The following is a 113,788-nucleotide window of genomic DNA, read 5'->3' as shown; positions in this document are numbered from 1 at the left end:
TTGCAGCCGATGCCCGCCGGCAGGGGGCGACGATCGATCTGAAGTTGCCTGGCCGCAGCATCATCGTGCCGCTTCGTCGCGATGCCTTCCGCCGCGCGCTCGACAATGTCATCGGCAACGCGCATCGCTATGCCGGCGCGATCGGCGTAACGCTGGCCTTGCGTCCCCGCCATGTCGAAGTGATGGTCGACGATGACGGGCCCGGGATCCCGCCGGAGGCGCGGGAGGATGTGTTCAAGCCCTTCTTCCGCCTGGAACAATCGCGCAACCAGGAAACTGGCGGCACCGGCCTCGGCCTCACCATCGCCCGCGATATCGTGCGCGGCCACGGCGGCGATCTTGTTCTGTCCGATGCGCCGGGCGGCGGCCTCAGGGCCGTCTTGCGCCTGCCGCTCTGAAGCGAACGGCGGACAGCGCTGTCTTAGGGAAAAGTTAGGGTTCGGTGAGGGCCAATTTAGGGTGCCTTAACCGGGCTTCGCGGGCACGTTCCGGCGCATCCCCGCACGGCGATGCGGGGGCAACTCCCAGCCCAAGGAAACGTCCCATGAGCACCCGAAACGCCGCCCAGGCGAAAGATTTCCCGCACGTCCCGTCCTATGCGGCCTGCGATACGCCCAAAGCCATTGCCCGACCCGATTTCATCCAGGAGATGGCCGCCAACGACGCCTCTGCGGTGCCGCAGCGCCACGAAATCTACCATCTGGTCCATAAGGGCCTGCGCGCAGCGATGAGCGATGCGCTGGTGCGTCTTGGCCGCGTCGACAATGCAAATTCCGAAAATGTCGCGCTTGTATGTAGCGCAGTTGAGGATCTGCTGGGGCTTTGCCGCGAGCATCTTGAACATGAAAATGCCTTTCTCCATACGGCTATGGAAAAGGCCGTGCCAGGTTCGTCACGCTGCTGTGCCGACGACCACGCCCATCACGTCAAATCCATTGCCGATCTGGGCGAGCGCCTGCGCGAGGCCCGCGCGGCAACCCCACTCGCGCGTGAGCGCGCACTGAAGGTGCTTTATCGCCTGCTGGCGACCTTCGTTGCCGAGAACTTCGCGCATATGGAGATCGAGGAGAGCAGCAATACGGCGCTCCTGCAGAAACATTACGGCGACGCCGAGCTGTTAGCAATCGAGCACCAGATCCATGCGCATATCAAGCCGGAGCGAATGATGATCTGGCTGCGCTGGATTCTGCCCCATGTCAGCCGGCAGCAACGCGCGGTCATGATGCGTGGCATGCAGGCGGGCATGCCGGCCGAGCTATTTGGGGGTGTCCTTGAGATGGTGAAGCCGTATCTCACCGATGCCGAGCGCGTGGCGCTTGCCGTCGATCTCGCCTGATGGAGTTCGGCCTAGCCTTCCGCCTCGACGAGTTGCACGGGACGGCCGAGATTGAGGCGGAAGCGGCCGCGGCCGGCTTTGTCGAGCGTGACCTGCTGGTTACGCTCGGCAAGACGGCGGCGCAGCAGGATGAGCCGGGCCTCAAGATTTTCCGAAAATTCCGGCAGGCGGATCTGCGGGGCTAGGCGCAATTCCTTGTTGCTGAACTCCAGCCGGCCGGTCTTGGCAAATTCGCCGAGCAGGAACCAGAGAATGGCACCGGCGACACCCTTGATCACATATTCATCGTCGATGAAGACGCTGTCGTCGGCGGCGTAGTGTCTGACCACCATCGGCTGACCGCTGCCGGTCGCCGTTTCCGCCCGCATTGCCGGGGCCGCTTCCTCGGCGTCACCCTGCAACGCTTGCATGGCGATAGCGGTCTCGGCCGCAAGGATCATCAGGGCATCTTCCTCGTCATAGCCGAAGCGACCGGGTTCAGGACTTTCGGCATAGATGACGGCCAGCAGGGTATCACCATTGAGAATGGGCACGGCGATCTGGCTGCCGCTGTCGGGAAGGCCCGGCAACGGAATATGAGTTTCGAGCTGTGCCGCCATCGGGCTTTCGCGCAGCGCATCCCGTATGGCACGGCCATAGAGATATTCACGGGTCGCGTGGGTAAGGCGAATTGGCGTCCGCTCGCGCGCCGCGACGCCGATGACGCCTTGTCCCGGCAGAATCTCGGCGCCGACGCCGGATTCTTCGTAGCCGAGGCTCGCCACCGTATAGAGGCGATCACACCCATTGTCGGTCATCAGCAACATCACATGGGGCAGTCGGAACTCGCTGCGCAGAGACGATAGCAGAGCGGCAACAAGCGCATCGAGATCGCGTGCCGCCTTGAGGCGTGGCAAGGTTTGACGCAGTGCCGCCAGGAGCGGTGCATGCGATGGTGGCAAAGGCAGCAAGTCGCCGCGCACGATTTCAGCCTCTTCGACGTGGTAAATATCAGCACCTAGGAGTTTGAAGATGCCGGACATGCCTTCATGCGACGCTATGCCGGCAAGTTTGGCGCGCATGGTTTCGAACAATGGACCTTCATATTCGGTGCGCAGATACCGCAGATAGATCCGATACTGCGCACAGGTATGCGGGTGTTTCAGCAGGACGGTCGCCTGGGGATTGGCGAGAATGTTCGCCCGCGTCTTGCTGAAGAACTGATACGAGATCGCGACATGGTTTGCGTCGATGAAGTGGACATCCGAGATGACGCTGACGTTCGGCACGCCGTGCGCGTCGCACGTGGCGATCTCCGACGGGATGGCGCCTTCAAGGCTGGCGCGCAAACTGGTGAGGTCAACGCGCCTCATTTGATCGCCTTGTCGGTTTCGTTGATCTTGGCGCCGGCGCCGGGACCCGGCGTCTGCTGGAAAATGTCCTTCGGCGTGAATTCGATGGCGATGAGATCGGGATTGCGCGGCACGCTGAAATAGCCATTGGCCAGCGGCGCGGCATAGCCGAGGGCAACCAGTTCCTCCGCCGTGATCCGATGGTGTTCGATATGCGCGGCGGCATCGGCCTCGTTGAACGTATCCGTGATCGCGTCACGACCTTTGATCTGCAGGGAGCGGAATGAGCGCACGTCGCTATAGACGGTCGCCACCTCACCATTGGCAGCGATGTCAGCCAGCAATTGGCGCGCTTCGTCACGCAGGACGAAGAGGCGAATGCGTCGTCCGCCGTCGATGAGCCGGCAGCCATACGCATGGCAGACGCTGGGGCGAAGTTCCGCATCGCGGCCCGAAATGGAGATCGCGATGGGCCTCGCCAGCAGGGCAAGGGGAGATGAATCGGGTGACATGGGTGATGACCGGTGTTGCCGTCCTTGCCTAAAAAGATAGGCGCCGGGGGCAACACCGTCCAGTGCGCGGCGTCACGCTTTAGTGGCGTAGGTTTGAACCTTTTGCCCGGCAAATGCGACGGGCATCACTCCCGCGGCCCGGACCGAATCCGGATCCACGGGAAAAGCACGCCATTGCCGGTCAGTAGAGGCGCCCGCCGTTCGGGATGCCGAGGGTGGGGGCGATCAGCACGACCTCGCCGTTTTCATCCGGAAAACCGAGCACCAGCACCTCGGACATGAACTTGCCGATCTGCTTCTTGGGAAAGTTGGCGACGGCAGCAACCTGACGGCCGACCAATTCTTCGAGCGTATAGCGCTTGGTGATCTGGGCGGAGGAACGTTTGACGCCGATCTCCGGCCCGAAATCAATCGTGAGCTTGTAGGCCGGGCGTCGCGCTTCGGGATAAGGTTCCACCGCCAAGATGGTCCCGACCCGGATATCGACCTTACGGAAATCGTCGTAAGTGATTTCGGCTGCAACGGGTTCGGTGGATTCGGACATGATTGCGACCCAGATCTGAAGCTGACGGAGTCGCATGTAAGCGAGCTTGCGCGTCCGAAGCAAGAACCCCTCGCCTTTGGAAGGGCGAGGGGTGGACACATGTTATTCTGCCGCCTTCTTCGTCGGCTCCGGTTTCCAGCGCAGGACCGGTTGGCGGGCCGCCAGCGTCTCGTCGAGGCGCCGGCGCGGCGTGTGGTAGGGAGCGCCCTGGAAATAGGCGGTCTCGCCACCCTTGGCACGGCGCGCCAATCCCTGAACGACCTCGATATAGCGATCGAGGCCGATCTTGCTTTCGGTCTCGGTCGGTTCCATCAGCAGGGCGCCATGCACGACCAGTGGGAAGTACATGGTCATCGGGTGATAGCCTTCGTCGATCATCGCCTTGGCGAAGTCGAGCGTGGTGACGCCGGTTCCTTCCAGGAAGTCGTCATTGAAGAGTGCCTCGTGCATGCAGGTGCCGGGGAAGGCGGCGGTCAGGTCGCCGCGCAGGCTTGCCTGCAGATAGTTGGCGTTGAGGACCGCGTCCCCCGAGACTTGGCGCAGGCCGTCCGCGCCGTGGCTGAGGATATAGGCCAGGGCCCGGGTGAACATGCCCATCTGGCCGTGGAAGCCCTTGAGGCGGCCAAAGGCCTTGCCGGTTGCGTCATGCTCGACCAGATCGAAGCCGTTCGCTCCATGCGTCACGTAGGGGAGCGGTGCATAAGGCGCGAGTGCCGCCGAGAGCACGACCGGGCCCGCACCCGGACCGCCGCCGCCATGCGGCGTCGAGAAGGTCTTGTGAAGGTTGATATGCATCGCATCAACGCCGAGATCACCCGGGCGCACCCGGCCGACGATGGCGTTGAAATTGGCACCGTCGCAGTAGAAATAACCACCGGCCCCGTGGATCGCGTCGGCGATGTCGATGATGTCGTTCTCAAAGAGGCCACAGGTGTTGGGGTTGGTGATCATGGTGCCGGCGACGTCGGGGCCGAGCTTCGCCTTGAAGGCGGCAAGATCGACACGACCGCGCTCGTCCGCGGGGACCGGATCGACCTCGTAGCCGATGGAGGCGGCTGTCGCCGGGTTGGTGCCGTGGGCTGATTCCGGCACCAGGATGCGCTTTCTGGCATCGCCCTTGGCGAGATGCGCGGCGCGGATCGTCAGCATGCCGCAAAGCTCGCCATGCGCACCGGCCGCAGGCGACATGGCGATGGCCGGCATGCCGGTCAACGTTTTGAGCCAGTGTGCCAGCGTGTCGATGACCTCTAGCGCACCCTGCACGGTCGATACCGGCTGCATCGGGTGCAGATCGGCGATGCCGGGCAGGCGCGCGATCTTCTCGTTGAGGCGCGGATTGTGCTTCATCGTGCACGAACCCAGCGGATAGACCGACATGTCGATCGCATAGTTCTTCTGGCTGAGCTTGGTGTAGTGGCGCACGACCTGGCTTTCGCCGAGGCCCGGTAGGCCGACTTCACCCTTGCGCTTCATGCCGCCGAGGCGTTCCTTGTGCTGCGGCACGGCCGGCAGATCGACACCGGATCGGCCTGGCGCATCCATTTCGAAAATCAGCGGCTCTTCGATCATGAGGCCGCGATTGCCGGAAATGGTATTGGTGTTCGGGTTCGTCATTTCAGCACCTCCCCCTGCAATACAGCGCTGAGACCGGATTCGAGGGCTGTCATCTCGGCCTCGGTGGTGAGCTCGGTCGCGGCGACAAGCAGCAGGTTCTCGGCCGCCTTGTCCTTGACCAGTCGGGCAACGGGGACGCCGCCGAGAATCCGGCGCTTGGCCAGTTCCTCGACCACTGCTATCGCAGCCTTCGGCAATTGCAGCGTGAACTCGTTGAAGAAACTGTCGTTCAAGAGTTTGACGCCGGGAATGGTTGTGAGTCGGTCGGCAAGGATGCTGGCATTGGCGTGATTGAGACGCGCCAGATGGTTGAGCCCGGTTTCCCCCAGCAGCGTCATGTGAATGGTGAAGGCCAGCGCGCAGAGGCCGGAGTTGGTGCAGATGTTGCTGGTCGCTTTCTCGCGCCGGATATGCTGTTCGCGGGTCGAAAGTGTGAGCACCCAGCCGCGCCGGCCGTCGACATCGACCGTCTGCCCGGCAAGGCGCCCCGGCATCTGGCGCAGGAATTTTTCGCGCGCGGCGAAAAGACCGACATAGGGACCGCCGAAGCCCAGCGGATTGCCGATCGACTGGCCTTCCGCCGTGACGATGTCGGCGCCCATCTCGCCCGGCGGCGTGATGAGACCCAGCGAGACGATCTCCGTCACCACCACGATAAGCAGCGCACCCGCCGCATGGACGGCATCGGACAGAGCCTTCAAATCGTGCACATGCCCGAAGAAACTGGGGTTCTGCACGACGACGCAAGAGACATCCGGCCCCAGCAGCTTGGCGAGATCCTCTTTGCCGGTGGCATCGAGCGGAGCCGAGACGGTTTCAAAGCCGGTGTGCCGTCCATGCGTTTCCACGACCTCGCGGTAGTGCGGATGAAGGCCGCCGGAAAGGACCGCCTTCTTGCGCCGCGTCACCCGGTTCGCCATGGCGACCGCTTCGGTGGTCGAAGTGGCGCCGTCATACATCGAGGCATTGGCGACATCCATGCCGGTGAGCATGGCGACCTGGGTCTGGAACTCGAAGAGATACTGCAACGTCCCCTGTGCCACTTCCGGCTGATAGGGCGTGTAGGAGGTGAGGAACTCACCGCGCTGGATCAGATGATCCACCGAGGCCGGCACATGGTGCCGATAGGCGCCGGCACCGAGGAAACTCGGCACATCGTTGGTGCCGAGATTCTTGCGGGCCATGGCACCCACGGCGCGTTCGACTTCCATCTCCGCCATGTGGTTGGAGAGACCGGCGATGGGTGCCTTCTGCAGCGCGCCGTTCGGCACGTCGGCATAGAGGCTTTCGACCGAAGGCACGCCGATCTTCGCCAGCATCGCCTGGCGGTCGGCCTCGGTCAGCGGCAGGTAACGCATTTCAATGCAGCCCCTCGCAGAAGGTCTTGTAGGCGGCTTCGTCCATGAGGGCGTCGAGCTCCGCCTTGTTCGACATCTTCACCTTGGCGAACCAGCCCTTGCCCAGGGCATCCTCGTTGACGGTGCCGGGCGCATCGCCCAGGGCTTCGTTCACTTCGATCACTTCGCCGGAGATCGGCGCATAGACTTCGCTGGCGGCTTTCACGGATTCGACGACGGCCAGTTCCTTGCCCTTTTCCACCTTCTTGCCGATGGCGGGCAAGTCCACGAAAACGACGTCGCCCAGCTGTTCCTGCGCATAGGGGCTGATACCGACTGTGGCGACGTCGCCTTCGACCTTCACCCACTCATGATCCTTGGCAAAGCGGATACCGCTCATCGAACTCTCCTCGTTTGTGTTGCGGCGCTTCGACGGATCGTCGCGCCTTTCCCCGGTGAAGCTGACCATGACCGGTCAGCGTTGATAGCGATGGGCGACGAAAGGCATGGCGGCGATTTTTGCCGGCAGCGCCTTGCCGCGCACCATCAGGTTGACGGATGTGCCGACGGAGGCGTGTGCCTTGTCGACATAACCCATAGCGAGCGGCGCCCCAAGGCTGGGGCCAAATCCACCCGAAGTGACTTCGCCGATGACGCGACCGCCGGCATCCGTAATCTCGGTATGGGCGCGGGCCGGTGCCTTGCCTTCCGGCAGGATGCCGACGCGCAGGCGCGAAGGCCCATCAGCAAGTAGGCGCTGAACGATGCCAGCGCCGGGAAATCCACCCTCTTCGCGGCGGCGCTTCTGCATCGCCCAGACGAGATTCGCCTCGACCGGATTGGTCTTTTCGGTGATGTCGTTGCCATAAAGACAAAGGCCTGCCTCAAGACGCAATGAATCGCGGGCGCCCAGGCCGATCGGCTTCACCTCCGGCTCGGCCAGCAGCTTCTTCGTGAAGGCGAGGATATCGCTGTTGGCGACCGAGATTTCGAACCCGTCCTCGCCGGTATAGCCCGAGCGGGTGGCGATGACGTCGAAACCGGCAGCCTTCATGGCGCCGCCGTTCATGAATTTGAGCTTGGCGCTGTCGGGCGCCAACCGCGCAAAGACGGCGGCTGCCTGCGGGCCCTGCAAGGCAACGAGCGAGCGGTCGGCCAGCACCTCGATCTCGCAGCGGGCGCCGAGATTGGCCTTCAAATGCGCGATGTCGGCTTCCTTGCAGCCGGCATTGACGACCATGAACAGATGGTCACGATCGTCGCCTGCCCCCATGCGCGTCACCATCAGATCGTCGAGGATGCCGCCGCTATTGTCGGTGAAGAAGCTGTAGCGCTGCTGGCCGGGTTTCAGCGCCTGAAAATCTGCCGGGCAGAGGCGCTCGACCGCCGCTGCCGCCGCTGTAAAGCTCTCGGCGCGGATGCGGACCTGGCCCATGTGCGAAACGTCGAAAAGACCGGCCGCCGCGCGCGTGTGGAGATGCTCGGCCATGATGCCGGCCGGATATTGCACGGGCATGTCATAGCCGGCGAATGGCACCATCTTGGCGCCCAATTCGACATGCAGATCATGAAGTACGGTGGAAAGAAGGGGCGCGTCGGCCCCGGAACTGGCACTCAAGGTGAACCCTCCGACGAATGGCGACCGCGACCGGGAACGTTGCCGTTGCCCGCGCGACCCCCCTCTGTCTTCGGAACCTGAGAGATTGGCCGTCTGCTTCATCGGCGCCCAAGGCGCCTGCTCAAAGCTGGCGGTTTACTCCTTCGGTGGGATGAAGCCCAGGTGTGGGGCCATCCGCTTTCCAGAGTTTTTCCCCGAGGTCGGTCCTTTTGCCTGAGAGTTTCCGGGGGCGGTTGCTCCTTCGGCGCCTGACCCCAGTCACTCTGGCTGGGGCGAGGTCTCTCCCGACGACGGGTTTTGCCGCGCGCAACATGGGCCGCCGCTCGACTATCCGTCAAGCGTCATTTTTATGTGCAGATGCGGCATCGGCCGCGTTGGTCGGAATTGGGTCGCTTTAGAACTGGGGATTGCGACGATTGTAGGCGAGTTCCTTTTCGTTCACCGCCAGCCCCAGATAGATGCGGTAGAAATCGCCGGTTTCTCCCTTTTTCAAGGGAACCATGATGGTCACCTGATCCTGAACGCTGCCTTGAATTTTGGCTGCGGTGAAAGGGATCTCAACATCAAGGGTCTGGCTCGAAAGCTGACTGCCGCCGGGACCCGTGACGCGGACCCAGTAATTGAACTTGGCCGCGCTGTCCGGGTTCTTCGGGCCGCGCGAGGCTGTGAACTCGACGCTGACTTCGCTGCGAATCACCGTGTCACCGGTATCCGTATCCCAGACATAGCTGCACATGGATTGCGAGCGGGAAAGGCGCGCCTCGAACGAAGTTTCGGCCAGATCTTCGCTCTCGCCGGCAAAGCGGGTCATGTAGGCGGCGTCTTGAACGACCTTGACTGCGGGGCAGGGGCGCGATTGCTGGGCAATCGGATCGACGCAGCCGCTGAGCAATACCGCCCCGCCGATCAAGCCAAGGAAATTCTTCCCCCAAGAGGTCATCGAAGTCACCGTCGTCCTTTCCGCGCGAGCCGAGCCGCACTCAGAGTTTCGAATGCGTCCCGTCGCAAAGCGGGGCCTTGTGGGAGTGCTTGCAGCCGCAGAAGAAGACGGCCTTCGCCTCGGTGGCGTCGAACTTGACGGGGCTGAAGCCGGTTCCCTTGTGTGAGCCATCGCAGAAGGGTTGCTTCTGGCTACGGCCGCAGGCACACCAGAAATAGGATTTGCCTGCTTCCACATCGACCTTGAACGGCGCTTTTTGCGCGATCTGCGGATCCGTCATAGCTGCAAATGCCCCTAGCGACTGGCCGGACATCGGACGAATCCGACCAAAAATTAACTTTACGCCAAGACTTTAGTGGAGGCAGGCGGCTTCGACAAGACGCGGCGGGAAGGTGACGGAATTCGATCCCGGGATGAGCCCTTCGGCATTGCTTCGAGGGGCGGAAACCCTATATTCCAAGCAAATTAACTCGACCGGCCCGGGCCCGCATGAGCAAAAGCAAGCTGAACGTCTACTTGGCCGCCCCGCGCGGTTTTTGCGCCGGCGTCGATCGCGCCATCCAGATCGTCGAGCGGGCGCTGGAGCGCTATGGCGCCCCGGTCTATGTCCGTCACGAAATCGTCCACAACAGGCATGTAGTCGAAGCGCTGGAAAAGCAGGGCGCCGTCTTTGTCGAAGAGCTCGACGAGATTCCCGGGAAATATCCCGTGGTCTTTTCCGCCCACGGCGTCCCCAAATCGGTGCCGGCCGACGCCGAGCGGCGCGAACTCATGTATCTCGACGCAACCTGCCCGCTGGTCTCCAAGGTCCACCGCGAGGCCGAGGGGCATTTTGCTGCCGGCCAGCACATCATCCTCATTGGTCATGCCGGACATCCGGAAGTGATCGGCACGATAGGTCAGTTGCCGGACGGGGCCGTCTCGCTGGTCGAAACCGCCGAGGATGCGGAAAACATCGTGGTCAAGGATCCGAAGAACCTGGCCTTCATCACGCAGACGACGCTGTCGATCGACGATACGATCGGCATCATCGCGGTGCTGAAGCGTCGCTTTCCCGAGATTCACGGGCCGCGCAAGGAAGATATCTGCTACGCCACCACCAACCGCCAGCAGGCGGTAAAGGCGATCGCCGAGAAATGCGATCTCTTGCTGGTGATCGGCGCGCCGAATTCCTCCAACTCGCGCCGGCTGGTGGAAGTGGCGCGCGTTGCCGGCTGCCCTGAAGCGCATCTCGTGCAGAAGGCCGCGGAAATCGACTGGACCTGGTTCGACAGTGTGAAAACCGTCGGCATCACGGCGGGTGCTTCGGCGCCGGAGATCCTGGTGCAGGAAGTGATTGCCGCCTTGCGCGACCGGTTCGATATCGATTCGCATGAAGTGTCGGTGACGACCGAAACGACGCATTTCAAACTGCCCCGCGCCTTAACCGCCTGACCGAACCGGGACTTCACCATGGCCGTCTATACCGAAGTGCCGGATGGAGAGCTTGCTGCCTTTGTCAAAGCCTATGACATCGGCGAGGTTATTTCCTGCAAAGGCATCGCCGAGGGCGTCGAGAATTCGAACTTCCTCATGCACACCACCAAGGGCAGCTTTATCCTGACCCTTTATGAAAAGCGCGTGCATCCGGAAGATTTGCCGTTCTTTCTGGGCCTCATGGAGCATCTTGCGGCCAAGGGGCTGAGCTGCCCGACGCCGATCAAGGCAACGGACGGCGCGGCTTTGCGCGAATTGTGTGGCCGTCCGGCGGCGATCATTTCGTTTCTCGAAGGCATGTGGCCGCGTCGCCCAACCGAACGCCACTGCCAACTTCTGGGTTCGGCCTTGGCCGAATTCCATCTGAAGGGGCGCGATTTCCCGCTTAAGCGACCGAACAATCTGTCGGTTTCGGGTTGGCGGACACTGGTTGCCAGCACCAAGGACCGCGCCGACGAAGTGGCGCCGGGCCTCTCGCGCACGATCCAGGACGAGTTGGCATTCCTGGCGGAGAACTGGCCCAAGGATCTGGAGATCGGCGTGATCCATGCCGACCTCTTCCCGGACAATGTTTTCTTCCTCGGCGACCGTTTGTCGGGCCTCATCGACTTCTATTTCGCCTGCACAGATTTCCTCGCCTACGATGTCGCGATCTGCCTCAATGCTTGGTGCTTCGAGCAGAAGAGCGAGTTCAACGTCACGAAGGCGAAGCTTCTCATCGAGAGCTATCGCAAGCTGCGGCCCTTGCCGCCGCAGGAACTGGCGGCGATGCCGATCCTGGCGCGCGGATCGGCGCTGCGCTTCCTGCTCACCCGTCTCTATGACTGGCTCAATCATCCGCCGGGCGCCTTCGTGCAGCCGAAGGATCCGCTCGAATATCTGAAGAAACTCCGTTTTCATCAGCAGGCGACAAGCGTCGCTGCCTACGGCCTATGAGCGACGCCGCGCTCAAGGTGGTCGACGTCTTCACCGACGGCGCCTGCAGCGGCAATCCCGGTCCAGGCGGCTGGGGAGCTATCCTGCGCTACGGCGAGGTGGAGAAGGAACTTTCCGGCGGCGAGCCGCAGACCACCAACAACCGCATGGAGTTGATGGCAGCGATCGCGGCGCTGGAGGCGCTGAAGGGCACCGTTCATGTGCGGCTCCATACCGACAGCCAGTATGTGAAGAACGGCATCACCAGCTGGATCCACAATTGGAAACGCAGCGGCTGGAAAACGGCGGACAAAAAAACCGTCAAGAATGCCGAACTGTGGCAGAGGCTGGACGCCGCCATCAAAGGCCATAAGATCGATTGGATCTGGGTCAAGGGTCACAGCGGCCACGACGAGAACGAACGGGCCGATGCGTTGGCCCGGGCCGCCGTTCCCCGCCGATAAAAAAGGAGAGTGCCCTATGACGAAAGCCTTGCTGATCATCGATGTGCAGAAGGCGATCCTCGATGGGGCGGGCACGGCGGAACGCCAGCCGGTGCTCGACCGTGCACTCGACGCGGTCGTGGGACGGCTTCACGATCTGGAACAGAGGGCGCGAAAGGCCGGCGTGCCTGTCATTGTCGTGCAACATGATGACCAGGGGGATCATCGCCTCGCCAAGGGTCAGCCGGGCTGGGAGTTGCGGCCCGAGATCGCACCGCTGCCGGGCGAGGCGCTGGTGCACAAGACCGCTTGCGATGCCTTCTACGAGACCAATCTGCAGGACGAACTGCAGAAACGCGGCATCACACATTTGGTGATCGGTGGCTGCATGACGCAATATTGCGTCGATACGACGACGCGCCGGGCCGTCACCATGGGCTATGACGTGACGCTGGTCGGTGACGGGCACATGACCGGCGACAAGGGCGCGCTCACCTACGACCAGATCATCGCCCATCACAACATGCTGCTGAACGGCTTTGATGCCGGTTCGAAGACGGTCAGTCTCCAGAAAGCGGCCGAGATTGCCTTCTAGCGATCAGCGGAACGCCGCCAGCACCTCCAGGAAGTCGGCGCCATAGCGCTTCATCTTGCGCTCACCGATGCCGGGAATGTGGAGAAAATCTTCCAGCCGCTGCGGTCGTGCCTGGGCGATGGCGAGCAATGTCGCATCATGAAAGATGACATAGGGCGGCAGATTCTGTGCTGCCGCCAGATCGCGGCGGCGGTCGCGCAAGGCTTCCCATAGATCGGGCGCCACGTCGGCACGGGTGAGAGCTGCAGCGACCGTTGCCTCGGTCGAGCCGCGCGGGCGCCGATTGCCCCGGCCCATCTTTACCGTCGGCCGACGCATGGTGAGCCGAGCTTCGCCTTTCAACAGGGGGCGTGCCGTTTCACTGATCGCAAGCGTGTTGAACTGTTCGGTATCCACGATGAGGTAGCCGAGCGAAACGAGCTGCCGGCCGAGCGTCTTCCAAACCTGTGTGTCGATATCGCGGCCAATCCCAAAGACTGGCAACTGGTCGTGACCGAAGCGCGTCACCTTCTCGGTCGCCTCGCCCCGCAGCACATCGATCAAATGGCCGATGCCGAAGCGCTGCCCGGTACGCCAGCAAGTGGACAGCAGTTTCTGCGCCGGGACCGTCGCATCCCATGTGTCTCCCGGCTCCAGGCAGATATCGCAGTTGCCGCAAGGCTCGGACGCCTCGCCGAGATAGGCCAGAAGGGCGACACGGCGACAGGCGGTCGCTTCGCAAAAGGCCAGCAAAGCGTCGAGCTTGCGACGACTGACGGTCTTGCGCTGGTCGGACAGCTCGGATTCCTCGATGCGTCGACGCAGCAGGACAACATCCTGAAGACCGAAAGCGAGCCAGGCTTCGGCAGGTGCCCCGTCGCGACCGGCCCGGCCCGTCTCCTGATAATAGGCTTCGATCGAACTCGGGAGATCGAGATGCGCGACAAAGCGGACATCCGGCTTGTCGATCCCCATGCCGAAGGCGATCGTCGCCACCATGACGATCCCGTCTTCGCGCAGGAAGCGCTCCTGGTTGCGGCGGCGCAGCTCGGCATCCATGCCGGCGTGATAGGGAAGGGCCTTCAACCCCTTCTGCTGCAGCCAGGCGGCGGTTTCCTCGACCTTCTTGCGGGATTGGCAATAGACGATGCCGGCTTCGCCGCGATGGTCGGTCTCGATAAGCGCCAGCAATTGCCGCTTGGCGTCGGTCCGTTCGGTGACGCGGTAGCGGATGTTCGGCCGGTCGAAGGAGGTGAGGTAGACCTCGGCTTCCTGTAGCGCCAGGCGCTGGCGGATCTCTTCCCGTGTCTCGCGGTCCGCCGTGGCGGTGAGCGCGATGCGCGGCACGTCCGGAAATTGCTGGTGCAGGACAGAAAGCTGGATGTATTCCGGCCGGAAATCATGCCCCCATTGCGAAACGCAATGCGCCTCGTCGATGGCGAAGAGCGCGATCTTCAGCGTGTGCAGCAGATCGAGGAAACGCGGCGTCAGCAATCGTTCCGGGGCGACATAGACCAATTGCAGGGTGCCGCGGCGGAGCTCGCCCTCGACCTCGCGCATTTCATCGAGGCTTAGGCTCGAATTGAGCACGGCAGCGGCGACCCCCATTTGCTGCAGCGCCGCCACCTGGTCCTGCATGAGGGCGATGAGCGGCGAGACGACGATCCCGACACCGTCCCGCAGCATGGCGGGGATCTGATAGCAGATCGATTTGCCCCCACCCGTCGGCATCAGCACCAGCGCGTCGCCGCCGCTGGCGACATGATCGATGATATCCGCCTGGCGGCCCCGGAATTGGTCATGGCCATAGACGCGCTGCAGAATGTCGAGCGCTGGGGATTGGGGGATGTGCGGCGAATCGGCCGTCATGAATTCCACGGGCAATGAGAAAGGGCGGCAGCTTGCGCCACCGCCCCTGAACGAGCAAGTCCGGAAAGGATCAGATGGCTTTCATGATCGCTTCGGCGCTGGAAACCTCGAACGCGCCCGGCGCTTCGACGTTGAGCGTCTTGACCACGCCATTGTCGACCACCATCGCGTAGCGGCTGGCGCGCAGCCCCATGCCATAGCCCGTGCCGTCCATGGTGAGGCCCACGGCCTTCGAGAAATCGGCATTGCCGTCGGCCAGCATCAGCACCTTGTCGCCGGCATTCTGCGCCTTGCCCCAGGCGTCCATGACAAATGCGTCATTGACGGAAAGGCAGGCGATCGTGTCGACGCCCTTCTGCCGAATCGCTTCGGCATTGGAGACGAAGCCCGGCAGGTGCTTGGCGGAGCAAGTCGGCGTGAATGCGCCGGGCAGCGCGAACAGCACGACCTTCTTGCCTTTGAAGATGTCGTCCGTGGAAAGGGTCTGCATGCCGTCCTTGTCCATGGTCTTCAGCGATACGGACGGAATCTTGTCACCAACCTTGATCGTCATCGGCATTTCCTTTCGTTGGGTTCTTTCCGCAGGGTGCATGCCGCATCCCTCCGGTGTTCCTTGCGTGCGTCTAGATATAGGCCCCCCAAGATATAGGCCCCGGGGGCGCAGACTGCCAAGCGTGCAAAGTCACTCAAACAATTGCGGTTATTTTGCCTGTTCCAGGGCCTTCATGACAATGTCACTGGAAAGAAGTTCCGGCAGCAGAATGCCTTCCGGCGCACTTGGTCCATAGATGACGTTCATCGGAATGCCGAAGCGGCCGAAACTGGCGAGATAGGCGCTGATGGCGGGGTCAGGACGTGTCCAATCGGCCTTGAGGGCGACGGTGCCGCCCAGCGCACTGACGACCGGTTCCTGCGACAGAACGAATTCCTTGTTCGCCTTGCAGGTGATGCACCATTCCGCCGTCACATCCACGAAGACGATCTTGCCAGATTTGACCAGGTCGGGAACCGTGGCGGCATCGAACTTCTTCCAGGCGATGCCGTCGGTGTCACGGACGGTGGCGATGGCCCCCGTCTGTTGTAACAGGACAAAACCCAGCCACAATCCGGTGCCAGCCAAGGAAAGACCCAATATACGCTTCAGCCAGCGCATCCAGGCGCCGGGCCTTGGCAGCCAGGCAACCAGCTTTGGGAAGGCGGCGATCGCCAGATAGGGCAGAGCCAGGCCGATGCCGAGTGCAGCGAAGATGGCGGCAATTTCAACTGTGCCTCGCGAGAGGGCAAAGCCTACGGCCGTACCGACAAAGGGCGCCGAGCAGGGCGTGGCGAGAATTGTGGCGAGAATGCCGGTCAGGAAGCTGGCCAGCAGCGGGCGGCGCGGCTCGGCATGGTCGACGACATTGCCGAGGGCGCCGGCAATCGCCGGAATGGGAATCTGGAACAGTCCCCAGATATTGGCCGCCATGACGAAGCACAGCAGGGCCAGGGTGCCGAGGAAGAGCGGCTGCTGGAACTGGATGCCCCAGCCGATTGAATGACCTGCCGCCTTGACCGCAATGAGGATGGCAGCAAGGCCCATGAACGCCGCCACAATGCCGCCCGCGCTGGCAACGAAGCTGAGCCGCATGTGCCGGCGGGCAGCGCCCACCTGCTCCAAAACATGGCTGAGTTTGAGCAGCAGCACCGGGAGGACGCAGGGCATGACATTGAGGATGAGGCCGCCCAGGAGCGCGATGAGCAGCATGCTGACGATACCAGGTTCCCCAGCCGTCTCGGCTGCGGCAACTTCACTGTCTGAACCCGCCGAGAAAAGCTGTGGTACCAGCGTTTGCTCCAAGGCACGCGTACCGTCGAAGGCCGTGATCGTCAGCGCCGTGCTGGCTGGGTCCGGCCCATCGGTTTGCCTCTCAAATGGCAAGCTGAGATTTGCGGTCTGCCGGGACACGTCGACCCTCACGACAGGCTTGTCGAAAAAGAGACCGTTGGGTGCTTCGATGACGGCGTCCGGATTTTCAAACGGGGCGCCGTCTGAGCGCAACGTTATCTCCAGTTGCTGACCTCGAACAGCGAGGCCGGTAACGGCAAATCGGGCGCGGGCTCCCTGGTCGGGCACTAAAGATTGGTACTGGCTGAGCAAGGGCGCGTCGCTGCTGACGCCTGCATCGCCAGCCGGCAGTTCGAGCGACAGATCATGTTCATAAGGAATGCAGATCTGCTCGCACACCAAGTAGCGCAGCTTGGCCTTGAGGCTGACCGGCTCACCCGGATGCTGGGGTGTCACGGTCAGGGGATAAACGACCTGCTTGCCATAGCCGAAGGTCTGCAGGCCGAAGAGTTCGAACCGGTGCGGGACCGGATAGGCAAGTTCGGCCGTGGCGACATTGACCGATCCGCTGGTGTCGATGGTCGGGGCGAAGCCGGCATCGCCGGGGCTGCGCCAATAGGTCTTCCAGCCGTCCTTGAGGTCGATCTGGACCCCGAACGGAATCTTCGACAGGGAGCCGGCGGCGGTAACGGCCGAAATCAGACGCACTTTTGTCTGGTCTGTCGCCGCCGAGTCTTGCGCCAAGGCGGGGCTCGAATACGCGGCCAAAGCGGCGCAAAGTGCCGAAAGAATCCCGTTACGGACCCATTTCGTCAACGATCGCAAAGACTTGATGTCGTTAGGGTGATTCACTATTTGCCAACTTTCGGAAGCAATTATACCCTTGGAAGTACGGTTGGCGCTGCCGGCTTGTTTCAGCGACGGCGCGTCAAGACGCCGCTTAGAATGGATGGGCCGCCATGTATAAAGGGCTTTTACATCAAGGCTTTATGACGGGGCAACTGCTCGTCGCGATGCCGCAGATGCGGGACGCCCGATTTACCCGCACCGTTATCTACCTCTGCGCCCATACGAGCGATGGCGCGATGGGGCTGATTCTCAATCGCCTGGTCGGTGCGCTGACTTTCCCGGACCTATTGAGCCAGCTCGGGATCGATTCCGTGCCCGGGGCCGACCATATCCGCATCCGTTCCGGTGGTCCGGTCGAGACCGGGCGTGGCTTCGTCCTGCATTCGGCTGATTACGTCGAGGATGCGACGCTCAAGGTCGGATCGGAGATCGGTCTGACGGCAACACTCGACATCCTGCGCGACATCGCGGCGGGGCAGGGCCCGCGTCGCTCGGTCTTGGCGCTGGGCTATGCCGGTTGGGGACCTGGACAATTGGATGCCGAAATGCAGGCCAATGCTTGGCTCAACGTTCCGGCCGACGAGGAACTCATCTTCGACGACGATCTCAACGAGAAGTGGGAGCGCTGCATCGGCAAGCTCGGCGTTCACCTCTCGGCCCTGTCAGGCGAAATCGGCCACGCCTAGGCACCATTTGAGCGCAAGTCCCGGTCGGCGAAATCCTCCGCCAGCAATTGATGGCAGACATGGTCGCGCCAATCGCCATTAATCTTGAGATAGTTCGGCGCCAATCCCACCTCGCGAAAGCCGCAGCGGCGCAGCAGATTGCGGCTGGGTTCATTGTCAGGGATGCAGGCGGCGTCGATCCGGTGCAGATCGAGGCCGGGCCTTTCCGCAGTGCTTGAGGCAAAGGCATAGGGCAGCAGCAGGTCGAGGGCCGCGTGCATCAGGCCGCGACCGGCAAAGGGCGCGCCCATCCAATAGCCGAGAGCGCAGCTCTGCGCCGACAGACGCCGCACATTGTTGAGGTTGATGCCGCCCAGCAGAGCATGTTGCGGCAGGCCGTTGCGCCCTGTGGCGAAGATATGGAAGGCGTAGCCTTGATCCGTATTCCATTCGCGCACGACACGATTGATGCGGTGGCGGAAGGTCGCGCGCGACAGCGCATTGTCGCCCCAGGACGGCTCCCAGGGCTCGAGAAATGTCCGGCTGCTGCCACGCAGATCGGCCCAGGCCGGGTAGTCAGCCATCACGGGCGGGCGCAGATAGACATACGCTCCGGCCAGCTTCGGCGGCGCGGGCCGATAGGTCGGTTCAAAAAAGAACATGGCTTACCCTCGCGCCACGGCCACCCCAAGGTCGGCAGGACGGATCAAGCCTGCAGGCGCGCGCGCAAAGATGCAAGGTCCATGACCTCGCCGACCGGCCCCATCGCCGTCAATGTCGGCTTGCTCGCGGTCAGGCGGCGTGCCACGCGCGAGAGATCGTCCAGCGTCACCGCGTCGACCTTGGCAACGATTTCGGCCGGCGACAGGACGCGATCGTAGATCAGCAATTGTGCGGCCAACTGCTCGCAGCGCGCGCTGGTCTTTTCACGGGCCATCAATATGCCGGCCTTCAGCTGTGCCGCGGCGCGGGCGAGTTCCTCGGCACTGATATCGTGCGGCAGCTTCAGCAATTCGTCGCAGACGATCGGCAACAAATCACGCGCTTCCTTCTCGCCCGTGCCGGCGTAGATGCCGAACAGGCCGGCATCGGTCCAGGCGCTGGCAAAGGAATGGATGCCGTAAACAAGGCCGCGCTTTTCGCGCACCTCCTGAAACAGACGGGATGACATGCCGCCGCCGAAAAGCTGCGACAGCACGGCGCTGGTGTAATAGTCCGGATCGTGGATGCCGATCCCCTCGAAGCCGACCAGAATATGCGTCTGCTCAAGATCGCGGTCGTAAAGCGTCTCGCCGCCCGCATACTGGGCCGGTTCCGGGTTGCGTTGCTGGCCTTGCGGCAGGCTGTCGAACGCCTTGACCGCAAGATCGACCAGCCGCGCATGCTCCAGGTTGCCGGCGGCAGCAAGGACCATGTTGCCGGGGCGATAATGCCTCCGCTGATAGGCACCGATCTGCTCGGCGCTGAGTGCTGCGATGATTTCCGACTTGCCCAGCACAGGACGGCCCATGCTCTGGTCCGGAAAGGCCGCCTCCTGGAAATAGTCGTAGACGATATCGTCGGGCGTATCCTCGGCTTGGCCGATCTCCTGCAGGATGACGCCGCGCTCCCGCTCCAACTCCGCCGCGTCATAGGTCGAGTGCTGCAGAATGTCGGCGATGATGTCGATCGCCAGGGGCAAATCGCCCGCCAGCACCTTGGCGTAATAGGCGGTTTGTTCGCGCCCGGTATAGGCATTGAGGACGCCGCCTACATTCTCGATCTCTACCGCGATATCGCGTGCGGATCGGCGCGCGGTGCCTTTGAACGCCATGTGTTCGAGCAGGTGTGAAACGCCGTTCTCGGCCGCGTCTTCGTTGCGCGTGCCGATGCCCACCCAGACACCCAGGGAAACGGTCTCAACGGAGCCCATCCGATCGGTCGCAATGCGGAAACCATTCTCAAGCGTCGTGACGTCGATGCCGATCTCGGGTGAGGGGGTGATTTTATTCAATGCCGGAATGTCCGTTACCTGTTGTGGCCGAGGCGCGTATGCGCCAGGACATAGTCTTGCACCTTCTTGAGGTCGTTGGGTAGCTCGGAAAGCCGCTCCTTGCGGCCCAGAAGATCGGCAAGATGCGCCGGCAGCGCGGGGCGAATGCCGGTAGCCTTCTCAACCGCATCGGGGAACTTGGCTGGGTGCGCGGTGGCGAGCGCAATGGTCGGTGTCGCGTTCTTCCGGCCCTTTCCGGCGGCCATGGCGGCCGCAAGGCCGATGGCGGAATGCGGATCGATCAGCATCCCGGTGCGCTTATACATGTCCCTCATGGCGGAGAGCGTCTCGCGATCATCAAGACGATGCGCCTTGAAGAGCTTGGCCGTCCTCGGCCAACCCTTTTTCGGGGCCGCAAAGGTACCGGTCTTGCGGAAATCAGTCATGGCGGCGCCGAGCTTCTCGCCCTTGCGGTCGAAGAGATCGAAGAGGAGGCGTTCGAGATTGCTCGAAACCTGGATGTCCATGGACGGCGACAAAGATGGCGTAACCTTGCTGATCCTCATAGCGCCGGAATTGAAGAACCGGGTCAGGATATCATTGCGGTTCGACCCGATGATGAGTTCGTCGATCGGCAACCCCATCGCGCGCGCCGCATAGCCGGCGAACACATTGCCGAAATTACCCGACGGCACGGCGAAATTGACGGAGCGGCCCGGCGCACCCAAGGCCAGCGCACCGGTCACGTAATAGACAATCTGGGCCATAACGCGCGCCCAGTTGATCGAATTGACTGCCGACATGTTGATGCGGTCACGAAATGCGGGGTCATTGAACATGGCCTTGACCATGTCCTGGCAGTCGTCGAACGAGCCGTCGATGGCGATATTGTGGACATTGCCTGCATCGATCGTGGTCATCTGGCGGCGCTGGACTTCGGAAACACGGCCCTTGGGGTGCAGGATGAAAATGTCAATCGATTGGCGGTTCTTGCACGCTTCGAGTGCCGCAGAACCGGTGTCGCCGGAGGTGGCGCCGACCACCGTGATGCGTTCGCCGCGCGCCTTGAGGACGATGTCGTAGAGTTGCCCTAGGAGCTGCAGCGCCACATCCTTGAAGGCAAGAGTGGGCCCGTGGAACAGCTCCATCAGCCACAGGGATTCGTCGACCTCGATCAGCGGTGCGACGGCCTGATGGCGGAAGGTCGCATAGGCGGCACCGATCGCCTTGTCGAGCTCGGCAGCGGTCAGGGAATTGCCGACGAAAGGCTTCATGACCGCAGCGGCAACCTGGCGATATGGCTTTCCGGCCAGCTTCGCGAATTGGGCGTCGCTCCATTGCGGCCAGCTTTCCGGCACGTAAAGGCCGCCGTCCCGGGCAAGGCCGGTAAGCATGGCCGCCTCGAAATTGAGCTTCGGGGCCTGGCCGCGGGTGCTGATGTAACGCAAGGGAACCTCGTCTCGTCAGAGCAAAACCGGCCCCAAATTAGGGGTGGCGGCTGGCGCTGACAAGGCGGACGGGCTGCGAAATAATCATACGGCCTGATCGGCCGGCGCATTGCCGTGCCGCGTCGATGGCCCTGCCGTCGTTTCAAGGGAATGGAGCCGGTCTTCCGGCAGGATCAGCGTCACGGTCGTCCCCCGTCCCAATTCGCTGTCGATCAGGATTTGGCCGCCATGCATGAGAGCAAGCTTTTGCGAGATGGCGAGCCCTAATCCCGTCCCCTCGCGTTTGTGCCGGAAATCGGCACCAGACCCCTGGAAGAAGGGCTCGAAGATGCGGGAGACAGTCTCGGCATTCATGCCGATGCCCTGATCGATGACGGAAATGGCGATCCCGTTCGTCTGGCCGGCCGGCGGCCGGCTTACAGCGATGGTGATGGTCCCGCCCTGCGGGCTGAACTTGACCGCGTTGGAGATGAAATTGATGAGGATCTGCCGGATGCTGCGTTGATCTGCAAAGAGGCCGACGGCACCGACCGGGTTGTTGACGGCAATAGTGACCTTGCGTTTGACCGCTTCCCGATCGTTCAGCCGCACCGAGGCGGTGATGATCGGGGTCAATTCGCCGAGTTCCTCATTGAGTTCGAAGCGCCCCGCCTCGATCTTTGACATGTCGAGGATGTCGTTGATGAGCGTCAGCAGATGCTGGCCGGATTCGGCAATGTCCTCGATATATTCGCGCTGTTTGGGCGTCAGCGTGCCGAAGGCCTCGGCGTTGAGCACTTCGGCAAAGCCGATGATCGAGTTCATCGGCGTCCTTAACTCATGGCTCATCGAGGCCAGGAAACTCGACTTGGCGCGATTGGCCTGTTCGGCGTGCTGGCGCGCCTCCTGCAGTTCCGACTCCCGCTGCGCCAGAACAAGCTCGCGGCTTTTCAGCACGGTGACGTCGATCATCATGCCGCGCAGTTCCATCGATCCGTCGACCTTGCGCTCGATGCGGAAAAGATCGCGGATCCAGATGGGCGACCCGTCGCGATGGACCAGCCGATACTCCCACTCATAGTCCTGGTCGGGTTTGAGGTCGCGCCCGGTGATGAGTTCCATCCGCTCGCGGTCTTCGGGATGCATGAAACCGAACCAGGCCTTCGGCTTGTGCCAATCCGCCACGGCATAGCCGGTCATGGATTCAATGCGGTCGCTGATGAAGCTGTACGTAATGAATTCCGGCCCCGGCATCGCATAGGCCGCGACCTTGTTATTGTCGATGAGAATGCGCAAACGGGACTCGTTCTCAGCGATGCGGTCCAGCTGGCGATCGTGTTCGGAGCGTGCGACGGCAACGGCAATAAGCCCCAGTTCGCAGCTGAGGACGAACAGCATCAGCGCTGCATGCTCATGCGCACCGGCAATATGATGGAAGAGAATGGCGCCGTGGTGCGATCCGGTGATGATGACCAGCGCGAAGGTGAGGGCGGCGAGGCTCGCCCCGCGCCGGCCGTAATGGGTCAGCGCGTAAAAGGCGATGGGCAGGGCCAGGATACAGGCGAACACAAGTTCGCGGATGATGGCGAGCGTCGGTTGCAGCGCCAGCCACAGGAAAAGGCCCGTGGCGACGGCGACCCAGAACAGCTCCGACCGGAAAGGCGAACGAGCCTGCGCCTGTGTTACCCAAATAAGGACGAAGGGTACGACTGCGAGCAGGATGGTGGCATTGGCGACCATCATCACGGCGATGGCCGGCAATGCCTCCGGAACAGCGCCTAGAGAGACCGCGATGCTCGCCGTGACGGCGAAAACTGCAGCTGGGACCAGGACCGCCCCGAGGACCAGCAATTTGCCGAGGTCGCGCTGCCAGCGCAGGCGCAGGTCGATCGGCACCGCGACCTGGACGGTAAGATAGACAAGTCCGGCGCCAACGAGATCGGCAAGGCCGGCGAGGACCGCAACTTGCCAGTCGTTCTGGATGAGATACCGGGCAACGATGGCGAGGATGAGGAGTGCCGGGCTAAATCGCCAGCCGAGGAGCAAAAGCGGCGCCAGCAGCAGCGCGGGCGCGCCCCAGAGCAGTGGCGCCGTGGTCGGCCAGAAACTGGCGATATCGGCGCCGATGCGGTAGGCATAGGCCGTGCCGAGAACCGCCAGCAGCGCCACATAGGGCCGCCGTGCCGGTTCAATTGCCGCCCAGGATCTGCTGTTTTTTCTCATCCGCCCCAGCCAAGTGCGCCATGCTGCCAAGGGCGGCGATGCGACTCAAGCACTTAAGTAGTTTCTTCGTCGGCTTACAGATTGGGGTGTGCGCCGCTAGGCCTTGGCAGGCCCAAATCTTTCCAAATATTAACGATCCAGGTAGCGCTGTTCGAGATGGCGCCGGAAGACCCCGGCATCGAGCGGCTTACCGGTCGCCGCACGGACGATATCGGGCGAACTAAGGCTGGACGCCCGCTCGTGCACATTGGTCCGTAACCACCCCATCAGGGGCCCGAAATCGCCCCTTTCGAGAGCGGCGGGGATGCCCGGCACGGCCGCCACGGCAGCGGCAAAGAACTGGGCAGCGGTCATGGCGCCGAGGCTGTAGCAGGGGAAATAGCCGAAGGCTCCGTCGAACCAATGGATGTCCTGGAGGCACCCCTCCCGGTCGTTTTCGACGGTGAGGCCCAGCAGCTCCTTCATGCCGGCATTCCAGGCTGCCGGCAGATCGTCGAGGCTGAGATCGCCCGCCACCAGCGCCTGTTCCAGGCGATAGCGCAGGATCACATGGGCGGGATAGGTCACTTCATCGGCGGAGACGCGGATGAAGCCGGGCTCGACCCGCGTATAGAAGCGGGCAAGGTTCTCGGGCGTGAAGGCCGCCTCGTTGCCCGGATAGGTCGCGTTGAGCAGCGGCGACAGAAAGCGGCAGAAAGCGGTGCTGCGGGCCGCCTGCATCTCAACGATGAGCGACTGGCTTTCATGGAGTGCCATGCCGCGGGCATTGCCGACCGGCTGGCGCCGCCATGCGGCTGGAAGGCCGCGTTCGTACATCGCGTGGCCGGTCTCGTGGACGACACCCATCATGGCATCGGCGAACTGGGCCTCGTTGTAGCGCGTGGTGATGCGCACATCGTCCGGCGTGCCGCCGCAGAAAGGGTGGAGTGAGGTGTCGAGGCGCCCATGCGCGAAATCGAAGCCGATGGTGGCCATCAGCTTTTCGCCAAGCTTCTTCTGGGACTCGATGCTGAAGGGCCCCTGCGGCTCGATCACGGCCGGCCGGCGCGCCTGATGCTCCAGCACCTCTCCCAGAAAGCCCGGCAGGAAGGCCGCATAGGCGTCGAAGATGGGCGTGATGTCGACAGCGCGGGCGCCCGGCTCGAATTCGTCCATCAGCGCGTCATAGGGGCTCAAGCCCAGCTTGTCGGCCTTTGCCGCGGCGGCTTCGCGTGTGAGGTCGAGAACCGCTTTGAGCTTTGGCGCCACCAGCTTGAAGTCGCCCTTGGGCCGCGCCTCGCGCCAAGTCTTTTCGCAAGCGGCGCGGGCCTTGGTGCTGGCCTCGACCAGGTCCGGCGACAGGGCGGTTGCATGGGTATGGATACGCCGCATCTCATGGAGGTTGGCTGATTGCCAGTCGTCCAATTCCGCTTCGTCAGCTTGGGCCAATAAATCGTCGGTTTCCGAGGCAGTCAGCATTTCGTGGGCGATGACGTTGATGACGGCAAGCTGCTCTGCGCGCGATTCATGGCCGCCTTCCGGCATCACGGCTGCCATGTCCCAATGCAGCATGCCGGCCGCCTCCTGCAGGGCGCCCATGCGCGCGAAGCGCTTCTCCAGCCGCTGGTAGGCCCCGGTTGTCGCGTTTCTGCTGCTCATGCCGCCTATTCCTGCTGCTCGTTCCGCGCTTGACCGGCCTTGAGGCCGTGGATGACGTAGATGATGCTGAGCGTCAGGGCCAGCGAACCCCAGGTGATCGCATATTGCAAATGATCATTGGGGAGATTGATCCGCGTCTGTCCACCCAGCGGATAGTTCCCCGGAATCTCCGTCTTGACGGCGTCGAGGTAGAAATCGGTGCGGAAGGGAAGGTTGCTCGCGGCTGCCATTTCGGCCGGCGCCAGATAGAACCAGCGGTTCTTCTGCGGCTCGTTCGGCGGTTGGATCCAGCCCTGCTGCTGTGGCAGGCGGATGATACCATCGAAGGCAACGTCGCCGGTGAACTGGCCGTCGGGCCGCGTCGCGGGATCGCGGCGTTCCTCCGGCACCCAGCCCCGATTGACGAGCAAGGTCTGGCTGCCGTCCGCCGGCTGGAAAGGTGTCACGATCCAATAGCCCACATTGCCGTTCTGCGATCGCGCCGGCATGTAGAATTCATGGGCATGGTCGAAATGACCGTTGAGCGCGACGCGGTGGAATTCGGCCAGCTTGAGGTCCGCGCCAGGCGCCGGCACGGCGACGGGGCCGGCGGTTGTGCGTTCGACCCGCTCGGCAATCAGCGCTTCCTTCCAGTAGAGCCGCTGCACCTGCCAGACGCAGAGCGCCAGCATGAAGAGAACAGCCGGAATCGTGAACAAGGTCGGCCACAGGCCGGGTCGGAAAGAGCGCTGGGTCATTGGAAAACCGGGAATAGCTTATTCGTTGCGGTGTTCGGCCGCCTGGTGATGAAATTGCAGCGCCACCAGGACGCCTTTCATGGGGCGCAACAATCCGATGGCGCCGCCACCCACCACAATGGGCCAAATGAGGATATGCACCCAGAGGGGCGGTTCAAAGGAGAATTCGACCCAGAAGACCAGCGGCATCACCAGGGCACCCAGAATGAGGATGATGAAGACGGCCGGTCCGTCGCCACTATCGGCCGATTTCAGATCGGCGCCGCAGGCCGGGCAGGTATCGTTGAGCGCGAGGATGCCACGAAAAAGCCTGCCTCGCCCGCAGCGCGGGCAACGGCAGGCCAATCCGGTCAGAATGGGTGAGGGCGCCATGAGACCCCTCACCCCAGCTGAGCAACGAGGTTCATCAATAGTTGGAGCCGGAGCCCCAGATATAGACGAACGTAAACAGGAACAGCCAGACCACGTCGACGAAGTGCCAGTACCAGGCGGCCGCTTCGAAGCCGAAATGATGATCCGGCGTGAATTGCCCCTTGATGCCGCGGATCAGGCAGACCAGCAGAAACAGGGTGCCGACGATGACGTGGAAACCGTGAAAACCGGTCGCCATGAAGAAGGTCGACGAATAGATACCGTCCTTGAAGGCGAACGGCGCGTGGGCGTATTCGAAGGCCTGCAGGCTGGTGAAGATGAGCCCCAGCAGAACCGTGATCGACAGACCCTGGATGAAGCTCTTGCGGTCACCTTCGCGGAGCGCATGGTGCGCCCAGGTGACGGTGCAACCCGACAGCAGCAGGATCATCGTGTTGAGCAGCGGAATCTCGAACGGGTCGAGGACTTGGACGCCCTTGGGCGGCCAGACGCCGCCGATCGCTTCCTTGGGGAAGAGCGAGGAGTCGAAGAAGGCCCAGAAGAAGGCCACGAAGAACATGACTTCCGAGGCGATGAAGAGGGCCATGCCATAGCGCAGGCCGATCTGCACGACCGGGTTGTGCGCCTTGTCGATCTCGGCTTCGCGCACCACGTCGCGCCACCAGCCGAACATGGTCCCCAGGATCATGACGAGGCCCGGCACGATCGCATAGAGCGGCAACTTGTCGTGCATGTAGAGGACCATGCCCATGAAGAACACGCCGCCGGCAAGGCTGCCGACCAGCGGCCACGGGCTGGGATTGACCAGATGATAGGGATGATTTGGCTTATGTGCCGCGTCGCTCATGGCTTCTACTCTCTCTTTCAAAACGACCGATCACCCCGGGACTGTCCCCCTGATCGACCGGATTTCCTGACAATCTACTTAACTGCCGCCACCTTGGCCAGCTTGCGCCGGCTGTGCTTCCTTGCCGACCCCACCCACAACCTGGTCTGAATCGGCATTGGGAACCTTGAAGAAGGTATAGGCCAGGGTCACGTCGCCGAGACGCGACAGATAGGGATCTTCCTCGAGCTTCGGGTCGAGGAAGAACACCACCGGCATCTCCACGCGTTCGCCTGGCTTCAGTACCTGCTTGTCGAAGCAGAAGCACTGCACCTTCACGAAATACTGTCCGAACACATCCGGCGAAACGTTGAACGTCGCCGATCCGGTCACGGTCTCATTGGTCGGGTTCTCGGCGATGAAGAGCGCCTTGTAGGTAACGCCCGTGCGCACTTCCATCGACCGCACTTCCGGGCTGAAATGCCACGGCATGCCGGCACCAAGGTCGGTGTTGAAGGTGACACGCATTTCCCGATTGCCGACAACGCTTTTATTCTCGGCCGCGCGCTGGGGCGTACCGCCGAAACCGGTCGCCTTGCAGAAAAGGTCGTAGAGCGGCACCGACGCATAGGCGAGGCCGGTCATCCCGCAGACGATGCCGGCCAGCGACATCATCAGATTTCGGTTGCGGCGCGCTAGGCTGTTGGGTGCGGTCTTGGCCATCAGGCGCCTCCCATCTTCACGATGGAAACGATGAAGACGAGCGCCACGAACAGCAGCAGCGCGCCGGCCAATGCCCAATTGCGTTGCTTCAGACGCTTTTGACGTTCGAGTTCCACGCGATCCTCACCGCTCATGATCAGAAGCCCCCGCCCAGCAGCGCAACGAGCCCGGGTGCCCGGTCGATCATCAGCACGGCAAAATGCAGGAAGAGATAAAGGAGCGAGAAGCCGAACATCCGCTTCGCCCATTTAAGATCGTCCGACGTCAACACGCGGACGGCGTAGTAGATGAAGCCCAGGTTGAGCGCGATTGCCGTGGCGCCGTAGATCCAGCCGGCAACACCCAGAAACACGGGGGCGAGGGCGATCGGCGCCAGCAGCAGCGTATAGACCAGCATCTGCTTCTTGGTCGATTTCATGCCGGCCACGACCGGCATCATCGGCACGCCGGCCTTGGTGTAATCCGGGTTGCGCCACAGGGCGAGCGCCCAGAAATGCGGCGGCGTCCACATGAAGATGAGAAGGAACAGCGCGATCGAGGCAATGTCGATGCTGCCCGTCACGGCGGCCCAGCCGATCATCGGCGGGAAGGCGCCGGAGGCGCCGCCGATGACGATGTTCTGCGGCGTGCGGCGCTTCAGCCACATCGTATAGACGACGACGTAGAAGAAGATGGTGAAGGCGAGGAGCGCCGCCGCGGTCAAATTGACCGCGAGGCCCATCAGCATCACCGAGAAGATGGAAAGAGTGAGGCCGAAGGCGAGCGCTTGTTCGGGCGCCACATAGCCTTTCGGGATCGGGCGGCCGCAGGTGCGGCTCATGACGCTGTCGATGTCGCGGTCGTACCACATGTTCATGGCACCCGAGGCGCCGGCGGCAACCGCGATGCACAGAACGGCGACGGCGCCGATCAGCGGATGAATATGGCCGGGCGCCACGTAGAGGCCGGCGAACCCGGAGAAGACCACCAGCGACATGACGCGCGGCTTCAGCAGAGCCCAGAAATCGCCCACGCGCGCGCCGGCCAGCACCAGTTCCGATGCAGCCTCGCCTTCAAGCGACATATCGAGCGCGTTGCGACGCACTTTAGCCATTCGAACAGGACCTAGAAAACTTTCGGGCGGCGGAGGGTTGCTCCGCCGCCCGCTTGGTAACGCTTAGTGATGCTTTGCCGATTCGATGACCGGCAGTTCCTCGAACGTGTGGAACGGCGGCGGCGACGGCAGCGTCCATTCCAGGGTCGTGGCGCCCACGCCCCACGGATTGGCGACGGCCTTGCGGCCGGCAAACACCGTGTAGATCGCCATCACCACGAAGAAGATGGTCGAAGCAAAGGCGATGAACGAACCGATCGACGAAATCTCGTTCCAGAACGCATAGGCGTCCGGGTAATCGGGATAACGACGCGGCATACCAGCCAACCCCAGGAAGTGCTGCGGGAAGAAGGTCAGGTTCACGCCGATGAAGGTGGTGATGAAGTGCAGGTAACCGGCCCAGGCGGGATGCTCGCGGCCGGTGATCTTGCTGATCCAGTAGTAGTAGGCGGCAAAGATCGAGAACACGGCACCCAGGCTGAGGACGTAGTGGAAGTGGGCCACCACGTAGTAGGTGTCATGGAGGCTCTGGTCGAGACCGCCGTTGGCCAGCACCACGCCGGTGACGCCACCGACGGTGAACAGGAAGATGAAGCCGAAGGCCCAGACCATCGGGACCTTGAACTCGATCGATCCGCCCCACATCGTGGCGATCCACGAGAAGATCTTCACACCCGTCGGCACGGCGATGACCATGGTGGCGGCGGTGAAGTAGGCGCGGGTGTCGACGTCGAGGCCCACCGTATACATGTGGTGCGCCCAGACGACGAAGCCGACGAAGCCGATGGCAACCATCGCGTAGGCCATGCCGAGATAGCCGAACACCGGCTTCTTCGAGAAGGTCGAGACGATCTGGCTGATGATGCCGAAGCCCGGAAGAATGAGAATGTACACTTCCGGATGGCCGAAGAACCAGAACAGGTGCTGGAAGAGGATCGGATCACCGCCCTGGTCCGGCTTGAAGAAGGCCGTGCCGAAATTGCGGTCGGTGAGCAGCATCGTGATGGCGCCGCCGAAGACCGGCAGCGAGAGCAGCAGCAGGAACGCGGTCACCAGCACCGACCACACGAACAGCGGCATCTTGTGCAGGGTCATGCCCGGCGCGCGCATGTTGAAGATGGTGGTGATGAAGTTGATGGCGCCCAGGATCGACGAGGCACCGGCAAGGTGCATCGAGAAGATCGCCATATCGACCGCCATGCCCGGCTGTCCTTCATCGGACAGCGGCGGGTAGAGCGTCCAGCCGCCACCGACACCGCCATCCACGAAAGCCGAGCCGATCAGCAGGGCGATCGACGGGATGAGCAGCCAGAAGCTGATGTTGTTCATGCGCGGGAACGCCATGTCGGGGGCGCCGATCATGAGCGGCACGAACCAGTTGCCGAAACCGCCGATGAGCGCCGGCATGACCGTGAAGAAGATCATGATGAGGGCGTGGGCGGTGATGACGACGTTCCACAGCTGGCCGTCGACCTGCGCGTCGGTGCCGAAATACTGGATGCCGGGATGCATCAGCTCGGCGCGCATGTAGATCGAGAATGCACCGCCGATGAGGCCGGCGCAGATCGCGAAGATAAGGTACATCGTGCCGATGTCCTTATGGTTCGTCGAGAAGAGGTAACGGCCCAGACCGGTTGGATGATGGTCGTGATGGGCGTCGTGATGATGTGTACTGACGGGGCTCATGGCTCTTGTCCCTACTCGGATTGGCTATGGTCTTAGTTGGCCGGCTGGGTCGAAACCGGGGCGGCGACCGCAACGTCGGTCGGGTTGCTGCCCGGGACTGTGACCCCGTCTACCTTGGCGAACTTCTTCTGGGCCTCTGCGACCCAGGCCTGGAATTCGGCATCCGTCACGGCGCGGATCTTGATCGGCATGAAGGCATGCGCCGTGCCGCAGAGCTCCGAGCACTGACCGTAATAGAGACCCGGCTTGTCGGTATCGATGTTGAACCAGCTTTCGTTGACGCGACCCGGCACGGCGTCGTGCTTGATGCCGAAGCTGGGCACGGTCCAGGAATGGATCACGTCGGTCGAGGTGATCTGGATGCGGATGTTCTTGCCAACCGGGACGACGACTTCATTGTCGGTCTCAAGGAGGCGCAACTGACCCGGCTGCAACTTGTCGGTCGGCACCATGTTGGCGTCGAAGGTGAAGTTGCCGTTGTCCGGATATTCATAGGACCAGTACCACTGATGGCCGATCGCCCGGATGGTCAGGTCGGCCTGGGGCAGGTCCAGCTGCTTGTAGAGCAACTTGAAGCTGGGGATCGCGACGACGATGAGGATCAGGACGGGGATGACGGTCCAGGCGATCTCAAGGCCGGTGTGGTGCGTGGTCTTCGACGGCACCGGGTTCTTCGACGCGCGGAAGCGGAACATGATGTAGAGCAGCAACAGCAGCACGAAGATCGTGATGACCGTGATGATCGGCAGCAGCACCACATTGTGGAAGTGATGGCTGTCGGCCGCGATCGAGGTCGCCGCTTCTTGCATACCAAGCTGTTCGGGCTTGGCCGCGCCGATCACAGCTTCTTGGGCCAGAGCCTGACCGGCCCCCAGCACGGTGGCGCCCAGCAAGGCCGCGGCACCGGTCATCCGTGTCCAGGACTTGGCGGTCTTGGCCACACCATTATTCATGCGCGTGAGAAACATATCGGTCCCATCCGTTATGGCTAGGGTAGATAGGCAATAAATCCTGTCATCCGGATTTTCGCCAATCGCCCTGGCATGATCAATTCCGCGATCCGGCGGGCCGCCTTTGGCTGCCGTTCGAACCGCGCATCCCCTCTTCGATTTCAGTGCTGCGGCGACAGATGCGTGGATCCCGACCGCAAGCAGGCTGAAACTACACGGGACCTTGATCTAGCTCAAGCATCGGCAAGGGCTAAACGTCGCAGGAAGTGCCTGAAAAGAGCCCTGAAATTGCATCTTCGCGCCCCCGACCGGTCAAAGCGGCACTGGTCTGCGTCATTACGCCGCAATCACTATGGTTAATATTCATTAATGAATCACCGCTATTTGCCCTGAGAGGGTGGTGGCCGCATAATGAGTCGACATATTGAACCTTCCCGACGGGCCGCCTAGATAGTGCCGGGAAATGTAGGTAACGCCATGCAATACCGACCGAATTCGACCGTTCATCCGACTCAGCACCGACCTGTCCTCAGCGAGCTGTCGGCCCGTTCACGCGACATTTTCCGGACCATCGTCGAAGCCTATGTCGAAACCGGTGAGCCGGTCGGGTCGCGGACCCTGTCGCGGCGCCTCGGCCAGCTGGCTGGCGGCCAATTGTCGCCGGCCACGATTCGCAACGTCATGGCGGATCTGGAGGAATTGGGGTTGCTGTTTGCGCCCCACACCTCGGCGGGTCGTTTGCCGACCGATCTCGGCCTCAGGCTGTTCGTCGACGGGCTCATGGAAACAGGTGGTTTGACTGAGGCCGACCGCGCCTCGATCGATGTGCAATGTGCTGCTACCGGGAGATCGCTGCCTGAGGTGCTCGACCAGGCGACGCTGATGCTCTCGGGCCTGTCGCGCTGCGCCGGCATGGTCGTGGCACCGAAGACCGATCGGCCCCTGAAGCATATCGAATTCGTGCATCTGGCACCTGGCCGGGCCCTCGTCGTGATCGTGACCGAGGGCGGGATGGTCGAAAACCGTATCGTCGATGTGCCGCTCGGGCTGCCGTCCTCGGCCCTCCTCGAAGCCACCAACTATCTCACCACGCGGTTGGCGGGTCGGACTCTGGGCATGGGGCGCGATCAGATCCTCTCCGAGCTCGAGACGGAGCGTGCAGCGCTCGATGCCCTGGCCAAAAAAGTGGTGGCGGCCGGTCTTGCCTCCTGGGCCAAGGAGGAGAATAGCGGTGCCTTGATCGTGCGTGGGCAGTCGCATCTCCTTGAAGACGTTACCGGAATCGGCGACCTGGAGCGCCTGCGCTCGCTTTTTGCCGCACTTGAAACCAAGGAGCAGCTTCTTAAATTGGTCGAGGCGGCCGAAGTGGCCGATGGCGTGCAGATTTATATCGGTGCCGAGAACGATCTTTTCGGCCTGGCTGGCTGTTCGGCGGTGATATCGCCATATCGCGACAGCCAGCGGCGGCTGATTGGCGCCATCGGCGTTATCGGTCCCAGCCGTATAAATTATGCGCGCATTATCCCTATGGTGGATTATACCGCCAAGGTCATCGGCCGGATTCTCGGCTGATAGATCAATCAAACGTCTGCAATCGGGAGTTCGAGTTCGACATGACGGGTTCTGAGGAAAAGGAATTTATCGACAATCCCGTCAGCGGGGCTGAGGACAAGCCGGAAGCAGCCGGTGATGGACCGGTCGATTTGGCTGCGCTCCAGGCTGAATATGTCGCTATCAAAGACCAACTTCTGCGCGCGGTGGCTGAGACCGAAAATACGCGCCGGCGCTTGACGCGCGAGCGCGACGAGACGGCGAAATATGCCGCTTCGAGCTTCGCCAAGGAGATGCTGGACGTTGCCGACAATCTGCACCGCGCCCTGGCGGCCATTCCGGCCGAGGCGCTGGCGAAGGATGAAGTGCTGAAGTCGCTCTTCGACGGCGTGTCGGCGACCGAGCGCCAGTTGGACGCAGCTTTTACGCGGCAGCACGTCAAGCGCATCTGGCCGGAAGGTGAGAAGTTCGACAGCAATCTCCACCAAGCCATGTTTGAGGTGCCGGGGACATCGCAGCCGAGCGGCACGGTGGTTCAGGTCCTGCAGGCGGGCTACACGATGCACGACCGGCTGCTGCGCCCGGCCTTGGTCGGGGTTGCGAAAGGCGACGCTAAGCCTGCCGGCGAAGCGGGGCATGTCGATACGGTGGCCTAACTAGGGTACTTTCACCTTCCATCAATTGAGATTGCGAGAGGGGCGACCGGTCGCCCCTCTTGTTTTCGGACCGGCCATGCCACCTGCCCAAAGATTGCTCGCCCTGCGGCTGCTGCTATCCACCGGAATCTTGCTGGGGCTCAATGCGCCGCTCGGCAAGCTTGGCCGCGAGGCCGGAATTTCGGCCGCTGGCTGGGCCTTCGCCATTGCCGGCGGTGGCGCTCTGGTTCTTCTTTCCGTCATTCTGTTGCGCCGGCAGGCCATTCGTTTCGATCGGCAGCATTGGCGCTATTATCTCATCACGGCGCTGCTCTCCTACGTCATTCCCAATCTCATCATCTATGCGGCCATCCCGCATCTGGGTGCTGGCATGACGTCGATCTATTTCACGCTGTCGCCGATCATGACCTTGGGGTTCGCCATTGCTTTGGGCACGAAACGACCTGGGGCGTTGGGCGCTGCGGGTATTGTGCTGGGATGTATCGGTGCGCTGATTGTGGTCCTCTCGAAGGGGCAGGTGGGACGGCCCGCTGATATCAGCTGGGCGATCGGCGCTCTGGTCATTCCGTTCAGCCTCGCCGCGGGCAATGTCTACCGCACCATCGATTGGCCGGAGGGGGCAGCCCCCTTGGTGCTCGCGATGGGCAGCAATGCGATGGCGGCGTTCTTCCTCATCCTCGCGGCCTTCTTGTTCGATGGGCAAGCGCCGTTTGCGGCATTGGCGGCACAGCCGCTGCTCGTCATGGCGCAGATCGCCATCGCCGCCCTCATGTTCGCGCTCTTCTTCCGGCTGCAGGTCGCCGGCGGGCCGGTCTATCTCAGCCAGATCGGCTATGTCGCCGCGGCGACAAGCCTCATCGTCGGCACCTTCCTGCTGGGTGAGGCATACGGCATTGCCACCTGGGGCGGCGGGCTGGTGATCGTCGCCGGTGTGATCGCGACGACCCTGGATCGCGGGGCGAAGACTCAACCGCGATAGGGCAGCAGATCCCGGTCCCAGGGCGGTGTCCCCTTGAACGCGTCGCCGAGGAAGTCGACCATCACCCGCACCTTGGCGCTGACATGGCGCCGGCTGGGATAGAGCGCCAGCAAATCCGTGTCGCTGATATCATGGTCCGGCAACAGGCGCACCAGGCGCCCGGCGCGGATGTCTTCGCCGACCAGGAAGGCTGCCGGCCGGATGATGCCGTGCCCGGCCAGTGCCGCGGCGCGCAGGGTCTCGCCGTTATTGGTATGGAAGGCGCAATTGACGCGCACGCGCTGCGCTGCGCCAGTCCGGTCGGTGAAGTGCCATTCGTCGCCGGTCGCGGCGTAGGAGAAGCCGAGGCAGGCATGGTCGGCGAGATCGCGCGGCTGTTTGGGTGTGCCGTGCGCTTTGAGATAGGCCGGCGCTGCGCAGACCAGATTGCGCGAGGTGGCGAGTTTCTTGGCGATGAGATTGGCGGGGTTCATCGCCTGCGAGACGCGGATGGCGAGGTCGTAGCCTTCCTCCACCATGTCGACCACGCGGTCGATGAGATCGATGTCGAGTTCGATCTCCGGATACATCTTCATGAAGCGGGGCCAGAGCGGCGACAGATGCTTGATGCCGAACGTGACTCCGGCATTGATGCGCAGCTTTCCCCGCGGGTTCAGCGTCGTGCTGCCGGCGATGGCCTCCGCCTCCGCCACATCATCGAGGATCGACCGGCACCGCTCGTAGAGGGCCGTGCCGCTCTCCGTCAGGGACAGCCGTCGCGACGAGCGATTGAGGAGCCGGGTGCTGAGATGCCCCTCCAGTTCGTTCACATAGCGCGTCACGTTGGCCGGCGACGTGTCGAGGGCGTCGGCCGCCTTGGTGAAGCTTCCCTTGGCGACAACGGTCGCAAAGACCTCAAAGGCGCGAAGACGGTCCAAGAGACTGCACCATTATTCATAAAAACTGAATGATATGATCATTTCCTGTGCCTTCATTCAAGTCCTGATCAGGCCTAGCTTCTCCTCATCAGGCCGGAGCGATGGGCTCCACGGCCGCCAAAGCAAGGAAGAAGCGTCATGAATCGTCTCTCTGGGAAAGTCGCCATCGTGACTGGTGCCAGCTCGGGCATCGGCCGTGAAACCGCCAAGCTTTTTGCCGCCGAAGGCGCCAAGGTCGTTGTCGGCGCCCGCCGCCAAAGCGAACTCGACAGCCTGGTCGCCGAGATCAAGGCGGCGGGTGGCGAGGCCATTGCCGTTGCCGGCGATGTTGCCTCGGAAAGCTATCAGGCCGCTCTGGTCGCGACGGCGGAGAAGAGCTATGGCGGGCTCGACATCGCCTTCAACAATGCCGGCACCTTGGGCCCGGTCGGTCCCAGCCACGAAGTGACCGAGGCTGACTTCAATGCCGCCATTGCCGTCAACCTCACCGGTTCCTTCCTCGCCGCCAAGCACCAGATCCCGGCCATGGAAAAGCGCGGCGGCGGGTCGCTGCTCTTCACCTCGACCTTCGTCGGTTACACGGCCTCCTTCCCGGGCATGGCGGCCTATTCTGCGAGCAAGTCCGGCCTCATCGGTCTCACGCAGGCGCTTGCCACGGAATATGGCGCGAAGAACATCCGGGTGAATGCCGTCCTGCCGGGGGCGGTCGACACGCCCATGTACCGCGAGAAGAACAGCACCGAGACCGAACAGACTTTCATCAAGGGCCTTCATGCCTTGAAGCGGGAAGGCAAGCCGGAAGAGCTGGCCCGCGCGGCCTTGTTCCTGGCATCCGATGACGCAAGCTTCGTCACCGGCACGGCGACGCTGGTTGACGGCGGCCTTTCCATCAACCGGGTCTAAAGGGGTCAAACCGCTTCGCTCTCCGATTTCGCCGCCGCCGATCGTGCCGGCGGCGGGTCGGGGTGGCGCTCGAAGGCGCTGCGATACTGGCGCGGCGTCTTCTGGTAGGTGGCGCGGAATAACCTGCTGAAATGGGCCTGGCTGGTGAAGCCGGCGCCAAGCGCGATCTCGCCGATCTGACGCCTTTCTTCGTCCGGCCGTTCCAATTGACGGCGACATTGTTCGAGCCGACGCTGCCGCAGGAAATCGCTGAAGGTGGTGCCGTCTTCCTGGAACAGCATGGCAATATAGCGCGTGGTGATGCGGTACTTGGCGGCCACCGCCTGCACGCCGAATGTCGGTTCATGAAGCTCCAACTCGATAAAATCCTTGATGCGCCGAAGGAGCGAGGCGCGATAGGGCGATACGGCGGGCCGGTTCTCAAGCTGATCGGCGAGCAGGATGCCCAGCAGGTCCATCGCATGGCCGGCGAGGCGCAGCGACATCGGCTGCCGCAAATCGACATTGCCGAGAGTCTCAAAGAGCTTGCCGAGGAAGTTGGACAGCAATGGCTGCAAGACATGGTTTCTCGGCAGCGGCAGGCCCGTGACATGGGAAAGTTGCGGAATTCTTTCGATCAGCATGTGCCGCGGCATCAAGAGGCCCAATAGCTCTCCTTGTTCGGCGAACTCATACGCAAAGTCCGCCGTCAGATCGATCAGCGCCATGTCCCGCTCACCGATAACCAGTTCGCGGCGCGCAAGGCTGATCTCGATATTGCCGCTCAACGGGATCAGCAACAGGCAGCGCGCCGTGAGCAGGGTCGAAGCCTGGTCCCGGTTGAAAAAACCCCGATGCGCGTTCGCGTCTAAATTTAAGATGGCAAGGTCGTGTAACTGCCGGACCTTCAGCGTCGCTTGGAACGGCTGGTCCATCTGGGCACTGATCGACATGGCAAGTGGTATCTGCGCCAGGATTCTTTCCAATGCGGCCGCGCGCATCGCCGGCGGCAGGTTTTCGCTCGCGTATGACAATGAATGCTGCTGACCCGGCAGTTGGTCCGACATCAAATCGGCTCCAGCCGATGCCGGCATGCGGATTTTTTTGACCGCAGTCGCGCCGCCCACGCGCTACGCGCCGATTGCTCCTTGAGCGCCATCGCGCAGCGGTCCCCTTTGATCTGTGACGACAATCCTGCCGCGGGCATTTTCAGGCAGCGCCGTGCCCTTTGTTTGCCTCTAGAAGAAGCAAGATTTGACCAATGAAGAAAAATCAAGTGGGGCATGTCGTCGTTACTTATTCGATCAATAAATCATTAATACTCACGGACGATTTTCTTATCTGCGGACATAGTTCCCAAGCCATTAACGCTTGGTGCTTTTTGTACTGGTCCGTCCCATTAACGCGGTCGGCTAAGGCTTGGGGGGCCCATGCACACGCGGTTCAAGCAGCGTCGAGAGGGGATCCTCGCCGCCCGCAGTGAAGTTCTGGCTCTGTCAGCCGAACGATTGGTCGGAGAACTGCATACGTTTGCGGCACTCGGGGACGCGCCGCTTCTTGCGGCACTCGCCGTCTCCTACCAGGTCGCCATCGACAATGTTCGGCGTGCGGCCCGCACGGGGGCGGCAATGGCCCCCGTCCTCGTTCAATTCGAGTCAACCGGCCGCGAAGTCGTTGCGGCGCTCATGCGTTTGCAGGCGACGATCCCGCCACGTGAAGGTCCGTCCGGAAAGCTACCGGTATCGGCTGCGGGAGCGCGGCCCTGATCCAAACCCATCCGACACAGGTTTCATTTGAAAGCGGCTGGCGCCTGATGCGTCTGCTGCCGGCGATCCAGGAGGCGCCGTCACCATGAATCTCAGCAATTGGAAAATGCGCTCGAAGTTGATTCTGCTGGTCGGCATCATGGCGCTGATCATCGGCACGGTGGCCGGTGTGGGCGTGATCTATCTCAGAAGTGCCGCGACCGACCTCGGCAAAGTGACAATCAGTGCCGTCGAAGGGGTGACCGGTGCCCGCCTCAACCAGAATGTCATTGCCCTGAACCGGACTGAGTATTTTCTTGCCCTAGATCCGTCTGAACAGGGGATCGAGGCGCGGTTGAAGCGTCTTGCCGAGGACCGGCAGCTTTTCTCGGAACGCCTCGCGCAATTGCGCACCACGGCCGGCGAGACGCGCAACAAGCTCCTCGATGACGTCGAGGCCAGCTATGCCGACTATAACGCCGGCGTCGAGGCCACCTTTGCACTCGCCAAAAAGATCGGGGGCAATGTCCAGTTGGGTGAAGCGCAGCAAGCGCTGCTCGATGCCGTCATGGCCAGCCGCCCTAAGGCCGATGCGCTGCAGAAAACCGTCCGTGCTTACTCCGATTTCGTCATCAAACAGGGCAATGAAATTTCGTCCCAGGCGGCAGCCGATGCGGCCTTCGCCCAGACCTTGATGATTGTCGTGGCCATTGCCGGTGTTGTCGGCGGCCTGGCCTTCGGCTATCTCCTGGCCACGATCGGTATCAGCAAGCCGCTCAGCCTGTCGATCGACAATCTCAACCGTCTGTCGCAGGGTGATCTCACCATCGACATCACGGGCGGCAACCGCGCCGATGAAATCGGCGACATTGCCCGCGCCTTGCAGGTCTTCAAGGATACGGCGACCGCAGCCGAGGCTCTTCGTGCCGAACAGGCCGAGGAACAGCGCGCCAAGGAACGCCGGCAGGGTGTCATCGACGGCCTGATCCGCACGTTCGACGACACCATGTCGGCCGAACTCACACAATTGACCTCCGCCTCGACCGAGCTGCAGGCGACGGCACAAAGCATGTCCTCGACCGCCGAGGAAACGAGCCGCCAGGCGACGGCTGTTGCCGCCGCTTCGGAACAGGCTTCGGCCAACGTGCAGACGGTGGCTGCGGCCGCCGACGAGCTCTCGGCCTCGGTGGCCGAGATCAGCCGCCAGGTCGAACAATCGACCCAGATTGCCGGCAAGGCGGTCGCCGATGCGGAACGCACCGATGCCGCCGTCCGCATTCTTGCGGAAGCTGCGCAGAAGATCGGCGCCGTTGTCGGTCTCATCAACGAGATTGCGAGCCAGACCAATCTCCTTGCGCTCAACGCCACCATCGAGGCGGCGCGTGCGGGTGAGGCCGGCAAGGGCTTTGCCGTCGTGGCGTCTGAAGTGAAGAATCTCGCCACCCAGACGGCAAAGGCCACCGACGATATCAGCGCGCAGATCAGCGGCATGCAAGCCAGCACGGAAGAAGCCGTCAGCGCCATCAAGGGGATATCGAACATCATCGGGCAGATGAGCGAAATCACCACCACGATTGCTTCCGCCGTTCAGGAACAGGGCGCTGCGACGCAGGAAATCGCGCGCAACGTTCAGCAGGCGGCGCAGGGAACCCAGGACGTCTCCACCAATATCGGTGGCGTCACCCAGGCGGCCGGCGAAACCGGGGCGGCATCGAGCCAGGTACTCGGCACGGCCTCGACTCTCTCGCGGCAAGCCGACACGTTGCGCCAGTCGGTCAGCCAGTTCCTTGATGGGGTTCGCACGGCCTGATGAAGCCGTGACCGGCGATTTCCCCGGCGGACCGACGGTGCTGTCCTAGTTGGATGAACTGTCGGCCGCCGGCGGAAAGCTCGCCGGCCAGAAATCGGGATCGTGCAAGAGATCCTGGATACCGTTGATGACAAACTGCACGCCGATGCAGACCATCAGGAATCCCATGATGCGGGAAATGGCGGCGATGCCGTTGGCGCCCAGCAGCCGATTGAAGAGGCCTGCGGCGCGCAGACAGAACCAGATGATGATCGCCGTGATGATGATGCCGACCGAAATCACCACATAGGTCATAGGCGTCGAAAGTTCACCCGATTGCTGCACGGTCGTCGACATAGTGATGACGAGTGCAATGGAACCTGGACCTGAGAGGCCTGGCATCGCCAGTGGCGTGAAGGATATGTCCATCTTTTGTCGAGCCTCGATATCGGAATCGGTATCGAGCGGATTTTCCTGCGGAAACAGCATGCGGAATCCGAGGAATGCGACGATCATTCCGCCGGCAATGCGCAAGCCCGGGATCGAGATGCCGAATAGATCCATGATCAGGACGCCGGCCAGCAGGAAGACCAGCAGGATGGCGGTCATATAGAGGCAGGCCATGGTGATCTGCCGATTGCGCTCGATTGTGGTGAGATTGCCGGTAATGCCGATCAGCATGCCGGCCGCCGAGATCGGATTGATGATCGGCAGCAAGGTCGCGACCGTCCAGCCGATGTAAGAGAGGAAATTGGAGGTCATAATCTCGCGGGTTCCCTTCCTCAGCCCCTTACCTTGCCCATCTTCCCAGAAACCCCGCCCGCGTCAAACCCCTCAACCTATTGTCTCCAGACATGATTCTGCTTTGGCCGGATTCGATCCGTGGCTACGATCGACCCGCCCAAGCTACCGGAGGCCTTGACGATGGAATATGTGCACCACCTGTTGATGGTTTATGCCGTCTATATCCTCGGCACGGCGAGCCCAGGTCCCAGCAACATGACGATCATGGCGGTTGCCATGCAGTATGGCAGGCGCCCGGCGTTGACTCTGGCGGCGGGCGTCATGACGGGCTCGCTGAGCTGGGCAGCGCTGGCGGCGACTGGTCTCTCGGCGGTGCTCGCGACCTATGCCGACGCACTCCTCGCGATCAAGATCTGCGGCGGCCTCTATCTGCTCTATCTCGCCTGGAAATCCGGCCGCAGTGCGTGGCTGGCCAAGGAGAAGGCGGCGATCAAGGCGCCGCATGCGTCACTTTACCGTCGCGGCCTCTTCATGCATCTCAGCAATCCAAAGGCAGTCATGTCCTGGCTCGCGGTCATGTCGTTGGGACTGCAGCCGAATTCACCGGCTTTCATCCTGCCCGCCATCCTCGCCGGTTGTGCGATGCTCGGGACCGCGATCTTCGGCGGTTATGCACTGCTCTTCTCGACGGCGCCGATGGTGCGCATCTATACCAAGGCCCGGCGCTGGATCGAAGGCTCGCTCGCTTGCTTGTTCAGCTACGCCGGATTACGGCTGCTATTGTCCCGCGGTTAAGCTGGAGAGAGGCGCAACTCTCCTAGCCCCGCTTCCAATCGATTCCAAGCAGCAAACATCCCTTCTCCGTACGGCTGTTATGAACCGTGCCCGGCTCGTACATCACGAAATCGCCGGCCTTTAGGATGGTCCCATCGCTCTCGATGAGCTCTCCCTCCAGGATGATGAATTCCTCGCGGAAGGGATGTTCATGGGCGATGGTCTCGGCACCAGGTTCCATGCGGATGAGGTAGGCGCCTTGCCGGTCATCGCGATCGTAGGAAAGCTCGATCACGGACATGTCGCGTTGTACCGGCCCTTCCATGTCATAGGGTGCGAAAGGCTTGATCCGGGTGTGGATGATGCGCCGCCCCGGTTTCCATTCTTCATGCGCGCCTGACATGCCGCTCTCCTTGCCGTAGCCTCAGAGGAGGCCGATGACCGATACCTGCCGACCATAGTCCGGTTCGCCGCGCTTGGTCTTGCGGCGGTAGCTGAAAAAATCATCCTCCAGCGCACAGGTATCGTGCCCGGTGGCGATGACGGTGCCGAGGCCCAGTTTCTCAAGGCGGCTCGCGCAATAGCCGGCAAGATCGAATTGGAACTTGCGGCAGGCATTTGCAGCGAAAAAGCGGGCGTTGGCGGGATCCTGTGCGATGAACGGTGCCGGAAACTCCGTCCCGACTTCGTAGGATGCTTGCCCGATGCAGGGGCCGATCGCGGCGACGATGTTCTCGCGGCGCGCGCCGAGCGTTTCCATGACGCGCACAGTCTCTTCAAGGACGCCGCCGACGGCGCCCTTCCAACCGGCATGGGCGGCGCCGACCACGCCGGCTGCGGCATCGGCGAATAGAACCGGGCCGCAATCGGCGGTCAGCACACCCAAATTGACGCCTTGGGTGTTGGTCACAAGGCCGTCCACTTCCGGGCGGTTCGACTGGTCAAGGGGACGGTCGACCACGAGGACCTTGGCCGAATGCACTTGATAGGCTGTGCTGAGCGGCGTGTCGGTCAATCCGGCGGCCTTCACGGCACGTGCCCGGTTTTCCATGACCCGGTCGCGCTCGTCGGTGGTGCCGAGGCCGCAATTCAAGGAATCGTAAATCCCGTCACTGACGCCGCCATTGCGGGTCAGGAAACCGTGCCGGATGCCGGGCAGCCGATCGAGTTCACCCACGGTCACGATCATAATCCGGCCAAGCCTCCCGCACGTTCAATATTGAGTTGCGGACCGGCCAAGCCGATCACCTTGAACAGCCTGCCCATTTGTTCCGGCGCAATCAAGCGGTGGACTTGGCGGTGCAGGATTTCGCCCGTCGCCGCATCCGCTTTCTGCGCCAGCATATTGGCGCGGAGTTCGATGCCGAGGGCGCGCAGGAAGTCGCCTTGTGCCGTCGGGCCGAACACCTGGGCACCGGCTTCCGCCGCCGCATCCGTGAGGGCGCCGAAATCGACATGGGCCGTGAGATCGGCCTCGCCCAGTGCTTCCAGCGGCAGATGGAATTTGTGCCGCTTCAGCGCCTGGAAGGAATCGCCAAGGCCGCTTTCGGCCGGGCCGTAATCGATGATGAGTGCTGCCCCATTGTCGCGGACCAGGCGGCGGGCGATCGCGTCGATGAGGGCAATCGCGGCGGGGCTCACTTCCGCAACCGCACCGCTCTTGGCATTCCGGTGTGCCGGTCGCAGAAGGCCGATGGCGCTGCTCGGCGCCGTCACGCCGAAAGCGAGGCCGCTGCTATTCTCGGCGACAACGCGTTCCCGCCATCCATCGTCGGTCATGACCAATTGATGGATCGGCAGTGCATCGAAAAGTTCGTTGGCGATGAGCAGCATCGGCCCTTCCGGCACGCTGCCCAAGGTCTCATGCCAAATGGGCGTGTGATCGACGAGTCTTTCCGCCTGCTGCTGCCGCAAGGCCGCGTTGATCTCCACCAGATGCAATTGTTTAGCAGCCAGGAAGGCAGGTGCCACGCGCGCTGCCCGCAGGGCATCGGCCATCAGCGTGCCGCGTCCAGGGCCGATCTCGACCAGATGGAATTTGGCGGGCGCCCCCAGCCGCTGCCAGGTATCGACGCACCACAGGCCGATCAGTTCGCCGAACATCTGGCTGACTTCCGGTGCGGTGACGAAATCGCCTTCCGGCCCCAGCGGATCGTTGTCGCGGTAATAGCCGCCGCGGCCGGCGAGCGCCTCCTGCATCAGCTGCGCCACCGTCAGCGGCCCTTCCAGGGCGATACGTTGGCGGATGCTGCGCTCGACGGCGTTCATCGGCATCAGGCAGTGGCGACGCGGCGGCCGCGCCAGATGAGGTAGAGGCCGTAAACCAGCATCGGCACCGACAGCCATTGTCCCCAGGTCGTTTCGACCAGCGTGCCGCGAAAGGCTTCCGGCTCGCGGAACATTTCGGAAAGGACACGGGCCAGCGCATAGCCGATGAGAAAGACGCCGGACAGGGTGCCGAGCCGTTCGCGCACAGTCCGACGGTGTGCCAGCACGGCGAGTATCAGGAAGAGGAGCAGCCCCTCGGTCAAGGCCTCATAGATCTGGCTCGGATGGCGCGGCAGATTGTCGACATGCGGAAAGATCACCGCCCAGGGAACATCCGTTGGCCGCCCGACCAGTTCGCCGTTGATGAAATTGGCAAGGCGACCGAGGCCGAGGCCGATCGGCGTCGCCGCGGCGGCAAGATCGGCCAGGGCGAAGAAGGGGATGCCCGCGCGGCGCGCATAGATGAACATGGCGGTGATGACGCCGACGAGGCCGCCGTGGAAGGCCATGCCGCCCTTCCAGACCATCAGGATCTCCAGCGGATGCGCGAAATAGTAACCCGGGTCCCACAGCAGCACATGGCCGAGCCTGCCGCCGATGATCGTGCCGAGCGTCGCCCAGGTGATCATGTCCTCGCAATGGTTCGGCTTGACGATCGCGGGCGGCTTCTTGGCGAGATAGAGCATGTAGCGCCAGCCGATGAGGATGCCGAAGATATAGGCCAGCGCATACCAGCGGATCACGATGGGGCCGAGGGCGATGGCCACCGGATCGAATTCGGGAAAGATGAAATAGCTGGTTTCCGGCGTCATTCTGTACACTCGTCAGCGGCCACGGGCTCGGTTATATAAGGCCCAGGGGAATGGGCCACAAGTTTAGGAAGTTTCACCATGCAGAGCGATAACCGCATTCTTGATGACATGGCCAAGGTGGCCGGTGGCGCCATCGGATCGCTCACGGGCCTCCGGACCGAGATCGAGACCAAGATTCAGCATCAGTTGGAACGCCTGCTCGGGCGCATGAACCTGGTCAGCCGTGAGGAATTCGAGACCATGAAGGCGGTCGCCCAGGCCGCCCGCGAAGAGCAGATCAAGCTGGAACGCCGCTTGGCGGCCCTTGAAGCCAAACTGGCCGCCGCAGAAGGGCCGAAACCGGCGCTCTGAACGGGCCTTTTGGGGGCCGCTTCGGAAGAAATGCGGCAGTCGTATTAAACTTCGTAAATGCCTCTTGCGCTGCACCGCCAAATTTGCGACTCTAAATGTGGTGGCGAATTAACCATTCTCCACCAAGCCTTAGGGGTCGCGCGCCCCATGAGTGGCGGCTCCGCGAGGCATGAGTCTGGTCGATCATAGGCGGCCGGTTCGCCCGGCAGCCACCCGCATGGAGGGCGCTTCCGATGCAGTTGAACCACGAATCGACCCTGGCCCCGACCGCTAATCCCCTCGACATGATGGAAGAATTGGTCAACGCCAACGAATGGCGTTACGACCGCTCGACCGACGAGGAGATGATCGTCGAATTCACCGGCCAGTGGTGCGAATACCGCATGTTCTTCGTCTGGCAGGAGGATCTCGGAGCTTTGTATTTTTCGTGCCTGTTCGACACCAAGATTCCGGTGGGGAAGCGTGCCGGGGTGGCCGAGCTGCTGAGCTATATCAACGAGCGCCTGTGGCTGGGTCATTTCGACCTCTGCTCCGAGGAACTGGCGCCGATGTTCCGCCACACCATTCTCCTGCGCGGGACGGCCGGCGTTTCGGCCGAGCAGCTCGAGGATTTGATGGAAGCTGCCATCAATGAGTGCGAAAGGTTCTACCCCGCCTTCCAATTCCTGCTCTGGGGCGGTAAGAAACCGCAGGAGGCGGTTGAAGCAGCGCTGCTCGACACGGTCGGCACGGCCTGATTTCGTCACCGCCCAGCAAAGAAACGGGCGGGGATGATATGGCGACACTGCAATTACCGGGCGCGCTGCTGCTCGTCGGCTGCGGCAAGATGGGCGGCGCGCTGCTGAGGGGCTGGCTGAAGCAGGGCGTGAAGGCCGATCAGGTCTACGTGGTCGATCTGGCGCCCAAGGACCTCGACGACGTCAAGGCGGCCGGCGTTCATATCCTGACGGCCCCCGACCAGTTGCCGGGCGACCTCAAGCCCGCGATCATTCTTCTGGCGGTCAAGCCGCAATTCATGGACGAGGCCCTGGCGCACTACAAGAAATTCGCCGGGCCGGGCACGACCTTCCTTTCCATCGCCGCCGGCAAGACCGTCGCCTATTTCAAGAAGATGCTGGGTGCGGATGCGCTTATCGTGCGCTCGATGCCCAACACGCCGGCTGCCGTCAGCCGCGGCATGACCGTGCTGTGCCGCGATCCGGGCGTGCCGGCGCCAACGCTCGATCTGTGCGGGGAGCTCCTCAGCGCCGTGGGCGAAATTGCCTGGGTGGATGATGAGGCGCTGCTCAACCAGGTGACGGCCGTTTCCGGCGGTGGCCCGGCCTATGTGTTCTTGCTGATCGAAGCGCTTGCCGAGGCGGGCCGCGTCAATGGCCTGCCGGCGGACCTTGCCATGCAATTGGCCCGTTCGACCGTCTGCGGGTCGGGCGAGCTTGCCCATCAGTCACCTGAGTCGGCTACTGCGCTGCGACAGGCGGTGATGAGCCCCAAGGGCACCACCCTTGAGGCGATCAATGTGCTGATGGCCGAGGATGGCATTCAGCCGCTGATGAACCGCGCCATTGCCGCGGCGACCCGACGCTCGCGCGAACTCGCCACCTGATCGGGGGCGGAAGAGATGAGCAGCAGCGTCGATCGCGTGCGCGCCGCCCTGGTGGCTGCCGGGTGCAGGGCGGATATCAAGGAATTCGATGCTTCGACCCGGACCTCGGCCGATGCGGCGGCGGCGATCGGCTGCGCCCAGGCGCAAATCGCCAAGTCGCTAGTCTTCCGTGCCACCGCCAGCAACCGGGCCATCCTGGTCATCGCCTCCGGCACCAATCGCGTGGATGAGAAGAAGCTCGCGGTTCTGGTAGGTGAGAAAATCGGCAAGGCCGATGCCGACTTCGTGCGCAGTGAGACCGGCTTTGCCATCGGTGGCGTAGCACCGCTTGGGACGGTCGGTCCGGTCCAGGTATTGATCGACGCGGACCTGCTGCAATATGCCGAAATCTGGGCGGCGGCCGGCGCACCGAATGCCGTCTTCAGATTGACGCCGGCCGATCTCGCGCGGGTGACACAGGGGCAAGTCGTTGAGGTGAAGGTATGAGCGAGCGCGTGACCGATCGTAGCGGCTGGGTGGCACTTGCCGGTACCTATCGCCATTTCCCGGCCTTGGCCGGCAACAGCTCGACCGACTGGCTCGTCATCGGCGGTGGTTTCACCGGTCTTGCCGCTGCGCGCCGCCTGGCCGAACTGCATCCCAACGACCGCATCATGCTCATCGACCGGAAGCGGTTGGGGCAGGGGGCAAGCGGGCGCAATTCGGGCTTTGCCGTGGCGCGCGAGATGCCTGGTCCCGCCGAAATCCGCCATCAGAAGGACCGGGCCGTCTATCTTGCCAATGCCGCCATCCATCAGGCGGCCGGCGCCGAGGTGAAGCGGCTCGTGAGCGAACTCGGCATCGATTGCGATTATGATTCCGGTGGCTACATTTTCGCCGTGCGCGAGCGGGCGAAGTTCCAGGCCCTTGAAGAGCGCGCCCGGATGATCAACGATCTGGGTGGTGAAGCACGCGTTCTCGACCATGAGGCGCTGAAGGCGCGGCTCGGCATCGGCTTCTATAATCACGGACTATGGTTGGGTGGTGGCAACGCCCTGCTGCAGCCGGCCAAGTTCGCAAAAGGCTTGATCGATACCCTGCCGCCGCAGATCGAATGTTTTGAGAACACGGAAGCGCTGCGCATTGAATCGGCCGCCGGTGGTGGCGTCGTCGTCCATCTGCCTGATGGGCAGGTCAAGGCACGTCGGGTGATCGTCGGGCTCAACGCCTTCATGCCGCGCTTGGGATTGAAGCGTGATCGCGTATTCCCCATCTCGCTCACCGCCAGCCTTACCCGCCCGCTCACCGAAGAAGAAGAGAACGCCATCCGCAAGGCAGCGCCTTGGGGCGGTCTCTGCCCGGTCGAAGGCGGGGCAACCGTTCGCCTCACGGCCGATCGGCGCATCCTCATGCGCAACACGGCCGAATACGAGCCTGATGGCATCAGCGAGGCCATGCTGGCCAAGCGCAAGGCGTGGCACGAAATGGGGCTGCGGCATCGCTTTCCCTTTCTGGGCAAGGATGCGATCGAGTTCACCTGGTCCGGCCATATGGCTGCGAGCCGAAACTGGACGTTCGTGTTCGAGCAGGTTTCACCGGGCCTTTACGCGGCTGGGTGCTATAACGGCGCAGGCGTGGCGCGGGGAACCCTGCTGGGCCGTCTCATGGCGGAACATGCCAGCGGGGAAAGATCGCCGCTGGTCGAGACGGCGCTGGGGCTCGACAAGCCTAGCTGGGTCCCGACAGGGTCCCTTTTTACTTGGATCGCGAAAGTCCGACTGGCCCATGAACTGCACCAGGCACGATCCGAACACTGAAAAGTCAGTGATGCACATCCTGCCAGCGTGGCAAGAACACGCTGACTGTCGTCCCGCGGCCGATCTCGCTGTTGATGGCGATGCGTCCTGACATTGCCTCGACCAACGACTTGCAGATAGCGAGACCCAGGCCGACACCACCCGTGTCGCGAACCATTGCGTCGGATACTTGATAGAACGGCTTCACGACGTCGGCCAATTTGTCTTCCGGAATGCCGCGGCCAGTATCGCGCACAAAAATGGTGGGGCCTTCGACGTCGGCAATGCCCACTTCCACCAGCCCGCCCGCCGGCGTGAACTTGATGCCGTTCGAGACCAGGTTGATGATGATCTGGCAAACCGCCTTGACGTCGGCTTTCAAGACGATTTGATCCGCGGGCTCGATGAGCTTGAGTTCGACCCCCTTGGTGTTGGCGTTGGCCAAGAGGGTGCCGGAGATTGGTGCCCAGACGTCCTGTAACGTGACCGGGCTGAGCTTGAGGTCGTGTTTCCCTGATTCGATGCGCGACAGATCGAGAATGCCGTTGACGTGATCCAGCAAGAGCTGCCCGCTTTGATGGATGTCGGCGATATATTCCCGGTAGCTGGGATTATCGATCGGGCCGCCAATCTCCCGCTCCATCAGTTCCGAGAATCCGATGATGGCATTGAGCGGCGTGCGCAATTCGTGACTCATGACAGCCAGGAAGCTGGACTTCGCGCGGCTGGCTTCCTCGGCACGTTCGACGGCCAGTTCCCGATCGGCGAGCAAACGCCGCAGCTCCATCTCTGACTTCTGGATCTGCGTCATGTCGCGCATGATTGCTGTCAGCGTCACCCGCCCTGCGACCTCGACCCGAGAAATGATGGCCGCCAATGGAATGACGCTGCCGTTGGCGTGCAGCCCCTGCACTTCACGCCAATCACCCATCTCGCGGCTGACCTCATCACTTTTCAGGAATGCCTTCATGTGCTCCTGATGCGCATATACGAGATGCGGTGGAATCAGCCGATCGAGCGTGGTTCCGATCATGGTCGCGGCGCCGTAGCCGAAGATTCGTTCTGCTTCGCGGTTGAATGCGATGATGCGCAAATGTTCGTCGATCGATATGATGCCGACGGCAGCTGTATCCAAGATAGTTGCCAGACGCTTTTCGCTTTCTGCCAGCCGCAAGTTCGCAGCCTCGATATCAGATTCCGCCTTCTTCAGATCGGTGATGTCGACCATCAGCCCGCGCACCAGGTTTGTGCCGCCATTGCGGTCGATAACGGAGACGACTTCGTGAATCCACACGATGTCCCCATTGGCATCGATCATGCGATAGGTCGACTGGTACGAGCCCGTGTTTGCAGTGCCGAGGTGATATTCCGCAATCGCCTGGGCGCGATCGTCGGGATGTACGTGAGTCTCCCAAAACAGGGGGATGGTCAGCCAGTCTGTTGGTGAATAACCCAGGATCCGCTCGGTGCTGTCACTGACATAGGTCATGTGATCGCGCGCTAAGTCGGCTTCCCACACAATGCCGTTGATGGTCGAGATGAGATCCCGGTAGTTCTGGTCCGAGTGCCTTCGTTCGTCGGCCGCCTTCTTGAAGATGGTGATGTCCCGAATGACGCCGAGCAGACGCTTGGTGCCATCGGAATCGACATGCGACATCTTGCCGGCAGCACGATACCAGCGCATTTCACCGTCACCCAGGTCGCGGCGAAACTCCACTTCGCACATTTCTTCGCTGTCGTGCGCGACGCGGTAGGCCTCTTTGACCATCTCCCGGTCTTCATGGTGAAGACTCGCCAGGAATTCATCGAGGCTATCTGCGGCCTGGTGGCCGGGAATGCCGTGTACCCAATCGGTGTGTGAACGGCATATGATCGCGCTCGTATCTGGCTGCACTTCCCATGAGCCGAGCTCAGCCGCGGTGAGGGCCAGTCGCAATCGCTCCTCGCTACGACGAACGGCAATATCGCTCTCGCGTCTGTGCAGGGCCATCTTGATCGTGGCGTGTAACTCACGTTCGGAAAATGGCTTGACCAAATAACCATAGGGCTTGGTCTGCCTGGCGCGCTCAAGCGTTGCTTCTTCGGTATAGGCCGTCAGATAGATGACCGGAACCATCAGGTCTTGCGGGATGTGGGCGGCGGTCTCGATCCCGTCCATTTCGCCGTCGATGTGGATGTCCATCAAGACCACATCGGGCTTGTGCGCATGTATGCTGCGCAGCGCATCTTCACCATTGGAGACGATGATCGAGGCATTGTAGCCGAGCTTGTTCAGGCTGCGGCACAGATTGAGCGCAACAATCCGCTCGTCTTCGACGACCATGATCATGGGAGAATAGGGCGCGTTCATGCCGTCAACCTCATGCCGGTCGTGGGAATCGGATGCTGAAGCAGGTCGGACTGTTCGCCTGCACAGACAGATGTCCACGAATTTGCGCCGCCAGCATCGTCACCAACTGCAACCCGAGAGTCGCCTGTTTTTCGATGTCGATGCCGTTTGGCAGGCCAATCCCATCATCCCGGATGCTCAACTCATACCCGTCATCATTCGTTAACCCAAAGTGAATCTGGATATTTCCGGTGCGGCCGTCCGGGAAGCCATGCTTCAACGCGTTGGTGGTCAGCTCGTTGACGATCAGGCCGCACGGGATGGCCGAATTGATAGGAAGAAATATGTCATCAGCAAGAATTTCGACATTCACCTGGTTGCTCGACAAGGCGTAGGAGGAAATCAGGGTTGGAACAAAGCTGTCGAGAAAAGTGGCGAAATCGACTTTGGCGAAGTCTCGCGATTGGTAAAGCGTTTGATGGATCAACGCCATGGAACGGATCCGGTGCTGACTGTCGCGCAACGTGGCGATAACGACCGGATCGTCGATCTGGCCGGCCTGGAGATCGAGGAGGCTGTAGACGATCTGCAGATTGTTTTTAACGCGGTGGTGAATCTCGCCCAGAAGCAGATCCTTCTCCTTGAGCGATTGCTGGATGCTCTCTTCGCGGTGCTTGCGGTCGGAAATGTCGACGATCGCGGAAAGAACCATCGTTCCGTCTTCGGTCTCGATCGGGTTCAGTCCGATTTCCACGGGAAAGTCGCTGCCATCCTTGCGCCGGGCATAAAGATCGCGGCCAGCGCCCATCGGCCGTGCGTTGGCGGCACCGGCAAACGTGGCCCGGAGCGCCGGGTGGCCACCGCGAAAACGCTCCGGTACCAGCATCTCCACGGGCTGGCCCAGCATTTCGGTCCGGCTATAGCCGAAAACCCGCTCGGCCTGCGCATTGACCATCTCAATCTGGCCGCGTGGATTGATCATCACCATCGCATTTGGAGCAGCTTCGACGACCAGACGGAAACGCTCTTCGGATCTTTTGCGTTCGGAAATATCGACGACGGTTGAGAGAACCATCGTGCCTTCTTCCATCTCGATCGGGTTCAGTCCGATCTCGACGGGAAATTCGCTGCCGTCTTTCCGGCGAGCAAAGAGCTCGCGCCCCATTCCCATCGGCCGCGATTGCGGTTCACCAAAATATGCCGTGCGCAACGATGGGTGCTGTGTGCGAAAGCGATGCGGCAGCAAAATCTCTAGCTGCTGGCCGATCAGTTCCGACCGGGTATAGCCGAAGACCCGTTCTGCTTGAACATTGACCATTTCAATCCGGCCTTCCGGACTGACCATGATCATGGCGCTGGGGGACGCCTCAACGACCCGGCGAAATCGTGACTCGCCGGCTGGGTGATCTGTTGTCGATTCCTTCAGGCCGTTGGCGGCAGCGGGCAATGCCGTTTCCTCCACAGCTGTTAGCAGAAGGCGCAATGCTGCTTATAGTGGGGAGATATAGAACCCTATGCAAGTCTGGATGTATGCAGAGATATCTTTGTCAGTGTGGCCGGTTTAAATTCCCCAGCGCCTGTGAGGACTTTCCTCTGCCGCTTCATTCATGCAGCTTCAGCGCGCGCACCACGGCGGCTCTCTGTGCCATCAATTTCCGATGTGCGAGGACCTTGGGGAATTGTGTCGGATCGACCCCGTCAGCTTCCAGCCAAGTTGCCAGGGTGAAGAGATAGGGATCGCAGACCGAATAGCGTTCGCCCAGGACATAAGGGCCAACCAGCATCTCGGTCTCGATCAGGCGGAAACATTCGGCGACATTTCCCGCTGCTTTTTTCTTCATGGCTTCGATTGCCGCCACATCGTCCACCCATCGATATCCGCGCGTGCGATGGGCGTGGGCGACATGAACTGTGGCGCACAGATAGCTAGCGAAGGAAAGCGCCTGGCCCAAGGCAAAAGGATCGTCGAACGGTGCCAGCTGTGCCGTCGGATGCGTTTGCGCGATGTAGAAGAGAATCGCCGGCGTCTCCGTGAGAATCCCGCGTTCGGTGACAAGTGCCGGGACGCGCCCTTTGGGATTGATCTTCAGGAAGGCCTCGCCGCGTTGCTCGTTGCTGGCAAAATCCACCCGGATTGCTTCGAAATCGGCCCCGGCTTCCTCCAGCGCGATGTGAGAGGCGAGGGCGCATGAATGGGGTGAGAAATAGAGTTTCATCTTGGATCGTCTCCGTCTCATTTCTTGGGCATTTGCCATTCGCCGGTCGCGATGGCGTTTCGCCGCGTTCTTGCCGGCAACTTACCGGTGAAACGCGCATCTCGTCGACACTCTTCCGCCGGACGCACATGCCGGGTTGATTCCCGGGGCCTCCGGGGCTTATTCGATGACAAGACCCTCCGAATTTTGCGGAAAGAGCAGCATCATGGCCGCCACTCCATCGACCGAACAGCAGCCGGTGACCATCTTCGGCCCTGACTTTCCGTTCCCGTTCGACGATTGGATCAAGCACCCGGCGGGCCTGGGAGCGATCCCGGCCGACAGGCACGGTGCCGAAGTGGCCATCATCGGTGCGGGCATCTCCGGCCTGATCGCCGCCTACGAATTGATGAAGCTCGGCTTGAAACCGGTCGTCTACGAAGCCTCGCAGCTGGGCGGCCGCCTGCGCTCACAGCCCTTCGAAGGTGCCCCCGATGGCGTCATCGCCGAATTGGGCGGCATGCGCTTCCCGGTCTCCTCGACCGCCTTTTATCACTATGTCGATCGCCTCGGCCTCGACTCTCGCCCCTTCCCGAATCCGCTCACGGAAGCAGCCGGCAGCACGGTCATCAATCTCGAGGGTGAGACCTATTACGCCCGCACGATCGACGATCTGCCGAAATTGTTTCGCGAAGTGGCCGATGCCTACCACGCGGCGCTTGAAGAACATGCACAATATTCGCAGCTGCAGCAGGCCATCCGCCGGCGCGATGTCGCCGCGATCAAGGAAATCTGGAATCCGCTGGTCAAGGAATGGGACGAGCGCACCTTCTACGATTTCGTCACCCGTTCGCAGGCTTTCTCGAAGCTCAGTTTCCATCACCGCGAGGTCTTCGGCCAGGTCGGCTTCGGCACCGGCGGCTGGGATTCCGATTTCCCCAATTCGATGCTGGAAATCCTGCGCGTCAATGTGACCGAGTGTGACGATCATCAGCGCTATATCGTTGGTGGCGTCGAGCAGGTGCCGCAGGGAATCTGGCGCCGCCAGCCCGAACGCCTCCAGCATTGGCCGAAGGGTACCTCGCTCTCCAGCCTGCATGGCGGCGCGCCGCTGCCCGGCGTGGCGCATATCAAACGTCGTGCCGACGGCGATTTCGATGTGGTCGACCGCTGGGGTCGGCGCAAGCAGTTCGCCGCCATCGTCGCCACCTGCCAATCCTGGCTTCTCACCACCAGCATCGACACCGATGAATCCGTCTTTTCGCAGAAGATCTGGATGGCCCTCGATCGCACGCGCTACATGCAATCCTCCAAGACCTTCGTGATGGTCGATCGGCCGTTCTGGAAGGACAAAGATCCGCTGACGGGGCGCGATGTCATGAGCATGACACTGACCGATCGCCTGACCCGGGGTACCTATCTCTTCGACAATGGGCCGGATAAGCCCGGTGTCATCTGTTTGACCTATAGCTGGATGTCGGACGCTTTGAAGATGTTGCCGCTCCCCGTCGAGCGGCGCGTGGAGCTGGCGCTGTCGGCTCTTTCCAAGATCTATCCGCAGGTCGATATCGCCAAGCACATCATCGGCGACCCGATCACCGTCTCGTGGGAGGCCGACCCGCATTTCCTCGGCGCCTTCAAGGGCGCGCTGCCGGGGCATTACCGTTACAACCACCGCATGTTCGGTCATTTCATGCAGAAGGGCATGCCGCCCGCCGAACGCGGCATTTTCATGGCCGGCGATGATGTGGCCTGGATTCCGGCCTGGGTCGAAGGTGCTGTGCAGACGGCACTCAATGCCGTCTGGGGCGTCATGACCCATTTCGGCGGGCATACGCACAAGGAAAACCCCGGCCCGGGCGATGTCTATGAGCGGATCGGTCCCGTGGCTCTGCCGGATTGACCCGGGCTTACCGGGAACTGTACCCGGCTTGTCGCTGTTCAGGTTCCGCCTGTATCATTGCTGCCGAATTGTCCGGGATAGCGGAGGCCATCATGGCTAGACGGGCGACGAAGAAGAAGACAGCGAAGAAGCCGGCTGCAAGACACGCGCGGCCGAACGATCCGGCAGCGGCGATGCGGGCGGCCCTGCTCGAGCTGGTGGCAACGCAGGGTTGGCGCGACCTGTCGCTCGCTGAAATCGCCGAGGCGGCCGGGCTCGACATGGCGACGGCGCATGCGACCTATCCGACCAAGGCAGCTCTCCTCAAAGGGCTGGCGCGGGCAACCGATGCCGAGATTCTGGACGGTCTCAAGGTTGATCCGCTGGATGGAACCGGCAAGGACCGGCTGTTCGACCTCCTGATGCGGCGCTTCGATCATCTGCAGCAGCATCGCGACGCCTACGCGACCCTGTTGCGTGAATTGCCGACGACGCCGATCGAAGCGGCCGAGATGTCGTGCCAGGTGGCGCGCTCCATGAGCCTCACACTGGAAACGGCCGGTGTCAGTGCCTCCGGCCTGCGCGGGTTATTGCGTGTCCAGGGGTTGATCGCGATCTATGCCGCCGGCCTGCGTGCCTGGCGGCGCGATGACAGCCCTGATCTCTCGAAGACGATGGCGGAGATCGACAAGCGTCTTTCGCAGGCAGTGAAGATCACCGAGATGTTCGAGGCCCGCCGCCGCGCGGCAGCATAGTCGGGCTTTTCCTCAGCCTTCCTTGGCGGTGCCGTCATCGGCTTCAATGCCGGTGAGGTGGTCGGCCTTGCGCAGCCTGGGGAACAGGTACATCCACATCAACGTGACGCCCAGGGTACAGACGCCGCCCAGCACGGTCGCAATGACGGGCCCGAAGAGATCGGCCGAGGCACCGGCCCGGAAGGTGCCGAGCTCGTTCGATGCCGAGATGGCCACCGAGTTGACGGCTGTGACGCGGCCGCGCAGCTGGTCCGGCGTCCACAATTGCAGCAGCACCTCGCGGATATAGACGCTGATCATGTCGCTCGCCCCCATGACGATGAGGGCCCCTACCGATAGATACAGCGAATGTGACAGGCCGAAGATGATCGTGCCCAGGCCGAAGACGGCAACGGTTGCGAACATGATGCGCCCGGCATGGCGGCGGACCGGAAAGATGCCGAGGAAAAGCGCCATGCCGAGGGCCCCGATGCCGATGGCCGATCTTAGCACGCCAAGCTCAAGCGCGTCGGCCAGCAGGATGTCGCGGGCGAAAATCGGCAGCAGGCCTACCGTGGTGCCGAGGAGAACGGCAAAGAGATCGAGCGTCGTGGCGCCGAGCACGATCTTCTCGGCCTTCATGTAACGGAGGCCGCCCATCAGGGCGTCGACCATGCTTTCTTCCTGCAGCGGCGTCTGTGGGACCGGCCGGATGAAGAGTGTCGCAAGTGCCGCCAAGGCCACCATGAACAGGGCGGTGCCATAGGCCGTCATCGGCGAAACACCATAGAGCAGGCCACCGAGGGCCGGTCCGCTGATCGAGCAGAATTGCCAGATCGCCGTCGAGCAGGAAACGGCGGCGCCGATTTCCTCGCGCGCGACCAATGTCGGTGCTAAGGCGCGGGAGGCGGGTGCGAGAAAGGCACGGCCCGCACCGAGCAGCACGAGCAGGGCCAGGATCGGCCAGATATCGCTGCCGGGAAGCTGGGTCACCCAGGCGATGCCGGCCATGGCGGCGAACTCCACCGCCATGCAGATGGTGATGATGCGACGGCGCGAATAGCGGTCGGCGAAGGTGCCGGTCAGCATGACCAGGAGCGGCGTCGGCACGAATTGCGCAAGGCCCACGAGGCCCAGCGCAAAGGCATCGTTCGACATTTCATAAATGCGCCAGCCCAGCGCCACCGTCAGGATCTCAGCGGCGAGAATCGAGAAGAACGCGTTGGCTTCGAGGAAGAAGAAGTCCCTGTTCCGGAGAACAGAGAGCATGTTGGGTTGCGCCGACATGAAAAGACCGGGAAATAGGAAGGGATATGGCTGCCGCAGCGGGCGCGCCATACTGCCGGAAAGCTCCGCCCGGCGAAAGTCCGCCGTCTGCCAAGGCCTCCCTTTTCGCCCTTTTTTGCACCTTTCGGCCACCCGTTTTCACCCCTCCCCAAGGAGATTTTCCGGTTGACGCTGGCAAGGCCCCGGGCGCATCCCTAGCCCATTGCAAGGAACGGTCAGATGGCGGAATTGAAGATCGCGGCAAGCAATACCGACCCGCATCGGCGCAACGCGGGGATGCCGCTCGATCTCGGCTGGCTCGGCGATGTCCGCATCAATCTGTCGGCTGCTGAACGGCGGGCGGCGACGTTGCCGGGGCGCCGGTCGGTCAAGAAAGATGCGCAAGCGGCGTGGCTGCTCAAAGCCGTCACTTGCATCGACCTCACCACGCTGAGTGGCGACGACACGGCTGGTCGGGTGAAACGCCTCTGCGCCAAGGCGAAGGCACCGGTGCGTGGGGATTTGCTGGCGGCGATGGGCATGGGCGAGCGGCGCATCACCACGGGCGCCATCTGCGTCTATCACCGTTTTGTCGCGACCGCGGTCGAGGCGCTGGCAGGTTCCGGTATACCGGTTGCCGCCGTGTCGACCGGATTTCCGGCCGGACTGGTCCCCCATGAGGTGAAGTTGAAGGAGATCGAGGCCTCGGTGCGCGATGGGGCGGCGGAGATCGATATCGTCATCACGCGCGAGCATGTGCTGACCGGCAATTGGCAAGCTCTCTATGACGAGATGCGCGACTTCCGCGCCGCCTGCGGCCCGGCGCATGTGAAGGCCATCCTGGCGACGGGTGATCTCAAGACCCTGCGCAACGTCGCCCGCGCCTCGCTCGTCTGCATGATGGCGGGGGCCGATTTCATCAAGACGTCGACGGGCAAGGAGGGCGTCAATGCGACCCTGCCGGTCAGCCTCGTCATGCTGCGCATGATCCGCGCCTATCACGAGCGGACCGGCACGCGCATCGGCTTCAAGCCGGCGGGCGGCATTTCCGCCGCCAAGGACGTGCTCAACTACCAGATCCTGATGAAGGAGGAACTGGGACGCCCGTGGCTCGAACCCGATCTCTTCCGCATCGGTGCGTCGAGTCTCCTTGCCGATATCGAGCGGCAGCTGGAACATCATGTGACCGGCCGCTATTCCGCCTTCAACCGCCATGCCGCAGGTTAAGAAATGAGCGTCGCCCGTTTTTTCGACGAGATGAGCTATGGCCCTGCGCCGGAATCGGATGCGGAAGCGCGCGCTTGGCTGGCGCGACATGTGGCCGGCTTCGGTCATTTCATCGGCGGCCAGTTCGTGGCGCCACAGAATGGAGGCTATTTCGACACCAGTGATCCGGCAAAGGACAAGCCGTTGGCACGCGTGGCGCAAGGGGATGCGGCCGATATCGATGCAGCGGTTAAGGCCGCCCGCGCGGCACAGACGGGTTGGGCGGCACTCCCCGGTCATGCGCGCGCACGGCATCTCTATGCCTTGGCGCGCGCGGTACAGCGTCATGCGCGGCTTTTCGCCGTCGTCGAGGCCTTGGACAATGGCAAGCCGATCCGCGAGGCGCGCGATATCGACGTGCCGCTGGTGGCGCGGCACTTCTATCATCATGCTGGCTGGGCGCAGCTGCAGGAGACGGAATTTGCCGATCAGATGCCGGTCGGTGTCGTCGGCCAGATCATTCCGTGGAATTTCCCGCTGCTGATGCTGGCATGGAAGGTGGCGCCGGCCTTGGCGCTCGGCAACACGGTGGTCTTGAAACCTGCCGAGTTCACGCCACTCACTGCCTTGCTCTTTGCCGAAATCGCGGCGGCCGCAGGCCTCCCGCCCGGTATCCTCAACATTGTTACCGGCGACGGGTCGACGGGTGCGGCCCTTGTGGTGCATCCGGGAATCGACAAGATCGCCTTTACCGGTTCAACGGACGTGGGCCGCCTCATCCGCGAGCAATCAGCCGGGTCGGGCAAGTCGCTGACGCTGGAACTCGGTGGCAAGTCGCCCTTCATCGTTTTCGAGGATGCCGATATCGATGCCGCCATCGAGGGCATTGTCGACGGTATCTGGTTCAACCAGGGGCAGGTCTGCTGCGCGGGTTCGCGTCTGTTGGTGCAAGAGGGCATTGCCGAGCCATTCCTGGCGCGCCTCAAGGATCGTATGGGCAAGCTCCGCGTCGGCGCGCCGCTCGATAAATCGATCGATCTGGGTGCCATCGTGGCCCCTGTCCAACTGGCGCGGATCAAGGAATTGGTGGCGGCCGGCATCGCCGATGGGGCGGATTGCTATCAGCCGTCGCTCGATCTGCCGCAGGACGGCTGTTTCTACCCGCCTACATTGCTGACCGGCGTCGAAACGGCGTCGCGTGTGGCGCAGGAGGAAATTTTCGGCCCCGTGCTCGTCGCCATGACCTTCCGCACGCCGGATGAGGCGGTGATGCTCGCCAACAATTCCCGCTTTGGCCTTGCCGCCAGTGTCTGGAGCGAGACCATCGGCCTTGCCCTCGATATCGCGCCGAAACTGTTGGCTGGCGTCGTGTGGATCAACGGCACCAATCTTTTCGACGCTGCCGTCGGCTTCGGCGGCTACCGCGAATCCGGCTATGGGCGCGAGGGTGGCCGCGAAGGTGCCTATGAGTATCTGAAGCCCCGCGCCTGGGCGGGGCGCAAGCAGCGCAAGGCGCTGCCGCAACCGCCACAGAAAGAGACAGCCGCCGGAACCGGCCTGCCGTCCATCGACCGGACGGCCAAGCTCTTCATCGCCGGCAAGCAGGTGCGTCCGGACGGCAATTATGTGCGGCCGGTCCTGGCGCCGGATGGAAGGCTGCTCGGCGAGGTAGGCGAGGGGTCGCGCAAGGATATCCGCAACGCTGTCGCAGCAGCGCGTGGCGCTGATGGCTGGGCCAAGGTGAGTGCTCACAACCGGGCGCAGATCCTCTATTATCTGGCGGAGAATCTGTCGGCGCGAACCGCCGAGTTTGCGGATCGCATCGACGCCATGACCGGGTGCGGTGCCGGTGAGGCCCAGCACGAGGTTGAGGCCACCATCAACCGTCTCTTCTCATACGGTGCCTGGGCCGACAAGTTCGAAGGCAGCGTGCATGTGCCGCCAATCCGGGGCGTGGCCCTGGCGATGCATGAGCCGATCGGTGTCGTCGGTGTCGCCTGCCCCGACGAAGCACCGCTCCTCTCTCTGATATCGCTGGTCGCCCCTCTCATCGCCTTGGGCAACCGGGTGGTTATCGTGGCATCGGAGCGGCATCCGTTGAGCGCCACCGACCTCTATCAAATCATCGAGACTTCGGATGTGCCGGCCGGGGTCATCAACATCGTCACCGGTCCGCGCGGCGAGCTGGTGAAGACCCTGGCGCAGCATGACGATGTGGATGCGCTGTGGGTGTTCGCGACGCCTGAGGATGCGACGGTGGCGGAGAGGCTCTCGATCGGCAATCTGAAGCGGATCTTTACCGATTACGGGTTCGCCATCGACTGGTTCGACCGAGCGGCGGCGGAAGGGCCGATCTTCCTGCGCCAAGCGGTGCAGGTGAAGAATATCTGGATCCCCTATGGCGAATGAAGAAAGGGGAGCGGCGACCGCTCCCCTTCCTAAATCGCCGCGTCAGTGGCCCTTCCAGACCGGATCACGCTTTTCGGCAAAGGCACGGGCGCCTTCCAGCTGATCCTCGCTGCTGTAAAGCTTGGCGATGGTCGGGAAATCGCGAGTGGCGATCCGGTCCATCACCGTTCGGAAATCCTGGTTCTCGGCCGCGCGGAGCACTTCCTTGATGGCGGCATAGACGAGCGGCGGGCCGCCGGCCAGTACCGCCGCCATCTCCCTGGCGCGCGTCATGAGATCGGCTGCCGGCACCACGTCGTTGACGAGACCCCAGCGCTGCGCCTCGCCAACCTCCATCCACCGGCCGGTGAAGAGCAGGTCCATCGCGATGTGATAGGGCATGCGCTTGGGCAGGCGGACCGTGGCGGCATCGGCCAGTGTGCCGGAGCGGATCTCGGGCAGGGCAAAGCGGGCATGATCGGCGGCGATGATGATGTCGGCGGAAAGGGCGAGTTCGAACCCGCCACCCACGGCCATGCCGTTGACGGCGGCGATGACCGGCTTGTTGAGGTTGGGCAGCATCTGCAGCCCACCGAAGCCGCCGACACCGTAATCGGAATCCGGTGCCTCGCCCGCTGCCGCGGCTTTCAGGTCCCAGCCGGCGCAAAAGAACTTCTCGCCGCCACCAGTCAGGATGGCGACACGCAGGCTGGGGTCGTCGCGGAAGCTGGCGAAGACCTCGCCCATCTTGCGGCTGGTCCCGGCATCGATGGCGTTGGCCTTGGGCCGGTCGAAAATGACTTCCAGCACGGCGCCGTTGCGGCTGACATGAAGCGGGCCTTCACCCATGGGTCTCTCCTTCTTGCGCAATCCAGGGTTCACTGTGTCGGCATGGCTATCACGCCGGCTATGCGTGGTCGATATTGAACATTTGTATAGAAGCGATTGTGCCGATCGGCTCGCTCAGCTGCGTCGTTTGCCGCTCTTTGAGCGCCGTTGTTGCGCCCGCGGCCGTCATCGCTCTGTCAGGGCATTGCAACTGACCCGAAAACAGATTGTAACATATTGAAATATAATGATGATGGGTTCAATTGCTGCGGCGCAACAAAAAAGCCCTTGATTTCGCCAACGGACTGGCTCATATAACCTCCAGATTGTGCGCTGCACAATAAATCAATTGCCCCCAGAACCTATATCCCTGAGGAGACGCATCATGGCTAAAGCCCAGACCACGTTCGAGAACACGACCACCCCGACTTTCCCGGACTTCACCAAGTTCGACTTCACCAAGATCCAGGCCGATTTCGGCAAGTGGTTCGGTGACTACAGCAAGGCCTTCACCAACGGTAAGGGCTTCTTCGACATCGACGGCGTCGTCGCCGCCCAGAAGAAGAACTTCGAAGTCATGACCGCTGCCAATCAGGCCGCTTTCGAAGGCGTCAAGGCCGTTGCCCAGCGCCAGGCCGAGATCGCCCGCAAGGCTGTCGAGGACTTCAGCAAGGTCGCCAAGGAATTGGCTGAGCCGACCAGCGCTGAAGAAAAGCTCGTGAAGCAGGCCGAGATCACCAAGGCCGGTTTCGAGCAGGCCGTTTCGAACCTCCGCGAGATCACCGACCTCGTCCAGAAGTCGGGCGAGGAAGTCGCCGAGCTGATCCAGGGCCGTTTCGTCGCCCAGATCGACGAAGTGAAGGCCGCGATCGCCAAGGCCGCGAAGAAGTAATCAAGCCATCGGCTTGCGGCGGGGCGAAAGTCCCGCCAAGGTAAAATAGAAGCCGCCCGCATCGGGAACGATGCGGGCGGTTTTCTTTTGCCGTCGTCCCAGCAGATGCAGCCGTGATGTGGGCGGCCCCGACACGGGACGGCAGCGGGCCGTTAGGCCTGGAGCGCCAGCATCCGAAACTGCCGAGCGCAAAAGCAAAAGGCCCGGGTCCTGTCGGATCCGGGCCTTCTGTTCGTTCGGAAACCTGGGCCGCTTAGTGCAGGCGCTGGTTCACATCCTTGATGGCCGCATCGACCAGCGCGTTGGCGCGGGCGTCGTTGAGACTCGCCGTAATCAGCTTGCGGGCAGCGACTGCCGCGACATCGACCGCCTCGCGGCGGACTTCGGCGATGGCGGCGGCTTCGGCCTGGGTGATCTTCTCCAGGGCCAGCTTCTCGCGGCGGGCAAGGGCCGCTTCGAGGTTGGCGGCAGCATCCTTGGCCTGACGCTCGGCAACCGCCTTCGCGGTCTCGATGATCTCGGCCGCTTCCTTCAAGGCGTCCTTCTGCTTGCGCTGATATTCGCCAAGCAGGGCCTGCGCTTCGTCCTTGAGCTTCTGCGCTTCGTCGAGATCGGCTTTGATCTTGATCGCGCGCTGGTCGAGCATCTGGGCAAGGGCCTTCCAGATCTTCGGGCCGGCGAAGGCCAGGAAAATCAGGCCGCCGATATTGACCCAGGTATGCGGATTGGCGAAGAAACCGACTTCGTGTTCCATCACTCAGCGCTCCTTGATCGCGGATTCGACGGCGGCACTGGCCGCAGCCTGATCGGCGCTGGCACCGGTCAACTTGGCCGCGATACCGGCGGCAAGATCGGTCGCAATCGATTTGACCTGGGCCATCGCTTCGGCCTGGGCGGCCTTGATGCGGCCTTCGGCCGATTTGGTCTGCTCGGCAAGGCGGGCAGCGAATTCAGTTTCGCGGCGTGCGGTATCGGCGGCGACGGCAGCCGCCGACTTGGCAAGTTCGGCCTGGGCCTGTGCCTTGGCGTCGGCAATCGCCTTTTCATAGGCGGCGAGAACCGCGGCGGCTTCCGACTTCAGCTGTTCGGCCTTGGCGAGGTTGCCCTCGATACGCTCTGAGCGCTGGTCGATGATGTTCGCCACCTTCGGCAGCGCAAACTTCGACATCAGCACATAGAGGGCCACGAAGGTCACGACGAGCCAGACCAGCAGCGGCGAGAAAATGGCGGGATCGAATTGGGGCATCGGTGGCCCTCCCAACTGGAAATTACAAACTGGCCGGCGCTCTTAAAATACGCGCCGGCCAGTCGTAGATCGCAACGTTAGTCAGATCGTCTGGTCGGCAATTAGCCGAACAGGATGATCATGGCGATGACGAAGCCGAACAGACCGGTGGCTTCGATCAGCGCGAAGGCGAGCATCGGGTTGACCTTCAGCTTGCTCTGGGCTTCCGGGTTGCGGAAGGCGCCCTGCATGTAGCTGCCGAACAGGTTGCCGAGACCGACGCCAGCGCCACCGAGGGCGAGGGCTGCGATACCGGCGCCGATCATTTTCGCGGCTTCGAGTTCCATGATGGATGTCCTTTCTTGGGATTAACGTTGCTTGGTGTTGACGGAAATCTTCTTCCCCGCCCCGATCTCAGTGCGCCAGGTGAATGGCGTCGTTGAGATAGATGCAGGTGAGAATGGCGAAGACGTAGGCCTGCAGGAGGGCAACCAGCACCTCGAGGGCGAAGATCAGCGGAATGGCCGCGAGCGGAATGGCGCCCAGCGCGAAGAACAGGCCGCCGAGGCCGACAACGAAGGTGCCGAGCACCGCCAGCATCACGTGGCCGGCCACCATGTTGGCGAACAGTCGGACCGACAGGCTGATCGGGCGGATGAGGTAGGAGATGATTTCCAAGGGAATCATCAGCGGCATCAGCCACATCGGCGCGCCAGACGGGGCGAAATAGCTGAGATAGTGGCTGCCGTGGCGGGCGAAACCGACGATGGTGACGATCGTGATCACCATGAAGGCCAGCGCAAAGGTGACGACGATATGGCTGGTGATCGTGATGGCGCCGAAGAGGCCGATGAGGTTGGCGCCAAGGATGAACATGAACAGCGAGAAGATCAGCGGGAAGAACTGCTTGCCGGCGCTGCCGGTGTTCTCCTTGATCAAATTCGCGATGAATTCATAGAAGAACTCGACCATGCCCTGGAAGCGGCCCGGGACGATCGTCGCGTTGCGCATGCCGGCGGCAATGAAGAGCGTGATGAGACCGACCACCACCACCATGATCAGCGAGGCGTTGGTGAAGGAGGCATCGATGCCGCCCAGATGCAGGTCGGCGAGCGTCTTGATCTCGAATTGGGCGAGCGGTGAATGGGCTTCGGCCACGATGTCATCCCCGGTTGTTGCCGCCCGCGAACCGTGGAAAGAGCGCGCCTAAACCGGCGTGCGCCGCAAAGCCAGGCCCGAAGGGTCGACGCTTAACGTTGATCCTTCTTGGAAGCTTCAAGCTGCTCCATCTGCCTGGTCACGCGCATCACATTAAGGACGCCCCCACCCAGGCCCAGGATCATGAAAACCAGCATCAACCAGGGGCGTGTACCGAGCCATCCATCGATGACATAGCCCATCCCCAGACCCACCAGCAGGCCCGCCAGCAATTCAACGCTGAGGCGGAAACCATATCCCAGGGACGTGCCTTCCTTGGCCAATTCCTGGGTGCCCGACCCCTCGATCCGCTCGCGCGCTTCTTGAAGCTTCGCGTTGAACTGATCGAGCTTATCAGGCTGCTGTTCGGTCATCGTTGCCGATCCTCAAGGTATCCCCCGAGCAACAAGCCGCTACCCCCGTCGGAAAAAACCGGCGGAAGCGCGCGCAACATAGGCAAGGGGTGCTGGGCTGTCAAGGTGATTTGGGTCCATCTAACACATTGATGGATAATGAGAAAATCGGCGGATTGCAAGCTCCTGGCAGGGGCTCTTCCAAGTGCTGCGGAATCGCACCTGCAGCATCAACCCGGCAAGCGCGGTCTGGTTTCCGGCGGTCAGAGGCCCAACTTGGACCCAACATCCCCCGGAAAGCCACAAATGGCGCGTTTCCGGCGCCAGGCGAGGGGCTTTGGCATCCGGGAGCTTGGCACAAGCGGCCATCTTCGACAGTCTGCGGGCGGTCCGGTTCGGCCCGGCCGAGCGCCGATTCGCTGGGGATATCGGGACTAGGGAAATTTTGCCAAGAACGCTTTGCTGGGGGTGCGGGTGAAGAAAATCGGTGCCTGGGTCGTCGCCATTCTCATTGCCCTTGGCGGCATGGTCCTGATGGCTGGGGCCGGCATCATGGCCGTCCTCATCACTGATCCGATTTATCCCTTCCTGCCGGTCTACCTGCCGCTGGCCCTCGCCACGGGGGCCTTTGTCGCCTTTTTGATGGGGCGGGTACCGTTCTGGTTCTTCGCCGACCATCCCGACCGGCGGCGTTGGGGGCGCGTCGGGCAAGGCCTAGCCCTGCTGGGCATGCTTGCCTGGGGCTATGGAATCTACGTCTTCTGCACCATGCCGATGCATTGGCAGTGAATTCAACCGCAACTGCCTACTAGGCGAAACGAGACGTTCAACTCGTCCAAATTCCAGCTGTCATGACCCGCGATGAGGGGGCGACGAGCGTTTAAGAGGCGGCCTTCAATTCACCGATTTCCTGGAGATCGACCGAGACCAGCTGGCTGACGCCACGCTCTGCCATGGTGACGCCGTAGAGGCGGTCCATGCGGGCCATGGTCAGGCGGTGGTGGGTGATGACCAGGAAGCGCGTGCCAGAAGCCTCGGCCAGTTCCTGCACCAGATTGCAGAAACGTTCGACGTTGGCGTCGTCGAGCGGCGCGTCGACTTCGTCCAGTACGCAGATTGGTGCCGGGTTGACGAGGAAGACGGCGAAGAGCAAAGCGAGGGCCGTCAGCGCCTGCTCGCCACCTGAGAGCAGCGACAGGATCTGCAGCTTCTTGCCCGGGGGGCTCGCGAAGATTTCGAGGCCCGCATCGAGCGGATCCTCGGCCTCGGTCAATTGCAGATGCGCCTTGCCGCCGCCGAAGAGGCGCGTGAACAGCGAGGTGAAGTGGCCGTTCACCAATTCGAACGCGGCCAGCAATCGCTCGCGGCCTTCGCGGTTGAGCGACGCGATGCCCTGGCGCAGGCGCGAGATGGCGTTGATGAGATCCGAACGCTCGGTCTGCATGCCGGCGAGCTGCTGGTCGAGCTCGTTCGATTCCGTTTCGGCGCGCAGGTTCACCGGGCCGATATTCTCGCGCTCGCGCAGCAGCTTGGAGAGGCGCTGTTCGGTCTCGTCCCGGGCCGGCAGCGGCTCGCTGGGATCAAGCTCTGCCAGGGTCAGCACTTCCTCGGGCGAGCATTCCAGCTTCTCGCGGATGCGCTCGGTCAATGTGTCGGCAGCTTCCTTGGCTTGGGCGATGGCCGCTTCGGCGCGGACACGCTGCTCGCGCGCTTCGATGAGCCGATGCTCTTCGCCCTTGAGACCGCGATCGGCTTCCGACAGAGCCGTCTCGGCGGCAGCCAAGGCGTCGGCCGCATCGCGGCGCTTGGCTTCGGAGACCTCCAGAAGGTCCATGAGGTCGCGGCGCTGCTGGGCGATTTCTTCCGGAAGGGCGGCCAGGCGCTCGATCTCGGCCTCGATATGGGCGCGGCGCTCGACCAGTTCGTCGAGATGCTGTTGCGCGCGCTGGCTGCGGTTTTCCCACGAGCGCAGTTCGTCGGCGATGGCAAGCAGGCGCTGCTGGCGCTGCTGCGCCTCGCGCTGCAGGCGATCAAGGGCGGAACGCGCTTCGACCAGACGCGTGCGGCGCTCGGCCACTTCCGGGCGCAGGGTGTTGATCTGCTGGCGGGCCGCTTCAAGGTCCGGCAGTTCCGCGCGCTCGGCGGCGGCGGCTTCCAGCTGGCCTTCCAGTTCCGCGATATCGCCGGCAACCGCTTCCGCCTGTTCGGCGATGGCGGCAAGGCGCGATTGCATCTGCGTCGCGCGCTGCTCGACGCGGGCAGCGGCATCGCGGGCCTGCCGCGCGGTGTTATAGGCGGTCTGCAGCGTCTGGCGCTGGCTGCGCTCGCGATCGATGAGACCTTGCGCTTCGTCGCGCGCGGAACCGAATTGCGCCTCGACTTCGGCCAGCGTCGCCTCGGCGACCTGCAAGGCCTCATCGAGTTCGCGCAAACGGTTGCGCTGCTTCAGGCGCGTGGCGGCGGCTGTCTCGGTCCCGGCGGCGATGGTGAAACCGTCCCAGCGCCACATGGCGCCGTCCTTCGAGACGACCCGCTGGCCCTGGGCGAGTTGTTGGCCCAATGCGCGACAGGCAGCTTCGTCATCGACGACGGCAATCTGCGCCAGACGACGCGACAAGGCGTTGGAGCCGGTGACGAAGCGCGACAGCGGTTCGGCATTGGACGGCAGGCCAGGTGCGCCGGCGCCCACTTCGCCACCCCGCCAATGGGTGGGGGCACCGAGGTCGGTCGAGGCCTGCAGATCGTCACCAAGGGCAGCGGCCAGGGCCGTTTCATAGCCCGGCGCCACGGTAAGGCTGTCGATGAGCGGCGGCCACATCTCTGAATCAGACGTGGCAAAAATGGAGGAGAGCGCATCGGCCTCGGCCTTCAGGCGCTGGCGCTGATCCTGCGCCGTCTGCAACTGGGCGCGGGCTTGCGTCTCCGCCTCGCCGGCAAGGCCGCGCTGGGCCTCGATCTCAGCCAGGACGGATTGGGCTTCCTCAAGGGCTGCTTCGGCCTCGGCGACGGCCGCGCGGGCGGCTTGCGTCTCGGCATCGTTCTCGATCTCGGCGGAGAGGCGCTGGCGCTCGGCATCGACTTCCTGCGCGCGATTGCCCAGGCGCTGGCGGCGCTGCTGCAATTCATCGAGGCGCCGGGTAAGGCTCTGGGCGCGGGCTTCCGCTGCCGCCATATCCTGCGTCAGGCGCGCGAGTTCCGCTTCGCTTTCGTCGACCTCGCCCTGCGCCGCTTCGACGCGGCGTTGTGTTTCCTCACCGATCGCGGCCTCTTCGCCGGCGGTCGCTTCAATCGTCGCGCGTTCATCATTGAGGCGCTCGGCGGCGGCAATGGCGTCGGTGGTCAGCGCCTGCTCGCGGGCATGGTCGGCTTCATTCTCGCGCAGCTGCCGGTCGGCATCGAGCCGCGCCTGTTGAATGCGCTCTTCTTCCTTGTCGAGCGCACCACGCGCGATGGTCAGGCGCTGCAGTTCGGCGGCGGCTTCAGCTTCCGCCTGACGGAGGCTGGGCAGCACAGTCGCCGCTTCCGACTGGCGTGTGGCGGCAATCGCCGCTGCCGACGTCAGCGAGACGACGGCGGTTTCCGCCGCCATCAAGGTCTGCTCGGAATATTCCAGGCGCTGGCGTGCGTCGAGCCATTGCAGATGGAAGAGGATCGCCTCGGCGCGACGGATATGGTCCTGCAGGTTGCGATAGCGCGACGCCTGGCGCGCCTGCTTCTTCAACTGGCCCAGCTGGCTTTCCAGCGTGATGATGACGTCGTCGAGGCGGGCGAGATTGGCTTCCGCCGCCTTCAAGCGCAGCTCGGCCTCGTGCCGGCGCGTGTGCAGGCCGGTGATGCCGGCCGCTTCTTCAAGAAGCGAGCGACGGTCGGTGGGCTTGGCGTTGACGATGGCGCCGACGCGGCCCTGGCTCACCAGCGCGGTCGAATGGGCACCGGCCGAGATGTCCTGGAACAGCAGCTGCACATCGCGGGCGCGCGCTTCCTTGCCGTTCACCTTGTAGGTCGAACCCTCACCGCGATCGATGCGGCGCGAGATCTCCAGATCATCGCTCTCGTTGAACTGGGCCGAGGCGCGGCGGTCGGCATTGTCGAGCGTCAGGATGACTTCTGCCACATTGCGCGCCGGGCGATTGCCGCTGCCGCCGAAGATGACATCGTCCATTTCACCGCCGCGCATGCGCTTGGCGGAAGTTTCACCCATGACCCAGCGCAGGGCTTCGACCAGATTCGACTTGCCGCAGCCATTGGGGCCGACGATCCCCGTCATGCCCGCCTGGATCGAGAGTTCCGTGGGCTCGACGAAGGATTTGAAGCCGGTCAGGCGAAGCTTGTTGAAATGGACCAAGGCTGGGCTTCCCTAGAAAATCGAACGATCAATGAGCTTGGGCGGCGACGGCGTCGAAGATCTTGGCGAACTCGTCATAGGTCTTCTCGCCCTTCACCACGATGCCGTTGACGATGAAGGTCGGGGTCGAATCCACCTTGAACGCCTTATCCGCATTTTCAGCCGAGGCGATGATCTTATCCTTCGCCGCCTTGTCGTTGAGGCATTGCTGGAAATCCTGACCGTTGATGCCGGCGGCGGCGGCCATGCCGGCAAGGATCGGCAGCGACTGGTCGTTGACCCATTGTGCTTGCGTCGCGAAGAGCTGCTCGGTCATGCCCCAATAGGCCAGCGGCGAAACGCAATGGGCGAGCAACGATGCCTGCACGGCCGGGCCGTTCAGCGGAAAGTCGCGCACCACCAGCTTCACCTTGCCGGTGTCGATATAGTTCTTCTTGATCAGCGGCAGCACTTCCTTGTGGTGCCGGGCGCAGTGCGGGCAAGAGAGTGACGAATATTCAATGAAGGTGACGGGTGCATTGGCATCGCCCAGCACCATGTCGCCGTCCATCACCTTGGCAAAGGGGCTGTCGACCGGGGCGGGGAGGCCCGCCAAGGCCGGATCGCTGCTCGCGGCGGGTGCGGCGCCGGGGCCGTAATGCGTCCAGGCATAGAAACCGCCGACACCGACCAGGGCCAGTACCACCACACCGATGACCAGATTGCGCGCGTTCAATGTCGCCTCCATTTGGGCCTCGCGTCCCCGGCTGGGGACGGGACCGATTTCGCCGCTATTTGGCAGGATTCAGAAGGGCATGCAAGAAGGGCTTCCGTGATCTTGGCGCCGGCCTGTGGATGATTTCTGAACGTCGCCCGATAAGCCGTTGGATTCGGGCGAGTCGCATCCTGTCCAGCCGGAAATTCACGGAAATGCCATGTTTTAGTGATGTTCTCAGTGCTTCGGGCGAAGTCTCAACGGCGTTTGGCGCGCGCCGCCCCGAGTCGCTCCAGGGCCGCCTTGATGTCGGGGTCTGTGACGCGGGAGAGGTCGGGCGGCCCCATCGGCGCCAGCAAGGGACGGCGGGGTTTTGCAGCCTTTTTGCGCTCGCCGATCTCGATCTTGATGTCGTTGATGAGCGGATAGCCGAAATAACGCTGGATGCGTTCCAGGATGCGCGGCTTCAAATGCTGCACCTCCAGGCCCGCCGCCGGACTGGCGCGCAAGGTGAGTGTGCCGCCCGCCACATTGGCCGGGACCGCGCCCACCGGTTTCTCATCCTTCTTCGGACGCGGCAGGCGCATCTTCACGGGGATGCAGAGCCGGGCGATATCCTCGCCCACGATGACCGTCCACTCGCTGATGAGGCTTGCCTCGGCAAAGCCCTTACGACCGAGCGCCAGCTTGGTCAGCGCCGGGACATTACTGGCCAAGGCCGAGAGCCGGTTGCGCCGCTCCGGCTCGTCCTTTCTCTTGGGTTTTTCCGCTTGGGTGCTCATGGGGCACAGTCTAAGGTCGCGCCCCATGCAGCGCAAACGAACCATAGCTCGCCAGTCGCCCGCAGAAAGGCTGCTCGAATGGTACGACCGGCATCGCCGGCATCTGCCCTGGCGCTCCGGCCCCGGCGAGACGGCGGATCCCTATCACGTCTGGCTGTCCGAAATCATGCTGCAGCAGACCACGGTGGTGACGGTCGGCCCCTATTACAGCGATTTCCTCAAACGCTGGCCGCGCATCGAAGACCTGGCCGCCGCACCGCTCGACGATGTGCTCACGGCTTGGGCGGGGCTCGGCTATTACGCCCGGGCGCGGAACTTGAAGAAATGTGCCGAAGTCGTGGTGGCCGAGCACGGTGGGCGCTTTCCGGACACGGAAGCTGGTCTGCTGGATCTTCCCGGCATCGGCCCCTATACCGCTGCAGCGATCTCCGCCATCGCCTTCGATCGCAAGGCCACGATCCTCGACGGCAATGTCGAGCGTGTCATGGCGCGCCTGCACCGTGTTGAAGCACCCCTGCCAAAGGCAAAGGAAGAGTTGCGGGCGCTTGCCGCACGCTACACGCCGGATATCCGCCCCGGCGATTACGCACAAGGGATCATGGATCTCGGCGCCACCGTCTGCACGCCAACGAAGCCCAAATGTTTCTTATGCCCCTGGCGCACAGATTGCGCGGCACATGCGGCCGGCGACATGGAGAGCTATCCGAAGAAATCGCCAAAGGCCGCACGCCCTCAACGTTTCGGATTCTGCTTTGTGATGATCGACGGGGATGGCCGCATCGCGCTGGAGAAACGGCCGGAAAAAGGGCTTCTCGGCGGCATGGTGCAGGTGCCGACCAGCGACTGGCTCGGGTCACCACTCGCTGTCGATGAGGCGGAGAAACTGGCGCCGATGAAGGCTAAGTGGCGCCAGCTAGAGGGCGGCGTCACTCATGTCTTCACCCATTTCGCCTTGCATCTGACGCTCTTCGCCGCGACGGGCGTCAAAGCAGATGCGCGCTATCAATGGGTCGGCGTTGATGAGCTCGGCAATGTGGCGCTGCCCAGCGTCATGCGGAAAGTTGTCGCGCACGGGTTGGCAAAGCTGGTCTGACCACGCCCGTCATGGTCGGCGCAGGCCGACCATCCACGAGTTTGATCGCGACTGATGAGAGAAACTCGTGGATGGTACGCCTTCGCGTACCATGACGAGATTTTTCTGAGGCGACTTCAAAGTCAGCGCATGTCCGCGCACTAGACCTGCCTGAAGAAGTCCGCAGCGTACTCGTCTTTCGAGACGCGGATCTCGTGAGCCGACGTTTTGTCGATAGGGAGAAATTGATGCGCCGGCCCGTGATGAGCTGATAGTGCTCTCAGTAGCGTCGAGTACTCGCCAGCCGCCTCGCTTGAGATCTTCCAATCGATGACGAGTCCGGTAACCGATAATTCGGAGCGGCTGGCGGTATGCTGAACGATTAGGTCATACCCATTGAGAGGCTGAAACCAATCAGGCAACAGTCGTGACTGCGGCACAAGCACTTCCAAATGGCGCACAAGCAATGCGAGGCCGCCACTATCGCCGACAATGAGGAGTGTCGGGTTCGGTGAAAAATCGAAAATACCGAAGCCAACGATTGTGGATGGCTTAGGCATGAATAGTCTCAGTGCAGTTCCGCGCGCAGTTGCTGGCGGAAATAGTCGATCGGGATCAGTTGGCCTTCGCGCGGCACGCACCAGAATTGCCAGCCGTTGCAGGCGGGCGCTCCTTGCACGGCAGCACCGACCTGATGGATCGAGCCGCGATGATCGGATGAGATCAGGGTGCCATCGGCGCGCACCTTGGCGGTGAAGCGGCCGTTGTTGCTGGTCAGCACCGTGCCGGGTTCCAGAAGGCCGCGCTCGATGAGCCAGCCGAAGGGAATGCGCGGCTCCTCGCGCTTCGAGGTGATCTGCAGCATTTCCTTTTCGGACACCGGCTGCACCTTGGCGATGCGGGCGCGGGCGACCTTGATGTAATTCGGATCGCGTTCGATGCCGATATAGTGGCGCCCCATCTTCTTGGCGACCGCACCCGTGGTGCCGCTGCCGAAAAAGGGGTCGAGCACGACGTCGCCGGGCTTCGTTGCCGCCATGATGACGCGGTAGAGCAGGGCCTCGGGCTTCTGGGTGGGGTGGCTCTTGACGCCATCCTCGCCTTTCAAGCGCTCCGACCCTGAGCAGATCGGGATGAGCCAGTCGGAGCGCATCTGCAGATCGTCATTGAGCGTCTTCATGGCTTCGTAATTGAACTGGTGGCGGCTGTCGGCCGATTTCGCGCACCAGATCATCGTTTCATGGGCATTGGTAAAGCGCCGGCCGCGGAAGTTCGGCATCGGGTTGGTCTTGCGCCAGATCACGTCGTTGAGCATCCAGAAGCCCAGATCCTGGAGCTTGGCGCCGACGCGGAAGATGTTGTGATAGGAGCCGATGACCCAGAGCGAGCCGTCATCCTTGAGGACCCGGCGGGCGGCCTTCAGCCAATCCACGGTGAAGCGGTCATAGGTCGCGAAATCGGCAAACTTGTCCCAATCGTTGTCGACCCCATCGACACGGCTGTTATTCGGCCGGTGCAGCTCGCCACTCAACTGAAGGTTGTATGGCGGATCCGCGAAGATCATGTCGATCGACCGTTCCGGCAGCGAATTGAGGGCTTCGATACTGTCCCCGCCGATGATGGAATCGAGGGGGAGAGCGGTGAGGTTTGGCTTCGGCGCTTTCTTTGTCATGGCGCCGATCCTGAGTCACGCGACTCGGGCTGTCAATGATAAAGTGTTATGAGTCAGCAGGTTATCATAATGTTCTCAGAGATCGGTCGAAACGACTGGCGATGATGGGGGGTGATCCCGTGGGTCCGAATGGCCGCAAGATGCTCGGTCGTTCCGTACCCGGCATTGCGCTCCCACCCATATACGGTATGGGCAAGGCTGAGCTGACTCATGATCTTGTCCCGCTCCACCTTCGCGAGAATCGAGGCGGCGGCGATGGAGAGGGACTTCGCGTCCCCGCCGACGACGCAGGTGGTCGGGCAGAAAAGTTTGGGGGCCCGGTTGCCGTCGATGAGTGCATGGGCCGGTTTTTGCGCCAGGCCTTCCACGGCGCGGCGCATGGCGAGGTGCGTCGCCTGCAGGATGTTGATCTCGTCGATCTCGGCGACACTCGCCTCGGCGATCGAAAAAACCGCGATCTCGCGCAAGGCGGCGGCGAACTCTTCGCGCAAGGCCGCCGACAACTTTTTGGAATCATCGAGCCGCTTCTGCAGCGCCTTCGGTACCCGCGCCGGATCGAGGATCACGGCACAGGCGAGCACCGGCCCCGCCAAGGGTCCGCGCCCCACCTCATCGACACCGCAGACGAGCGCACCGGCTTCCATGCCGGCGGCGATTTCATAGGCCCAATTGGGCATGTAGCGACCCTCGCCCCGATTTAACTTCTCTGGCTATCATTTTCGTTTCGGAGCTGCCAATGGAAAGGGTGTCCAATCATTGCCACTGTACATGAATGTGGTCGTCGTGACGGGCCGCGTGACAGCCGGCGAAAATCACGCCCTGACCCTGCAGCCCCAAGCGCTCAACCAGATATGGCTCCAGGAAGCTCTTTTGCGGCGCGGTCGCGAGAATCTCCCTAACCAAGGCGCGGCTTCGCATTTCGTCTAACTCCAAGCGCGGCAGGAAAGGCTGCAACCAATCCATATCCCAGCGCATGAGGCCACTCTGCGGGCAAACGTCGTTGCCAGGTCGGCGCGGTGCGCCAAAGGCCCAATAGCCCAGGGGCCAAGCGCCTCCACTAGGTCGTCCGTTGTAGAAAAGCGCAAAATCGACCTTTCGCCCATCCTTGTGGCTGAGATGCGGCGGCATCGGAATGGCGCTTCCGAATGGAAAGCCCGCGTCCAGATAGGTAAGGGTTGTCCCTGGAAACCGCGCGCTGAGTCTGCTCGCAATTTTCTCGACGATTGCGCGGATTTCGGGCCGCACATAGTGGCGATTGAGGAGGCAATACAATCCTGTGTTGGCGGCATAAGGTGCGTCGGACGTGGGGAAACAACTCAGCGGTACGCGATTGAAATGACGGGCCAATGCCGGCACGACGATGATACAGGCAAACAGATAGAGCGACAGGAAGATTGCGGTTGTTACGATGTAGCGCCGCCACAAGTGCGGGCAATGCCGTCGGAAGAGGTAGCTAAACGCTAGCGATAGACCAAAAATGACGCCGCCGACCTGCGTAAGGACGGTCAAAAGAAGACCGATGACTAGAATTGTCGCCGCACTGATTCCTCTTCTCGCAAATCGCACGGATCGCTCCCCCATTGCTTTGGGGTGAGTTCAACAATTGATCATGGGGACAATGTGGCTGTTTCGTGGTGAACCGGGGTCAATTCCCCTCCGGCATCACCTCGCCGCTTGGCGACAGCACGATGTTGCCGCCCTGGCCGCCCTTGGTGCCGGTGGCGTGCCAGAAATTGTCGCAGCCCTTTTCCAGAATCTGCACGTCGCTATAGCCGGCGGCCTTGAACTTGGCGATCGCCTCTTCAGCGGTCGAGCCGTCGATCACCTCGCCATTGGTGCAATTGTTGCCGTTCTGCGTGCCGAGATCGGTGGGCTGCGTCGTGACGGTGTTGTCGGCCAGGGCCGGTGACAGCGCGCCACCGATCCCGATGGTGGCAAAGAGTGCGCTGAAAACGACAATCGTCCTGATCTTGCTCATGGGCAGGCCTCGCACGTCAGGGGTTCTGCCGGCAATAATGCGTGGCCGGCTGCGATGTTCCAGGCGTTTTGCACCTGTTTGGGTGTTAACCAAAGAAACTCGGCAATATCGGAGCGGCTGCTCCCCCTCTCCCCGACCCTCCCCCACGTTGGGGGAGGGAACTCACCGAGCTTGCTGCGGCTTTGGTGACAGTCTGGCTCGAATCCCCTCCCCCCAACGTGGGGGAGGGTTAGGGAGAGGGGGCGTCTCAGGCATACTCACCCGAACAAATTCAGCTGCGCCTTTTCGGCTTCCGTCTCCGGTCCGGTGAGGCGGCCGGCGGGGGCTTTGAACTGGGTCGTGTCGACGTCCCAGCGATAATTGTTGAGGTTCAGCTTCTTGGCCATCGCCACGACGCGCTGGCGGATGAGGGCGGCATAGGGGCCGCTCCCTTTCATGCGCTCGCCGAACTCCGCCTTGTAGAGCGCGCCGTCGCGGCATTCGCGCATGAGGTCGAGGACGCGCTTGGCTTTCAGCGGGTGATGCTCCTCCAACCATTCGCGGAAGAGATCCTTGATCTCGAGCGGCAGGCGCAGAAGCGTCCAGTTGACGCTGGCCGCACCGGCGGCTGCCGCTTTCTCGATGATCGTCTCAATCTCATGATCGGTGAGGCCCGGGATGATCGGCGCGACCGAGACACCGACGGGGATGCCGGCATCGCTCAAGCGCTTGATGGCATCCAGCCGTTTCATCGGTGTCGAGGCACGGGGTTCCATCACGCGGGCGAGGTCGCGGTCCAGCGTCGTTACCGAGATATAAACCTTGGCGAGATTTTTCGCCGCCATTGGTGCCAGGATGTCGATGTCACGACAGACATTGGCTGATTTGGTCGTGATGCCGACGGGGTGATTGTAGGCGGCCAATACATGCAGCACTTCCCGCGTGATGCCATAGCGCTTCTCGATCGGCTGATAGCAATCGGTGTTGGCGCCAAGCGCGATGACGCTGGGTTTATAGCCGGGCTTGCGCAGCTCCTTCTCCAAGAGCTTCGCCGCATCGGCCTTCATATAGAGCTTCGTCTCGAAATCGAGGCCGGGCGAGTGGCCGAGATAGGCGTGTGTCGGCCGCGCATAGCAATAGATGCAGCCATGCTCGCAGCCCCGATAGGGGTTGATCGATTGATCGAAGGGAATGTCGGGCGAATTGTTGCGGGCGATGATCGAGCGCGCCGTATCGAGCGCTACCTGAGTTTTTAGTGATGGCAGTTCGTCATCGTCGCCACCCCCACTCTTGCCTTGGGGGATGGGCTTGGCCGAGAGGTTGAGCGGGACGCCTTTGAAGGTGAGACCTGAGAAGGCCTCGCCATCGCCCGTGCGCGTCTCGTCCCAGCCATCCTCTTCCAGCGGCCGCTCACCGGGTTCGAAACGGCCGGCCCGGTTGCTGGCCGCACCACGTCCTTTCCGCGCCAGATTGGGGAGCGGAGAATCGGCAAAGGGATCGATGGGGTCACGTTCGTAGCGCATGGCAAAATCCTGCCATGACAACTAGAACATTTCAAGAACAAACCCTATTTGAAGAGATGCTCGGTGAGGCGCGGCATCAGCTCGACCAGATTGCAGGGCAGGTGCCGGTAGTCGAGTTGCCATTTTAGGATCTCTTCCCAACCGTCACGGCAGGCGCTCGGCGAACCGGGCAGGGCAAAGAGGTAGGTGCCGCCGGCAACGCCGCCCACGGCCCGCGACTGGATCGTCGAGGTCTTGATCTTCTGATAGGAGATCCAGCGGAAGAGCTCGCCGAAACCGTCGATCTTTTTCTCGAAGATGCTTTCGAAGGCTTCTGGTGTGACGTCGCGCCCCGTGACGCCGGTGCCGCCGGTCGAGATGACGACATCGACATCCGCGTCGGCGATCCAGAGCTTGAGCTGCCCGGTGATGGCGCCGACATCGTCTTTCACGATGGCGCGGGCGGCGAGCTTATGTCCGTCGCGCGTCAGCAGTTCGACCAGGGTGTTGCCGGATTTGTCGTCGGCGGCCGTACGCGTATCGGAAACCGTCAGCACCGCGATACGCACGGGCAGGAACGGTCGCGTCTCGTCGATCCGGGACATGATTGGCTTAGTTGGCAGCCGCCGCGATGTTGCCGCCGCGCTGATAGGTCGGCCAAGCACCGTTGGCGACCGATTCCAGCGACCGGGCCGGCTGACCGAGGCGGGCCTGATAGACCCAATAGGCACCCATCACGCGCTCGACGAAGTTGCGCGTCTCACGGGACGGCAGGCTCTCGATGAAAAGGAGCGGGTCCTCGCTGCCGCGAATGCTCTTCTTCCATTTGGCGAGATTGCCGGGGCCGGCATTGTAGGCCGCCGCCATCATGAAGAGGTCGCCTTTGACCGACGAGTCGTCAAGCAGGCGCTGGATATACTTCTGGCCGTAAGCGAGCGAGGTCAGCGGGTCCTTGAGCTTCACGCCCGTCGGCGCGCCGATGGCTTTCGCCGTACCCGGCATCAACTGCATCAGGCCCACGGCGCCGGCGCCCGAAACGGCGTTCGGATTGAAGCCCGATTCCTGGCGCATCACCGCAAAGAGCAGCGCCTGATCGACAGTGAAACCGTTGGCCGGCTGCCACGACGGCAGCGGATAGAGCGCCGCATCCATGCGCGCCCCACCTTTCAGGCTACGCCAGGCGCCGATCTTCAACGCCAGCGAGGGCAAGCGATAGGCCTGGCTGATGGCAACCAGCGCATCGCTGACATCGACCTTGGATTCGCTTTGCAGGATCAGCAGTTCCTTTTCGGCGAGATCCATCTCGCCCACCTGCAGCAGCGCCAGCGCGCGCTTGCCGATGCGCGAGGACATGAGCAGCGCGCCGTGATTGCTCATCAGCGTCGGCACCCGCCAATCGAAGCTGGGCTCCAGGCCCAGCGCGCGTGTAGCAAGCTGGCCATAGAAGGTGCGCGGGAACTCGGCCGCGACTTTCAGCCAGTGGCTGACCTTGTCCGGATTCTTGGCCCGCACATGGGCGCGGCTGGCCCAATAGGCGGCAGCTGCGCGGTCCCATTGCGAGGAAGACGTGCGGATCGCCGCCTTCTCAAAGAAAGTTGCCGCTGCATTGTAATTGCGGACACGCCAGGCATTGAGGCCGGCCTGCCAATTCGGGTCGTTGTCGGCCGAATTCTCGTCCGGCGAACCGACGCGCGTGATGTCGAATTTCGGCTTGGTCAGTGCTGCCTTCTTCACACCCTTGCGCGCGGCCAGGGTGTAGATGGAATCGGCTTCCGGCAGCGCCGAATAGTTCTTCAGCCAGTCGGCGAGCTCCTTCGGCTTGGCCTTGTAGCCGGGCGCCAGATAGCGATCGGCGAGCACATGGCCAAGGAGAACCGGATCGTTGAGATCGCTGATCAACCGGTCGGACGACGTGAAATCGCCCGCAGCCTGCAGGCGGAAGATCTGGCGATAACGGTCGGCATTGATGGCATCGAGCGGCTGGGGCAGCGAGGCCCCCAGCATATCCGGGCCGGTCTGCAGCGAAGCAGTCGTGCTGCTGCCGTTGCCCAGAGTGGCGGCGCTCAGTTCGTCGGCCTTGGCTTGTGCGGCGCCCAGGACATGGACCTGGGACAACAGCACCACCGCCGCGGTCGACGCCAGAACCCGGCGCCAGCCGTGATGTCGAATCTTAATTTGCAATCTTTCGCCCCCCTCAGAGCGAACCGCACTTGGGCCCTCTCAGGGAGCCCGTCCGAAGCGCGGAATTAACGAGTTGTCTTCTTGTCTGGTTCCCAGCGTTACCGATTCGAAGCTGTGACGTCCAGAAAAAACGCCCACCGCGATCTACAGATATGGTGTCGCAGGTAGCGTTAACCACTATATATTGATTTGCTCGATAAAATTTTATGTGAACGGGTCGCAGGTCGCGGCTTTATCACAAATCCGCCGCAAACCTTAACGCCGGCGGATCGGAGAACGGCCGGCGTTTCGCCGGGTCGTTAACCAAGTTGGGCGAGGCGTGCTTTGAGCTTCAGCAGGTCCGCCCAGGTTTCCCGTTTCTGCGCCGGCTGGCGCAGCAGGAAGGCCGGATGGAAGATGGGCAGGGCCGGAATGGCGGCGGCCATGCCGCCCGATTTGTAGTCGAACCAGCGCCCGCGAAGCCGGGTGATGCCGTCATTGGTGCCCAAAAGCGAATGTGCCGAGGCCGCGCCGACCATTACCAACACCTGTGGGGCCACCAATTCGATATGCCGCTCCACGAAGGGCGCCTGGGCCACCAATTCGGCTTCTGTGGGCTTCCGGTTGCCCGGCGGGCGCCAGAAACAGACATTGGTGATGTAAAAACTGGTTCGATCGAGGCCGATTGCACCCAGCATCCGGTCGAGGAGTTGCCCCGAAACGCCGACAAAGGGCTTGCCCAGCCGGTCCTCGTCGGCGCCCGGTGCTTCGCCGACCAGCATGACGCGGGCGGCGGGGTTGCCATCGGCGAAGACAAGATTGGTCGCCCGGCCGCGCAGGCTCTCGATCCCCTCGAAACGCTGCAGGATTTCCTTGAGTTCGTCGAGCGAGCGCGCCTCGCGCGCGGCCGAACGGGCCGATTCTGCCAGCGCCCGGTCATTATTGCCAAGAATCGCCGCACTTTGCGTGACCGCGCCGCGCGGCGCGGCCGGTGTTCCGGCTGGCGCTGCGGCCGCTGCCGCTTGGATCGGCGGGCTTTTTGCGGCGGGGAGGGCAAAGCGGTTGACCGGGGCCTCGTCGATTGCCGCATCCGCCCCGGCATCGAGGTAGAATCGCAGCCACTCGATCGCCTGGGAGGCGTCGTAAAAAGGCGTCGATGTGTCGGAATTGGGGACGGTCGGCTCCATGCGCCAAGGCTAGCATCGCTGCCAGTGCCGGTCTAGGCGACCGCGCCACACTATATATAACGGCGGTCGGTTGCATGGGTCCGTCTGCCGTTGTAAGCAACCACGCCGCGCCGGCCGGGAATGTCGGGCCGGGCAAGCCGCTTATCAGGGGAGGGGCCCATGGACCGGGAAGTGATGGAATATGATGTGGTGATCGTCGGCGGTGGTCCCGCTGGCTTGAGCGCCGCCATCAAGATCAAGCAACTGGCCGCGGAAGCCGGCAAGGAAGTCTCGGTCGTCGTCATCGAGAAGGGCTCGGAAATCGGCGCCCATATCCTTTCCGGGGCGATCATGGACCCCAAGGCCCTGACCGAGCTGATCCCGGATTGGAAAGACCAGGGGGCGCCGCTCACCTGCCCGGTGACCGAGGATCGCTTCCTCTTCCTCACCAACGACCAGAACTCGATCCGCTTCCCCAATGCCATGTTGCCGGCTTCGCTCCACAACGAAGGCAACTACATCATCAGCCTCGGCAATGTCTGCCGCTGGCTGGCGACCCAGGCCGAAGCTCTCGGCGTCGAGATCTTCCCGGGCTTCGCTGCCGCCGACATCCTGTTCGACGACACCAAGCAGAAGGTCCTCGGCATCATTACCGGCGACATGGGCCGGGCCAAGGATGGCAGCGAAAAGGCCGAGTTCACCCCCGGCATGGCCTTGACCGGCAAGTACACGCTCTTTGCCGAAGGCTGCCGCGGTTCGCTCGGTAAGCGCCTCATCCAGCATTTCAAGCTTGATGACGGCCGCGATGCGCAAAGCTATTCGATCGGTATCAAGGAACTCTGGGACATCGACCCCAAGAAGCACGTTCCGGGTCTTGCCATGCACACGGCCGGCTGGCCGATGGACACCAGCACCTATGGCGGTTCGTTCCTCTATCACGGCGACAACAACCAGGTGATGGTCGGCTTCGTCATCGGCCTCGGCTATCAGAACCCCTATCTCTATCCGTTCGAGGAATTCCAGCGTTACAAGCATCATCCGGAGATCGCGCAGTTTCTGGAAGGTGGCCGCCGGGTCGCCTACGGGGCCCGCGCCATCGTCACGGGCGGTCTTCAGGCCTTGCCCAAGCTCACCTTCCCCGGTGGTGCGCTTATCGGCGACAATGCCGGCTTCCTCAACGTGCCGCGCATCAAAGGCAGCCACGCCGCGATCAAGACCGGCATGCTGGCGGCGGAAGCTGCCTTCGCGGCTCTTGCCGCCGAGCGCTCGCATGACGAATTGGCCGCCTATCCGGAGGCTTTCGAGAATTCCTGGCTCTATGACGAGCTCTACAAGGCCCGCAACTTCAAGCCCTGGATGAACAAGGGGCTTATCGTCGGCACGTTGATGGCCGGCATGGACCAGAAGCTCTTCGGCGGCAAGGCGCCCTGGACGCTCCGCAATAAGACGCCGGACAATGCCAAGATCAAGAAGAAGGACGCGTTCAAGCCGATCGACTATCCGAAGCCGGACAACAAGCTGTCCTTCGATCGCCTGTCGTCGGTCTTCCTCTCCTCGACCAATCATGAGGAAGATCAGCCCTGCCATCTGACCTTGAAGGACCCGAAGGTGCCGATCGAGGTCAATCTGCCGCTCTATGACGCACCGGAACAGCGCTATTGCCCGGCCGGCGTCTATGAAATCGTGCGCGAAACGGATGGCTCCAACCCGCGCCTGCAGATCAACGCGCAGAACTGCGTCCACTGCAAGACCTGCGACATCAAGGACCCGACCCAGAACATCAACTGGGTGACGCCGGAAGGCGGCGGGGGCCCGAACTATCCGAATATGTAAGCCAGACCCATCGAAATGGGGCCGCTATCCAACTGTGATGGCGGCCCCTTTCTGCTTTGGGCACTTCCTGCTAAGAAGGCTGTTGGAAAAGCGTTTCAACACCTTAAGGCCGTTCCGCTCATGAAAATCCGACCCGCCGCGCCGCGTCTCAAACCGGCTCTCCTCGCTCTGGCGCTGTTACCGGCGATGATCGCCTGCGCCGGTAAGGAAGACGGGGACGGGACCGCGCGGGCGGATTCCTCGACCAATACCGCTGTCACCACGCCGGTCGAACCGCAATGGTCGCTTTCGGGCGCGCTGCTCGCCGGTCGTTTTGCCTTTGCCCAGGGCGATGATGCGATGGCGGCGAAGCTCCTCGGTATCGCGCGGGAAGCGGCCCCCGGCGACCAGGTCCTGGCGACGCGCACGCTTGCTGCCATGATCAATGCGGGCCAGTTCAAGGACGCCGTGAAGCTTGCCGCCGAAATCAAGGCGCAAGGTGCGAAGACGCCCTTCATCGCCTTGGTCGAACTCGTCGACCGCGTTGAGGCCGGGGATTACAAGGCCGCCAAGGCGGCGATCGACAGTTTGAGCGACGACGGCATCGGCCGCGTCACCAAGCCCTTCCTTGGCGCCTGGGTCGAACTTGGCCGCACGGGCCAGTTGGAGCCGGCGACCGATGCCTTGAAGCCGCTCTCTGAATTCAACGGCCTCGGTGCCGTGGTGACGCAGCACACCGCGCTGATGGAAGACCAACTCGGCCGGTCACCGGCGGCTCTCGAGCGCATGAAGGGCGCGGCCGATGCCGGTGCCGGCAGTGCCCGCTTCGTCGAGCTCTATGTCGAATTCCTGCACCGCGCCGGCAAGGCGAAGGAGGCCGCGGCCTTCCTTGATGCCTTCCGCAGCAGCAATTCCGGCGTTGCCGGCGCCATCGCCGACCCACTTGCCGATCGCCTGTCGCGACCGGCGCAGCAGGGGCCGATCGTCGCCACCCCGGCCGAGGGTCTTGCCGAGGCGATGTTCGATCTCGGCTCCATCCTGCAGTCGGAGAATGCCGAGGATCAGGCAAAGCTCTTTGCGCGCCTCGCCCTGGAGCTCGATCCCAAACTCGATATCGCGCGTCTTCTGCTCGGCAATATGATGCAGCAGGCCGAGCGCTACGAAGACGCGGTCGCCATGTATCGCTCGATCCCGAAGGAATCGATCTACCGCTGGTCGGCCGAGATTTCCGTCGCTGATTGCCAGCAGAAGCTCGAAGATGTCGACGGCGCCATCGCGACTTTGAAGGATCTGGTGCAATCCCGCCCGCAGCGGCGCGAGGCGATCGTCGAACTTGGCGATCTTTATCGCCGCGAGAAGCGCTTTGCCGAGGCGGTCGGTGCCTATGATCAGGTCATTGGCGGCATCAAGGACGCTAAGCCCGACGATTGGTCGCTTTTCTACGCGCGCGGCGTCGCGCATGAGCGCAACAAGCAATGGGACAAGGCCGAGCCGGATTTCAAGAAGGCGTTGGAGCTCTCACCCGACCAACCTTATGTCCTCAACTATCTCGCCTATACCTGGGTCGAGCGCCGCGAGAATCTCGACCAGGCGCTGAAGATGCTGAATTCGGCGGTCGAGCAGCGCCCCGAAGAGGGCTTCATTGTCGACAGCTTGGGCTGGGCCTATTTCCAACTCGGCGATTTCGAGAAGGCCGTCACCTATCTTGAGCGCGCAGTCGAACTGCAGCCGACCGACCCGGTCCTCAACGATCATCTGGGCGATGCCTATTGGCGCGTCGGGCGCAAGAACGAAGCGCGCTTTCAATGGCACCGCTCGCTGTCGTTCAAGCCGGAAGCCGATCAGGTCGGCCTTATCGAGGAAAAGCTGAAGAGCGGCCTTGATGCGGCAAAGCCGGAAGCGACGGCGCCCTCGGGCGGCTGATCGTTCGCCGGTTCCTCCACTCGCAAGCGTCATCCCATGCTGGCCCGCGCCAAGATCAATCTCTATCTCCATGTCGTCGGCAAGCGCGACGACGGCTATCACCTTCTCGACTCCCTCATCGTCTTTGCCGAGACGGGCGACGAGATCAAGGTGGCCGAGGCGGGCGACCTGTCGCTCGCCATCGACGGCCCGTTCGGTGCCGGTCTCACCAAGGATGCCGGCAATCTGGTGATGCGTGCAGCACTTGCGCTGCGCGAGCTTACCGACACCAAACGGGGAGCTGCGATCCACCTCACCAAGAATTTGCCGCTTGCCTCCGGTATCGGCGGCGGCTCGGCCGATGCGGCGGCGACCTTGCGCGCACTCATCGAGCTTTGGCGGGTGAAGCCGGACGAAGCGGCCTTGATGAGGCTGGCTGAAAAGCTCGGCGCCGATGTGCCCGTCTGCCTTGCCGGACGTGCGAGCTTCGTGGGCGGGATCGGCGAAGAGATCGCCTCCGCCGGGCGGCTTCCGGAAACCCATATCCTGCTGGTCAATCCCCTGGTCGAAACGCCGACGCCGGCGGTCTTCAAGGCGCGCCGGGGCGATTTCAGCGCGCCGGCCCGCTGGCAAAGCGTGCCGCCAAACGCCGAAGCCCTGGCGACCTATCTCGATGCCCGCCGCAACGACCTGACCGAGCCGGCAATTGTCGTGGCGCCGGTCGTCGCCAATGTACTGGCGGCGATCGCCGCCACACCCAATTGCCTCCTCTCCCGGCTGTCGGGCAGCGGTGCCACCTGTTTCGGTCTTTACCAAACGGCGGCCGAGGCCGAAGCGGCACGACAGCTTCTTGTCAGCCAGCACCCTCATTGGTGGTTTGCCGCCGCGGCTCTATCTCATTGAAAAAATGAGCGAATGGGCCAGTCTGCCGACCTGCGGCCGCTTGGCGCAGACTTTTGTCCGTCTTGTGAAATTCGCAATGCAAGTGCGCTAAATTGGCTTAGAGTTGAAGCCGGATTGGATCGCGGACGGAATGGATCAATCTCAGGCACGCATGACGGCGGTGGAAGAGCAGTTGACAGCTGCTGCAGCCGCGCCTTGTCCGTTGCAGGAAGCGCGCCGCGCCCTGGAAACCTTGCCGCTTGCTGTGGCGACGATCGACCAACACGGCATCGTCAGGTCGGCCAATCGCGTCTGGCGGGAACTTGCCGCGGCCGGTGGCGGCTTGGGCGACCTCAGGACGGATCAAGATTGCCTCGCGCATTGCCGGACGGTCGGCGCCGTGGAGATCGCAGCATCGTTGCGCAATCTGCTGCAGGGGCGGCAGGCGAATTTCATTGTCAAGGATATGCGCTGTGTGTCCCGTCTGGATCGCTGGTTCGATTTCAGCGCGCGTTTCTTCGACGATGGCGGCCTGCCCGGTGCCTTGCTGACGCTCAATGACGTTACCGAGCGACACCAGGCGCTGGCCGATCTCGACGAAAGCGATGCGCGTCACCGTCATGCCGAACGCATCGCGCGGCTCGGTCATTGGCGCCTGCTTCACACCACGGGCGACTGGGCGACCGGCAGCATTGAATATTCTCCACAGGCGGCATCCATTCTCGGTCTGCCATCGGGTGTGCGGACGCACGATCTTCTCGACATGAAGCGGCTCATCCACCCCGATGATCTTGCCCAGGTCCTGGCCACCTATGAGCGTGATGTCGACAGTTACGAGGTCGAATATCGCATCGTCCGTTCCGACGGCGCCCAACTCACCATTCGCGAGACCGGCGAAAGAATGGTCTCGGAAGGCGACGTGACCTGGGAATTCGGAACGCTGCAGGACGTGACCGATCAGCGCCGGGACGAAGACCGGCTGCGGCGCCTCAACGACCAGCTCGAACATCTCATCGAACAGCGCACGACCGAGTTGGTCGAACGCGAATCCCAGTTGGCGCGGGCGCAGGCGCTGGCCAAGATCGGGCACTATACTTGGCGAAAGGTGGACGAGGAGAAAGACAGTCCTCTTTGGCACAAGGGCCTGCGCTATTCGCCGGCTGCCGCGGCGATCTTCGGCGTGACGCCGGCTGACTTGATCATTCCCGATGACGAATTCATCCGTCGCTTCGTGCATCCGGACGATCAGGCCGGCCTCTATCACACCTACATGCACGATTTCCGGCGGCATCTGCTGGGGTCGGAGCCGATCGAATACCGGATCGTGCTCCCCACGGGCGAGGTGCGCTACGTCATCGAAATCGTCGAGCGCATGGCGGGCGAGGGCGAGGAGGTTCTCCAGGTCCTTGGCATGCTGCAGGACGTGACCAACCGCAAGCGCGCGGAACTCGCTCAGCGCGACAGCGAGGCGCGGCTTTCCGCCTTCATGGAAAATGCGCCCTTCATCATGTCCATCAAGGACCTGGAAGGGCGCCTGCAGATGATCAACCGCGAAGGTGCCACAAGTTACGACGCGCCGCAGGACAAGCTGCGCGGTCACCGCACCGAGGAATTGATGCCCGACGCTAGCGGCCGGGCCATCACGGCGATGAGCCGCGAAGTCGTACGGTCAGGTCGCGCCCAGCAGACCGAGATCGAGCTTCCGGGCCGCGACCGCTATCATTGGAGCCTCGAGATCGAATTCCCGATCCGCAATGCCGATGGTGGCATAAACGCGATCGGCGGCTTTGCCGTCGACATCACCGAGCAGAAGAAAGCGGAGCTGGCGTTGCGCGAAAGCGAGACGCGGCTGCGCGCCATCTTCGACCATGTGCCGGTGACATTGTCGCTCAGCGATACGGACGGCCGCTACACGATGGTCAATCGCCGCTTCTTGGAGAAGCTTGGCCGTGAGGAAGCGGACGTTATCGGCCATACGGCTCTCGATATCTTCGGTCCGATGCCGGCGCGGCGGCTGGACGAAAAGAAGGGTGAGGTCATCCGATCGCTGAAGCCCGTCACCTACGAGGCGCGTACCCCTGAGAATATGGGCAACCGCGACTGCGTCTTTACTCATTTCCCGATCCTTCACAACGGTGTCGTTACGGCGGTCGGTACGATTTCGCTCGACCTCACCGAACAACGCGCGGCCGAAGCGGCCTTGCAGCAGGCGCAGAAGATGGAGCTGGTCGGCCAGCTCACCGGCGGCATGGCGCATGATTTCAACAACCTGCTCGGTGCCATCATCGGCAATCTCGATCTCCTGGCGCTGCAGGTCGAAGACCGCCCGGCTGCTGCCGAACTGGTGGCGCGCGCCGTCTCATCGGCCGAGCGCGGTGCGGCTCTGATCCAACGCCTGCTGGCTTTCTCGCGGCGGCAGACCCTGTCGCCGCGCTTCATCGACATCAACGAGCAGATTCAGGGCATGCGCCAGCTGCTCGAACATTCGCTGGGTCCCACCCATTCGATCACCATCCGCACCAGCGCCGATCATCCATTCTCGCGCGTCGATCAAGTGCAGCTCGAAGCGGCGATCCTCAATCTTGCCGTCAATGCCCGCGATGCGATGCCGGCCGGTGGGCGCCTTACCATCGAGACCGCCAATGTGACGATGGCGATCGACCCGACCGAACCGGTGCCGACGCCGCAGATCATGATCGTCGTCGCCGACAACGGCACCGGCATGACGCGCGAGGTGTTGCAGCACGTCTTCGAACCCTTTTTCACCACCAAGCCGGTCGGCAAGGGCTCCGGCCTCGGCCTCAGCATGGTGCATGGCTTTGCCAAGCAATCGGGCGGCCATGTCGAGATTGACAGCCAGGTGGGGCGCGGTACGACGGTCGGGTTGTTCCTGCCTTGCGCCAGCGGCGAACCCGACGAGACCGAAGCCGGCGGCGACCATGATGCGCTCGCTGCCCGGCGCGGGCAGGGCGAGAAGATCCTGATCGTCGAGGACGATCCCGGCATCATGAGCTATTGCAGCGCGGCCCTGCAGCAGCTCGGCTATCAATGCGTGACCGCCAGTGACGGTGCCCAGGCGATGCAGGCCCTGGCCCAACATGGCGACATCGCTCTCATCTTCAGCGATATCGTTCTGCCCGGACCGATGAACGGTGCCGCGCTGGTCGTCGCCGCCCGGCGGCAACGCCCCGATATCAAGGTATTGTTCACCTCAGGCTTCAACGGAACCGAGGGTGGCATGGACAATGCCCTCCCGGCCGGCGATCTCTTCCTCGCCAAACCCTATCGCATCAGCGAGCTGTCGCAGATCATCGCGGATATGCTGAGCGAGCCGGTCTCCGTGCACGCCTGAACAAGCCCTCAATCGCTGAGCAGCGTGCCGCCCTTGCGATGCGCCAGCTTTGTCTTGCCGACGATCATTGAAATGCCGTCGCCGGGCGAGACCAGCTTTCTGAGGCATCGCGACAGAACCAGCCCGTCATTGACGGCACGGATCGCCGTGCGCGCCTTGCTCTGATCTTCGGCCAGCGGATCGACCAGTTCGGCGACAATGTCGCCTTGCTTCACCTCGGCGCCCAGCGCAACCTTGTAGGCGATGACGCCCGCCTTGGGCGCCCGCACGATATCGGTCGCCTCCAAATCCGTGCCGTCGCATAGCAGGGCCGGTGCCGCCCCCGGATTGCCGGCAACCGCACCATGCCGCTGCAGGAATCGATAGAGCCCGGCCGCGTCCGCAACGGCCATTTCGTCGAAAACGTCGGCTTGACCGCGGAACTCGACGGTCGTCCCGAAGCAGGCATTGGGGATGGGGAACTTGTCGCCCACGGCGTCCTGCAGCTTGCTCCAGGGTAGCGAGAAGGTTTCATCGAAGCTCTGCGCCTTGGAATCCACGCAGAGCAGGCCGGCGCGCGCGCCGAGTTCGGCGGCAAGGTCGGAGAACTCCTTCCAATGCATCGGCTGCATGTAGACATGCATCAGGGCTTCGTCGTCGCAATGGAGGTCCAGCACCATGTCCGCATCGTGTGCGAGGCGCGCCAGCTCGACCTTCAGCCGGGCCAGTTCGGTATCCGGGTTCATCTGGTTGATCTTGGCGCCGATGGCCGCGCGCACCGCTTTCACATTGGCCTCGACATCCGGACCCAGCTTGCTACGGACGGCGTCCAGCAGGCCGTCGAACAGGTCGGGCCATTGACGGTTGAAATTGCCGCCGCCGCGCAGCTCATAGCGGCCGCTATGGGCGCCGTTGATGATCTGACCCAGACCGACCGGGTTGGCGACGGGCACGACGATGATCTCGCCCTTGATCTCTCCCTTGGCGTCGGCGGCATCGAGCTGGCGGATGAGATGATGGGCGGCCAGCATGCCCGGGATTTCGTCTGAATGCAGCGAGGCCTGCACATAGGCCTTGGGTCGCGCGCCCTTCGCCCCATAACGGTGGACCAACAGGAACCGTTCGGTGCCCGGGCTCATGGACCCCAGCGAAATGCGCTCGATGCTCTTGCTCATGATGGACTATTCTCCCAATTTTCGGGGGCATTGGGCCGATCCGGACCCGCTCTGTCAACCCCGTGCCGGCCGTTAACGGAGACCTGTTAACGCCCGAAGATCGCGACCTTTCGTGCCGTCCGGAATGCTATAAGGACGCATGAACGAATCGACCAACATATCCGCAGCCAATCCTTATCTTTCCGGCCTCAATGACCGACAGCGCGAAGCTGTTCTTGCGGTTGACGGGCCGGTGCTCGTCCTCTCCGGCGCCGGGACGGGCAAGACACGCGTCCTCACGACAAGGCTCGCGCATATCCTCAACTCCGGATTAGCTTGGCCCTCGCAGATCCTGGCAGTGACCTTTACCAACAAGGCCGCCAACGAGATGAAGGAGCGTATCGGCCTGCTCATCGGCCGACCGGTCGAAGGCTGGTGGCTCGGCACCTTCCATGCGCTGGCCGCCCGCATCTTGCGCGCGCAGGCCGAATTGGTGGGACTGAAGCCCAATTTCACGATCGTTTCGACCGATGATCAGCTTCGCTTGGTCAAACAGCTGATCGAGGCCGAAGGGCTCGATTCACAGCGCTGGCCCTCGCGCGTCGTCCTCGGCCTCATCGAGCGTTGGAAGGATCGCGGCCTGACGCCTGACAAGGTGAGCCGTGCCGAACTGGCCGAGATGGCCTCGGGCCGCATTCTCGATCTCTATCACGCCTATCAGCAGCGCCTGCTGACGCTGAACGCGTGCGATTTCGGCGATCTGCTGCTGCACAACCTCACCATTTTCCAGCGGGCGCCCGACCGGCTCGAGAAGTACCAGCAGCAATTCCGCTATATCCTGGTCGACGAGTATCAGGACACCAACGTCGCCCAATATCTGTGGCTCCGTGCCTTGGCCCAGGGTCACAAGAACATCTGCTGCGTCGGTGACGACGATCAGTCCGTCTACGGTTGGCGCGGTGCCGAGGTCGAGAACATCCTGAAGTTCGAGAAGGACCTCCCCGGCGCCAAGGTCATCCGCCTCGAACAGAATTACCGTTCGACCCCGCATATCCTCGCGGCGGCCTCCGGTCTCATCGCCCATAACGAAGGCCGCTTGGGCAAGACGCTGTGGACCGATGTGGCCGATGGCGAGAAGGTGCGCATCATCGGCTCGTGGGACGGTACCGAGGAAGCGCGCCAGATCGGTGAGGAGGTCGAAAGCCTGCAGCGCCGCGGCACGGAGTTGAAGGATATCGCGATCCTCGTTCGTGCCGGCTTCCAGACCCGCGAGTTCGAAGAGCGTTTCATCACGCTGGGCATTCCCTACCGTGTCATCGGCGGGCCGCGCTTCTACGAGCGCCAGGAAATCCGCGACGCGCTCGCCTATCTCCGTCTCATTCATCAGGCCGATGACGGCCTTGCCTTTGAGCGCATCGTCAACACACCGCGCCGGGGCATCGGCGACACGACCTTGAAGCAGCTCAACGAGATTGCCCGCGTGCAATCGCTCTCGATCCCGGAAGTGGCGCGCCAGATCGTCTCGACCGATGAATTGAAGCCGGCAGCCCGCCGCGCGCTCGGCACCTTCATGAACGATGTTGCGCGCTGGCGGCAGATGGCTGCCACCATGCATCACGCCGAGCTGGCTCAGATCATCCTCGATGAGAGCGGCTACACCGCTATGTGGAAGCAGGACAAATCGATCGAAGCGCCGGGGCGGCTCGAGAATTTGAAGGAACTCGTCCACGCCCTCGAAGACTTCGACAGTCTCGAAAGCTTCCTCGATCACGTCTCCCTCGTGATGGAGAATGCCGAGAGCGGCCCCCGCGACCAGGTCTCGATCATGACCCTCCACGGCGCCAAGGGGCTGGAATTCGACGTCGTCTTCCTGCCGGGCTGGGAGGAGGGGCTCTTTCCCCATCCCCGCTCGCTCGACGAGAACGGCATCAAGGGGCTCGAGGAAGAGCGTCGCCTCGCTTATGTCGGCATCACCCGGGCGCGGAAGCTTGCCATCATCGGTCATGCCGGTTCGCGCCGCATCCATAACCAATGGCAGAATTCGCTGCCGTCGCGCTTCCTCGCTGAACTTCCCAAGGAGCATATCGACCGCCAGGACCATGCCGGCTTCGCGCCGGCACGTACCTCGAATTTCGCTTCGGCGGGATTTGCATCGTCAAACTGGGGCGGCAATGCCGCGGGCTGGGTCGGCAACGGCCGTTCCTTTGCGCAGCGGAAGTCCCAGACGATCGATCTTGAGGCGGAAATCCTGCCCACGACTTCCGGCACCTATCCGCCGGGCGCGCGGGTCTTCCATCAGAAGTTCGGCTACGGCAAGGTCTTGACCGCCGAAGGCGACAAGCTCGAAATCGCCTTCGACAAGGCGGGTGTCAAAAAGGTCATGGCCGGCTTCGTGATGCCGGCGGAAAAGGCGGGGTGAGGGGATGAGTGCCAAGGTGAAACTTTACGCGGTGACGGTCGATTTCGACTTCAAGCCGGAAACCGCTTGGCGGCTGGCGCTTGAAGAGGCGCTGGAACCCTTCGGCGCCGCCCTGGTCAGTTTCGAGACGGACGGCGGCAAGGGCTGGCATATCGAGGTGATCGGCGAGGAAAAGCCGGCGGCTGCCGCGGTCAAGGCCGCGTTGAAGCCCTTTGGCAAGTTACAGGCCGTGATCGCCCCTGTGCCGGACAAGGATTGGCTCGCCGAAAGCCGCAAGGGATTGGCGCCCATCAAAATGGGCCCCTTCTTCATCCACGGCGAACATGACCGGGGCAAGGCGCCGAAGAAGGTCATCCCGCTCGAAATCGATGCCGGCATGGCCTTCGGCACGGGCCGGCACGAAACGACCAGCGGCTGCGTCAAGGCGCTCTTGAAGCTCTCCAAATCGATGAAGGTGAAGAAGGCGCTCGATATCGGCACCGGTACGGGCATCCTGGCCTTCGCGGCGCATCACCTTTTTCACGTGCCGGTCATGGCCGGCGACAATGACAAGGACGCCGTCCGTGTCGCGCGTGAGAATGCCGCCATCAACGGCCTCAAGAAGTCGATCCGTATCGTGGCTTCGGACGGTTACCGGGCCAAGGCCATCCGCGACGGTGCGCCCTATGACCTTATTACCGCCAATATCCTGGCCAATCCGCTCATCTCCCTGGCGCCGGATCTTGCCAAGAATCTTGGGCGGAACGGCCGCGCCATTCTCTCAGGGCTCTTGAAGACCCAGGAGAAGGATGTGCTGGCGGCGCATCAGGCGGTGGGGCTGGAACTCGATTTCCGCATCCGCCAGAACGATTGGTCGGTCCTGGTCCTGAAGCGCAAATCCCGCGCAAAGTGAAACGGCGGCCCGGATCTCTCCGGACCGCCGTTTCGGCGCACTACTTAGGGGAAACTCAGTAGTAGTTGTTTAGGCCGCCTTCGGGGCGTGGACGTCGTTGCTGTTGGCAGCGAGGCCGCGCTCGGCAAGGTTGCCGGCCAGTTCGTCGATATCGCCGCGGATGACACCGATATCCATCAGCTGGCGATCGGTGAGACGCGACAGTTCCTTCGCCGTGGCGCGAGCCGCCGACCAAGCCTTGAGCGGCGCGGTGACGTCTTCTTCCATCGCCTGGACCGAAGCGGGCAGCGGGCCGCTGATGGCGCCGGAGAGACGGGCCACATGGGCCTCGATCTCGTGGCGGGCGAGGCCGATATCGGCCAGCAAGCGGTCATCGAGCGCCTCGAGGGTGGCGCGCGCCTTGCGGCGGCGGTTCCAGTCGATCAGCGGGCGCATCAGGCCGTTGACCACCAGGCGGCTGAATTCGGCGAAGAGGTCGCCGTTCTCACCCGTCGGCAGCGCCTCGCGAGCGAGGGCCGGGATGGCGCCGCGGCCGATGCCGATGTCGTTGAGCGACCGGTCATCGAGGGCGTAAAGCTCGTTCTCCAACTGGGTACGCGCATAGAAGCGGCGACCCGCGTCGGCAATGGCCCGGCCAAAACGCGCAAAGGCAGCGAGGCCGGTTTCCTTGGTGGCGGCAGGCACGTTGAGGGCCACGTTCGACGCCACGTTCTGATTGATCACGATCCGATTCATAGTAACCTTCCAATCCGGCTCTTAAGTTCAGATGGCACCGTTGCCATCACTTCTGTTGTGCGGACAGGCAGAACATAATCTTTACCCCACCCGTTTAGTAGTGGTTTCGCCGCATCGCAGCAATGCGTCTGGCGCATGCAAAACGGTCAAGATGGCAGTGTGATGCATATCACTAAGAACTAATTAAGAAGTTATAGTGACTTAGCAGTCACACTAATTATGGTTAATTAGGAGATTGAGATGGTAACTTCCCCGGATTCAGCGTGCCGTGAGACTTATCAAGGGGATGAAGCGCTGGCTGGATTGCTGAAAAAGCACCAAGCCCACCTGAACATTAACGCTCTTACTGAACTTTTGCCGGGGATCGCGGCGGCCCCCGCCGGCGAGAAGGCGGATGCCTGGATCGACCTCGTGGCCCACAATCCGAGCCCGGCCCTCATCGCCCAGCTCCAGGCCTTCCGGCGCGAGAAGGAATCGCGCGAGGCCACGACCCGCGCCCAACCGATCGCGGCACGCCTCACCCTCCTGCGCGAGGCGCTGAAGCGGCAGGGCCTCGACGGCTTCATCATCGGGCGGGCCGACGAGCATCAGGGTGAATATGTTCCCAAGAATGCCGAGCGCCTCGCCTATGTCTCCGGCTTCACCGGTTCGGCCGGCATGGCGGTGGTCCTGGGCGACAAGGCCGCGATCTTCGTCGACGGCCGCTACACGATCCAGGTGAAGGACCAGGTCGACCCGGCACTCTATATATACCGCCACCTCGTGACCGAGCCGGCCGATGCCTACATCGCCGCCGAGGCCAAGCCCGGGCAGAAAATCGGCTTCGATCCCAAGCTCTTCACCCCCGACCAGGCCGGCCGTTTCCGCGCCGCCGCCAAGCGGGCGGGGGCCGATCTCGTCGCCGTCGCGAAGAACCCGGTCGATGAGATCTGGGCCGGCCGCCCGGCCGATCCCATTTCTCCGGTCCTTCCCCACGATATCAAATTCGCCGGTGAGGCCTCGGGCGAGAAGCGCCGGCGCTTGGCCGAACGGCTGAAGGCCGACGGCAGAAAGGCCGCCGTCATCTCCGGCCCGGATTCGCTCTGCTGGCTCCTCAACATCCGCGGCGCCGATGTGCCGCGGACACCCTTTGCCCTGGGCTTCGCCGTGCTCCATGACGATGCCCGCGTCGATCTCTACATGGACCGGCGCAAGCTGACGCCCTCGGCGCTCGCCCATCTCGGCAATGAAGTCGCCGTGATGCCGCCCGACGCGTTCGGTGATGGGCTTGCGGCACTCGGCTCGTCGAAGGCCAGCATTGCCATCGATGGCGCGACGGCCTCCGAATGGGTCTATGACACGCTCGCCAAATCCGGCGCCCGCGTCAGCGTCGGCGAATGCGTCTGCGCTTTGCCCAAGGCAGCGAAGAACGAGACGGAAGTCCAGGGTTCGCGCAACGCCCATACACGCGACGGCGCCTCCATCGCGCGCTATCTCGCCTGGCTCTCGGTCCGCGCGCCGAAAGGTGGCTTGAAGGAGATCGAAGCCTCGGACCAGCTGGCAAGCTACCGCCACGGCAACGAGTATTTCCGCAACCTCTCCTTCGACAGCATCTCGGCGGCCGGCCCCAATGGCGCCATCTGCCATTACCATGCTATGCCCGAGACGCAGCGCGAGATTCCGGTGAACTCGCTCTATCTCATCGATTCAGGCGGGCAATATCTCGACGGCACCACCGACATCACGCGCACGGTGGCGGTGGGGACGCCGACCCAGGAAATGAAGGAGTGCTTCACGCGGGTGCTCAAAGGCCACATCGCGCTCGGCACCGCACGCTTCCCGCGCGGCACCACCGGCTCGGCGCTCGATGCGCTTGCCCGGAAGCCGCTCTGGGATGTGGGCCTCGATTACGATCACGGCACCGGCCACGGTGTCGGCTCCTACCTCTCGGTGCATGAAGGCCCGCAGCGCATCTCCAAGGTGCCGAACCGCGTCGCCCTCGAGCCCGGCATGATCATTTCGAACGAGCCCGGCTATTACAAGGAAGGCGAGTTCGGCATCCGTATCGAGAATCTCGTCGTCGTGCGGGACGTGAAAGACCATCCGGGCTGGCTCGAATTCGAAACGCTCACTTTGGCGCCGATCGACTTGAACGCGATCGAGAAGAAGCTGCTGACCGCGGAAGAAATCGCCTGGCTCAACGCCTATCATGCCCGCGTCCGCGCGGCTTTGGCCCCGCAACTCTCTGGCAGCGATCTCGCCTGGCTGAACGAGGCGACACGCGCGATCTAAGCAAGCCCCCTCTCCCTAGCCCTCCCCCACGTTGGGGGGAGGGAATCTCAGCGAGCTTGAACGCAATGCTATCGCGAACTCGGTGAGCTCCCTCCCCCCAACGTGGGGGAGGGTCGGGGAGAGGGGGTGTTTCCGCTATTCGTCCTCTGCCTTCACGCACACATCCCCTCCCCCCTTGAGGGGGAGGGCCAGGGAGGGGGGGTATCGCTCCACCAAAGCGAAAGAGCGGTGACTGAGATGCGCCATATCCCCCGCCAGCGCGTTCCGCGCGACCTCCCCCTCAAGGGGGAGGTGAGTTGCCTAAGCCGTGGTTCGATTGCTTGGTTTTCCTCAGTCGAAAAACTGCAGGCCGTCCCAAGGCTGTTTCTTCGCTGCGGCAATACGCGCGGCGAGACCGGAGACGTGGATCTCCAGTTTGTGACCATTCGGATCGATGAAATAATGCGATTCACCCTCGCTGCTGTTCTGCTGCCAGGTTTCCGCGCCGGATGCGATGATGCGTTCCCGCATCGCCTGAAAATTCTCTGGCGAAACTGTAAACGCGGCATGTGTGTATTCAGGTAGCGGTCCAGCGCGTGTTTTGTCGTCGAGCGTAAGTGCCAGCCACAGATCGCCCGCCGCGAGATAGGCACCCTTCGGCCAGCGGGCGACCGCCTTCAGGCCCAGAACCTCCGCATAGAAGCGAAACGAAACATCTAGGTCTCGGACCGCAAGTGTTAGGTGATTGAGGCCCGTGATCACCACCGGCTCCAACGTCGCCACCTCACGCCCTGAAAATCTTCCCCGGATTCATCCGGTTGTCCGGATCGAGCGTCGTCTTCAACTGCCGCATCACCGCGACGGCCGAGCCGTGCTCGGCTTCGAGGAAGGGGATCTTGCCGAAGCCGATCCCGTGTTCGCCGGTGCAGGTGCCGCCCATCGCGATCGCGCGGTGGGCGAGGCGGTCGGTCAATGCTTCTGCCCGCGCCGCTTCCTCCGGATCGTCGGGGTTGAGGATGATGCAGAGATGGAAGTTGCCGTCGCCGACATGGCCGACAAGCGGTGTCAGCAGGCCGGACTTTGCGACATCTTCCTTCGTCTCCAGGATGCAATCGGCAAGTCTTGAGATCGGCACGCAGACATCGGTCGGCCAGCCCTTGGCGCCGGGGCGCAAGGCGAGACCGGCATAGAAAGCGTCATGCCGCGCCTGCCACATCTTGGTGCGGTCCTCCGCTTTCGAGGTCCATTTGAAATCGCTCATGCCGAATTCGCCGCCGATCTCGCCCACCAATTCCGATTGTTCGGCGACACCTTTCTCGGTGCCGTGGAATTCGAAGAAGAGAGTGGGGCGGACGGCGAAATCGAGCTTCGAATATTTGTTGATGGCGTCGATCTGGACCTCGTCGAGGAGTTCGATACGCGCCACCGGCACGCCCGCCTGGATGACGCGGATGACCGTGTTCACCGCCGACCCGATATCGGGGAAGTTCGCAACCGCCGCGGCCATCGCTTCCGGTACGCCGTAAAGACGCAGGCGGATTTCGGTGATGATGCCGAGCGTCCCTTCGGAGCCGACGAAGAGGCGCGTCAGATCATAACCCGCGGCCGATTTCCGTGACCGCCCGCCGGTCTGGATGATGCGCCCGTCCGCCAGCACGACGGTGAGGCCCAGCACGTTCTCGCGCATGGTGCCGTAACGCACCGCATTCGTGCCGCTGGCCCGCGTCGCCGTCATGCCGCCGATGGTGGCGTCGGCGCCGGGATCGATCGGAAAGAAGAGGCCCTGATCCTTGATATAGGCGTTGAGCTGCTTCCGCGTCACGCCCGCCTGGACCTTCACGTCGAGATCGTCGGCATTCACCTCGACCACCTTGTTCATGCGGCCCATGTCGATGCTGATGCCGCCGTCGAGTGCTGCCACATGACCCTCGAGCGACGTGCCGACGCCGAAGGGGATGATCGGCGCGCCGAACTCCGCGGCCACTTTGGCGATGGCCGAAACCTCTTCCGTCGATTCCGGAAACACCACCACATCGGGTGCGTGGCTCGCATGATAGGATTCGTCGTGCCCATGCCGGTCGCGGATGCCGGCATTGGTCGAAACCTGATCGGCCTTCAGAATCTTCTGCAACGCCTCGACGAGGCCGGGAACATTCAAATTGCGCTGCGGGCGGGCGATAGCGGTCATGGTGCGGGTCCTTGTCGAAATCTGTCTGCGGAGAGAACCCCCACCCTGACCCTCCCCCTGAAGGGAGAGGGAACCTTAAGCGAGTTCGCACGGACGCTTCTGCAAACTCGGTGATATCCCCTCTCCCTGCGAGGGGGAGGGTCAGGGTGGGGGTGCGCGCAAGCGAACTTTCCTAAACCCTATCACACCGCCTGCCGCCGTGACCTCAGAATATGCGCGGTGACCGCCCCGAAAACGAGCAAGCCCCCAATCATCGTGTAGCTATCCGGCATGATTCCGAACGCTATCCACACCCAGACCGGCGCCAGCGGCGCATCGAGGGCGCCGATGAGGGCTGTCTCGACCGGCGGCAGCAGCCGCGCCCCCAGGGTGAAGAGCACAAGACCCAGGGCCGAATTGACCAACCCGAACAGAACGAACATCGCCCAAACCGGCGCGCTGTAGAGTGCCGGATCGCCCGCGAAGGGCAGGGCCACCAGGGCGCTCAATGCCGCCGACAGGGCCGCCGCCGCCAGGGTGGGGATGCCGTCGAACCGCTTGGCGACGATCATCATCAGCGCCAGGCACAGGGTCATGCCGAAGGCCAGCAAATCGCCCCACAAACCGATGCCAATCAAGCCAGCCCCCGATGACAGGCCGGGGACGACCATGATGACGACGCCGATGAACGCAACGCCAGCTGCAATCATGGCGGCCTTTCCCGGCCGGATGCGCAACACCAGCCAGCCGGTGGCGGCGGCGATGAAGGGGGCGGTGCCATAAATGATGGCGACATGGGCGACGCTGGTCAGCGTCAGCGCGGTGATGAAGCACAGCATGCCGATGCCGGAGATGGCGGCATAAAGCCAGCCGGGCACGCCCAGCCGGCGAAGGTCGCCCCAAGCCGCGTGGCCGCCCCGCATCGCCATGAAGGCGAGGATGCCGAATGCCCCGAAGATGCCGCGCCACAACAGCAGCGACCAATTGTCGAGCCCGAGCCAGGTGGTGAAAAAACCCGAGGTGCTCCAGGCAATCGCCGAGCACGTGGTGAGGATAAGACCCAGGCGATAGCTGTTCTGCATGAAGCGGCCGCCTCCTTTCTGTCGCGGCCAGCGAGATCTATCCCATCACTCCTGACAACCTTTTGTCAGGAGTGATGCTAGACTGGCGCCCATGTCCCGCTCCGACCGCCTCTTTGATCTTATCCAGCGCCTGCGGGCGGCGAAGAAGCCGCTGCGCGCCGCCGATCTCGCCCGCTCGCTCGAAGTGACGGAACGCACGATCTATCGCGACATGGCGGCCCTCCAATCCATGCGGGTGCCCGTCGAAGGTGCTGCCGGCATCGGCTATGTGATGCGGAGCGGCTTCGACCTGCCCCCGGTCAATTTCGATGCCGAGGAGGTGGAGGCAATCCTGGTGGGTCTCTCGCTGCTGGCACGGACCGGCGACAAGGCGCTCCTCAAGGCGGCGGGACGGGTGGGAAGCAAGCTCGGCACCGTGCTGCCGCCGGACCGGTCGAAGCTGCTCGACGGCCGCCATCTGCAGGTCTCGCGCTGGGGCGTTGCCACCGACATCAAGCTCGACATGGGCCAGCTGCGCCAGGCGATCCGGGAGGAACGCAAGCTCGGCATTCGCTATGTCGATGAAAGAGGCCGGCGCTCCACTCGCAAGCTGCGCCCCATCGGCATCATCTATTGGATCGAAGTCGTCGTGCTGGTGGCCTGGTGCGAAAAACGCCGCGCCCTTCGCCACTTCCGCCTCGACCGCATCGAAGCGTGCCGCCTGCTCAAGGAAGATTTCCGCGGGCAGGGCGATGGATTGCGCGCCAAGTGGCAGGCTGAAGCGGCTGATCTCGCGGCGAGGTGAACTACGGCTGCACCCCGACCCTAACCCTCCCCCTGAAGGGAGAGGGAATTTCACGGAGTTCGCTGAGGCGTTGGTGCAAAACCGGCTCTAGTGCCCTCTCCCTTCAGGGGGAGGGTTAGGGTGGGGGTATCGCGAAGCGAGCGAGTGTCGCGCAAGCGAGTTAGTGGCGAAGTGGCGACCGCCTCACTCCCGCCCATACCCCCCGCCGCCCGGCGTCTCGACGAGGAACACATCGCCCGGCTGCATCTCCGCACCGTCCGTGCCCTTCAGCACCTCGACACGGCCATCCGAGCGGATGACGCTGTTCTTCCCCACGGCGCCTTCGCCGCCACCCGCCAATCCATAGGGCGGCACGCGGCGGTGGCCGGAGAGGATGCCGGCGGTCATTTGTTCCAGGAAGCGCACGCGGCGCACGACACCGTCGCCGCCTCTTTGCTTACCCTGGCCGCCGCTGCCGCGCCGGATATGGAAATCCTCCAGCAGCACGGGGAAACGGAATTCCAGCACCTCCGGGTCGGTGAGGCGCGAGTTGGTCATGTGTGTCTGCACCGCATCCGTGCCGTCGAAATCAGGCCCGGCGCCGGAACCGCCGGCGATGGTCTCGTAATATTGATGGCGTTGGTTGCCGAAGGTGAAATTGTTCATCGTCCCCTGCGCCGCCGCCATCACATTCATGGCGCCATAGAGCGCGTCGGTGATGCATTGCGAGGTCTCGACATTCCCCGCGACCACCGCAGCCGGGTAAGCGGGCCGCAGCATCGAGCCTTCCGGAATGACGATGTCGAGTGGATCCAGGCAGCCCTGGTTCATCGGGATCTCGTCATCGATCAGCGTGCGGAAGACATAGAGCACGGCTGCCTTGGCGACGGCGGAGGGCGCGTTGAAATTGGTAGCAAGCTGCGCCGATGTGCCGGTGAAATCGACCTTGGCACGGCGCGCGCTGTGATCGACCGTCACCGCCACCTTGATGACGGCGCCGTCATCCATCTCATAGGCGAAGCTGCCATCCTTCAACCGGTCGAGCACGCGCCTGACCTGCTCGGCGGCATTGGCCTTCACATGGTTCATATAGGCTTCAACCACACCGAGACCGAATTGCCCGACCATGCGATGCAGTTCCTGGACACCCTTCTCATTGGCGGCGATCTGCGCGCCGAGATCGGCAATGTTCTGGTCCGGATTGCGCGCCGGATATTTGCCGGAGGCGAGCAGGGCGCGCATCTCCTTCTCCAGCATGACGCCGCGGTCGACCAGCTTCACATTGTCGATGAGGATTCCTTCCTCCTCGACGCTCTTGCTGTAGGGCGGCATGGAACCGGGCGTGAGGCCGCCGATATCGGCATGGTGCCCGCGGCTTGCCACATAGAAGAGGATGCGCGCGCCGGTCTGGTCGAAGACCGGCGTCACCACCGTGATGTCAGGAAGATGCGTGCCGCCATTATAGGGTGCGTTCAGCACGAAGACGTCGCCCGGCCGCATATCGGTACCGCCGTCCTTCGTGCGGTGGGCGCGGATGACACTTTCGACGCTCTCGCCCATCGAGCCCAGATGCACCGGCATGTGCGGCGCATTGGCGATGAGATGCCCCGCCGCATCGAACAGTGCGCAGGAGAAATCGAGCCGCTCCTTGATGTTCACGGAATGGCTGGTCTTCTCCAGGGTCGATCCCATCTGCTCGGCGATCGACATGAAGAGATTGTTGAAGATCTCCAGCATCACCGGATCGACCTCGGTTCCGATGGCGTGTCGGCGGAGCGCTGCGACATAGCGTTCCATCACCAGATGCCCGCGATCGTTCAGGATCGCGCGCCAGCCTGGCTCGACGACATTGGTCGAGATGGGTTCCAGGATGATGGCCGGTCCATCAATCTTCTGTCCGGCGCGCAAGTCGGCACGGTCATAGACGGGCGCGCTTAGGGCTTCGCCATGCGCCCAGAAGGGGACGGTCGCAAGCGGTGCCGCGTCGGCGGCGCGCGGGGTCAGCAGCGGATCGCTCACCTGCTCGGTCTTGCCGATCGCCTCGACCGAAATGGAATCGACGATGAGCGCCTTGGCCGGAACGATGAAACCGTAACGCTGGCGGTGCGCCTCCTCGAAGCCGGCCTTGATGTCGGCGGCCGTGCCGAAGGTGGTGATGAGCGGCGCGTCGGTGCCGGCATATTTCACATGCACCTGGCGCTGGATCTCGATCTTGTCGGCGGTAATCCCCTGGGATCCGATCTCGGCACGCGCGGCTTCCGCCATCGCATCGAGTTCGGCAGCGAGGCCTTCGGTCAGTTGCTGGTCGAGCACGCCTTCCACGCTCTTGTGGCGAATGGCGCGGATGTCCGCCAACCCCATGCCATAGGCCGAGAGCACGCCCGCCAGCGGGTGCAGGAAAATCCGGGTCATGCCGAGCGCATCGGCTACCCGGCACGCATGCTGGCCGCCGGCACCGCCGAAGCAGGCCAGCGCATACTTGCTGACGTCATAGCCGCGCTGGATCGAGATTTCCTTGATCGCATTGGCCATGTTGGCGACGGCGATGTCGAGGAAGCCTTCCGCCACGTCTTCCGCCCGTGGCTGCTTGCCCGTCGCCTTGGCGATCTGGCCCGCGAGTTGGGTGAATTTCTCGACCACCACCTCGCGGTCGAGCGGCTGGTCGCCCTCGGGGCCGAAGACCTTGGGGAAGAAATCGGGGTGGAGCCGCCCCATCATCACGTTGCAGTCGGTCACCGCCAGCGGCCCGCCGCGCCGATAGGAGGCCGGACCCGGATTGGCGCCGGCCGAATCTGGACCCACCCGATAACGTGACCCATCGAAATGCAGGATCGAGCCGCCGCCTGCCGCGACGGTATGAATGAGCATCATCGGCGCGCGCATGCGCACGCCCGCGACCTGCGCCTCATAGGATCGTTCGAACTGGCCGTTGAAATGCGAGACGTCGGTCGAGGTTCCGCCCATGTCGAAGCCGATGATCTCGTTGAAGCCTGCTTGGCGTGCTGTCTCCACCGCGCCGACGATGCCGCCGGCGGGACCTGAGAGGATGCTGTCCTTGCCCTGGAACTTCGCCGCGTCGGTGAGGCCCCCATTCGACTGCATGAACATCAGGCGGGTCGTCTTGTTGCCGATCTCGCCCGCCACCTGGTCGACATAGCGCCGCAGGATCGGCGAAAGATACGCATCGACCACCGTCGTATCGCCCCGGCTCACCAGCTTCATCAGCGGCGAGACTTCGTGACTCACCGAGATCTGGGTGAAGCCGATCTCCTCGGCCAGTTTCTTCAGGGCCTGTTCATGGGCGTGATAGCGGAAGCCATGCATCAGCAGGATGGCGATGGCGCGGTAGCCCTTCTTATGAGCTGCCGCGAAATCGCTGCGCGCTTTATTGAGATCGAGCGGCGTCAGCACCGTGCCGTTGGTATCGACCCGCTCATCGATCTCGATCACGTCCCGGTGCAGCAGTTCAGGCAGTTCGATCTTGCGCGCGAAGATCTTCGGCCGGTTCTGGTAGGCGATGCGCAGCGCATCCCTGAAGCCCCTGGTGACGGCCAGCACCACCGCCTCGCCCTTCCGCTCGAGAAGGGCGTTGGTGGCGACGGTCGTTCCCATCTTGATCGCCGCTACGTCGGCGGGCAGCGGCGCATCGGGGGCGAGACCCAGGATCGCGCGGATCCCCGCCATCGCCGCATCCCTGTAGCGTTCCGGATTCTCCGACAGAAGCTTATGCGTGATGAGCTTGCCATCGGGCGCCTTCGCCACGATATCGGTGAAGGTCCCGCCGCGATCGATCCAGAACTGCCAGCTCATCTGCTTTTACCGTGTCACCAGATCCGTTGACCGCTTCGACAGCACGCAGCAGCCGGTTTCCGTCACCACCACCGTCTGCCCCGACGTCATGGCAAGATTGCGCTCGCTGTCGAAGATGATGAGGTGGATGAAGAAGACCTGATTGGGCGCCGCCACCTCCGGATTGCCGTGATAGAACATCGGATAATCCATCCAGTTGGGTGCGAACGTGGTGCCGAGGCTGTAGCCCGTCGCGTTCATTCGGTGTGCCTGATAGCCCGCCGCATCCAGCACCTTGGCGTGCGCATCGAACACTTCGCCGATCGGCCGGCCCGGTTTCAAGGCCGCCTTGCAGGCCTCCAGCGCATCGACCGCGACCTTGTGCATCTCCACTTGCCGCGGCGGCACTTTACCCACCGGGATCGTGCGCATCAGCGCTGAATGGTAATGCCGGAAAACACCGGCGAACTCGAGCGTCAGCTGATCGTCTTTGTCGAGGACCCGGCGGCCCGAATGATAGCGGCAGAGCAATGCTTCGGGGCCGGAGCCGATGATGAATTCATTGGCCGGATCGTCGCCGTCATTGCGGATGATGATGCTCTGCATGGCCGCCAGAATCTCCGCTTCCGAAACGCCCGGCGCCGTCAGCCGATGCGCTTCATCGAGTGCGAGATCAGCCAGATGCGCCGCTTTCTCGACATAGGCGATCTCAGTGGCCGACTTCACCAGCCGCTGCTTCGAGACGATGTCGCTCGCGTCGATGAGGGTTGCGAAGCCGTCGAAGGCGGCGGCCATGCGCATGCCGTTCTTGGCGGTGAGGCCATAGGCATCCCATTCGATGCCGAGCTTCTTTCCCGCAAGCCCCCATTTCGCCAGCATGTCCTTGAGTTCATGGGCGGGATTGGCATCCGGCCCATCGACCCAGACGCGGATGTCGGCGATGTCGGAGGTGAGCTGCGCCTGCCTGAGGTCCGGCGCGCGGGTCAGCAGGAACTGCCGCCCGTCGGCCCCCAAATAGTAGCACTGAAAGAAAACATAGCCGAACGTATCGTAGCCGGAGAGGTAGTACATGCTCTCCTGCCGGAACATGAGGAGGCCGGCGAGGCCGCGCGCGTCGAGAGTCTTGATGGTGGCGGCGCGGCGGGCGGCGAATTCGTCCCGGGTGAAATGGAGGGGCATCGGTCGGTCTCCGGATGGGGGTTGGGTCGGCGACGAGCAGACCATCCGCCCCACCCCAGCCCAAGCGCCAAGTGACATTTATTCTACAATGTAGAATATGAGGGGATGAAAAAGGTCAAAATTCAGTCCCTAAAACGCGCCGATTCCATCCTGGAAGCGCTCTTTCACGCTCCCGGCGACGGTTGGCGGCTCCAGGACGTGGCCGAGATCACCGGATTGAAGCCGGTGACCACCCTCTCGCTCCTCCAGACCCTGGTCGCCCTCAAACTTGCCGAGCAGGTCGGCCCCCGGGGGCGCTACCGCCTCGGCCCCCGGCTCCTGCAACTGGGGCGCAAGGTCGAGGCGCGGCTCGACATCATCACCCTCGCCCGGCCGGCCCTCATCCGCCTCTGCCAACAGACGGGGGAGATGGTGAACCTCCTCGTCCCCTCCGTCACCAGCATGGTCGTGGTGGAGAGCCTCGAGGGCAAGGTGTTCCTGAAGACGACACCGCTCAAAGGGCGCGACTTGCCCATGCATGGCACGGCGTCGGGCAAGTGCTTCCTCGCCTTCGCCACCTTCGACGTGCAGCAGGCGATCCTGGAGACGATCAACCTCACCAAGATGACGCAGAAGACGATCGGCGACGTCAAACGGTTGAAGAAGGAATTCGCCAAGATCCGCGAGCTGGGCTACGCCCTCGAGGAGGATGAGTATACGGCCGACACGGTGGCGATCGCCGTCCCCATCATTGATGCCGGCGGCCATATCCGGGCAACACTCAGTCTGCACGGCCCGTCGCAGCGCTTCGGCGCGGCGCGACAGGCGAACTTGCTGGCGATGTTGCAGAAGGAAGCGCAGCGACTGGGAAAGCTACTGCTCTAGCGGCGTGCCCGGCGGCAGCAGGACGAAATTGCCGACATGCCGTTTCTCGAGAAATGCGCGCTGGGCATCGGCGATGTCTTTCAGCGCAAAGACGCCGGCGACCAAGGGCTTGATTTCGTTGCGTTCGATATATCCGATGAGATTTGGAAAAACCGGCTCGTCCCAAGCGGTGCAGCCGATCAACGTAAGATCGCGCAGATAGAGGCTGCGCATATCGAGCGCCACGACGGGGCCGGCGATGGCACCGGAGGTGACATAGCGACCGCCGCGCGCGAGAGCATTCAAGACGTCGCCGAAGCCAGGCCCAGCCACATTGTCGATGGCAACTGCAAAGGTGCCCACCAATTCCGCCGGAATGCCAAGAGCGCGATCGATCACATGATCCGCGCCGAGATCCCGAAGCGCCGCGCTCTTCTCGGCTGTGGTCACCGCCGCGACCCAGGCACCCCGTCGCTTGGCAAGCTGCACTGCCGCCGAGCCGACACCGCCAGAAGCACCAGTCACGAGCACCTTCTCGCCCGCTGAGACGCCGGCCCGATGCAGCATGTTCTCTGCCGTGCCATAGGCGCAGGGAATAGTTGCCAATTCGGCGTCGCTCCAGCCGCTGGCCACTGGAAAGGCCTCCACTTGCGGCACGACAACATAATCGGCAAAGGCGCCATCGAAATTGGATGCCATCCATATCGTCTCAAGGCTGCCGAAGCCGTTGCTGCGCATGCAGGGTCGCACCAGGATGCGCCGCCCGAGCAATGATGCATCGCCACCGGGGCCGATTGCGGCAACGAGGCCGCAGCAATCCGTGCCCTGGATGAAGGGGAAGGGGCTGGCACCGTTCCAGCCACCATTCGCTGCCGGCTGGCTTTCAGTGGCCTCAGCCGTGCCGGCCGTTACACTCGACGCATACCAGCCGAGGCGTGTGTTGATATCGGTGTTGTTGACGCCGGCCGCCAGGACCTGGACCAATGCCTCGCCCGCTGCTGGGACCGGGATGGGTACATCGCGATAGACAAGCGTGTCATAACCGCCCGGCCCCGTGGTCACGATGGCCTTCATATGCGGTTGCCCCGCCGAAAGCGCGAACCGATCCACGGCCTATCTATCCCTGAGAGTCGACACTGGACTAGAGCAGCTTCGCGGGGAAGCCGGGCGCGCGGAGATCGGTCTTCAGCATGTCTTCGAGCAGCTTGGCGATCATCGGCGATTCCGCTTGGCCGCCATAGGCGGCCTTGGCCAGCACATAGGTCTGGTTGGTGATCGAGGCGAGCTCGAGCGGTACGCCGAACTCGCGCCCGAAGGTCAAGGCGAAGCCCAGATCCTTGAGTGCGAGATCCATCGAGAAGCCGATATCGTAGGAGCCGTTCAAGATGAGCTGGCCCTCGGTCTCGTGGACGAAGGAATTGCCCGACGAAGCGGCAATGGCGTGATAAGCCTGCGCCAAGTCAAGCCCGCCACGCTTGGCGAGCATCAAGGCCTCGCCCACAGCCTTCAGATGGATGAAGGCCAGCATGTTGGTGATGACCTTGATGATGGCGGCGGAACCCAGCGGCCCCATGTGAAATATCTTGCGACCCATCTTGGCCAGGGCCGGCTGGTGCGTCTCGAAGAGGTCCTTGTCGCCGCCCGCCAGCACCGTCACGTCGCCGCTCGCGGCAAGGTGAATGCCGCCGGTGATGGGCGATTCCATCGTGCGGATGCCGTGTTGCTTGGCCATCTCGGCAAAGCGCAGGATCTCGTCGCGCCCCAGCGTGCCCATCTCGATCCAATGCCCGCCATCGGCGAGACCGCCGAGGATACCGTCCTTGTCGGCGAGCACATGCTGGGTGGCCGAAGGCGAGGGCAGACAGGTGATGACGGTATCGACCTGTTCGGCCAAGCTGCGTGGGCAATCGGCCCATTTGGCGCCGAGATCGAGCAGGGGCTGGGCCGCTTCCTTGCGGATATCGTGGACGATCAGGGGAAAACCACCGCGCTGCAGGCTCGAAGCCAGATGACGGCCGATATGGCCCAGCCCGATGAAACCGTAACGCATGTAGTTCCTCCCCTTTGCTTCGCTACTGAATGACCTTGTTCGTCATTTCCAAATGCAGATTCTTGCCCGTGTAAGGATGCGCCTCGGCGACCTTCTCGTCGAGCTCGATCCCGAGGCCCGGTTCGGTCGGCGGGATGACATAGCCGTCTTCGCACCTGACGGGTTTCTTCAGGATCTTGGCGTGGAAGCCGCCCCAGGTCTCGATGCTCTCGAGGATCAGGAAATTGGGGCTGGCGGTCGCCAGATGCACGTTCGCCATGCCGATCACGGGACCGGCATAGAGGTGGGGGGCGATCTGCGCGTAATAGGCTTCGGCCATGCTGGTGATCTTCTTGGCCTCGAGCAAGCCGCCGACGCGGCCGACCTGCATCTGCAGGATGGAGGCGGCACGCTGTTCGAGCACGCGGGCGAATTCGTACTTGGTGACAAGGCGCTCGCCGGTCGCGATCGGGATCTTGGTGCCACGGGCGACGAGAGCCATTTCTTCGGGCTTTTCCGGCGGCGTCGGCTCCTCGAACCAGAGGGGTTCGTACTTTTCGATCCGTTGGGCAAAGCGGATGGCGCCGGCTGTGGTGAACTGGCCGTGTGTGCCGAAGAGAAGATCGGCCTTCGACCCCACCGCTTCGCGGATCAGTTTGCAGAACTTTTCGCAGAGATCCATCGATTCCAGCGACGGCTGCCGTGGATCGAAAGGAGAGTAGGGGGCCGCCGGATCGAACTTGATGCCGGTGAAGCCCATCTTCACATAATGCGCGGCGCGTTCGGCCGAGGCTTCCGGGTTCCAATAGATGGATGAATCCTGGCCCTTCGCCACATCCGGATAGATATAGGTGTAGGCACGCAGGCGCTCATGCACCCCGCCGCCCAGAAGCTCATAGACGGGTTTCCCCGTCGCCTTGCCCTTGATGTCCCAGAGGGCGATTTCAATCGCCGAGAGGACGCTCATGGCCGTCACATCGGGGCGGAGCGTGTAGCCGGAGCCGTAGGCGAGGCGCCACAGTTTCTCGATATGGAAGGGGTCCATCCCTTCGACATAGCGCTGATACATGTCCTCGATGGCGGCGACCATCGTCTTCGGCCCGAAGGCGGTGCCGTAGACCTCGCCCAGGCCCTCGATGCCGGTATCGGTCACGAGCTTCACGAATATGAAATACTGGCCGCCGAAGGAGGGCGGCGGATTACCGACGACGAACGTCTTGAGACCGGCGATTTTCATGGGTGTGTCTGACTGGCTTGGGGAATGGGCGGTTGCGGGCCGCACAACCGATCGGCCCGCAACCGGTCATTCGGGTCGCTTAGGCAAACCACCAGCGCTGGGTGATCTTCATGCCGTCGACGTCCCAGTTTGGAGCGATGACGTCGGGATGTGCAACGGATTTAGCGCATGCGTTCATGTAATTATAGAACATGAGCACGATGACGCCGCCGTCTTCGGCGACGATATCCTGCATCTCGCCATAGATCTCGGCGCGCTTCGCTTGGTCGAGCTCGCCACGGCCCGCCACCAGCAGCTTGTTGAACTGGTCGTTCTTCCAGAAGCTGTCGTTCCAGGCGGCATCGGCCGCATAGGCAGTCGAGAACATCAGGTCCGGGGTCGGGCGGCCCGACCAGTAGGACATGCACCAGGGCTTCTTCATCCAGACGGCATCCCAATAGGCGTCGCCCGCCTCGCGGATGACATTGATGTCGATGCCGCATTTCTTGGCCGATTCAGCCATCAACTGGGCGACGTCGACGGCACCGGCGAAAGCCGCGTCGGAGGTCGAGAGATCGACCTTGAGCGAGGTGAGGCCAGCCTTCTTCAGGTGGAACTTCACCTTTTCGGGGTCGAATGCATGCTTGGCCTTCGGTTCCTTGAAATAGGGAACGCCCGAGGCGATCGGATTGTCGTTGCCGACCGACCCGTGACCCCGCAGCACCTTCTTGACGATCTCCTCGCGGTCGATCGCGTATTTCAAGGCCAGCCGCACATCGACATTGTCGAAGGGCGCCACCGTGCAGTTCATGGGTGCCACGTAATGGGCAAAGCCGGAGACTTCAGAAAGGTCGATATTGCCGCCGCGCGTCATCAGGTCGGCGGTCTTCAGATCGACGCGGTCGATATAATCGACATCGCCGCTGGAGAGCGCGTTGCTGCGCGCCACCACGTCGGTAATGGCGCGGATTTCGATTTCATCGAAATAGGTTTCGCGATGGTAATTGGCGTAGCGCTTGCCTTCGGCGCTGACGCCCGGCTGGTACTTGCTCATGACATAGGGGCCGGTGCCGTCGCCCGATTGCCAATCGGCCTTGCCGTCCTTCGCCGGCATGATCGGCATGTGATAGTCGGAGATGACGAAGGGGAAATCGGCGCTGCCTTCGCTCAAGGTGACGACGACCTTGTTCTTGCCGTCGGCCTTCACGTCGGTGACCGTGGTCAGCAGCGATTTCGCCGCCGACTTCGAATCCGGCGAGCGGTGATGGTTGATCGAGGCGACGACATCCTCGGCGTCGACCGACTTGCCGGAATGGAACTGGGTGCCGTTGCGCAGGGTGAAGACCCAGGTCTTGGCATCCTTCGAGGCTTCGAAGCCCTCGGCAAGATCCGGAACCACTTTGCCGTCCGGCGACACTTCGGTGAGGCTGGAACGGAGCGAGCCCCAGCCATAGACGCCGTTGAACGTGTCCGGGAAGGTTGCCGGATCGAGCGTGTCGGTGGTGGCGCCGGAACCCAGCGCCATGCGGAAACGGCCGCCCTTCTTGGGTTCGGCGCGCGCCGCCTTGGCGAACATGGTTTGCGCGGTGGCGGCAGTGACGCCGGCCGCCATGGCAAGTTGCACGAAATCGCGGCGCGACATCTTCCCCTTCGCCGCCAGCTTGGTCATCGACTTGATATCCATGAAGCTTTTCTCCCTTGCGTTTGCGGTTTCTGCATTGGCACGCGCCCGCATCGCCACCTTATGCAGGAAGGGTGGCGTCGGGGCGGCTGCGGTCATTGCAGCCCTTGACAACACCAAAAATCAAACGATGTATTATGGCCCTAAGGCCAAACTTTATTTGTCGCTGAAGTGCTCCATGTCCTACCGCCTGCCACCCCTGCCCTGGTTGCGCGCCTTCGAGGCTTCGGCCCGGCGGGGATCCTTCGCCGCCGCGGCCGATGAACTGGGCCTGACCTCGGCGGCGGTCAGTCATCAGATGCGCTCGCTGGAGCAGGAACTGGGCTATCCGCTGTTCGAGCGGCTGGCGCGGGGATTGCGTCTCACCGACCTTGGCAAAGCCTATCTGGTGCCGGTGCGGCAGGCCTTCAGCGAACTGTCGATTTCGACCCTGAGCATCTTCGGGCCTGAGGGCGAGACGGTGCTGAATGTCCGCGTGCCGGTTTCCTTTGCGGTGCTGTGGATGACACCGCGCCTCGCCCGTTTCGCGACCGCTCATCCCGGCATCCGGCTGCGCCTCTTCTCGGCGATCTGGGCGGACGCGCTGCCGGCCGACAAAGCGGATGTCGATATCCGCTTCGGCTACGGCAATTGGCCGGGATCGAGCGCGCAGATCCTGGTCAACGATCCCATCGTGTTGGTGACGGTCCCGAATTCGCGCATCCGCTCAGTGCGCGATATCGGCAGCAACGAGATGATCCAGATCATGGGGGTCGAGAGCGATTGGCTGCACCTCTTCGAAGCGGAAGGCATGGAACTGCCCAAGGGTGGCGCCGGTATTTCGGTCGATACCAGCCTTGCCGCGCTTGAGATCGTGGCGTCGGGCCACGGTGCGGCGCTGGTCCTTTCCCGCTTTGCCGCCGCCTTTGAGGCAACGGGCCGCGTCAAGCGGGTGCCGGGGATCGAACTGCCGCACGATCAATCGCATTACCTGCTCAATCCGCAGAATTCGGAAGCGCCGCGAGCCGAGGCGCTGCTCTTCACCGATTGGCTGCGCCAGGAATTGGCGGCCGAGGCCGCCGCGACATCCACATCAGAGAACCCGCCCCGCAGCCACGCGGGTACGGGGCGTCGACGGAGAAATCATGGCAAGTGACTTGAACAGCGCCGACTTCATCATTGTCGGCGGCGGATCGGCCGGCTGCGTGCTGGCGGCGCGCCTGAGCGAGAACGGGCGCCACAAGGTGCTGCTGATCGAAGCGGGACCCAGCGACCGCCGCGTCGATATCGATGTGCCGATCGGCTATGCCCACAGCTTCCGCGACCCCAAGGTCAATTGGATGTTCGACAGCGCACCCGTGCCGGCGCTGGGCAACCGCATCGTCTATTATCCGCGTGGCAAGGTGCTGGGCGGATCCGGTTCGATCAACGCCATGGTCTTCGCGCGTGGCCAGCCGGAGGATTTCGACGATTGGGAAAAGGCGGGTAATCCCGGCTGGGGTTGGCGCGACGTGCTGCCCCATTACCGGCAAATGGAAGAGCATGATTTCGGCGAAAGCGAATTGCATGGCGGCAACGGTCCGCTGCATGTGACGCAGATGGGGCGCGACACGCATCCCATTTGCGAAAGCTTCTTCAAGGCGGCGCAGGAGCTGGGCTTCAAGCATCTCAGCGACCTCAACGGTGCCGAAACCGAAGGGGTGGGGCATTACCAGGTCAATATCAAAAAGGGTCAGCGCCATTCCTCGGCAAAGGCCTATCTGCGCCCGGCGCTGAAGCGCCCGAATCTGAAAGTCGTCACCAACGCGCTGGTGCTGGGTCTTATCGTCGAAGGCCGGCACGTTGCGGGGCTGCGCTATCGGTTGGACGGGACCGTGCATGAAGTCCGGGCGCAGCGCGAGGTGATCCTGGCGGCCGGCGCCATCGGATCGCCTTATCTGCTGCTTCATTCCGGCATCGGGCCGGCCGAGGAGTTGAAGGCGCTGGGCATCGCGGTCACGCACGATCTGCCCGCGGTCGGTCGCAATTTGATGGATCACATCTGCTACGATCATTATTTCGAGGCCACAGTACCGACGCTGAATTCGTCGCTGGGGAATTGGGGCGGACGGATCCTCGCTGGTGCGCGCTATGCGTTGCAGCGGCGTGGGCCCTTGTCGCAGAGCCTCAACCAAGCGGGTGGTTTCGTGCGGTCGTCACCCGCGCATGCGCGACCCAACATCCAGCTTTATTTTTGTCCGCTCGCCTATGAGAAGGTGGGGCCGGAGAGCAAGCAGCTCATCATCGTGCGCTCGACACCGGCCTTTTCACTCTCCATCTCGCCCTGCCGGCCGAAGAGCCGCGGCCATCTGAAGCTGAAGAGCGCCGAGATCGGCGTCTCGCCGGAGATCCAGCCCAATCTGCTGTCGCACCCGGACGATCTCGCGGAAGCGGTCGAGGGGGCGCAATTGATGCGGCGCCTTGCCAACACCAAGGCGCTCGGTGCCATCATCCGCAGCGAGACGAAGCCTGGAAATTTGGCGCGATCGGAAGCGGAACTGGCCGCCTATATCCGGGAGTCGACCTATTCGATCTTCCACCCCAGCGGTACCTGCCGCATGGGACCCAATGCCGCAGACAGCGTGGTCGACGCGCGCCTAAAGGTGCACGGGCTCGACGGGTTGCGCATCATCGATGCGTCGATCTTTCCGTCGATTCCCTCCGCCAACACCAATGCACCGACCATGATGGTGGGCGAGAAGGGAGCGGCGTTGATCCTGGGCGAGGATAATCGGGGGTGAAGGAAGATTCGCTGGCGCGCACCCCCACCCTGACCCTCCCCCTGAAGGGAGAGGGGACTGCAGCCAGTTTCTCACCGCTGCTTGAGCAAACTCGGTGAGATTCCCTCTCCCTTCAGGGGGAGGGTCCGCCGACGAATGTCGGCATGCGCCGACAGGGGTGGGGGTGGGCTCAGTGCTGCCCGCGACACTGGCAATCCACCACCTTGCCCGTTATGGTTCGCGGCAGGGCAACATCCATGTCTTTCCGGGCCAAATGAGCATCTGGGGCAAGATCATCGGCGGGGCGGCCGGGTTTTTCGCGTTGGGCGGTCCGCTCGGCGCGCTGCTTGGCGCCTTGGCCGGCCACGCCATCGACAAATCCCTGGAAGAGGATGTGCTGCCGGCGGCGCATGACGACCGCCGCGCCACGCGCGAGATTGCCTTTACCATCGCCGTCATTGCCTTGGGCGCCAAAATGGCCAAGGCCGACGGCACCGTGACCCGTTCGGAAGTCGCGGCCTTCAAGCAGGTCTTTCAGGTGCCGCCGGAAGAGCTGGCCAACGTCGCCCGCGTCTTCGACCAGGCCAAGCGCGATGTCGCCGGGTTCGATGCCTATGCGCGGCAGCTTGCCAGCATGTTCAACGAACGGCATCCCGTGCTGGAAGAACTGATCGACGGGCTCTTCCACATCGCCCGCGCCGATGGCGAGGTGCATGAAAGCGAGATTGCCTTCATCGG

At 62.7% G+C, this 113,788-nt stretch carries 103 protein-coding genes and 1 riboswitch (2 of these 104 only partly in view); of the genes, 38 read left to right on the top strand and 65 right to left on the bottom strand.

Annotation, left to right across the window (positions count from 1 at the left end):
- Positions 1 to 398, top strand: the end of a protein-coding gene (locus ACE3PP_RS17090; RefSeq protein ID WP_374384408.1) for an ATP-binding protein. The gene continues 958 nt to the left of window position 1, outside the view; only the last 398 of its 1,356 coding nucleotides appear in the window; its start codon lies beyond the left edge, outside the window; its stop codon occupies positions 396 to 398.
- A 146-nt stretch (positions 399 to 544) separates the two neighbouring features.
- Complete coding sequence (locus ACE3PP_RS17085) at positions 545 to 1,336, top strand: hypothetical protein (protein WP_374384407.1); 792 nt, start codon at positions 545 to 547, stop codon at positions 1,334 to 1,336.
- An 11-nt stretch (positions 1,337 to 1,347) separates the two neighbouring features.
- Here ACE3PP_RS17085 and ACE3PP_RS17080 read toward each other — a convergent pair whose 3' ends face one another.
- From ACE3PP_RS17080 to ACE3PP_RS17040, 9 genes are all read right to left on the bottom strand, one after another.
- Entirely contained in the window at positions 1,348 to 2,688 is a 1,341-nt protein-coding gene (locus ACE3PP_RS17080; protein ID WP_374384406.1) for a GAF domain-containing protein, read from the bottom strand.
- Complete coding sequence (locus ACE3PP_RS17075) at positions 2,685 to 3,179, bottom strand: hypothetical protein (RefSeq protein WP_374384405.1); 495 nt, start codon at positions 3,177 to 3,179, stop codon at positions 2,685 to 2,687. The genes ACE3PP_RS17080 and ACE3PP_RS17075 overlap by 4 nt, the downstream gene beginning before the upstream one ends.
- 181 nt (positions 3,180 to 3,360) lie before the next feature.
- Positions 3,361 to 3,723, bottom strand: coding sequence for a tRNA-binding protein (locus tag ACE3PP_RS17070; RefSeq protein WP_374384404.1), 363 nt, complete (start codon positions 3,721 to 3,723; stop codon positions 3,361 to 3,363).
- A 102-nt stretch (positions 3,724 to 3,825) separates the two neighbouring features.
- Complete coding sequence (gene gcvPB / locus ACE3PP_RS17065; protein WP_374384403.1) at positions 3,826 to 5,337, bottom strand: aminomethyl-transferring glycine dehydrogenase subunit GcvPB; 1,512 nt, start codon at positions 5,335 to 5,337, stop codon at positions 3,826 to 3,828.
- Positions 5,334 to 6,695 (bottom strand): aminomethyl-transferring glycine dehydrogenase subunit GcvPA, encoded by a 1,362-nt coding sequence (gcvPA, locus tag ACE3PP_RS17060; protein WP_374384402.1) that lies wholly within the window; start codon positions 6,693 to 6,695, stop codon positions 5,334 to 5,336. Before gcvPA ends, gcvPB begins: the two co-directional genes overlap by 4 nt.
- A gap of 1 nt (position 6,696) precedes the next feature.
- Positions 6,697 to 7,074 carry a glycine cleavage system protein GcvH gene (gene gcvH, locus ACE3PP_RS17055; protein WP_374384401.1) on the bottom strand — a complete coding sequence of 126 codons (378 nt, stop codon included), beginning with the start codon at positions 7,072 to 7,074 and terminating at the stop codon, positions 6,697 to 6,699.
- Between the two features lie 75 nt (positions 7,075 to 7,149).
- Entirely contained in the window at positions 7,150 to 8,292 is a 1,143-nt protein-coding gene (gene gcvT / locus ACE3PP_RS17050) for a glycine cleavage system aminomethyltransferase GcvT (protein WP_374384400.1), read from the bottom strand.
- Positions 8,293 to 8,483: 191 nt separating this feature from the next.
- A riboswitch (glycine riboswitch) is annotated at positions 8,484 to 8,589 on the bottom strand.
- Positions 8,590 to 8,686: 97 nt separating this feature from the next.
- Positions 8,687 to 9,232, bottom strand: a complete 546-nt coding sequence (locus ACE3PP_RS17045; protein WP_374384399.1) for a hypothetical protein — start codon at positions 9,230 to 9,232, stop codon at positions 8,687 to 8,689.
- A 40-nt stretch (positions 9,233 to 9,272) separates the two neighbouring features.
- Positions 9,273 to 9,512: a CDGSH iron-sulfur domain-containing protein gene (locus ACE3PP_RS17040; protein WP_374384398.1), complete on the bottom strand. Its 240-nt coding sequence runs from the start codon at positions 9,510 to 9,512 to the stop codon at positions 9,273 to 9,275.
- A 209-nt stretch (positions 9,513 to 9,721) separates the two neighbouring features.
- Here ACE3PP_RS17040 and ispH point away from each other — a divergent pair, with 209 nt between their 5' ends.
- Genes ispH through ACE3PP_RS17020 form a run of 4 tightly spaced genes read left to right on the top strand, consistent with a single transcriptional unit; the run spans position 9,722 to position 12,661 of the window.
- On the top strand, positions 9,722 to 10,666 hold the full coding sequence (ispH, locus tag ACE3PP_RS17035) for a 4-hydroxy-3-methylbut-2-enyl diphosphate reductase (protein ID WP_374384397.1): 945 nt from the start codon (positions 9,722 to 9,724) through the stop codon (positions 10,664 to 10,666).
- Positions 10,667 to 10,684: 18 nt separating this feature from the next.
- Positions 10,685 to 11,644: a homoserine kinase gene (locus ACE3PP_RS17030; protein ID WP_374384396.1), complete on the top strand. Its 960-nt coding sequence runs from the start codon at positions 10,685 to 10,687 to the stop codon at positions 11,642 to 11,644.
- Positions 11,641 to 12,087 (top strand): ribonuclease HI, encoded by a 447-nt coding sequence (gene rnhA, locus ACE3PP_RS17025; RefSeq protein WP_374384395.1) that lies wholly within the window; start codon positions 11,641 to 11,643, stop codon positions 12,085 to 12,087. Before ACE3PP_RS17030 ends, rnhA begins: the two co-directional genes overlap by 4 nt.
- Before the next feature lie 16 nt (positions 12,088 to 12,103).
- On the top strand, positions 12,104 to 12,661 hold the full coding sequence (locus ACE3PP_RS17020; RefSeq protein WP_374384394.1) for a cysteine hydrolase family protein: 558 nt from the start codon (positions 12,104 to 12,106) through the stop codon (positions 12,659 to 12,661).
- Between the two features lie 3 nt (positions 12,662 to 12,664).
- Here ACE3PP_RS17020 and recQ read toward each other — a convergent pair whose 3' ends face one another.
- The 3 genes from recQ to ACE3PP_RS17005 form a co-directional block, all read right to left on the bottom strand.
- Positions 12,665 to 14,509, bottom strand: coding sequence for a DNA helicase RecQ (gene recQ / locus ACE3PP_RS17015; protein ID WP_374384393.1), 1,845 nt, complete (start codon positions 14,507 to 14,509; stop codon positions 12,665 to 12,667).
- A 70-nt stretch (positions 14,510 to 14,579) separates the two neighbouring features.
- The gene (locus ACE3PP_RS17010) at positions 14,580 to 15,062 is read right to left on the bottom strand and encodes a peroxiredoxin (RefSeq protein ID WP_374384392.1); all 483 of its coding nucleotides are present in this window, start codon (positions 15,060 to 15,062) and stop codon (positions 14,580 to 14,582) included.
- 147 nt (positions 15,063 to 15,209) lie between these two features.
- Entirely contained in the window at positions 15,210 to 17,042 is a 1,833-nt protein-coding gene (locus ACE3PP_RS17005; protein ID WP_374384391.1) for a protein-disulfide reductase DsbD family protein, read from the bottom strand.
- A 281-nt stretch (positions 17,043 to 17,323) separates the two neighbouring features.
- Between ACE3PP_RS17005 and ACE3PP_RS17000 the strand changes: the two genes are divergently transcribed.
- Complete coding sequence (locus tag ACE3PP_RS17000) at positions 17,324 to 17,869, top strand: YqgE/AlgH family protein (RefSeq protein ID WP_374384390.1); 546 nt, start codon at positions 17,324 to 17,326, stop codon at positions 17,867 to 17,869.
- Here the strand turns inward: ACE3PP_RS17000 and ACE3PP_RS16995 are convergent.
- The 13 genes from ACE3PP_RS16995 to coxB form a co-directional block, all read right to left on the bottom strand.
- Complete coding sequence (locus ACE3PP_RS16995; protein WP_374384389.1) at positions 17,866 to 18,510, bottom strand: GNAT family N-acetyltransferase; 645 nt, start codon at positions 18,508 to 18,510, stop codon at positions 17,866 to 17,868. The genes ACE3PP_RS17000 and ACE3PP_RS16995 overlap by 4 nt on opposite strands.
- A gap of 44 nt (positions 18,511 to 18,554) precedes the next feature.
- The gene (locus ACE3PP_RS16990; protein WP_374384388.1) at positions 18,555 to 19,841 is read right to left on the bottom strand and encodes a M16 family metallopeptidase; all 1,287 of its coding nucleotides are present in this window, start codon (positions 19,839 to 19,841) and stop codon (positions 18,555 to 18,557) included.
- Between the two features lie 14 nt (positions 19,842 to 19,855).
- The gene (thrC, locus tag ACE3PP_RS16985; protein WP_374384387.1) at positions 19,856 to 21,268 is read right to left on the bottom strand and encodes a threonine synthase; all 1,413 of its coding nucleotides are present in this window, start codon (positions 21,266 to 21,268) and stop codon (positions 19,856 to 19,858) included.
- Between the two features lie 84 nt (positions 21,269 to 21,352).
- Complete coding sequence (locus ACE3PP_RS16980) at positions 21,353 to 23,470, bottom strand: ATP-binding protein (RefSeq protein WP_374384386.1); 2,118 nt, start codon at positions 23,468 to 23,470, stop codon at positions 21,353 to 21,355.
- Between the two features lie 129 nt (positions 23,471 to 23,599).
- Positions 23,600 to 25,108, bottom strand: coding sequence for a carboxypeptidase M32 (locus ACE3PP_RS16975; protein WP_374384385.1), 1,509 nt, complete (start codon positions 25,106 to 25,108; stop codon positions 23,600 to 23,602).
- 5 nt (positions 25,109 to 25,113) lie between these two features.
- A complete protein-coding gene (locus ACE3PP_RS16970) occupies positions 25,114 to 25,845 on the bottom strand; it encodes an SURF1 family protein (protein WP_374384384.1) in 732 nt (243 codons plus the stop codon).
- Between the two features lie 18 nt (positions 25,846 to 25,863).
- The gene (locus ACE3PP_RS16965) at positions 25,864 to 26,217 is read right to left on the bottom strand and encodes a DUF983 domain-containing protein (protein WP_374384383.1); all 354 of its coding nucleotides are present in this window, start codon (positions 26,215 to 26,217) and stop codon (positions 25,864 to 25,866) included.
- A 34-nt stretch (positions 26,218 to 26,251) separates the two neighbouring features.
- Positions 26,252 to 27,064, bottom strand: a complete 813-nt coding sequence (locus tag ACE3PP_RS16960; RefSeq protein WP_374384382.1) for a cytochrome c oxidase subunit 3 — start codon at positions 27,062 to 27,064, stop codon at positions 26,252 to 26,254.
- A gap of 78 nt (positions 27,065 to 27,142) precedes the next feature.
- A complete protein-coding gene (locus ACE3PP_RS16955) occupies positions 27,143 to 27,766 on the bottom strand; it encodes a cytochrome c oxidase assembly protein (protein WP_374384381.1) in 624 nt (207 codons plus the stop codon).
- Entirely contained in the window at positions 27,766 to 27,900 is a 135-nt protein-coding gene (locus tag ACE3PP_RS16950) for a hypothetical protein (RefSeq protein WP_374384380.1), read from the bottom strand. The genes ACE3PP_RS16955 and ACE3PP_RS16950 overlap by 1 nt, the downstream gene beginning before the upstream one ends.
- A 2-nt stretch (positions 27,901 to 27,902) precedes the next feature.
- Positions 27,903 to 28,829, bottom strand: coding sequence for a heme o synthase (gene cyoE, locus ACE3PP_RS16945; protein ID WP_374384448.1), 927 nt, complete (start codon positions 28,827 to 28,829; stop codon positions 27,903 to 27,905).
- A 93-nt stretch (positions 28,830 to 28,922) separates the two neighbouring features.
- On the bottom strand, positions 28,923 to 30,545 hold the full coding sequence (ctaD, locus tag ACE3PP_RS16940; RefSeq protein ID WP_374384379.1) for a cytochrome c oxidase subunit I: 1,623 nt from the start codon (positions 30,543 to 30,545) through the stop codon (positions 28,923 to 28,925).
- 32 nt (positions 30,546 to 30,577) lie between these two features.
- A complete protein-coding gene (coxB, locus tag ACE3PP_RS16935; protein WP_374384378.1) occupies positions 30,578 to 31,513 on the bottom strand; it encodes a cytochrome c oxidase subunit II in 936 nt (311 codons plus the stop codon).
- Positions 31,514 to 31,972: 459 nt separating this feature from the next.
- Here coxB and hrcA point away from each other — a divergent pair, with 459 nt between their 5' ends.
- The 3 genes from hrcA (at position 31,973) to ACE3PP_RS16920 (ending at position 34,681) form a co-directional block, all read left to right on the top strand.
- Positions 31,973 to 33,067, top strand: coding sequence for a heat-inducible transcriptional repressor HrcA (gene hrcA / locus ACE3PP_RS16930; protein ID WP_374384377.1), 1,095 nt, complete (start codon positions 31,973 to 31,975; stop codon positions 33,065 to 33,067).
- A 41-nt stretch (positions 33,068 to 33,108) separates the two neighbouring features.
- Complete coding sequence (grpE, locus tag ACE3PP_RS16925) at positions 33,109 to 33,702, top strand: nucleotide exchange factor GrpE (protein WP_374384376.1); 594 nt, start codon at positions 33,109 to 33,111, stop codon at positions 33,700 to 33,702.
- Between the two features lie 76 nt (positions 33,703 to 33,778).
- Positions 33,779 to 34,681, top strand: coding sequence for a DMT family transporter (locus ACE3PP_RS16920; protein WP_374384375.1), 903 nt, complete (start codon positions 33,779 to 33,781; stop codon positions 34,679 to 34,681).
- On the opposite strand, the gene ACE3PP_RS16915 is transcribed toward ACE3PP_RS16920, so the two are convergent.
- On the bottom strand, positions 34,669 to 35,598 hold the full coding sequence (locus ACE3PP_RS16915; protein WP_374384374.1) for a LysR substrate-binding domain-containing protein: 930 nt from the start codon (positions 35,596 to 35,598) through the stop codon (positions 34,669 to 34,671). The genes ACE3PP_RS16920 and ACE3PP_RS16915 overlap by 13 nt on opposite strands.
- A gap of 138 nt (positions 35,599 to 35,736) precedes the next feature.
- Here ACE3PP_RS16915 and ACE3PP_RS16910 point away from each other — a divergent pair, with 138 nt between their 5' ends.
- Positions 35,737 to 36,501 carry an SDR family oxidoreductase gene (locus ACE3PP_RS16910; protein ID WP_374384373.1) on the top strand — a complete coding sequence of 255 codons (765 nt, stop codon included), beginning with the start codon at positions 35,737 to 35,739 and terminating at the stop codon, positions 36,499 to 36,501.
- Positions 36,502 to 36,506: 5 nt separating this feature from the next.
- On the opposite strand, the gene ACE3PP_RS16905 is transcribed toward ACE3PP_RS16910, so the two are convergent.
- Positions 36,507 to 37,547 (bottom strand): helix-turn-helix domain-containing protein, encoded by a 1,041-nt coding sequence (locus ACE3PP_RS16905; RefSeq protein ID WP_374384372.1) that lies wholly within the window; start codon positions 37,545 to 37,547, stop codon positions 36,507 to 36,509.
- A 363-nt stretch (positions 37,548 to 37,910) separates the two neighbouring features.
- Between ACE3PP_RS16905 and ACE3PP_RS16900 the strand changes: the two genes are divergently transcribed.
- Together ACE3PP_RS16900 and ACE3PP_RS16895 are read left to right on the top strand one after the other, a co-directional pair.
- The gene (locus tag ACE3PP_RS16900) at positions 37,911 to 38,246 is read left to right on the top strand and encodes a hypothetical protein (RefSeq protein ID WP_374384371.1); all 336 of its coding nucleotides are present in this window, start codon (positions 37,911 to 37,913) and stop codon (positions 38,244 to 38,246) included.
- A gap of 85 nt (positions 38,247 to 38,331) precedes the next feature.
- Positions 38,332 to 40,035 (top strand): methyl-accepting chemotaxis protein, encoded by a 1,704-nt coding sequence (locus ACE3PP_RS16895; RefSeq protein WP_374384370.1) that lies wholly within the window; start codon positions 38,332 to 38,334, stop codon positions 40,033 to 40,035.
- 45 nt (positions 40,036 to 40,080) lie between these two features.
- On the opposite strand, the gene ACE3PP_RS16890 is transcribed toward ACE3PP_RS16895, so the two are convergent.
- Entirely contained in the window at positions 40,081 to 40,776 is a 696-nt protein-coding gene (locus ACE3PP_RS16890; protein ID WP_374384369.1) for a MarC family NAAT transporter, read from the bottom strand.
- A 120-nt stretch (positions 40,777 to 40,896) separates the two neighbouring features.
- Here ACE3PP_RS16890 and ACE3PP_RS16885 point away from each other — a divergent pair, with 120 nt between their 5' ends.
- The gene (locus tag ACE3PP_RS16885; protein WP_374384368.1) at positions 40,897 to 41,553 is read left to right on the top strand and encodes a LysE family translocator; all 657 of its coding nucleotides are present in this window, start codon (positions 40,897 to 40,899) and stop codon (positions 41,551 to 41,553) included.
- A 22-nt stretch (positions 41,554 to 41,575) separates the two neighbouring features.
- On the opposite strand, the gene ACE3PP_RS16880 is transcribed toward ACE3PP_RS16885, so the two are convergent.
- From ACE3PP_RS16880 to lgt, 4 genes are read right to left on the bottom strand one after another with little or no spacing between them, the layout of a single operon-like run.
- Positions 41,576 to 41,935: a cupin domain-containing protein gene (locus ACE3PP_RS16880; protein WP_374384367.1), complete on the bottom strand. Its 360-nt coding sequence runs from the start codon at positions 41,933 to 41,935 to the stop codon at positions 41,576 to 41,578.
- Between the two features lie 21 nt (positions 41,936 to 41,956).
- Complete coding sequence (gene pgeF, locus ACE3PP_RS16875; RefSeq protein WP_374384366.1) at positions 41,957 to 42,721, bottom strand: peptidoglycan editing factor PgeF; 765 nt, start codon at positions 42,719 to 42,721, stop codon at positions 41,957 to 41,959.
- A complete protein-coding gene (locus tag ACE3PP_RS16870; RefSeq protein ID WP_374384365.1) occupies positions 42,718 to 43,800 on the bottom strand; it encodes a class I SAM-dependent methyltransferase in 1,083 nt (360 codons plus the stop codon). The genes pgeF and ACE3PP_RS16870 overlap by 4 nt, the downstream gene beginning before the upstream one ends.
- A gap of 5 nt (positions 43,801 to 43,805) precedes the next feature.
- Entirely contained in the window at positions 43,806 to 44,612 is an 807-nt protein-coding gene (lgt, locus tag ACE3PP_RS16865) for a prolipoprotein diacylglyceryl transferase (protein ID WP_374384364.1), read from the bottom strand.
- 78 nt (positions 44,613 to 44,690) lie between these two features.
- Here lgt and ACE3PP_RS16860 point away from each other — a divergent pair, with 78 nt between their 5' ends.
- The 5 genes from ACE3PP_RS16860 to ACE3PP_RS16840 all read left to right on the top strand — a co-directional run bounded on the left by ACE3PP_RS16860 (position 44,691) and on the right by ACE3PP_RS16840 (position 48,362).
- Positions 44,691 to 44,963 (top strand): accessory factor UbiK family protein, encoded by a 273-nt coding sequence (locus ACE3PP_RS16860; RefSeq protein WP_374384363.1) that lies wholly within the window; start codon positions 44,691 to 44,693, stop codon positions 44,961 to 44,963.
- A gap of 233 nt (positions 44,964 to 45,196) precedes the next feature.
- Positions 45,197 to 45,700 (top strand): YbjN domain-containing protein, encoded by a 504-nt coding sequence (locus ACE3PP_RS16855; protein ID WP_374384362.1) that lies wholly within the window; start codon positions 45,197 to 45,199, stop codon positions 45,698 to 45,700.
- A gap of 38 nt (positions 45,701 to 45,738) precedes the next feature.
- Positions 45,739 to 46,566, top strand: a complete 828-nt coding sequence (gene proC / locus ACE3PP_RS16850; protein ID WP_374384361.1) for a pyrroline-5-carboxylate reductase — start codon at positions 45,739 to 45,741, stop codon at positions 46,564 to 46,566.
- A gap of 15 nt (positions 46,567 to 46,581) precedes the next feature.
- On the top strand, positions 46,582 to 47,052 hold the full coding sequence (locus tag ACE3PP_RS16845; RefSeq protein WP_374384360.1) for a YbaK/EbsC family protein: 471 nt from the start codon (positions 46,582 to 46,584) through the stop codon (positions 47,050 to 47,052).
- A complete protein-coding gene (locus ACE3PP_RS16840; RefSeq protein ID WP_374384359.1) occupies positions 47,049 to 48,362 on the top strand; it encodes an NAD(P)/FAD-dependent oxidoreductase in 1,314 nt (437 codons plus the stop codon). The genes ACE3PP_RS16845 and ACE3PP_RS16840 overlap by 4 nt, the downstream gene beginning before the upstream one ends.
- 4 nt (positions 48,363 to 48,366) lie before the next feature.
- Here the strand turns inward: ACE3PP_RS16840 and ACE3PP_RS16835 are convergent, their stop codons facing one another.
- The 3 genes from ACE3PP_RS16835 to ACE3PP_RS16825 all read right to left on the bottom strand — a co-directional run bounded on the left by ACE3PP_RS16835 (position 48,367) and on the right by ACE3PP_RS16825 (position 52,886).
- Positions 48,367 to 50,691: a PAS domain S-box protein gene (locus ACE3PP_RS16835; RefSeq protein WP_374384358.1), complete on the bottom strand. Its 2,325-nt coding sequence runs from the start codon at positions 50,689 to 50,691 to the stop codon at positions 48,367 to 48,369.
- A 10-nt stretch (positions 50,692 to 50,701) separates the two neighbouring features.
- Entirely contained in the window at positions 50,702 to 52,117 is a 1,416-nt protein-coding gene (locus ACE3PP_RS16830; RefSeq protein ID WP_374384357.1) for a PAS domain S-box protein, read from the bottom strand.
- Positions 52,118 to 52,271: 154 nt separating this feature from the next.
- Complete coding sequence (locus ACE3PP_RS16825) at positions 52,272 to 52,886, bottom strand: glutathione S-transferase family protein (RefSeq protein WP_374384356.1); 615 nt, start codon at positions 52,884 to 52,886, stop codon at positions 52,272 to 52,274.
- Positions 52,887 to 53,091: 205 nt separating this feature from the next.
- On the opposite strand from ACE3PP_RS16825, the gene ACE3PP_RS16820 reads away from it, so the two are divergent.
- Both ACE3PP_RS16820 and ACE3PP_RS16815 read left to right on the top strand, forming a co-directional pair.
- Positions 53,092 to 54,768, top strand: a complete 1,677-nt coding sequence (locus ACE3PP_RS16820; protein WP_374384355.1) for a flavin monoamine oxidase family protein — start codon at positions 53,092 to 53,094, stop codon at positions 54,766 to 54,768.
- Positions 54,769 to 54,860: 92 nt separating this feature from the next.
- Positions 54,861 to 55,502, top strand: a complete 642-nt coding sequence (locus tag ACE3PP_RS16815) for a TetR family transcriptional regulator (protein WP_374384354.1) — start codon at positions 54,861 to 54,863, stop codon at positions 55,500 to 55,502.
- 12 nt (positions 55,503 to 55,514) lie between these two features.
- On the opposite strand, the gene ACE3PP_RS16810 is transcribed toward ACE3PP_RS16815, so the two are convergent.
- Positions 55,515 to 56,750, bottom strand: a complete 1,236-nt coding sequence (locus ACE3PP_RS16810; protein WP_374384353.1) for an MFS transporter — start codon at positions 56,748 to 56,750, stop codon at positions 55,515 to 55,517.
- Between the two features lie 237 nt (positions 56,751 to 56,987).
- On the opposite strand from ACE3PP_RS16810, the gene deoC reads away from it, so the two are divergent.
- The gene (deoC, locus tag ACE3PP_RS16805; protein WP_374384352.1) at positions 56,988 to 57,974 is read left to right on the top strand and encodes a deoxyribose-phosphate aldolase; all 987 of its coding nucleotides are present in this window, start codon (positions 56,988 to 56,990) and stop codon (positions 57,972 to 57,974) included.
- 3 nt (positions 57,975 to 57,977) lie between these two features.
- Positions 57,978 to 60,362 (top strand): aldehyde dehydrogenase family protein, encoded by a 2,385-nt coding sequence (locus tag ACE3PP_RS16800; RefSeq protein WP_374384351.1) that lies wholly within the window; start codon positions 57,978 to 57,980, stop codon positions 60,360 to 60,362.
- 42 nt (positions 60,363 to 60,404) lie between these two features.
- Here the strand turns inward: ACE3PP_RS16800 and ACE3PP_RS16795 are convergent, their stop codons facing one another.
- On the bottom strand, positions 60,405 to 61,190 hold the full coding sequence (locus tag ACE3PP_RS16795) for a carnitinyl-CoA dehydratase (RefSeq protein ID WP_374384350.1): 786 nt from the start codon (positions 61,188 to 61,190) through the stop codon (positions 60,405 to 60,407).
- 364 nt (positions 61,191 to 61,554) lie between these two features.
- Between ACE3PP_RS16795 and ACE3PP_RS16790 the strand changes: the two genes are divergently transcribed.
- Entirely contained in the window at positions 61,555 to 62,061 is a 507-nt protein-coding gene (locus ACE3PP_RS16790) for a phasin family protein (RefSeq protein WP_374384349.1), read from the top strand.
- A gap of 253 nt (positions 62,062 to 62,314) precedes the next feature.
- Here ACE3PP_RS16790 and ACE3PP_RS16785 read toward each other — a convergent pair whose 3' ends face one another.
- The 5 genes from ACE3PP_RS16785 to ACE3PP_RS16765 form a co-directional block, all read right to left on the bottom strand.
- Entirely contained in the window at positions 62,315 to 62,815 is a 501-nt protein-coding gene (locus ACE3PP_RS16785) for a F0F1 ATP synthase subunit B (protein WP_374384447.1), read from the bottom strand.
- Positions 62,816 to 62,818: 3 nt separating this feature from the next.
- Positions 62,819 to 63,307: a F0F1 ATP synthase subunit B' gene (locus ACE3PP_RS16780; RefSeq protein WP_374384348.1), complete on the bottom strand. Its 489-nt coding sequence runs from the start codon at positions 63,305 to 63,307 to the stop codon at positions 62,819 to 62,821.
- Between the two features lie 101 nt (positions 63,308 to 63,408).
- Positions 63,409 to 63,633: a F0F1 ATP synthase subunit C gene (locus ACE3PP_RS16775; RefSeq protein WP_320499757.1), complete on the bottom strand. Its 225-nt coding sequence runs from the start codon at positions 63,631 to 63,633 to the stop codon at positions 63,409 to 63,411.
- A gap of 67 nt (positions 63,634 to 63,700) precedes the next feature.
- Positions 63,701 to 64,444, bottom strand: coding sequence for a F0F1 ATP synthase subunit A (locus tag ACE3PP_RS16770; RefSeq protein ID WP_374384347.1), 744 nt, complete (start codon positions 64,442 to 64,444; stop codon positions 63,701 to 63,703).
- Between the two features lie 92 nt (positions 64,445 to 64,536).
- Complete coding sequence (locus tag ACE3PP_RS16765) at positions 64,537 to 64,857, bottom strand: AtpZ/AtpI family protein (RefSeq protein ID WP_374384346.1); 321 nt, start codon at positions 64,855 to 64,857, stop codon at positions 64,537 to 64,539.
- A 453-nt stretch (positions 64,858 to 65,310) separates the two neighbouring features.
- On the opposite strand from ACE3PP_RS16765, the gene ACE3PP_RS16760 reads away from it, so the two are divergent.
- Positions 65,311 to 65,625, top strand: a complete 315-nt coding sequence (locus ACE3PP_RS16760) for a hypothetical protein (protein WP_374384345.1) — start codon at positions 65,311 to 65,313, stop codon at positions 65,623 to 65,625.
- 91 nt (positions 65,626 to 65,716) lie between these two features.
- Here ACE3PP_RS16760 and ACE3PP_RS16755 read toward each other — a convergent pair whose 3' ends face one another.
- The 3 genes from ACE3PP_RS16755 to ACE3PP_RS16745 form a co-directional block, all read right to left on the bottom strand.
- Positions 65,717 to 69,181, bottom strand: a complete 3,465-nt coding sequence (locus tag ACE3PP_RS16755) for an AAA family ATPase (protein WP_374384344.1) — start codon at positions 69,179 to 69,181, stop codon at positions 65,717 to 65,719.
- A 28-nt stretch (positions 69,182 to 69,209) separates the two neighbouring features.
- Positions 69,210 to 69,908 (bottom strand): DsbA family protein, encoded by a 699-nt coding sequence (locus ACE3PP_RS16750; RefSeq protein WP_374384343.1) that lies wholly within the window; start codon positions 69,906 to 69,908, stop codon positions 69,210 to 69,212.
- A gap of 224 nt (positions 69,909 to 70,132) precedes the next feature.
- Entirely contained in the window at positions 70,133 to 70,657 is a 525-nt protein-coding gene (locus ACE3PP_RS16745) for a DUF721 domain-containing protein (RefSeq protein WP_374384342.1), read from the bottom strand.
- A gap of 25 nt (positions 70,658 to 70,682) precedes the next feature.
- Here ACE3PP_RS16745 and mutY point away from each other — a divergent pair, with 25 nt between their 5' ends.
- A complete protein-coding gene (gene mutY, locus ACE3PP_RS16740; protein ID WP_374384341.1) occupies positions 70,683 to 71,750 on the top strand; it encodes an A/G-specific adenine glycosylase in 1,068 nt (355 codons plus the stop codon).
- 140 nt (positions 71,751 to 71,890) lie between these two features.
- On the opposite strand, the gene ACE3PP_RS16735 is transcribed toward mutY, so the two are convergent.
- From ACE3PP_RS16735 to ACE3PP_RS16695, 9 genes are all read right to left on the bottom strand, one after another.
- Entirely contained in the window at positions 71,891 to 72,289 is a 399-nt protein-coding gene (locus ACE3PP_RS16735; protein ID WP_374384340.1) for a hypothetical protein, read from the bottom strand.
- 8 nt (positions 72,290 to 72,297) lie between these two features.
- Positions 72,298 to 73,401, bottom strand: a complete 1,104-nt coding sequence (locus tag ACE3PP_RS16730; RefSeq protein ID WP_374384339.1) for a site-specific DNA-methyltransferase — start codon at positions 73,399 to 73,401, stop codon at positions 72,298 to 72,300.
- Positions 73,402 to 73,454: 53 nt separating this feature from the next.
- A complete protein-coding gene (locus ACE3PP_RS16725; protein ID WP_374384337.1) occupies positions 73,455 to 74,078 on the bottom strand; it encodes a ribonuclease HII in 624 nt (207 codons plus the stop codon).
- Between the two features lie 76 nt (positions 74,079 to 74,154).
- Positions 74,155 to 74,967: a hypothetical protein gene (locus ACE3PP_RS16720; protein WP_374384336.1), complete on the bottom strand. Its 813-nt coding sequence runs from the start codon at positions 74,965 to 74,967 to the stop codon at positions 74,155 to 74,157.
- A gap of 79 nt (positions 74,968 to 75,046) precedes the next feature.
- On the bottom strand, positions 75,047 to 75,379 hold the full coding sequence (locus ACE3PP_RS16715; RefSeq protein WP_374384335.1) for a hypothetical protein: 333 nt from the start codon (positions 75,377 to 75,379) through the stop codon (positions 75,047 to 75,049).
- A gap of 257 nt (positions 75,380 to 75,636) precedes the next feature.
- The gene (locus ACE3PP_RS16710; protein ID WP_374384334.1) at positions 75,637 to 76,881 is read right to left on the bottom strand and encodes a PA0069 family radical SAM protein; all 1,245 of its coding nucleotides are present in this window, start codon (positions 76,879 to 76,881) and stop codon (positions 75,637 to 75,639) included.
- A 44-nt stretch (positions 76,882 to 76,925) separates the two neighbouring features.
- Positions 76,926 to 77,465, bottom strand: coding sequence for a molybdenum cofactor biosynthesis protein B (moaB, locus tag ACE3PP_RS16705; protein ID WP_374384333.1), 540 nt, complete (start codon positions 77,463 to 77,465; stop codon positions 76,926 to 76,928).
- A 7-nt stretch (positions 77,466 to 77,472) separates the two neighbouring features.
- Positions 77,473 to 79,041, bottom strand: a complete 1,569-nt coding sequence (locus tag ACE3PP_RS16700) for a lytic transglycosylase domain-containing protein (RefSeq protein ID WP_374384332.1) — start codon at positions 79,039 to 79,041, stop codon at positions 77,473 to 77,475.
- Positions 79,042 to 79,340: 299 nt separating this feature from the next.
- Positions 79,341 to 80,207 carry a uracil-DNA glycosylase gene (locus ACE3PP_RS16695; RefSeq protein ID WP_374384331.1) on the bottom strand — a complete coding sequence of 289 codons (867 nt, stop codon included), beginning with the start codon at positions 80,205 to 80,207 and terminating at the stop codon, positions 79,341 to 79,343.
- A 159-nt stretch (positions 80,208 to 80,366) separates the two neighbouring features.
- On the opposite strand from ACE3PP_RS16695, the gene ACE3PP_RS16690 reads away from it, so the two are divergent.
- From ACE3PP_RS16690 to ACE3PP_RS16675, 4 genes are all read left to right on the top strand, one after another.
- Entirely contained in the window at positions 80,367 to 82,019 is a 1,653-nt protein-coding gene (locus tag ACE3PP_RS16690; RefSeq protein ID WP_374384330.1) for an electron transfer flavoprotein-ubiquinone oxidoreductase, read from the top strand.
- Positions 82,020 to 82,139: 120 nt separating this feature from the next.
- Complete coding sequence (locus ACE3PP_RS16685; RefSeq protein WP_374384329.1) at positions 82,140 to 83,921, top strand: tetratricopeptide repeat protein; 1,782 nt, start codon at positions 82,140 to 82,142, stop codon at positions 83,919 to 83,921.
- A gap of 36 nt (positions 83,922 to 83,957) precedes the next feature.
- Positions 83,958 to 84,803, top strand: a complete 846-nt coding sequence (locus tag ACE3PP_RS16680) for a 4-(cytidine 5'-diphospho)-2-C-methyl-D-erythritol kinase (protein ID WP_374384328.1) — start codon at positions 83,958 to 83,960, stop codon at positions 84,801 to 84,803.
- 130 nt (positions 84,804 to 84,933) lie between these two features.
- A complete protein-coding gene (locus ACE3PP_RS16675) occupies positions 84,934 to 88,134 on the top strand; it encodes a PAS domain S-box protein (RefSeq protein ID WP_374384327.1) in 3,201 nt (1,066 codons plus the stop codon).
- Positions 88,135 to 88,142: 8 nt separating this feature from the next.
- Here the strand turns inward: ACE3PP_RS16675 and ACE3PP_RS16670 are convergent, their stop codons facing one another.
- On the bottom strand, positions 88,143 to 89,288 hold the full coding sequence (locus ACE3PP_RS16670; RefSeq protein WP_374384326.1) for a succinylglutamate desuccinylase/aspartoacylase family protein: 1,146 nt from the start codon (positions 89,286 to 89,288) through the stop codon (positions 88,143 to 88,145).
- A gap of 139 nt (positions 89,289 to 89,427) precedes the next feature.
- Here ACE3PP_RS16670 and ACE3PP_RS16665 point away from each other — a divergent pair, with 139 nt between their 5' ends.
- Positions 89,428 to 91,686, top strand: coding sequence for an ATP-dependent helicase (locus ACE3PP_RS16665; RefSeq protein ID WP_374384325.1), 2,259 nt, complete (start codon positions 89,428 to 89,430; stop codon positions 91,684 to 91,686).
- Positions 91,687 to 91,690: 4 nt separating this feature from the next.
- Entirely contained in the window at positions 91,691 to 92,578 is an 888-nt protein-coding gene (locus tag ACE3PP_RS16660; RefSeq protein ID WP_374384324.1) for a 50S ribosomal protein L11 methyltransferase, read from the top strand.
- A gap of 69 nt (positions 92,579 to 92,647) precedes the next feature.
- On the opposite strand, the gene ACE3PP_RS16655 is transcribed toward ACE3PP_RS16660, so the two are convergent.
- Positions 92,648 to 93,313 carry a DUF1127 domain-containing protein gene (locus ACE3PP_RS16655; protein ID WP_374384323.1) on the bottom strand — a complete coding sequence of 222 codons (666 nt, stop codon included), beginning with the start codon at positions 93,311 to 93,313 and terminating at the stop codon, positions 92,648 to 92,650.
- Between the two features lie 240 nt (positions 93,314 to 93,553).
- Here ACE3PP_RS16655 and ACE3PP_RS16650 point away from each other — a divergent pair, with 240 nt between their 5' ends.
- Complete coding sequence (locus ACE3PP_RS16650; protein WP_374384322.1) at positions 93,554 to 95,584, top strand: aminopeptidase P family protein; 2,031 nt, start codon at positions 93,554 to 93,556, stop codon at positions 95,582 to 95,584.
- A 330-nt stretch (positions 95,585 to 95,914) separates the two neighbouring features.
- Here the strand turns inward: ACE3PP_RS16650 and ACE3PP_RS16645 are convergent, their stop codons facing one another.
- The 3 genes from ACE3PP_RS16645 to ACE3PP_RS16635 form a co-directional block, all read right to left on the bottom strand.
- Positions 95,915 to 96,325: a fosfomycin resistance glutathione transferase gene (locus tag ACE3PP_RS16645; RefSeq protein WP_374384446.1), complete on the bottom strand. Its 411-nt coding sequence runs from the start codon at positions 96,323 to 96,325 to the stop codon at positions 95,915 to 95,917.
- A gap of 22 nt (positions 96,326 to 96,347) precedes the next feature.
- On the bottom strand, positions 96,348 to 97,751 hold the full coding sequence (locus ACE3PP_RS16640; protein ID WP_374384321.1) for an FAD-binding oxidoreductase: 1,404 nt from the start codon (positions 97,749 to 97,751) through the stop codon (positions 96,348 to 96,350).
- A gap of 182 nt (positions 97,752 to 97,933) precedes the next feature.
- A complete protein-coding gene (locus ACE3PP_RS16635) occupies positions 97,934 to 98,812 on the bottom strand; it encodes a DMT family transporter (RefSeq protein WP_374384320.1) in 879 nt (292 codons plus the stop codon).
- 91 nt (positions 98,813 to 98,903) lie between these two features.
- On the opposite strand from ACE3PP_RS16635, the gene ACE3PP_RS16630 reads away from it, so the two are divergent.
- Entirely contained in the window at positions 98,904 to 99,596 is a 693-nt protein-coding gene (locus ACE3PP_RS16630) for a helix-turn-helix transcriptional regulator (RefSeq protein WP_374384319.1), read from the top strand.
- Positions 99,597 to 99,779: 183 nt separating this feature from the next.
- On the opposite strand, the gene ACE3PP_RS16625 is transcribed toward ACE3PP_RS16630, so the two are convergent.
- Together ACE3PP_RS16625 and ACE3PP_RS16620 are read right to left on the bottom strand one after the other, a co-directional pair.
- On the bottom strand, positions 99,780 to 103,385 hold the full coding sequence (locus ACE3PP_RS16625) for a hydantoinase B/oxoprolinase family protein (RefSeq protein ID WP_374384318.1): 3,606 nt from the start codon (positions 103,383 to 103,385) through the stop codon (positions 99,780 to 99,782).
- 6 nt (positions 103,386 to 103,391) lie between these two features.
- Positions 103,392 to 104,543 carry a M24 family metallopeptidase gene (locus ACE3PP_RS16620; protein ID WP_374384317.1) on the bottom strand — a complete coding sequence of 384 codons (1,152 nt, stop codon included), beginning with the start codon at positions 104,541 to 104,543 and terminating at the stop codon, positions 103,392 to 103,394.
- A gap of 105 nt (positions 104,544 to 104,648) precedes the next feature.
- Between ACE3PP_RS16620 and ACE3PP_RS16615 the strand changes: the two genes are divergently transcribed.
- Positions 104,649 to 105,407 (top strand): IclR family transcriptional regulator, encoded by a 759-nt coding sequence (locus ACE3PP_RS16615; RefSeq protein WP_374384316.1) that lies wholly within the window; start codon positions 104,649 to 104,651, stop codon positions 105,405 to 105,407.
- Here ACE3PP_RS16615 and ACE3PP_RS16610 read toward each other — a convergent pair.
- The 4 genes from ACE3PP_RS16610 to ACE3PP_RS16595 form a co-directional block, all read right to left on the bottom strand.
- On the bottom strand, positions 105,396 to 106,496 hold the full coding sequence (locus ACE3PP_RS16610) for an alcohol dehydrogenase family protein (protein WP_374384315.1): 1,101 nt from the start codon (positions 106,494 to 106,496) through the stop codon (positions 105,396 to 105,398). The two genes, ACE3PP_RS16615 and ACE3PP_RS16610, sit on opposite strands and share 12 nt — an antisense overlap.
- A gap of 31 nt (positions 106,497 to 106,527) precedes the next feature.
- Positions 106,528 to 107,436 carry an NAD(P)-dependent oxidoreductase gene (locus ACE3PP_RS16605; RefSeq protein ID WP_374384314.1) on the bottom strand — a complete coding sequence of 303 codons (909 nt, stop codon included), beginning with the start codon at positions 107,434 to 107,436 and terminating at the stop codon, positions 106,528 to 106,530.
- 22 nt (positions 107,437 to 107,458) lie between these two features.
- The gene (locus tag ACE3PP_RS16600; protein WP_374384312.1) at positions 107,459 to 108,652 is read right to left on the bottom strand and encodes a mandelate racemase/muconate lactonizing enzyme family protein; all 1,194 of its coding nucleotides are present in this window, start codon (positions 108,650 to 108,652) and stop codon (positions 107,459 to 107,461) included.
- Between the two features lie 79 nt (positions 108,653 to 108,731).
- Entirely contained in the window at positions 108,732 to 110,315 is a 1,584-nt protein-coding gene (locus ACE3PP_RS16595) for an ABC transporter substrate-binding protein (RefSeq protein WP_374384311.1), read from the bottom strand.
- Positions 110,316 to 110,490: 175 nt separating this feature from the next.
- Between ACE3PP_RS16595 and ACE3PP_RS16590 the strand changes: the two genes are divergently transcribed.
- From ACE3PP_RS16590 to ACE3PP_RS16580, 3 genes are all read left to right on the top strand, one after another.
- Entirely contained in the window at positions 110,491 to 111,447 is a 957-nt protein-coding gene (locus tag ACE3PP_RS16590; protein WP_374384310.1) for a LysR family transcriptional regulator, read from the top strand.
- Positions 111,437 to 113,071 carry a GMC family oxidoreductase gene (locus ACE3PP_RS16585; protein ID WP_374384309.1) on the top strand — a complete coding sequence of 545 codons (1,635 nt, stop codon included), beginning with the start codon at positions 111,437 to 111,439 and terminating at the stop codon, positions 113,069 to 113,071. Before ACE3PP_RS16590 ends, ACE3PP_RS16585 begins: the two co-directional genes overlap by 11 nt.
- A 172-nt stretch (positions 113,072 to 113,243) precedes the next feature.
- A protein-coding gene (locus ACE3PP_RS16580) for a TerB family tellurite resistance protein (RefSeq protein ID WP_374384308.1) crosses the window boundary here: on the top strand, positions 113,244 to 113,788 show its 5' portion. It continues 283 nt past the right edge of the window; the window shows 545 of its 828 coding nt (coding positions 1-545); the start codon lies at positions 113,244 to 113,246; its stop codon lies off the right edge, out of view.

The sequence above is a fragment of the Dongia sp. genome (assembly GCF_041910485.1).
GTDB lineage: Bacteria > Pseudomonadota > Alphaproteobacteria > Dongiales > Dongiaceae > Dongia.
Note: the sequence above shows the minus strand (reverse complement) of the source record. Positions and strands in the feature narration are given on the sequence as shown.

Excerpts from the sequence above, each read along its gene's own strand:
- ACE3PP_RS17085 (WP_374384407.1), top strand. The coding sequence starts at position 545 with ATGAGCACCCGAAACGCCGCCCAGGCGAAAGATTTCCCGCACGTCCCG.
- ACE3PP_RS17080 (WP_374384406.1), bottom strand. The coding sequence starts at position 2,688 with ATGAGGCGCGTTGACCTCACCAGTTTGCGCGCCAGCCTTGAAGGCGCC.
- ACE3PP_RS17075 (WP_374384405.1), bottom strand. The coding sequence starts at position 3,179 with ATGTCACCCGATTCATCTCCCCTTGCCCTGCTGGCGAGGCCCATCGCG.
- ACE3PP_RS17070 (WP_374384404.1), bottom strand. The coding sequence starts at position 3,723 with ATGTCCGAATCCACCGAACCCGTTGCAGCCGAAATCACTTACGACGAT.
- gcvPB (WP_374384403.1), bottom strand. The coding sequence starts at position 5,337 with ATGACGAACCCGAACACCAATACCATTTCCGGCAATCGCGGCCTCATG.
- gcvPA (WP_374384402.1), bottom strand. The coding sequence starts at position 6,695 with ATGCGTTACCTGCCGCTGACCGAGGCCGACCGCCAGGCGATGCTGGCG.
- gcvH (WP_374384401.1), bottom strand. The coding sequence starts at position 7,074 with ATGAGCGGTATCCGCTTTGCCAAGGATCATGAGTGGGTGAAGGTCGAA.
- ACE3PP_RS17045 (WP_374384399.1), bottom strand. The coding sequence starts at position 9,232 with ATGACCTCTTGGGGGAAGAATTTCCTTGGCTTGATCGGCGGGGCGGTA.
- ACE3PP_RS17040 (WP_374384398.1), bottom strand. The coding sequence starts at position 9,512 with ATGACGGATCCGCAGATCGCGCAAAAAGCGCCGTTCAAGGTCGATGTG.
- ispH (WP_374384397.1), top strand. The coding sequence starts at position 9,722 with ATGAGCAAAAGCAAGCTGAACGTCTACTTGGCCGCCCCGCGCGGTTTT.
- ACE3PP_RS17030 (WP_374384396.1), top strand. The coding sequence starts at position 10,685 with ATGGCCGTCTATACCGAAGTGCCGGATGGAGAGCTTGCTGCCTTTGTC.
- rnhA (WP_374384395.1), top strand. The coding sequence starts at position 11,641 with ATGAGCGACGCCGCGCTCAAGGTGGTCGACGTCTTCACCGACGGCGCC.
- ACE3PP_RS17020 (WP_374384394.1), top strand. The coding sequence starts at position 12,104 with ATGACGAAAGCCTTGCTGATCATCGATGTGCAGAAGGCGATCCTCGAT.
- recQ (WP_374384393.1), bottom strand. The coding sequence starts at position 14,509 with ATGACGGCCGATTCGCCGCACATCCCCCAATCCCCAGCGCTCGACATT.
- ACE3PP_RS17010 (WP_374384392.1), bottom strand. The coding sequence starts at position 15,062 with ATGACGATCAAGGTTGGTGACAAGATTCCGTCCGTATCGCTGAAGACC.
- ACE3PP_RS17000 (WP_374384390.1), top strand. The coding sequence starts at position 17,324 with ATGACGGGGCAACTGCTCGTCGCGATGCCGCAGATGCGGGACGCCCGA.
- ACE3PP_RS16995 (WP_374384389.1), bottom strand. The coding sequence starts at position 18,510 with ATGTTCTTTTTTGAACCGACCTATCGGCCCGCGCCGCCGAAGCTGGCC.
- ACE3PP_RS16980 (WP_374384386.1), bottom strand. The coding sequence starts at position 23,470 with ATGAGAAAAAACAGCAGATCCTGGGCGGCAATTGAACCGGCACGGCGG.
- ACE3PP_RS16975 (WP_374384385.1), bottom strand. The coding sequence starts at position 25,108 with ATGAGCAGCAGAAACGCGACAACCGGGGCCTACCAGCGGCTGGAGAAG.
- ACE3PP_RS16970 (WP_374384384.1), bottom strand. The coding sequence starts at position 25,845 with ATGACCCAGCGCTCTTTCCGACCCGGCCTGTGGCCGACCTTGTTCACG.
- ACE3PP_RS16965 (WP_374384383.1), bottom strand. The coding sequence starts at position 26,217 with ATGGCGCCCTCACCCATTCTGACCGGATTGGCCTGCCGTTGCCCGCGC.
- ACE3PP_RS16960 (WP_374384382.1), bottom strand. The coding sequence starts at position 27,064 with ATGAGCGACGCGGCACATAAGCCAAATCATCCCTATCATCTGGTCAAT.
- ACE3PP_RS16955 (WP_374384381.1), bottom strand. The coding sequence starts at position 27,766 with ATGGCCAAGACCGCACCCAACAGCCTAGCGCGCCGCAACCGAAATCTG.
- ACE3PP_RS16950 (WP_374384380.1), bottom strand. The coding sequence starts at position 27,900 with ATGAGCGGTGAGGATCGCGTGGAACTCGAACGTCAAAAGCGTCTGAAG.
- cyoE (WP_374384448.1), bottom strand. The coding sequence starts at position 28,829 with ATGTCGCTTGAAGGCGAGGCTGCATCGGAACTGGTGCTGGCCGGCGCG.
- ctaD (WP_374384379.1), bottom strand. The coding sequence starts at position 30,545 with ATGAGCCCCGTCAGTACACATCATCACGACGCCCATCACGACCATCAT.
- coxB (WP_374384378.1), bottom strand. The coding sequence starts at position 31,513 with ATGTTTCTCACGCGCATGAATAATGGTGTGGCCAAGACCGCCAAGTCC.
- hrcA (WP_374384377.1), top strand. The coding sequence starts at position 31,973 with ATGCAATACCGACCGAATTCGACCGTTCATCCGACTCAGCACCGACCT.
- grpE (WP_374384376.1), top strand. The coding sequence starts at position 33,109 with ATGACGGGTTCTGAGGAAAAGGAATTTATCGACAATCCCGTCAGCGGG.
- ACE3PP_RS16920 (WP_374384375.1), top strand. The coding sequence starts at position 33,779 with ATGCCACCTGCCCAAAGATTGCTCGCCCTGCGGCTGCTGCTATCCACC.
- ACE3PP_RS16910 (WP_374384373.1), top strand. The coding sequence starts at position 35,737 with ATGAATCGTCTCTCTGGGAAAGTCGCCATCGTGACTGGTGCCAGCTCG.
- ACE3PP_RS16905 (WP_374384372.1), bottom strand. The coding sequence starts at position 37,547 with ATGTCGGACCAACTGCCGGGTCAGCAGCATTCATTGTCATACGCGAGC.
- ACE3PP_RS16900 (WP_374384371.1), top strand. The coding sequence starts at position 37,911 with ATGCACACGCGGTTCAAGCAGCGTCGAGAGGGGATCCTCGCCGCCCGC.
- ACE3PP_RS16895 (WP_374384370.1), top strand. The coding sequence starts at position 38,332 with ATGAATCTCAGCAATTGGAAAATGCGCTCGAAGTTGATTCTGCTGGTC.
- ACE3PP_RS16890 (WP_374384369.1), bottom strand. The coding sequence starts at position 40,776 with ATGACCTCCAATTTCCTCTCTTACATCGGCTGGACGGTCGCGACCTTG.
- ACE3PP_RS16880 (WP_374384367.1), bottom strand. The coding sequence starts at position 41,935 with ATGTCAGGCGCGCATGAAGAATGGAAACCGGGGCGGCGCATCATCCAC.
- pgeF (WP_374384366.1), bottom strand. The coding sequence starts at position 42,721 with ATGATCGTGACCGTGGGTGAACTCGATCGGCTGCCCGGCATCCGGCAC.
- ACE3PP_RS16870 (WP_374384365.1), bottom strand. The coding sequence starts at position 43,800 with ATGAACGCCGTCGAGCGCAGCATCCGCCAACGTATCGCCCTGGAAGGG.
- lgt (WP_374384364.1), bottom strand. The coding sequence starts at position 44,612 with ATGACGCCGGAAACCAGCTATTTCATCTTTCCCGAATTCGATCCGGTG.
- ACE3PP_RS16860 (WP_374384363.1), top strand. The coding sequence starts at position 44,691 with ATGCAGAGCGATAACCGCATTCTTGATGACATGGCCAAGGTGGCCGGT.
- ACE3PP_RS16855 (WP_374384362.1), top strand. The coding sequence starts at position 45,197 with ATGCAGTTGAACCACGAATCGACCCTGGCCCCGACCGCTAATCCCCTC.
- proC (WP_374384361.1), top strand. The coding sequence starts at position 45,739 with ATGGCGACACTGCAATTACCGGGCGCGCTGCTGCTCGTCGGCTGCGGC.
- ACE3PP_RS16845 (WP_374384360.1), top strand. The coding sequence starts at position 46,582 with ATGAGCAGCAGCGTCGATCGCGTGCGCGCCGCCCTGGTGGCTGCCGGG.
- ACE3PP_RS16840 (WP_374384359.1), top strand. The coding sequence starts at position 47,049 with ATGAGCGAGCGCGTGACCGATCGTAGCGGCTGGGTGGCACTTGCCGGT.
- ACE3PP_RS16835 (WP_374384358.1), bottom strand. The coding sequence starts at position 50,691 with ATGAACGCGCCCTATTCTCCCATGATCATGGTCGTCGAAGACGAGCGG.
- ACE3PP_RS16825 (WP_374384356.1), bottom strand. The coding sequence starts at position 52,886 with ATGAAACTCTATTTCTCACCCCATTCATGCGCCCTCGCCTCTCACATC.
- ACE3PP_RS16820 (WP_374384355.1), top strand. The coding sequence starts at position 53,092 with ATGGCCGCCACTCCATCGACCGAACAGCAGCCGGTGACCATCTTCGGC.
- ACE3PP_RS16815 (WP_374384354.1), top strand. The coding sequence starts at position 54,861 with ATGGCTAGACGGGCGACGAAGAAGAAGACAGCGAAGAAGCCGGCTGCA.
- ACE3PP_RS16810 (WP_374384353.1), bottom strand. The coding sequence starts at position 56,750 with ATGCTCTCTGTTCTCCGGAACAGGGACTTCTTCTTCCTCGAAGCCAAC.
- deoC (WP_374384352.1), top strand. The coding sequence starts at position 56,988 with ATGGCGGAATTGAAGATCGCGGCAAGCAATACCGACCCGCATCGGCGC.
- ACE3PP_RS16800 (WP_374384351.1), top strand. The coding sequence starts at position 57,978 with ATGAGCGTCGCCCGTTTTTTCGACGAGATGAGCTATGGCCCTGCGCCG.
- ACE3PP_RS16795 (WP_374384350.1), bottom strand. The coding sequence starts at position 61,190 with ATGGGTGAAGGCCCGCTTCATGTCAGCCGCAACGGCGCCGTGCTGGAA.
- ACE3PP_RS16790 (WP_374384349.1), top strand. The coding sequence starts at position 61,555 with ATGGCTAAAGCCCAGACCACGTTCGAGAACACGACCACCCCGACTTTC.
- ACE3PP_RS16785 (WP_374384447.1), bottom strand. The coding sequence starts at position 62,815 with ATGGAACACGAAGTCGGTTTCTTCGCCAATCCGCATACCTGGGTCAAT.
- ACE3PP_RS16780 (WP_374384348.1), bottom strand. The coding sequence starts at position 63,307 with ATGCCCCAATTCGATCCCGCCATTTTCTCGCCGCTGCTGGTCTGGCTC.
- ACE3PP_RS16775 (WP_320499757.1), bottom strand. The coding sequence starts at position 63,633 with ATGGAACTCGAAGCCGCGAAAATGATCGGCGCCGGTATCGCAGCCCTC.
- ACE3PP_RS16765 (WP_374384346.1), bottom strand. The coding sequence starts at position 64,857 with ATGACCGAACAGCAGCCTGATAAGCTCGATCAGTTCAACGCGAAGCTT.
- ACE3PP_RS16750 (WP_374384343.1), bottom strand. The coding sequence starts at position 69,908 with ATGGAGGCGACATTGAACGCGCGCAATCTGGTCATCGGTGTGGTGGTA.
- ACE3PP_RS16745 (WP_374384342.1), bottom strand. The coding sequence starts at position 70,657 with ATGAGCACCCAAGCGGAAAAACCCAAGAGAAAGGACGAGCCGGAGCGG.
- mutY (WP_374384341.1), top strand. The coding sequence starts at position 70,683 with ATGCAGCGCAAACGAACCATAGCTCGCCAGTCGCCCGCAGAAAGGCTG.
- ACE3PP_RS16735 (WP_374384340.1), bottom strand. The coding sequence starts at position 72,289 with ATGCCTAAGCCATCCACAATCGTTGGCTTCGGTATTTTCGATTTTTCA.
- ACE3PP_RS16730 (WP_374384339.1), bottom strand. The coding sequence starts at position 73,401 with ATGACAAAGAAAGCGCCGAAGCCAAACCTCACCGCTCTCCCCCTCGAT.
- ACE3PP_RS16725 (WP_374384337.1), bottom strand. The coding sequence starts at position 74,078 with ATGCCCAATTGGGCCTATGAAATCGCCGCCGGCATGGAAGCCGGTGCG.
- ACE3PP_RS16715 (WP_374384335.1), bottom strand. The coding sequence starts at position 75,379 with ATGAGCAAGATCAGGACGATTGTCGTTTTCAGCGCACTCTTTGCCACC.
- ACE3PP_RS16710 (WP_374384334.1), bottom strand. The coding sequence starts at position 76,881 with ATGCGCTACGAACGTGACCCCATCGATCCCTTTGCCGATTCTCCGCTC.
- moaB (WP_374384333.1), bottom strand. The coding sequence starts at position 77,465 with ATGTCCCGGATCGACGAGACGCGACCGTTCCTGCCCGTGCGTATCGCG.
- ACE3PP_RS16695 (WP_374384331.1), bottom strand. The coding sequence starts at position 80,207 with ATGGAGCCGACCGTCCCCAATTCCGACACATCGACGCCTTTTTACGAC.
- ACE3PP_RS16690 (WP_374384330.1), top strand. The coding sequence starts at position 80,367 with ATGGACCGGGAAGTGATGGAATATGATGTGGTGATCGTCGGCGGTGGT.
- ACE3PP_RS16685 (WP_374384329.1), top strand. The coding sequence starts at position 82,140 with ATGAAAATCCGACCCGCCGCGCCGCGTCTCAAACCGGCTCTCCTCGCT.
- ACE3PP_RS16680 (WP_374384328.1), top strand. The coding sequence starts at position 83,958 with ATGCTGGCCCGCGCCAAGATCAATCTCTATCTCCATGTCGTCGGCAAG.
- ACE3PP_RS16675 (WP_374384327.1), top strand. The coding sequence starts at position 84,934 with ATGGATCAATCTCAGGCACGCATGACGGCGGTGGAAGAGCAGTTGACA.
- ACE3PP_RS16670 (WP_374384326.1), bottom strand. The coding sequence starts at position 89,288 with ATGAGCAAGAGCATCGAGCGCATTTCGCTGGGGTCCATGAGCCCGGGC.
- ACE3PP_RS16665 (WP_374384325.1), top strand. The coding sequence starts at position 89,428 with ATGAACGAATCGACCAACATATCCGCAGCCAATCCTTATCTTTCCGGC.
- ACE3PP_RS16660 (WP_374384324.1), top strand. The coding sequence starts at position 91,691 with ATGAGTGCCAAGGTGAAACTTTACGCGGTGACGGTCGATTTCGACTTC.
- ACE3PP_RS16655 (WP_374384323.1), bottom strand. The coding sequence starts at position 93,313 with ATGAATCGGATCGTGATCAATCAGAACGTGGCGTCGAACGTGGCCCTC.
- ACE3PP_RS16650 (WP_374384322.1), top strand. The coding sequence starts at position 93,554 with ATGGTAACTTCCCCGGATTCAGCGTGCCGTGAGACTTATCAAGGGGAT.
- ACE3PP_RS16640 (WP_374384321.1), bottom strand. The coding sequence starts at position 97,751 with ATGACCGCTATCGCCCGCCCGCAGCGCAATTTGAATGTTCCCGGCCTC.
- ACE3PP_RS16635 (WP_374384320.1), bottom strand. The coding sequence starts at position 98,812 with ATGCAGAACAGCTATCGCCTGGGTCTTATCCTCACCACGTGCTCGGCG.
- ACE3PP_RS16630 (WP_374384319.1), top strand. The coding sequence starts at position 98,904 with ATGTCCCGCTCCGACCGCCTCTTTGATCTTATCCAGCGCCTGCGGGCG.
- ACE3PP_RS16625 (WP_374384318.1), bottom strand. The coding sequence starts at position 103,385 with ATGAGCTGGCAGTTCTGGATCGATCGCGGCGGGACCTTCACCGATATC.
- ACE3PP_RS16620 (WP_374384317.1), bottom strand. The coding sequence starts at position 104,543 with ATGCCCCTCCATTTCACCCGGGACGAATTCGCCGCCCGCCGCGCCGCC.
- ACE3PP_RS16615 (WP_374384316.1), top strand. The coding sequence starts at position 104,649 with ATGAAAAAGGTCAAAATTCAGTCCCTAAAACGCGCCGATTCCATCCTG.
- ACE3PP_RS16605 (WP_374384314.1), bottom strand. The coding sequence starts at position 107,436 with ATGCGTTACGGTTTCATCGGGCTGGGCCATATCGGCCGTCATCTGGCT.
- ACE3PP_RS16600 (WP_374384312.1), bottom strand. The coding sequence starts at position 108,652 with ATGAAAATCGCCGGTCTCAAGACGTTCGTCGTCGGTAATCCGCCGCCC.
- ACE3PP_RS16595 (WP_374384311.1), bottom strand. The coding sequence starts at position 110,315 with ATGGATATCAAGTCGATGACCAAGCTGGCGGCGAAGGGGAAGATGTCG.
- ACE3PP_RS16590 (WP_374384310.1), top strand. The coding sequence starts at position 110,491 with ATGTCCTACCGCCTGCCACCCCTGCCCTGGTTGCGCGCCTTCGAGGCT.
- ACE3PP_RS16585 (WP_374384309.1), top strand. The coding sequence starts at position 111,437 with ATGGCAAGTGACTTGAACAGCGCCGACTTCATCATTGTCGGCGGCGGA.